A 114,012-nucleotide genomic window follows, 5' to 3' on the forward strand; every position below is an offset into this window, starting at 1 on the left:
CGACGGTCTTCACGGGCCCCGGTCGCGTGCGGCCGGGGTGGCGCGTGGGCGTCAGGAACCCGTCGCGGCTCGGTCGGACTCGCTGCGAAGAACGCAGAAGGGGCGGCCAGGCATCTGCCCGGCCGCCCCCTCCCGTGCGTATCCAGCGGCTCGGCGATCAGCCGCCCACGGGGGCGCGCCGGTTTCCGCGCACCAGGAAGACGGCCACGAGCGAGAAGACGATCATGAGGATCGTGACCGCCGCGGCGAGGGCGGACCAGCCGCCGGTCCGGTTCGTGACGGCTTCGTCGACGCCGCCGCTGGCGAGGAAGGTCGTCGGGTCCGTGAGGGCGTGGAGGACGATCGCGGCCCAGATCGTGCCGGTGACGCGCATCGTGAGGTACATGCACACGCCGAAGCCGAAGGTGTAGACCACGGTGAGGAATACCGTGCTCACCTTCATCCCGGACAGCACGTTGGTCACGTGCATGAGGGCGAACATGAGCGAGGACACCACCATCACGAACCGCTCGGGGTGCCCGGCGCCGCGCAGCATCTGGACCACGAGGCCACGGGTCGCGAGTTCCTCGGCGAGGCCCACGAAGACGCCGAGCAGGGCGATGAGAAGGATCTGCTCCGGCCCCCAGTCGCTCCAGCCGATGGCGGCGGAATGAGCGACGATGGCGGTGATCGCGAGCGCGGGGCCGATCCACATCCAGGGCCGACCCGCGACCGTCTGCCTGCCGAAGACGGAGCGGAGCCGGCCGATGGAGGCGGTGAAGCCGAGGAGGGTCACGGCGCCGATCGCGATCGGCAGCACGAGGCCGAAGAAGATCCCGGCGCCGGTCGCCAGCACGTTGTCCTTGTCGACCTCGTCGCCGAAGACGGCGCCGATGGCAAGACTGACCAGCAGGTAGTACGCCAGGTAGGCGACGATCACCAGGGCGGCCTTCCCCGTGGTCGGCCGGTCGAAGAAGCCGCGCCGGGGCGTGACCCGGCCGTCGTCGACTCTCTGTGTCATCGCCTACCTCGCCGACCTTTACTTCTTTTTACGGACTATCGCACAATAGAGCACATTTTCGCCTTAATGGACCAAGCCGAACAGAGCCGGAAAGCGCGCGGTCGCGCCGTCGGCCCACCAGGGCTCGCGGGCCGCACACCACCGACCACGTCGGCTCAGGGCCGCCTCGGCGATCCGTGGGGCGCCGAACGAGTGGACTCGCCGAGGCGCCGTCCGGGCGGGCCACGTCCGGCAGGGGTCCGGGTGGTGATGTGGCCGCCTGCTCCCCGACCTGGAAGAGGCGCCTCCGACATGCGACGTACCCCCACCCGCCGTCTGTTCGCCGCGGCCCTGCTCGTGGCGTCCGTGCTCGCTCCGACGGCCCTGGTTCCCGCTCCGGCCGTCCAGGCCGCGGGCGTCGACCGGTACGGCCAGGACGACCGCCCGCCGGGCGGGCTCGGCCCCGAGGTGAACGCGCGCCTGGACAAGGCCATCGAGGACGTACGCAGGAAGGCCGAGATCCCCGGCGTGGTCGTCGGCGTGTGGATGCCCGGCAAGGGCAGCTACGTACGGGCGACCGGTGTCGCGGACACCGCCACCCGCGAGCCGATGTCCGCCCACTCGTACATCCGGATCGGCAGCGAGACCAAGACCTTCACCGTGACCGCGCTGCTCCAGCTCGTCGACGACGGCCGGGTCGGGCTCGACGATCCGATCGCGAAGTACGTCCCCGGCGTGCGCAACGGCCACCGGATCACGCTCCGTCACCTCGCGGAGATGCGCAGCGGCCTGTTCCCGTACACCTCGGACGCGGACTTCGTCCACGACCTGCTGAGCGACCCGCAGCGTTCGTACACGCCGGAGGAGTTGCTCGCGTACGGCATGAAGCACAAGAACACCTTCAAGCCGGGCGCGCAGTTCCAGTACTCCAACTCCAACCTGGTCCTGCTCGGCCTGGTGGTCGAGAAGGTGACCGGTCAGCGGCTCCAGGACGTCATCCGCAACCGGGTGCTCCGCCCGTCCCACCTCTTCCACACGCTCTTCCCGGAGGGGGCCGAGTTCCCCGAGCCGCACTCCCGCGGCTACACCGACCAGACGCTGAGCGGCCGGATCGAGGACGCCACGGACTGGAACCCCAGTTGGGCCTGGGCGGCCGGCGCGATGATCTCGAACCTCCACGACCTGCGCCACTGGGCCGAGGTCGTCGCCACCGGGAAGCTGCTCAGCCCCGAGACACAGGCGCAGCGGCTCAAGACCCTGCCGACCGGCTTCCCCGGTACCACCTACGGCCTCGGCATCTTCGAGACCAACGGTTGGATCGGGCACAACGGCTCCCTGCCCGGGTACGAGACGGTGACCGTCTACCTGCCCGCGCAGAAGGCCACGATGGTCCTCATGCTGAACACGGACGCCCGCCACCTCGACAACCAGGAGCCGTCCACGCTCCTCGCCCAAGCGGTCACCCGAATCATCACCCCGGACAACGTGTACGACGGCGGGACCGCCCCGCGCTGAACGATGTCGGGTGCGGCCGCGAGGAGCGGTACGGCAGGGGGCTCGGGGCGGATCGTCACCGGAGGTCTTCGGGGACGGGGGTGCCCTGGTGGTAGTAGAGCCGCAGGGGTGTGTCGCCCGGCGCTCCGGGGGTGCGGCGCCAGATCGAGCTGCGGCGGGCCCGGTGGCCGTCGAGTACCGACTCGTACGTGAGGTGGACGATTCCGGGGGCCAGCACCGTGCCCGTGAAGGCCGTGGCTTCGTGGCGGGGGCCGTTCCCGGCGCTGCCCGTCATCTCGGGGAGCGCGGCGAGTATCTCCTCGTACGTCCAGCGGCGGCCTGAGGAGCCGATCTCGGAGAACTCGGGGTCGTGGAGTTCGGCGGCGAGGGCGCGGGAGGCACGGACGGCCGGGTCCAGCAGGCGCAGTTCGCGCTCGATGGCCTCGGCGATGTCGGGATCCTGGAGGGTCATGGAGGCATTATGGCTGGTCGGGACGGGTCGGGCCCGGGGTTTTCGCCCGGGCCCGACCCGTCCGTGTTCCGTTACTCGAAGGCCGCCGCCGCCTCCTTGAGGGCCGCCGCGACGGCCTCGGGTGCGTCGGGGCCGGGTGCTCCGGGGCGGTAGGTGACGGAGCGGAGCCTGCCGGTGTAGCGGAAGGTGCGGTGCCGTTCGAAGAGGGGCCACGAGACGGGTGACTTGCGGTCGATGCCCACACTGATGCCCTGGAAGGGGGCCATGCCGACGAGTTGGTGGACGCTGTCGGGCGCGGCCCGGTGTTCGCCGTCCACGAGCACGGTGAATCGCCAGCGGAGGCCCTCCTCCGCCGTGGCGACGAGGAAGATCTCGTGCGGGCCGCGAGCGAGGGGGCCCGCGTCGGTCTCGTGGAGACGGCCGTACTCGTTGTACGCGAAGGTCAGGCGGCCGTTCTCGACGTACAGGCTGTAGCCGCCGCCCTGGTCGCCGTGGGAGACGAGGACTCCGTCGCCGGTCTCCTCGATGGCCACGGCGATCTCGAAGGAGCGCAGGGAGACGAGCCGGGAGGAGCGGTAGCGCTCCAGTTCCGGGGTGCCGGGCAGCAGGGTGACGGGGCGGGTGAGCCGCTGCTCGGCGGGGTTGCGGCGGGCGAGGGCGCCGCTGTGGTCGGGCAGCGGGAAGACGCCGTTGCGCCAGGCGGCCTCCTCCCAGGCGGCCGACAACTCCTTTACCGTTTCCGGGTGTTCGGCGGCCAGATCGTGGATCTCGGTGGGGTCGGTACGGATGTCGTAGAGGGCCCATTCGGAGTCGTCGTACGGGGTCCCGGGCCGGTGGAGGGTGACGAGTTTGCGGCCGTCGCGGTAGTGGCTGCGGTTGCCGGTCATCTCGCAGTACTGCTCGGGGTGGGTCGAGGCGTGGGCGGGGTCGGCGAGGACGGGCGTGAAGCTGAAGCCGTCGACTTCCTGGAGGGGGACGCCCCGACGGCTCTCGGGGCGGTCGAGACCGGCGAGCTCGAGGAGGGTGGGAGCGATGTCGGTGACGTACTGGTACTGGGAGCGCAGCCCGGTCGCGAGCCTGCCGTCCCGTACCCCTTCGGGCCAGGAGAGGACGAAGGGGACGCGGACGCCGCCGGCGTAGGTGTGGCCCTTGTAGAGGCGGAAGGGCGTGTTGGAGGCCATGCCCCAGCCGCGGGGGTAGTGGACGAGACTGCGGGGGCCGCCGATGAGTTCCGGGTCGCGGTCGACGTCGGGGTCCCAGTCCCCGGGGAGGCGGGGATGGTGGACGAAGCGGCTGAAGTAGGAGCGGGTGCCTTCGAGCCCGCCCTCCCCCGTGCCTCCGTTGTCGGAGGTGAAGACGACGATGGTGTTGTCGAGTTCACCGAGCGCGGCGAGGGTGTCGGTGAGCCGGCCGAGGTTCTGGTCGATGTTGTCGACGAGAGCCGCGTACACCTCCATGTAGCGGGCGTAAAGCCGCTGCTGATCTTCCGTCAGGGAATCCCAGGCGGGGACGTCGAGACCGGATTCACTGTTGCGGGCGGGGAGTTCGGTGCCGGGCGGGAAGAGTCCGGCGGCGAGCTGGGCGGCGAAGCGGCGCTCGCGCAGGACGTCCCAGCCCTCGTCGTAGCGGCCGCGGTGACGGGCGATGTCCTCCGCCTTGGCCTGGAGGGGGCCGTGGACGGCGTTGTGGGCGAGGTAGAGGAGGAAGGGCTTGTCGGGATCGTGGGCGCGGAGCGACGTCACCATGGAGATGGCCCGGTCGGTGATGTCGTCGGTGTAGTAGTAGTCGTCGGGGAACTCGTCGATGTCGAGGGGGCTGTTGTCCCGGACGAGCTGGTGCGGGTGGAAGAGGCTGGTGAGGCCCTCCAGGACGCCGTAGTACTGGTCGAAGCCCTTCTGGAGGGGCCAGTTGGCGCGGTCGTCGGCCGCGTTGGAGGCGGAGTCGCGGACGAGGTGCCACTTGCCGACGGCGTAGGTGGCGTATCCGGCGTCGTGGAGGAGTTCGGCGACGGTGGGGATGTCGTCGGCGATCTCCATGCCGTAGCCGGGGAACCCGGGGTCGGCGTTGGCGACCATGGCGTAGCCGACGCGGTGCGGGTTGAGGCCGGTGAGCAGGGCGGCGCGGGCCGGTGAGCAGAGCGGCATGGTGTGGTAGTTGGTGAGGCGTACGCCGTCGTCGGCGAGGCCGTCCAGGACCGGCGTGGGGATCTCGGAGCCGAAGGGTCCGATGTCGCTGAAGCCCATGTCGTCGACGAGGACGACGACGATGTTGGGGGCCTTGGCCGGCGGGGTCGTACGGGTCGGCCAGGCGGGTGCGGAGTCGGCGAAGGTGCGGCCGACCCGGCCGGGGAAGCCTTCGTAGGGGTCGCGGCGGGGCGGAGCGGTGCTCATACGGAGGCGGGTCCTTCCGGGGGAAGCGTGCGGGCGGTGCGGAATCCGCCGTGGCCGGTCGAGGAGTCGGGGGTGTTGTGGGAGCGGGCGGCGACCCGGTAGCGGTTGCAGTAGGAGGCGTGGCAGAGGTAGGAGCCGCCTCGGATGACGCGCTCGGCGGGAAGGGCGGCATCGGCCCGGGAGCCCGCACCGGCGGGGTCGTACGGGTCGGCCGGGGCGAGGCCGTCTGCCGGTGCGCAGGCGTCGTTCGCTGCGAGGGCCTCGGTCGGTGCGAAGGCGTCGGTCGGGTCGAAGGCGTCGGCGCACCACTCCCAGACGTTGCCGGAGGTGTTGTGGAGGCCGTGGCCGTTGGGCTCGTAAGCCGTCACGGGCACGGTACCGATGCGTCCGCCGGGGCGGTCGGAGCGGTGCGGGAAGTCGCCGGTCCAGGTGTTGCACATCTCCCGGCCGCCGGGGGTGAAGTCGTCGCCCCACGGATAGCGGGCGCCGTCGAGGCCGCCGCGGGCCGCGTACTCCCACTCCGCCTCGGTCGGCAGCCGGACGCCCGCCCACGCGCAGTAGGCCTGGGCGTCGTCGTACGAGACGTGGACGACGGGGTGGTCGGCGCGGCCTTCGAGGTCGGAGCCGGGGCCCTCGGGGCTGTGCCAGGCGGCCCCGGTGACGCCGAGCCACCAGGGGGCCTGCGGGACCCGGCCGAGGACGTGGCCCACCGCGGCGGGGTGGAGCAGGAGGTGGAAGACGAAGGAGGAGCCGAAGCGTTCGGCGTCGGTGCGGTACCCGGTGGCCTCCGCGAACTCCGCGTACTGGGCGTTGGTGACGGCGGTGGCGTCGATCGCGAAGGGGGCGACGGTGACCTCCCGTACGGGTCCCTCGCGGTCGGCGGGGTAGCCCTCGCCGAAGGCGTCGCCCATGCGGAAGGTGCCGCCGGGGAGCTCCAGCATCGGGCGGGGCGGCGGGGCGGTCCGTACGGTCGGCAGCGGGAGCAGCTCGTCGGCCCGGGGCGGCCCGGCTTCCCCCGTGCAGCCGCGCCCCGGGGTGCAGCAGGCGCTCACGCGGACACCGCCCCGACGGGAACCCGTACCGGTACGGGTTCGGGTACGGCGGCGAGCAGCGCCCGGGTGTACGGGTCGCGGGGGTGCTCGCACAGCTCGTCGGCGCCGCCGGTCTCGACGATCCGGCCCTCGTGCATGACGGCGATCCGGTGACTGACCTGGCGGACGACGGCCAGGTCGTGGGCGATGAAGACGAGGGCGAGTCCCAGGTCGCGCTGGAGGTCGGTGAGCAGGCCGACGATCTGGGCCTGGACGGAGACGTCGAGCGCGGACACGGGCTCGTCGCATATGAGGACGGTCGGCTCGGGGGCGAGGGCGCGGGCGATGCCGACGCGCTGGCGCTGCCCGCCCGAGAAGGAGCGGGGGTGCCGGTCGGCGGCGGCCGGGTCCAGGCCGACCCGCCGCAGGAGCTCCGCGACGCGCGCGGCGCGTTCCCCCGGGGCGACGGTGCCGAACGCGCGGAGCGGTTCGGCGACGATCTCGCCGACGGTCATGCGGGGGTTGAGCGAGGCGTACGGGTCCTGGAAGACCAGCTGGACGCGGCGGCGTACGGCGTGCAGCTCGGCCCGGCCGGGGCGGGTGACGTCCCGGCCGTCCAGGAGGATCCGGCCGCCGTCGGCGGGGTGGGCGTGGGCGAGGACCCGGGCGAGGGTGGACTTGCCGGAGCCTGACTCACCGACGACACCGAGGGTCTCGCCCGCCGCGAGGGTGAGGGAGACGCCGTCGAGTGCGGTGAGGGAGCGGCGCCCGCGGCCCTTGTACGTCTTGCGGATGCCCTCGGCGGTCAGGACGACGGCGCCGGGTGCGGGCCGGTCGATCAGGACGGGCGGCGGGGGTGGCGGCAGGGGTTCGGTGCGTTCGGCGGCGGGCAGGCAGGCGGCCCGGACGGTCTCCGTGACGGCGGCGAGCGGGGGGACGGCCGTGTGGCAGCGGTCCTCCGCGAGTGCGCAGCGGGCGGCGAAGGCGCAGCCCGCGAGGGGCAGACTCAGGTCGGGCGGGGTGCCGGGGATGCCGGTGAGCCGGGTACCGGAGGGGGCCGAGAGCCGGGGCACGGCGGCGAGGAGTCCGGCGGTGTAGGGGTGCCGGGGGCGGGTCAGGACCTCGGCGGTGGGGCCGTCCTCGACGACGGTGCCGCCGTACATGACGAGGACGCGGTCGCAGGCGCGGGCGACGACGCCCATGTTGTGGGTGATGAGGACGAGTGCGGTGCCGGTGGTACGGGTGAGGTCGCCGAGGAGGGTGAGGATCTGGTCCTGGACGGTGGCGTCGAGGGCGGTGGTGGGTTCGTCGGCGAGGAGGACGTCGGGTTCGCCGGCGAGGGCCATGGCGATGAGGACGCGTTGGCGCTGTCCGCCGGAGAACTGGTGTGGGTGGTCGTCGAGACGGCGCTCGGGGTCGGGGATGCCGACGAGCCGGAGGAGCTCGACGGCGCGGGCGCGACGGGCGGCCTTGTCTCGACGGACGGGCTTGTCGTGGCGGGCGGCCTTGTCGCGACGAACGGCCTTGTCGTGGCGGCCTCCGGCGTCCTCGGCAGCCCCGCCGTCACCGGTCGCCCTGCCGTCACCGGCCGCCCTGCCGTCGTGGGCGCGGAGGACCTCGTCCAGATGGCGGCCGACGGTGAGGACGGGGTTGAGGGCCGTCATCGGGTCCTGGAAGACCATGCCGATACGGGCTCCGCGTACGGCTCGCAGTGCGGCCGCGTCGGCCGTGACGAGGTCCTGTCCGTCGAGGCGGACGGAGCCGCCGCTGATCCGGCCGGTGCCGGGGAGCATGCGGAGCAGGGCGAGGGCGGTGGTCGACTTGCCGGAGCCCGACTCGCCGACGACGGCGAGGGTCTCGCCCCGGCGGATCGTGAACGACACGTCCCGTACCGCGTGCAGCGCACCTCCGTCGGGGGTGGCGAACTCCACGTCCAGGCCCTGGACTTCGAGGAGCGGCGGGGTGGTCATCGGCGTATCTCCCGGTTCAGTGCCTCGGCGGTCAGGGAGAGGCCGAGGACGAGCGCGGTCACGGTCACGAGCGGTCCGGCGGCGAAGTGCGGGGCCTGCGCGAGATAGGGCATGGACTGGCTGAGGACGGCTCCCAGCGTGGGTTCCGGGGGCCGCACTCCTACGCCGAGGAAGCTCATGGCGCCCTCGATGAAGACGGCGACGGTGAGGGAGACCGCGAGCTGGACGACGAGCGGGTCGGCGGCGTTGGGCAGGATGTGCCGGGTGAGGATCCGGCCGCCGGAGGTACCGCCCACCCGGGCGGCCGTCACGTACTCCCGGCCGCGCTGGACGAGGATGCCCGTGCGGAGGAGCCGCCCGAAGACGGGGATCTCCGCGAGGGCGATGACGAGGATCACGGGCAGCCGGCCGGGGCCGAGGATCGCGGTGACGGCCAGTGCCAGGATCAGTCCGGGGAAGGCGAGGACCAGGTCGAAGGCGCGCTGGATGACGGTGTCGGCGACCGGGTGGGCGGCGGCCGCCAGGGCGAGGAGGCAGCCGAGGGCGGCGCCGAGCGGGACGGCGACGGCGATGATGCCGAGGTCCGCGCGGATGCCGTGGAGGAGGCGGGCGAGGAGGTCGCGGCCGAGGTCGTCGGTGCCGAGCGGGTGGCCGGGGGTGCCGGGCCCGGCGAGCGCGAGGGCGCTCTGATCGGTGGGGCCGTGGCCGGAGAGGAGCGGTGCGAGGAGGCCGACGAGCACGACCAGGCCGACGAGGGCGAGGCCGGTGCGGCCGCGGGCGGTGGCGAGGGCGGCCCGGTAGGGGTGGCGGGGCCGGCGGGCGAGGGGCGGCTTGGCCGCTGCGAGGGTGGTCATGGCGGTCACTCCCACCTGATCCGGGGGTCGAGCCGGGCATGGACGAGGTCGGTCAGGAGCTGGACGAGGACGAAGACGGTGACGAGGAGGAGCAGGAGGTCCTGGACGACGGGGTAGTCGCGGCGGACCAGGGCCTGTTCGGCGAGCTGGCCGAGGCCCGGCCAGGCGAAGATCGCCTCGACGAGGACGGCGCCGCCGAGGAGGTGGCCGGTCTGCATGCCGAGGAGGGTGACGACGGGCGGGAGGGCGTTGGGCAGGGCGTGGCGCCAGAGGAGGCGCCGGGGTGCGATGCCGGCCGCGGTGGCGGTGCGGACGTAGTCCTCGGCGAGGGCGCGCCCGATGCTGTCCTCCAGGTAGCGGCCGAGGACGGCGGCGCTGGGCAGGGCGAGGCAGAGGGCGGGCAGCAGCAGGTACTGGACGCCGAGGTCGGGTGCGGTGAGGAGCGGGACGCGTCCGCCGGGTGGCAGGACGCCGAGGAGGACGGCGAAGAGGAGGACGAGGAGGACGCCGGTGACGAAGGGCGGTACGGCGAGCGCTCCGGTGGTGAGGATCCGTACGGCGCCCCGGAGCCAGCGGTTGCGGGAGGTCGCGCCGACGATGCCGAAGGCGGCGCCGAGGACGACGACGAACAGCAGGGCCCCGAGGGTGAGTTCGACGGTGGCGCCGATGCCGTCGCCGATGAGGTCGGCGGTCTGGCCACCGATCGCGTACGAGGGTCCCAGGTCGCCGGTGAGGAGTCCGCCGATCCACCGCGCGTACTGGGCGGGCAGCGGATCGTCGAGGCCGAGGTGGGCGCGGATCGCCGCCTCGGTCGCGGCGCTCGCGTCGGGTCCGGCGAGGACGGCCGCGGGGTCGCCGGGGACCAGCCGGAGGACGGCGAAGACGAGGAAGGACGCGAGGAGGAGGACAAGGAGGGCGGAGGGGAGCCTCCGCAGCAGATAGCCGCTCATCTCAGCCCGCCAGGTAGGCGTCGTCGAGGTTGAGATAGGAGAACTTGTTGAGCGTCACGCCGTGGAGCTTCTTGGCGGAGACCTGGACGGCGCCTCGGATGGCCAGGTCGATGATGAACGCCTCGTCGAGGAGGGTGTCGGTGATCTGCTGCCGGAGGGTGTTGGCACGGGCGCCGTCGGCGGGTGCGGTCCAGGCCTCGCGGACGACCTTCGTGTAGGCGGCGGAGCGGTACTTCGAGGTGTTCTTGGCCTCGTTGAAGGGGTAGGCGCTGACGGCGAGGGTGGACGGCTGGACCTGGGCGAAGCTGTGGCTCATGGTCCAGAGGCCGGGCATCGTCTGGGAGATGAGGTTCTTCTGGGCGGTGGCGGGGTCGGTGGGCTGGAGGGTGACGTGGACGCCGATCTGCCGGAGGTCGTACTGGACGGCCTCGGCGAGCGCCGTCTCGCCGGGCAGGTTGATGTGGAGGAGCGGCAGGTCGAGCCGGGTGTGGCCGGCGGACCTGAGGAGTTCGCGGGCCTTGCCGGGGTTGTGCGTGTAGTGGGTGCGGCCGGCCTCGGTGAAGGCGGGCGAGGACTTGGGCCAGGGGGTGGCGGAGGCGAGTCCGTAGCCGCCGAGGACCTGCTGGAGGATCCGCTCGCGGTCGATGCCCCAGGCGAGGGCCTGCCGGACGGTCTTGTCGTTCAGCGGGGCGACGGTGGTGTTGACGCCGAGATAGAGGGCGCCGCCGCCGGTGGAGTACTCGCTGATGGCGAGGTCGGGGGCGGAGGCGACGACGGTGAGGTTCTTGCCGGGGACGCTGAAGGAGAGTTGGGACTGTCCGGTGCGGAGGGAGGAGAGGAGTGCGTCGGCCTGGGGCACGATGCGGAACTCGACGCCGTCGAGGTAGGGGCGGTCGGGCTGCCAGTACGTCTCGTTGCGGGTGAAACTGAGGCCCGAGCCGGGGCTCCACTTGGTGAGCTTGAAGGGGCCGGTGCCATTGAGCCTCTTGCCGGTGACGGCGTCCTCGACGCTGTTCGGATCGGTGATGATCATGAACTCGAACAGGTCGAAGAGGTTGTTCACCGGGTGGGCGAGCTTCAGGACGAGCTCGTGGTCGCCGCGCTTCTCGAAGCCGGTGACCGCGGCGGCCGTGGCTCTCAACTGGGCGGCGCGGAGCGGGTTCTGAAGGTTCTTCACCGCGAAGATCACATCGTCGGCGGTGAAGGGGCGGCCGTCGTGGAAGGTGACGCCGCTGCGGAGGGCGAGGGTGATGCTCCGGCCGTCCTTCGCGTACTCCCACGAGGTGGCGAGTTCCGGCTGGGGCGTCAGTCGGTCGTCGTAGCGGGTGAGGGTGTTGTAGATCAGCCGGTGCTGCAGCGACTGGCCGCTCTGGGCGAAGAGCAGGCTGGGCGTGAAGTCCGTGTTGACGGCGACGGTGAGGGTGCCGCCGCGCCGGGGCTCCGCCCCGGCCTTGCCGGCCTCGCCCGCCTTGCCCGCCGGGGCCTCGGCCTCGGAGACCGCGGAGCGGCAGCCCGTGAGACCGAGTCCGAGGAGCAGGGCGCCACCGCCCGCGGCACGCAGGGTGGAGCGCCGGGAGGGGGCGGAGGGCGTGGTGGGGTACGACTCGGTCATCGTTGCCTGCCTTGGAAGGGATCGGAGACCCGCGGGGCACGCCCGTTTCTTCCGCTGCGGGAGAAACGAGCGACACCGGATGCGCGGGGTACGCGGAAGACGCGGTACGGGAGGAGGTACGGCGGTACGGCCGTGCTGCCGGTCGACGTCGGGGTACGACGGAGCGCACCGGCCGACGCACCGGCGAAGGCCGGTGAGGCCGACGGAAGTTCAGGAAAGGTTCAGGGGAGATTCAACGGGCGCGGACGGGATCGCCACACCTGGAGGGGCGATCGGCCCGGCGGCCGGCGCGGGGGATCAGACGCGGACGGCACAGACCGCGCTGGCCTGTCGACAGAGGTCGACGTGCCTGCGGGAGATGAGGCGCATGTCCGGATTCACGGGAGTAATATGACAGCGGCCTCGCGGGGCGGTCAACCGGTGGAGATCACATTCTGAGACGACATCACCTGCCCCCCTCATCGGCGAGAAGCTCTTCAACCGTCTCAAGAGGCCTTCTGAACAGGGAATTCAGCAGAACCGTGCCCGCCGCGACCGGCAGTGTGGCCGGTCCGGCATGTGGACTGACGATGCGTTCGGGATCGTCGCAGACGTGCGAGAGGTCGATCGCCGCCCCGCGGATCTCCTCCAGATAGTCCGGTTCGAGGACGCTGGCGTGCTCGGTCACGACGACCAGGTCGGGATTGAGGACGTCGAGGAGCAGCGCGATGGCGCGGCCCACCGCCCGGGCCCGTTCGCGCAGCAGCCGGTCGGCGCGCCGGTCCCCGGCCGCGGCCGCGTCCACCACGAGGAACGTGTCGGGCTCGGGGACGATCCCGCGGCGCACGGCGGTGAGCCCGAGCGCGGTGTTCGAGGCGGTCGCCTCCAGGCAGCCCGAACGCCCGCACGGGCAGAGGACCGTGGAGTCGGGCACGGGAAGGTGCGCCACGTCCCCGGCCGCCGATCCGGGGCCCTGGTGCACGATCCCGGCGAGCCCCACGGCGGCGTCGACGACGTTCCCGATGAAGAGGTGGACGAGGCTTCGGCGGGCGGCGGGCCGCCCGAAGAGGATCTCCGACTGGGCGATGGAGCGGGCGTGGTTGTCCAGTCGTACGGTGTGCCCGCCGAGGCCCCGGGCGAGTTCCGCGGCCAGCGGTCGGCGACGCCAGCCGAAGGCGTCGTGGCGGACGACCACACCCTCCGCGGGGTCCACCCAGCCACCGACCGCGGCGCCGACGCCCAGCAGCGGGCGCCCCTGGGCGTGCTCGTCGAGGAAGCCGCGCAGTGCGCCGGCGACGGCGGCGGGCAGGCCGTCCGGGGCGATGCCGTCGTGCGGGTACGAGCGGCGGGCGAGGACCCGGCCGCGCAGGTCGACGAGGCCGAGGGTCGAGCTGGGGACGCCGAGGTGGACGCCGCCGACGACCGGCCCGCCGACGGCTCCGACGTGCAGGTCGACGGGGATCTGCGGTCGTCCCACTCCCCCGCCTCCGGCGAGTTCCGGCAGCTCGCGCAGGAGGCCCAGCCGCGTGAGGTCGGTCGCCTGGCGCGAGACGGCGGCGGGGCTGAGGCCGGAGAGCCGGGCGACGGCGCCGCGGGCGACCGGACCGTGGTCGAGGACGGTCCGCAGCACGGTGGCGGCATTGGTCTCGCGCCGGCCGTCGCCTGCCATCCGGGTCCCGTGGGAGGTGGTCGTCATGGGTGCCTCTCTGCGTCACTGTTGCGGCGGTGTGAATTCCCGGGGCGCCGGGCGGCGGAGCCTGGACGGCCCCGCCCGTAGGGGCCGCCCCCCTCCGGACTTCGGCGTATCACCGCTGGTCACACCGGGTCTGACGGAGCGGTACATGCCGGGGCGAGGGCGCCGAGCAGGCGCCGATTCAACCATCGCGGGCGGCGGTTCGGGGAGTCGGCGGGCGCTTGACGGCCGGCGACGGGCGCTGCGAGGCTCCGGGACATGTTCGCGACCTCCTCGTGTCCCGCCGGCTCCGGCGCCTGATCCTCGCGATCCTTCGCGTGACCGGTTCGCCGCTCCCGCGCCCCGGCTGCCTCGCCGCCGCCCCCTCTCGTACAGCTCGCCCCACTCGCAGGGTCGTACACCTCGCAGGGTCGTACACCTCGCAGGGTCGTACACCTCCTGTCACGGTCGTACGCCTCGCCCCGGCGGCCCCTCTTCACCTCATCGCTTTCCCCTCATTACTTCCGCTCCGAAATTAATTCCGGAGCACTCCCGGAACCCCCGAAAGGACCCCACCACCATGTCGACCGCCACCACCACCGTCACCGTCCAGAAGGTCGGCGGCCGCCTCGGCGCCGTCATCTCCGGCGTCCGCCTCGGCGGCGACCTCCCGGCGGAGACCGTCGCCGAGATCCGCGCCGCGCTCCTCGCCCACAAGGTCGTCTTCTTCCGGGGCCAGGACCACCTGGACGAGGAGTCCCACGAGGCCTTCGGCAAGCTCCTCGGCACGCCCGTCGCCCACCCCACCGTCCCCTCCGTCGACGGCCGTTACTCCTTCCCGATCGACTCCGACCACGGCGCCCGGGCCAACCAGTGGCACACCGACGTGACCTTCGTGCCGGCCTACCCCGCCTTCTCGATCCTGCGCGCGGTGACCATCCCGCCGTACGGCGGCAACACCCTCTGGGCCAACACCGCGACGGCGTACGCCAAGCTCCCCGAGCCGCTGCGCGCGCTCGCCGACAGCCTGCGCGCGGTGCACTCCAACGACTACGACTACGCGGCCCTGCGCCCGGGCGTCCTGCCCGAACAGCTCGCGCGCTTCCGCGAGGTCTTCGCGTCGACGAAGTACCTGACCGAGCACCCGGTCGTACGGGTCCACCCGGAGACCGGCGAACGGACCCTGCTGCTGGGCAACTTCGTCCAGCGGATCAGCGGCCTGACGGGCGCCGACTCCCGCGCCCTGCTCGCGCTCTTCCAGTCGCACGTCGAGCGTCCGGAGAACACCGTGCGCTGGCAGTGGCAGGTCGGCGACGTGGCCATCTGGGACAACCGCGCCACCCAGCACTACGGCGTGGACGACTCCGACGACCACGAGCGGAAGCTCCGCCGGGTGACCATCGACGGGGACGTGCCGGTCGGCGTGGACGGCGCCTCCTCGGTGCTCCTCGCGCCCGAGTCCGTACCGGACCCGGCGTTCGGCATCGCCTCCGGCGCGTCGACGGCGGAGCCCGCCGCGGTGTGACCACCCGCTCGGCGGCACCCCGGACCGTCCCCGTACGGTCCGGGGTGCCACGGAGGCGGAAGCGGTCAGGAACCGGGCCGCTGGGCGTAGTCGCCGAACCCCACCCAGTCGAGGGCCACGCAGGGGTCGTCGCCGAGGACCCAGGCGTCGTGTCCGGGCTTGACCTCCATGAAGTCACCGGCGCCGAACTCCACCGACTCGCCGTCGTCCATGACGACCTTCATCCGGCCGCTGACGACGTACCCGACGTGTGACGCCTGGCAGCTGTCGGTGCCGACGATCGGCTTCACGTGCTTGGACCACTGCCAGCCCGGCTCGAACACGGCGCGGCCGACGGCACCGCGCTCCCCGTTGAGCAGGTCGAGCCTGCCCTTGCCGTCCTCGAAGGGACGGGTCTCGTCCGCTGAATCGAAGCTTCTCCGTACGATGCCGGCCATCGCGCTCTCCCGGCGTGCAGGGGTCGGGCCCCGAGTCCACTTCCAGGCTACGCCGGAACGGCGCGGGGCACCCGGCACACCGCAGCCGGTCGCACGTTCGTCTCTTTGGTGAATTCCGGCATATTCGTGCCGCAAATTCTGTGCGCTTCCCCTACCGGACAGATCTACACATAAAGGCCAGATAAGCGCACAATGGAGCAGCGGCAGGATTGCCGCAAGCGCGGTCAGACGTGCATGACGCCAAAAGGAGGCGAGTCGTATGGCCGACGTCTCTCACCGTCCTGGTGATATCGCGGGACACCCCGATGCCTCGGAAATGCGGGACCGTTATGCCCGCATGCTCCAGACACGAGGCGTCGCGGCGGTCGAGGAACTCGTGATCCTCGCCGGAATCTACGCCGCGATCTCCGCGTGGACGGTTCACTTCTCCGCCGCCCGACCGGAACTGGCCATCACCAATCTGGTCGTCGGTATCGCACTCGCCGCACTCGGCCTGTGCATGTCGATTGCTCCGGAACGGTCACAGGACCTGAACTTCGTCGTACTGCTCATGGGCGCATGGCTGATCGTCGCCCCGTGGGTGGTCACGCGGAACCCCGACACCGGCATGATCCTGAGCAACGTGATCACCGGCGCGTGCGTCTGCCTGTTCTCCCTCACCGCCGGCGGACTGCTCATGACCAAGAGAAGGACGTGACGTTCTGAGTTCACCCCCGGAACGGCGGCCCCTCCCATCCCTGGAGGCGCCGCCGTTCACTGCGTCATGTCAGTGAACGGCCACTACCGGATAACGGATCGCCCCGCCGGGTTTCCACCCCCACGTTCTGCGCAAAACTTCTCCCACCGGGACAGGATCCCGCTCGCCACCCAGTCCTTGGGGGAAAAGTGAACTGGTACCTCGACGTTCTGAAGAGATACGCGGACTTCACCGGACGCGCGCGCCGCAAGGAGTACTGGATGTACTCCCTGTTCACCTTGATCGCGGTGCTCGTCCTCGCGATCATCGATTTCTCGCTCGGCACGTACCCGGTGCTCGTCGGCATCTACGGTCTCGCCACCCTCCTGCCCTCCCTCGGCGTCACCGTCCGCCGCCTCCACGACACCGGCCGCTCCGGCTGGTGGTACCTCATCGCCCTCGTCCCGTTCGTGGGCGGCATCGTCCTGCTGGTGTTCACGGTCATCGAGGGCGACGCCCACCCCAACGCCTACGGCGCCGACCCCAAGGCGTCCTGAGCCCACTGACGTACGACGTGTGAGGGCCCCCGGAAGGCGATCCTTCCGCGGGCCCTCACGCGTCCCGCCGCATAGAGCCGGTACGGAGCGTTCGTCCGCACCGGCTTGTGCACGGCGGCGCACGACCGGTGCCGACAGCCGCGCCTAGCCTCACCACAAGGGCACCAACGAGGGGCGGTACCACCCGTGAACTGGCACATCCACGACTACCGCGAGAGCGATCTCGCCGCCGTCGTCCACCTGATCGACACCACGGCCGAGCTCGGCCAGGAGTCGGTGTTCTCGCTCGCCGAGTGCATCGGGGCCCTCACCTCCCGGGAGCCGGCCGTCGTCGCCGTCCATCAGGGCGTACCCATCGGTGCCGCGCTCGCCTGTGTGTCCGGCGAGCGGGCATGGGTGATGCGGATCGCGATCTCCTCCGCGTGGCGCGGCCGAGGTCTGGCGAGCGCCCTGCTCGTGGAGCTGGAGCGACGGCTCGTGGCCGCCCGGGTCGGGCGGATCGCGTACGTCCTGCCGGAGGAGGAACTCCTCGGCGAGGGCCTCCTGAACGCCGGGTACACCCGTCAGCCGGCCGTCGCGTACTTCGAGAAGGTGGAGCCCCTGCACGGACCGGCCGCCGGCCTCCTCGACGACCTGGGCGGGCGGCTGCTCCCCGGCGATCTGTGGGCGAAGGTCGCCGGGATGGAGCGGGAGAAGGACCTCATCGAGCGCCGGGTCGTGCTGCCCCTCGCGGAGCCCGAGCGGGCCACCCGGCACGGGGTGCGGCCGCCGCGCGCGGTCTGTCTCTTCGGTCCGCCCGGCACCGGGAAGACCACCTTCGCGCGGGGTATCGCCTCCCGACTCGGCTGGCCCTTCGTGGAGATCCTGCCGTCCCGCCTCGCCGACGAGGGGAACCTCGCCGCCGCCCTGCGGTCGGCGTTCGCCCGGATCGCCGAGCTGGAGCGGGTCCTCGTCTTCATCGACGAGGTCGAGGAGATCGCCCCGGTCCGCTCGGAGCCCGCGCAGCCCGGTGGGATGCACGGTGTGACCAACGAACTCCTCAAGCTGATACCGGGGTTCCGGGAGCGGGACGAGCGGCTGCTCGTCTGCGCCACCAACTCGATCCGCTCCCTCGACCCGGCGTTCCTGCGCCCCGGCCGCTTCGACTACCTCATCCCGATCGGTACGCCGGACAAGGTGGCGCGCGCCGCGATCTGGGCCCGCTACACGGACGGGCGTACGGACGTCGACATCGACGAACTCGTCCTGGCGAGCGATCTGTTCACCCCGGCCGACATCGAGCACGCGGCCCGGATCGCCGCCCAGGCCTCCTTCGAGCGGGACCTCGTCGCGGTCGGCGGCCGGGGTGCGGACGCCCCGGCGCCCGGGGCGTCCACGGCGGACTACCTGGAGGCCATCGCGCAGTGCCGGCCGACCGTCACCCCGGAGATGGTCGAGCAGTTCGCCTCGGACATCACGACACACGCCCGGACCTGAGGCCGAACTCCTGCCTGATCGCGTCGAGTTCAGCGCGGTCGGGCGGCTGGGCGCCGGCCCGGGAGACGGTGACGGCCGCCGCCGCCCCGGCCCGAGCGAGCAGCCCGGCGAGCTCGTCGGCGGAGAGCCCGCCGAGCGCCGACCGGTCCCTCCCGGCCAGGGTGTCCAGTACGGCGGACATGAAGGAGTCGCCCGCGCCGACGGTGTCGACGACGGGGACCGGCGGCGCCCCGGCGGTGACGGTGTGGTGCCGGGTCACGGCGAGCGAGCCGTCCGCGCCCCGGGTGACCAGGACGACGGCAGGACCGAGGGAGAGCCACCGGGCCGCGATCGCGTGCGGCTGCCGGCCCGGGTACAGCCAGGCCAGGTCCTCGTCGCTCGCCTTCACGAGGTCGCTGAGGGCGACGCAGCGCTCGACCCGGGCGACGGCCTCCGCGTGCTCCCCCATCAGCTTCGGGCGGACGTTGGGGTCGTAGCTGACGGTGGCCCGGTCCCGGAGCCGCTCGGTCTCGGCGAGCACCGTGTCCGCACCGGGGGCGGTGACGGCGGCGATCGAGCCGATGTGCACGTGCGCGGGCGCCACGCGGGCGGGTGTCGCGTCGGCCGGCTCCCCGGCCTCCAGGGTCCAGGCGATGTCGAAGGCGTACGTGGCCTGGCCCCGGCCGTCGAGGCCCACGACCGCCGACGGGGTGCGCGCGGGGGTGCCGCCGAGGGTGATCCGTACCCCCGCGCCCCGCAGGTGGTCCGCGATCAGCCGTCCGGCGGAATCGTCGGCGAGCTGGGTGAGCAGGGTGACGTCCCGGCCCAGGCGGGCCAGGCCGTAGGCCACGTTGGCCGGGCTCCCGCCGGGATGGACGCGGTCGGCGACGCCGGACCCCGCGGGGGTGCGGACGATGTCGGCGACGCACTCGCCGATCACCAGGAAGGACATGGGGGCAGAACTCCTCGGCGTAGGTGTCGCAGGCATCCCGACTGGTCGTGACGACATCGCACGCACGTTCCGGCCGGAATCCGGCCGCTGACAATATCGTGTGCACGAAGGCCGCCGACGGCATCGCCGACGGCGCAGGCGGTACGGGGAGGGGTTGTCCGGTGGAGACGGTCGAAGGGCTCGCGGTCATCGCGTTCGGCGACGGGAAGGAGCTGGAGGCCTGGCTGGAAGCGCACCACGCGGACACCCCCGGCATCTGGCTGCTGCTCGCCAAGAAGGGCACGGACCTCCCCTCACCGACGGCGGACGAGATCCTCGACGGCACGCTCGTCTACGGCTGGATCACCGGCAAGCGCATCACGCGCGACGAGCGCACCTACCTCCAGAAGATCACCCCGCGCCGGCCGCGCAGCCTCTGGTCCCAGGTCAACGTGCGCCAGGTCGAGGCGCTCACCGCCGCCGGCCGGATGCGCGAGCCGGGCCTCGCGGAGGTCCGGGCGGCGCGGGCGGACGGACGGTGGGAGGCCGCGTACCCCTCCCAGAAGGACGCGACCGTCCCGGACGACCTGGCGGAGGCCCTGGCCGCGAACCCACGGGCCGCGGCGGCCTTCGAGACCCTGGGGAAGACCGACCGCTATCTGGTGATCCTGAGCCTCTGGCAGGCGCGTACGGAGAAGACGAGGGCGGCGCGCCTGGAGCGGGCGGTGGCCGCGCTCGCGGCGGGCGGGCAGCGGGGCTGAGGGCGGAGCGGGCGGGGCAGCCCGTCAGTCCCGGCGCAAGCGGTAGAGGACCTGGTGGGCGTCCCACTCGACGAAGGACTCCGCGTACTCCAGACCGACGGCCTCCAGGAGACGACGCGAGCGGTCGTTGGCCTCCTGGGTGACCGCGACGACGCTCGGCGTGCCCTCCAGGACCCGCGCGACGATCGCACCGACCGCCTCCCGGGCGTACCCCCTCCCCCAGTGCTCGGGCAGGAACTGGTACGACACCTCCGTCTCCCCGTGCCGCGCGCCCGGCTCCACGCTGACGAGCCCCAGCAGGACGTCGTCCTCGGCCCGGATCACGGCGTGGAACCCGGGCGCCCCGACGATCCGGCGCTGCCGGATACGGATGACGGACTCGATGACGGGCCCGCCGAGGTGGTGCCGCACGTCGGGGTCGGTCCACAGCCGGGTCACGGCCGGGAGGTCGCCACTGCGGACGGGCCGCAGCAGCAGCCGGTCGGTGGTGAGGGGCGCGGCGTGGGCGGAGGCCGGGGAGACGGGCATGGACCCGATCATCTCAGCCCGGGCGCCTCGCCCTCAGGCAGCAGCCGCTCAGTGCCCGGGTTCGGCCGACAGCGCGGCCTTGATCGACGGCCAGTCCGGCGGCGTCGGCTCGAACGTCCCGCTCGCCGTGGTCACGTCCTTGTAGCCGCTGGACGTGACCACGCACACCACCGGGCCCTCGGTCTCCTGCGGTCCGTGGGTCCTCAGGCCGGCCAGGCCCGCCGCCGCCGAGGTCTCGCACCAGAGGCCCAGCGACGCCAATTCCCGGCGGGCGCGCAGCATGTCGTCGTCCGTCACCGTGCGGGACGCACCCCCGGTCGTCCGGACCGCGAGGATCCCTCGGTAGCTGGTGATCTCGCAGTCGATGGCGTACGCCACGGTGGGGCGGACGGGGACCCGGACGGCGGGGCTTCCGGTGCGGAGGGCCTCCGTGAGTGCGCCGGCCGCGGCGGGTTCGGTCGCGTACATCCGGGGGACGGAGTCGGTCACGCCGAGCCTGGCCAGTTCCTGGAAGCCCTTGGCCACGCCGAAGAGCAACTCTCCGTATCCCGTGGGGAGATGCACCGCCGCCGGTGCCCGGCCCAGGTCGAGGGCGATCTCGTACGCGAGGGTCTTGTAGCCCTCCGGCCCGAAGGGGTGTCCGGTGTGGGCGGTGTCCGTGACGCTGCTGACGGCCTGGAAGCCGAGTTCGTGGACGATCCGGCGCATGAGCGGGCGGACCGACTCGTACGGGACGGTCAGGACCGTGGCCCCGTAGGCGCGGAGGTGGGAGGCGACGGCGGGCGGGGCGTGCGGGGAGGTGAAGACGGCGCAGGGCAGTCCGGCGCGGGCCGCGTAGGCGGCGGCCGCCGCTCCGTGGTTGCCGGAGGAGGAGACGACGATCCCCCGCGCGCCCGAGGCGACGGCGGCGCTGACGGTGACCCGGTTGAGGCGGTCCTTGTGGCTCCACGTCGGGTTGCGGGACTCGTCCTTGATCCAGATGCCGTCGGGGAGTTCGATCAACGGGGTGTTGCCCTCGCCCAGGCCGGGGGCGGCCAGCGGCGGGAGAAGCGGCGCCCATCGGTCGAGGCCGTGGGCGGCCGGGCGCGTGAACAGCTCGGCGGGGACCTCGTCGTACGCGTAGTCGATGTCCAGGGGGTACGCGATCTCGTCGGTGGAGGTGACGGGACAGCCCTCGGTGAGCGGTGGCCACAGGGGGTGACGTACGGAGGGGTCGAGGAGTGAGCGCTGGGCGGTGGCGAGGGAACGGGGCGCCGGGGCAGGGGAGTTCACGCAGTGACCTTTCAGGGAGAAGGGGAGGGACCGCGGTGCCGTGGGGAGTCGGGGTCAGCCCATGCGGCGGTGCAGCGCCGCGAGGGCTCCGGGACGGCGGCCGGGGACCCGCTCGCGCAGCGCGATGAGCGTGGGGCCGAGGGTGCGGGCCCTGGCGGGGTCGGCGATCCGCTCCCACTGGTGGTGGGCCCGGTCCACGGCCCCCTCGACGTCGGGGGCGTCCGCGGGCTGGGCCAGGGCCAGCCTGAACTCGGCCGCCACCAGCCACAGTTCGCAACTGCGGGCCGGGTCCCCGGCGAGACGGGCGAGGTCGGCCCGCACCTCCGTCCAGTGCACGGCCTCGATGGACCGGGGCCCGTGGCGGCGCAGGGCCTCGTGCTCCCAGGCGGCCGCGACGGCCGCCGCCTCACCGTGCCGCCCGGCCCGGGCGGCGGCGAGGATCGCGGGGTGCGGGTCCGGGATCGGGGCCGGGATCGGGGCCTGGGCCGCCGTCGAGGCCGCCCCCGAGGAAATCGATCCCATGGAAGCCGCCCCCACGGCAACCGGTCGCGCCGGAGCCAGGAGCAACGACTCCGGCGGGTTCGCACGCGCCGCCGCCCGAATGGCGGCCTCTTCGTGCAGCGCGGGCATGGGCGGCCGAGCGCCCGAGCGCCACAGCTCCGCCCAGGCGCGGAGGTACTCGGGCGTGGTGGGCTCCCCGCGGCGCGGGGCGGGGACGACCCGTCCGTACAGGAGCGGGCCCTGACCCAGGTGCAGCAGGTCGGGGGCGGCGGCGAGGCGCTGCCAGACGTCGGAGTCCGCCGCGAGGTCGGCGACGACGGTCGTGGTGCCGGGAGGCCGTCCGCCGAGTTCGCCGGCGAGCCAGTGCCAGGGCAGCGCCGTGTAGCGCAGGGTCGCCGCGGTGGTGCGGGCGAGAGCCAGGTGGGGCAGGTACTGCCGTTTGTCCAGGTGGAGTTGGCCCGCGAGGAAGAGGACGAGGGGGCCGGGGGCCGCCGCCGCCGCGCGCAGCCGGGTGAGGACGGTCTGGGGGTCCAGCGGGTCGGCGAGTTCGACGACGGTGGCCGTCGCCGTGCCCGTGAGAACGGCGGGCGGTACGGCCGCGAGGGCCGGCAGCACGGACGCGGCGTCCATGACGCGGCCCCGTCCGGCGGGTGCGGCCGCGAGCAGTACCGCCGTCCCCACCATGCCCTCCTCCGTACGTATGTCCGCAGGTGCGTGGGCGCCCGCCCGGTCGCTCGTACGCGTGCTCACTCCCCGCACCCGCGTACCCGCCGTGGACGTGTTCACCATGCCGTTTCCGCCGTCGTTCACCACCCCCGCACCGTAACGCGTCGCGTCCTGGCCGATAATCGCCGGGCCGTTGGCATATGTCGGAAGCACCACCGGATCGAGTGTTGCCAAATCCCTTACGAGCTCTCCCGCGCTGTGCAACAGTCGTGCGTGGGGCCACCTTTCCCACCTGGCCGCGCCGCGCCTGTATCGGAGTACGACATGCCGTCCCATCTGTTCGCGGACCGTCCCGCCCAGCCGCCGGAGCCGGGTGCTGTGGACGCGCTGATCTCGCAGACCCGTCGTCTGCGTGGCGAAGTGGACGCCGTCCGCCGGGACGCCGCGACGAACGACGACGACCCCCAGCAGCGCTGGCAGCGCGCCCTCTGCGACCTCGCGGTGCACCAACTCGACGACCTGGGAGCCCACTTGGGTCAGCTCCGGGTCGGCGTCCCCGAGGGGATCACGCCCGGTACGGACACCGGGGACGTCGGGACGGATGCCGAGGTCGACGCCGTCCTCGACGCTGCTCCGGACACCGCCCTCGCCATCGACCCCGGCACCGCCTACGGCGAGGCCGCCCCGGCGCGCACCGGCTCGTTGCTCTCCCGTGTCGGCAGCGCCGAGTGGAACCTCCTCACCGACGAGGTCTCCTGGTCCGAGGAGCTGTTCCAGATCTTCGGGCGCGCCCGGGAGAACGGCCCCATGTCGCTGGACGAGATGCCCTCGATGGTCTTCGTCGAGGACCAGCCCGTCCTGCAGGCGATGGTGACGGACTGTCTGATCGACGGGAAGCCGATCGACGGCGAGTTCCGGATCGTGCGGACCGACGGCCGGGTGCGTACCGTGCACATGACCGGCGAGCCCGTCCTCGACGCCGACGGCTGCACCGCCTCCATGTGGGCCGTTCTCCGGGACGTCAGCGAGCTCCGGCGCAGCCAGCGTGCCGTCCGCGAGAGCCGCGACAGCCTGGAGCGCAGCCGCCAGATCGAGCGCACCGAGCGCCGGGTCGCCGTCGAGCTCCAGGAAGCGGTGCTCCCGCCGTGGCGCGGCTCGCTCCGCTTCGCCCACGACGGTCCCGCTCCGCTCGACGTGGCGGCCCATTATCTTCCGGCCGCCAGTACGGGTCTGATCGGTGGCGACTGGTACGACGCGCTGGCCCTGCCCGACGGTGACGCCCTGCTGACCGTCGGCGATCTGACGGGCCACGGGGTCGCCGCGACCTCCTCGATGGCCATGCTCCTCGGCGCGCTGCGCGGCATGGCCGTGGCGGGGATCCGCCCCGGCGCCCTGATGGGCCACCTCAACCAGCTCCTGGAGACCTCCGTACAGCCCGCGCTGGGCAGTGCGATGTGCTGTCGTTACGATCCGGTCGCCCAGTCGCTGACCTGGGCACAGGCCGGCCACCCCGCCCCGCTGCTCTTCCGCGACGGCACGGGGTACGCCCTCCGGCGGCCCGAGGGCGTACTCCTCGGGGCGACGGCAGGCGGCCGGTACGGCGAGACCCAGACCCAGCTGTTCGCCGGTGACCTGCTCGTCCTGCACACGGACGGACTGACCCGTGGCAGCGGCGTGCACGACGACACGGGCACGCGGCGGCTGCTCGCCCTCGGGCCCCGGCTCATCGCGGCGCGGGACGCGCAGGAGTGCGTGCGCGCGGTGGTCGAGGAGTTCGGTGAGGAACAGCGCGAGGACGACGCCTGCGTGATGGTGGTCCAGGTCGGCCGCTGACGGGACCGGGGTCGACGTTCGGTCGGTCCCGGGTCGTCCAGGGGCCCGGCGGCCCGGAAGCACCGACATGTTCCGGGTCTTCTCCGTACACCCGCGAAGGGCTCAGGCCTGCCCGGTCCTCGGGCGGTTGACCGGCGACTTGGGAAGCGCCAGTTCGATCTCCTGGCGCAGGTCCGCGATCTTCGAGTAGCCCGCGTAGTGGCCGGTGAGCCGGTACATCTCGCGCAGCCGGTGCCAGGTCCGGTGGGACGAGGTCTCCCCCATCGCGACGAGGGCCAGCCGGGCGTACCGGTCCGCCTGTTCCGGGTCGTCCGCGATGAAGCAGGCCGAGGCCATCGAGATGAAGTCGAAGAGCTTCGAGCGGTTGTGGCCGTCCAGGCGCAGCTCGAGCGCGAGCCTGGCGTGGCGCTGTGCCGGGACCGCCGCGGAGGCGTCGTGATCGGCGAGGGTCCGGTAGGCGAGGGCCTGCATGCCGTGCATGTCGGCCTCGTCGAAGTTCTGCATCCAGCTCGGCGGTTCCACGTCCGCCCGATCGGAGACGAAGAGCTCCTCGGCCTCGCCCAGCGTCCGCTTCATGGCCTGCCCGCGTCCCATCGAGGCCTGTGCCCAGGCTTCGATGGTGTGCAGCATGGCCTGCGTCCGCGGCAGCATCTGCTCGCCCGCGCCGGCCTTGGCCAGCTTCATCAGGTCAAGGGCGTCGTCGGGCCGGCCCAGGTGCACCATCTGGCGGGCGGCCCGGGAGAGGGCCTCGCCGGCCCGGGGGCGGTCGCCGCCCTCGCGGGCCGCGTGGGCGGCGATGACGAAGTACTTCTGCGCGGTGGGTTCGAGACCGACGTCGTGGGACATCCAGCCCGCCAGGACGGCCAGGTTGGCGGCGACGCCCCAGAGGCGCCGCTGGAGGTGGTCGGCGTGGCGGTAGGCGAGCATGCCGCCCACCTCGTTCAACTGGCCCACGACGGCCTTGCGCTGGAGGCCGCCTCCGCGCGAGGCGTCCCAGGCACGGAACACCTCCACCGAGTACTCCAGCGCCTCGATCTCCTCCGACCCGACGGGGGCGGCCTCATAGCGGTCGAACCCGGCGGGGTCGGCGTGGAGGGGATCGGTGGCGCGCTGAGCGGTGGCCTTGCGTGCGGGGTCGGTCTGCAGCCAGTCGTACATGCTGCTGCTGAGTGCGGAGCCGGCGGCGAGCGCGGCACCCGCGCCCACCAGGCCGCGACGGTTGAGCATGAGGTCCATTCCCGTGAATTCGGTGAGGACCGCAGCCGTACGATCGGGGGGCCAGGGCAGGTTGTCAGGGTTGTCGTCGCTCCTGACGGTCTGCCTTCTTCCGGCGCGCCCGTGACGTTCGAACCCGAGGTCCTCGATGGTCACGACACGGCCGAGACGCTCGGTGAACAGTGCTGCCAGCACCCGGGGGACGGGATCGCGCGGGGTCTCGCCCCGGTCGATCCACCGCCGCACCCGCGAAGTGTCGGTCGCCAGCTGGGGGTGGCCCATGGCCGCCGCCTGCCGGTTGACGAGTCTCGCGAGTTCGCCCTTGGACCAGCCGGCCAGGCCGAACAGGTCTGCCAGGCGGGTGTTGGTTTGTCCGGTCACGTCTAAGCCCCCAGGTTCTCGGCTGAGTTGACACTAACCCGCTGTCATAGGGCTGGCGACTATTCGCCAGGGTTCGCCAGGGTGCGCCCGATGTTCCGCCACCCGCGCCCGGGTGTCAGGTAGGAATGCGCCACCCCGCCCCGCCGACCGGCCCTCATTCCCCAGGGTGCGGACCGGGGGCGGGCGGGGCGACGCACGCAACTCGTCGGACCACGAAGGGATCTGTCACCTCCATGTACACAGCATCGTCCTCCGTGTCCGCCCCGCCCCGGCCGCAGCACCGCATCGTCCCGGCGGGCGCCGGGCCGTACCTCGCCCCCGTGCCCCAGGCCGTACGGCCCCGGCGCTGGACGGGCGGCACCGGCACGCAGCCGGTGAGCGGAAGAATCGATCTGTCCGGCCCGCAGGGGGCGCAGCTCAAGATGGCGATCGCCTCGGTCCATCGCATCTGCCCGGAGTTCAACCCGGTACAGGTGCTGCGGCGCAGCGGCCGCTCGGTCCTGATCGTCGGGACGACCGGGCGGACCACGGCGGTCGCGAAGTGTTTACTGGACCACTCCCCCGCGTGGGTCGAGCGGTTCCGGCACGAGATAGCGTCCTACCGCTCCTTCGTCCGCCACCGCCCGCCGGTGCGGGCGCCCCGGCTCATCGCCGCGGACCCGGAGAACTGCACGCTGGTGATCGAGCGGATGCCCGGGCGGGCGGCGGCGCTCTCGCGCCACCCCGTCGAGGCCCCGCCGCGGGCCGACGTGCGGGCCGCGCTGGGTGCGGTGGCCCGGCTCAACGCCTGGCGGCCGCCGGCCGGAACGTTCGACGCACCGCTGGACTACGGGACGCGGATCGCGCGCTACCACGAGCTCGGTCTCCTCACCGACCGGGACCGGGACGACCTGCAGAAGCTGCTGCACGGCCTGGCGCACGCGGGCGGGCGGCAGGGCATGGGGCAGTTCTGCCACGGTGACGCCCTGCTCTCCAACATCCTCCTCTCCCCCGCCGGTCCCGTCCTCGTCGACTGGGAGCACGCCGGCTGGTACCTGCCCGGATACGACCTGGCGACCCTGTGGGCGGTGCTCGGTGACGCACCGCTGGCCCGGCGCCAGATCAGCCAGCTCGCGCAGCAGGCCGGTCCTGCCTCGCGGGACGCCTTCCTGGTGAACCTGATGATCGTGCTGACACGGGAGATCCGTACGTACGAGACGGCCGTGCAGCGCACGATCAAGGAGGCTCCGCCGGCGGGTACCGTCCCGGTGCCTTCCGGAGCGCTCTCGGCCGGTGAGGAACAGCGGCTGCTGCTGAGGCGGCTGCACGACGACTGCGCCATGGCACGGCGGGCCGTGCGCGCGGCGGTCGGAACGCGCTGAAGGCGCGGGTCCGGCCGACGACACGGGGGTGGGGCGCCGTGTCCCGGTGCCGACACACCGGGACACGGCGCGCCGTCTTGTCCGCCGCCGGGACCTCCCGGGCGGCGGCCCCATTGGTCCACTCCACTGACGCGTCCCAGGCCCGGGACCCGTCTCCGCGAAACTCCGCCGAACGGCCTCCATTCCTCCCCTGACGTGGGAACTTCCGCGTGGTCAGGCGTGATTGACGGATCGTCCGGGAGCCGATACCCCTGTACGGGTTCGGTCCCGCACGCCCCCGCGTCACCCCCCGCCCCTGGAGGCTGCCTTGCTCCGTTCCGCGCCCCGCAGACGTGTGTCACCGCCGCATCCGTACCCCCGACGTGTACCGAGGGCGGTCGGGGCCGTCGCGTCCGTCGCCCTGCTGCTCCCCTTGCTGTCCGCCGCTCCGTCGGCCGTCGCCGAGGTGCCCGAGGCGGGGACGCTGCAGGGGCAGTTCGCGCGGGCGGCCGCGCGCCATGGCGTACCCGAGAGCGTGCTCCTCGCCGTCTCGTACCTGCAGTCGCGCTGGGACGTCCACGGCGGTGCGCCGAGCGTGACCGGCGGATACGGGCCGATGCACCTGACGGACGCCGTGACGGCGCTCGCCGGGGCCGCCCCGCACCACTCGGAGGGGGAAGAGGACGCGCGCGGCGACTCCTCACGTACGGTCCGGACGGCGGCGGACGCTCCCCTGCCCGCGCCGGCGGCGTTGCCCGGCCGGCTGCGGACCCTGGAGCGGGCGTCCGCGCTGTCCGGGATCCCGGCCGACGAACTGCGGACCGGTACGGCCGCGAACATCGAGGGCGGGGCGGCGCTGCTCGCCGAGGCACAGCGGGAGGCCGGGCTTCCGGCGAGCGCGGACCCCGCCGACTGGTACGGGGCGGTGGCGCGCTACTCGGGCGCCGACGACTCGGCGACGGCGGCGACGTACGCCAACGACGTGTTCGACGTGATCCGGACCGGGGAGTCCCGGACGACGGACAGCGGCCAGCGGGTGACGCTCCCGGCCGCCCCGGCGGTGGTGCCCGCCACCGGGCAGGTCGACGCGCTCGGGCTGCGGCGGCCCGCCGCCGGTCCGGTGGAGTGTCCGCGGTCGGTGGCCTGCGAATGGATCCCCGCGCCGTACGAGGAGTTCGGCGACGGCGACTACGGCAACCACGACAAGGCGAACAGGCCCTCGTCCCAGTCCGTCGACTACATCGTCATCCATGACACGGAGGCGGTCTGGGACGTCACCCTGAAGCTGGTGCAGGACCCGACGTACGTGTCGTGGCAGTACTCGCTGCGCTCCTCCGACGGGCACATCGCGCAGCACCTGCCGCTCAAGGACGTCGGCTGGCACGCGGGCAACTGGTTCGTGAACGCCAAGTCGGTGGGCCTTGAGCACGAGGGCTTCCTGACCTCGCCGGACTCCTGGTACACGGAGGCGATGTACCGGACCTCGGCGCGGCTCGTGCGGTACCTCGCCCAGCGGTACGACATCCCGCTGGACCGGCAGCACGTGCTGGGGCACGACAACGTGCCGGGGACGGTGACCTCGACGATTCGCGGCATGCACACGGACCCGGGTCCCTACTGGGACTGGGCGCACTACTTCCAGCTCCTCGGCCGTCCCCTCACGCCGAGTGCCGGTCCGTCCGCCGGGATCGTGACGATCCGGCCCGAGTACAGCGCCCATCAGCCGGTCTACACGGGCTGCGTGAAGGCGGGCGAGGTGTGTGCGCCGCACGGGAGCGGGGCCGTACGCCTGCACACCGCTCCGAGCGCCGACGCGCCCCTGGTGAAGGACATCGGGCTGCGGCCCGGTGGGCAGGACTCGACCACCGGCGTGAACGACACCGGGGCGCGCGCCTCGACGGGGCAGAGTTTCGCGGTGGCCGAGCGGAAGGGCGACTGGACGGCGATCTGGTACCTCGGACAGAAGGCGTGGTTCCACAATCCGGGATCGGAGCCGACGGCGGTGAACGTGCGGGGGCTCGTCCTGACGCCCCGGGACGGGCTGACGGAGGTGCCGGTCTACGGGCGGGCCTACCCGGAGGCCTCGGCGTACCCGGCGGGGGTTCCGGTGCAGTCGGTGTCGCCGCTGCCGTACAAGCTGCTCGCGGGGCAGCGGTACGTGGTGGGTGACCGCACCCCGGGCGAGTACTACTTCGCGCCGGTGTTCGACAGCAGCGGGCACCAGGTCGTCCGGGGGCAGGAGGAGTACTACCAGATCCAGTTCGGCCATCGGGTGGCCTTTGTGAAGGCCACTGACGTGCGGGTTTCCCAGAGCTGACGGAGGCGTGGCCGAAAGGTGAGGGGTGGTGCCGGAGAGACACTCCGGCACCACCCCTTCGGCGTTGATACGACTATTCGGAAGATCGCGTGCGCCGTCCGGGCGACGGGTAACTCTGGGCCGGTCAGCGCACGTGCTCACCGGAAGGCCCCTCAGGAAATGCCTCAGCCCTTCGTTATGCCGGACTTCTATGTTCCGTATCCGGCCCGGCTCAACCCCCATGTGGAGACCGCCCGCACACACACCCGGGACTGGGCGCGGGAGATGGGGATGCTGGAGGGCTCCGGTGTCTGGGAGGAGCACGACCTCGACTCCCACGACTACGCGCTGCTCTGCTCGTACACCCACCCGGACTGCGGCGAGGAGGCTCTGAACCTCGTCACGGACTGGTACACGTGGGTCTTCTTCTTCGACGACCACTTCCTGGAGATCTTCAAGCGCACCCAGGACCGGGCCGGCAGTAAGACCTATCTGGACCGGCTGCCGATGTTCATGCCGGCGGACCCGGCGGCGGGCATGCCCGAGCCGACCAACCCCGTCGAGGCGGGGCTGGCCGACCTCTGGCGGCGGACGATCCCGTCGATGTCCGACGCCTGGCGCGTGCGGTTCGCCGAGGCGACCGAGCACCTGCTCTACGAGTCGCTCTGGGAGCTCGACAACATCAACGAGGGGCGGATCGCCAACCCCGTCGAGTACATCGAGATGCGCCGCAAGGTGGGCGGGGCGCCCTGGTCGGCCGGTCTCGTCGAGTACGCGGCGGGGGCCGAGGTCCCGGAGCACGTGGCGTACGCCCGGCCGCTGCGGGTGCTCAGGGACGCCTTCTCGGACGCCGTGCACCTGCGCAACGACCTCTTCTCGTACCAGCGCGAGGTGGAGGACGAGGGCGAGAACAGCAACGGCGTCCTGGTCCTGGAGCGCTTCCTCGGCTGCACGACGCAGGAGGCGGCGGACGCCGTCAACGACCTGCTGACCTCCCGGCTGCAGCAGTTCGAGAACACGGCCCTGACCGAGGTGCCCGTGCTCGCCGCGGAGAAGGGCCTGAACCCGGCGGAGTGCGCGGCCGTGGCGGCGTACGCGAAGGGGCTGCAGGACTGGCAGTCCGGCGGACACGAGTGGCACATGCGCTCCAGCCGGTACATGAACGAGGGGATGGTCGGCGGCCCCTCGTGGTTCGAGGGGGTCCTCGGCACCTCCGCCCTCGACATCCGGACCCTCTTCGGCCGCCCGGCCGCGTCCCGGCTGCGCACGCTCACGCACGTGCCGCACCAGCGGGTCGGGCCCTCGCTGCTGCCGGAGTTCGACCTGCCGTACCCGCTCACGCTCAGCCCGCACCACCAGGTGGCGCTGCGCCGCTCGGTGGACTGGGCCGAGCGCATGGGGCTCCTGAACGACATCTGGGACCGGCCCCTGCTGGAGGGCTTCGACTTCGCGCTCTGCTCGGCGGGGCTCGACCCGGACGCCACCCCGGAGGAGCTGGAGCTCAGTGCCGAGTGGCTGACCTGGGGGACGTACGGGGACGACTACTACCCCCTCGTCTTCGGGCGGCCGCGCGACCTGACCGGCGCCAAGCGGTTCACGGACGGGCTCAAGTCCTTCATGCCGGTGGAGGATCCGGCGGCCGGGGCGGCGCTCGCCACGCACCCCCTGGAGGTCTCCCTCGCCGATCTCTGGGCACGGACGGCGGGACCGATGGGGTCCGAGGCACGGGCCCAGCTCCGTACGGCACTTGAGGCGATGCTGGACAGCTGGCTCTGGGAGCTGCACAACCAGGCGCAGCACCGGGTGCCCGACCCCGTCGACTACATCGAGATGCGCCGGACCACCTTCGGTTCCGAGCTGACGATGCTGCTGTGCCGACTGCGGCACACGGAGGCGCTGCCGGCCGAGATCTACCGGACGGGCACGGTACGGGCTCTGGAGAACTCGGTCTCCGACTACGCGACGCTCACCAACGACCTGTTCTCGTACCAGAAGGAGATCGAGGTCGAGGGGGAGGTACACAACGGCGTGCTCGTCCTGCAGAAGTTCTTCGACTGCGACTACCCGACGGCGGTGTCCATGGTCGACGACCTGATGCGGGGCCGGCTGCGTCAGTACGAGCACCTGAAGAAGAACGAAGTGCCCGTGCTGTACGAGGACTTCGGCCTCGACCGGAAGGGTCGGGAGGCCTTCGAGGCATATCTGGGCGAGCTGGAGGACTGGCTCGCGGGCATCCTCAACTGGCACCAGAACGTACGGCGTTACGGCGCCGAGGACGTCCACGTGGGCAGCGGCACCCCGCTGGTGGGACGGGGTCCGACGGGGTTCGGCACCTCGGCCGCGCGGGTGGCCGCGCTGATCGGCTCCGCCCCGCGCTGAGAAACCGACGAGGGCCGTCCCCGGGGGATCCCGGGGACGGCCCTCGTGTGAACGTGGCGGGTGTGCGTCAGGGGCGTCGGCCGCGCAGGTCGTCGATCTCGCGGCGCTCCCGCTTGGTCGGGCGGCCCGCACCCCGGTCGCGCACCGCCGCGACGGCCACCTGCTCGCGGGGCGGCGGGGGCGGGCTGTTGTCCACGTACGCCTCGACGGCGACGGGCGGGCCGACCCGCTTGGTGTGCAACTCCTTGATCTCGACGATCCGTTCCCGGCCGCCGTGGAAGATCCGGACCTCGTCGCCGGGCTTCACCGACTGGGCGGGCTTGGCCCGTTCGCCGTTGACCTTCACGTGCCCGGCCCGGCAGGCCGCGGCGGACTGGGCGCGGGTCTTCGTGAGACGTACCGCCCAGATCCAGCTGTCGACGCGCGCGCTCATCGGCCCCCGCTCCCCCGTCAGCCCTGCTGGAACAGCTCGGCGGGCAGCGGCTTGAGCAGCGCGTACAGGTCGTCGGTGATCGGCCGGTCCCAACTGGCGATCGTCACGAGGACGTTGTCGCTGCGGTCGAACTGCACGCAGGAGATGCGGCTCTCGGAGAGCTTGAGGCGGCGGACGATGAGGAGGTTGTCGCCCTGCATCACGGGGACGTCCTCGGTGTCGAGCACCTCGACCGGCTCGTCGTTCTCCAGGGCGGCGAGGAGCTGGGCCACCTCGAAGGGGATCTGCCCGTCGGCGAGCTCCCGCGCCGGGGAGCCCTCGGGCAGGTTGCCGATGATCATCGCGGGGCCGCGGCCGCCGAACAGGTCGTACCGGAGGAAGACGCCCTGACAGGTGCCGTCGGGCGCGGGCAGCAGACCGGCGCCGAGATTGCCGGGCCAGTCCCCCGGATCCATGGCCAGGACGTCGAAGTCCGGACCCGCGGGTGTGGCGGCGCTGCGGCGGCGGAGGAAGGACATACGGCCATGGTACGTGCCCCGGCGCGCGATGCCGCGCGCCGGGCGCCCCGCTCCGATCATGCCTGCCCGCCGGGGCCGCCGGTGATCCGCAGGGCCTGGGCGAGGCCGGTGCGGTCGGTCCCCAGTTTCCGGTAGACGGCCGAAAGGAGCCGGCCGACGGTGACCGTGTCGACACCCAGGCGGAGGGCCACGTCCCGGTCGCGGACGGTGAGCTCGGCGGCCTGTCGCTCACGGGCGGTGAGCGTGTCCGTGCCGGCCGGGTGGAGCGCGCGGGGCCGGAGCCCGGCCGCCCCGAGCTCGGCCCTCGCCTGGTCGACCAGGCCGTCGGCGCCGCAGTCCTGGGCGGCCTCCAGGCCCCGGTAGAGGTGCTCGGCGGCCTCCCCGGCGCGTTCGGTGCGGCGGAGGGCGGCGCCCAGGGCGACGAGGGAGCGGGCGAGCTCGTACGCCGCGGGCGACTGGTCGAGCCAGTCGACGGACTCCTCCAGGAGCTTCACGCGGGCGGTGGGCTCGGAGACCTCGGCGAGTACCCGGAGCGCCGATCCGATCGCGGAGGGTGCACCGTACTGGCGGGCGCGGGCGACCGCCTCCTCGGCGGTCCGGCGGGCCCTGGCGGGGGTCGTGACCGATTCGGCGACGGCGAGGTGGAGCTGCCAGGGGCACCAGGCCGGGTTGCGCATCCCGCGCGGGTCGAGGCGGCGGCCGACGGCGGCCAGCTCGGCGGCGGCCTCGTCCGTCCGCCCCCGGGCGAGCAGCAGCTCGGCGTGGACGGTCTGGGAGTCGGGGAAGGTGACGGCGGCCGGGAAGGGCTCGCCGAAGTCGTGGTCGCGGGCGATGCGATGGGCCTCCTCGACCCGGCCGCGGGCGAGCAGGACCTCGATGCTGACGCCGACCGCGTACCACTGGGCGGGGGTACGGGGTCCGACGCGCTCCGCGAGGCGCAGTCCGGCGCGGACGAAGTCCTCGGCCTCGACGAGACGGCCGCGCCGGTAGCGGATGTAGCCGAGCAGGGTGTAGGCGAAGGAGAGGTGCGCCCCGCGCCAGCCCTGCCGCTCGAACTCGGCGGTGCCGGCGGCGAAGAGCTCCTCCGCTCGGCCGGGGCGGTCGGCGTAGAGGAAGGTGAGGGCGGTGAGGACCGGGACCTCGAAGCCGCGGCTCTCGTCGGCCCAGCTGAGCCCGCCTTCGAGGGCGCGCTCGGCGTGGCGTACGGCGACGGCGGAGGGTTCCGCGCGCAGGGTGGCGTCCCAGGCGCGCAGGCCGATGACGTACCGCTCGGTGAGGTCACGGCCGGTGAGCCGGTCGGCGAGGGCGGTGAGGCGGCGGGAGCGGGCGGGCGACTCGGGTTCGTCGGCGCGGAAGGCGTCCCACATGAACTTCTCGGCCTGCATGCGCAGGCGGCTGCGGGCGTCGGTGGTCTGCCGGGCCTCGCGGCCGAGGAGTTCGGAGGCCTCGACGAGCCGGTCGCTGTGGGCGAGGACCTGGGAGAGGCGGTAGACGATGCCGTGGCGGAGGGCCGGGTCGGCGACGGGCTCCTCCAGGGCGGCGCGCAGGTGGTTGACGGTGGTGGCGGGTTCGGTGAGGAGGGAGGAGCAGCCGAGCTCGAAGAGGACGGCGGCCCGGTCGTCGGCGGCGGGCGGTTCGCGCAGGGCGCGGGCGAGGAAGCGGCGGGCCGCGTCGGGGGCGCCGGCGCGGAGGTTCTCGCGGGCGGCGGCGCGCAGATGGCCGACGGCCCAGGAGTCGCCCTCCGGGTGGGTCTCCAGGAGGTGGCGGGCGGCGGCGGTGGAGCCGAGGCCGGCGTCGACGACGCACCAGGCGGCCTGGCCGTGCAGGGCGACGCGGGTGGCGGCGGGGATGGAGCGGTAGACGGTGGTGGCGATCAGGGGGTGGACGAATTCGAGGGGCTCTTCCGGGCTGTCGGCCTCCGCGAGCACCCGGGCGTCGCGGAGCCGCTCGGCGCAGTCGGCGACGGCCTCCTCGCCGAGGCCGGCCACGGCCCCGGCGAGCTGCGGGGAGATCTCGGTGCCGAGGACGGCGCAGGCCCAGGCGAGGCGCACGGTGGCGGGGCCGAGGCGTTCGAGACGGGTGACGAGGCCGCTGCCCTTGAGGGCGGCGGCGAGGTCGCGGAGCTCGTGGGCGCCGTCCTCGGTGGGTTCGAGACCGCGGTCGCGGACCTTGGCGGCGAGCTCGACGGCCTCGAAGGGGTTGCCGGAGGTGACGGTCCAGCACTCGCGGCAGAAGGCGTCGTCGGCGTGGGCGCCGACGCGGTCGCGGACGAGTCGGGCTATCGCGTCGGTGGTGAGCGGGGCGAGGCCGAGGGGTCGCTGACCGGAGCGGTGGCCGGTGAACTCGACTCCCTCGTCGGGGAGTTCGTCGGGTCGGTAGGCGACGACGAGGAGCATGGGGAGCTCCTCGGCGCGCGGGGCGAAGGCGGCGAGCCAGCCGAGGGACTCGGGGTCGGCCCAGTGGGCGTCGTCGAGGACGACGACGAGCGGCGCGCGCCGGACGGCGAGGTGGGTGAGCACCCAGTCGAGGCCGTCGCGCAGGCCCTGCGGGTCGGGCGGGGAGCCCGCGCCGGTGGCGCGCAGCCCGAGGGCGGGGCCGACGATGTCGTACCAGGAGCCGAGCCGTTCCCGCAGTTCGGCGTCGGAGGCGTGGGCCAGCTGGGGCTGGAGGAGCTGCCGGGCGACGTGGAAGGCCACCCGCTGCTCCTGGTCACCGCCGCGCGCGGAGAGCACGGTGCAGCCCCGCGCGGCGGCGAGCCGCCGGACCTCGGCGAGGAGGGTGGTCTTCCCGAGCCCGGCGGGGGCGGCGTAGGCGAGGATGCCGCCGCGGCAGGCGACAGGGGGGAGGTCGGTGGGGGTGTGCGGACCCGGCCGGCCGGAGAGGTCGGCCGGGTCGGCGGGAGCCGGGAGGGACCTCGGGCGCGTGACGGACGCAGCTCCGGTGGCGGAGTCGGTTCCGTCAGCGGCCTCCGCGGCGGGCTCGGCTCCTGTGGCGGGCTCCGCGGCGGGGAGGAGGACGGGGCCCTTCGGTGTCCGGCGTGCGTCGGGGACAGCGACGAGGTGGGGGCCCCGGGGTGCCGGTACCCGGTCGGGCAGGCCGAGGGGATCCTCGGCCAGGCCCGTCAGGAGGTCGAGTGCCTCCTCGGCCGCCGCGAGCGCCGCCTCACGTTCGAAGAGGCCGAAACCCTGGCGGGCCGACCAGCCGTCCTGACGTACCACGTTCCACCCCCACACCGGGGGCGCACACCCGGCGCACAGTGCGGGGTGCCGGGCGGGTGGCCCCGCGAAAGGCCCAGCGTACGCCCGATGGCGCCCCCTGTGACCGTCAATCGCCCAAGCTTCCCGCGCGCTCCGCGAGTCCGTTGAGGACGGCCAACGCCTCCTCCGCCGCAGCGTGTTCGACGAACAGGTGGTCGTGGTGAAATCCGGCCACGACGTTGCAGCTCAGGCCCGCATCGGCGAGCGCTCCCGCGACGGCGGCCGTGAGCCCCACGGCGTCGAGCGCGGAGTGGATCCGCAGGGTGATCCACCCCGCCACGTAGTCGTAGGCCAGGCCCGCCGCGTCCGCCTCCTCCTGTCGTACGACGAGGGTGAGGCCCTCCCGTTCGGCGACGGTGACCACGGGGGCGACCCCGGGCGGGGCGCCGGGGCCGGCCACCGTGGTGAAGACGTACCGCCCGGGGTCGAGCTCCGGCCGCATCCCGGCGATGAGCCGGGTCAGATCACGTTCCGCGTTCATACGCGTCAGCGTATGCGGGCCTGTCCCGTGGAGCCCGGTTCACGTCGTGGGCGGGGTGTCCCCCACGAGCCACATGGCGAAGAACTGGGCGCCGCCCCCGTAGGCATGGCCGAGGGCCCGCCGCGCGCCCTCCACCTGGTGGTCGCCCGCCTCCCCCCGTACCTGGAGGGCCGCCTCGGCGAAGCGGATCATCCCGGAGGCTCCGATGGGGTTGGTGGACAGCACGCCTCCCGAGGGGTTCACCGGCAGGTCGCCGTCGAGTTCGGTGACCCCGGCCTCGGTGAGCTTCCAGCCCTCGCCCTCCTCGGCGAAGCCCAGGTTCTCCAGCCACATCGGCTCGTACCAGGAGAACGGCACGTACATCTCGACGGCGTCGATCTCCCGCCGGGGATCGGTGACGCCCGCCTGCCGGTAGACGTCGGCGGCGCAGTCCCGGCCCGCCCGCGGCGAGACGAAGTCCTTTCCGGCGAAGAGGGTGGGCTCGCTGCGCATCGCGCCGCCGTGCACCCAGGCGGGAGGGCGCGGTGAACGGGCGGCGCCCGCACGGTCGGTGAGCACCATGGCGCAGGCGCCGTCCGAGGACGGGCAGGTCTCGGAGTAGCGGATCGGGTCCCAGAGCATCGGGGAGGCCTGCACCTTCTCCAGGGTGAGGTCGTGCTCGTGGAGATGGGCGTACGGGTTCTTGAGGGCGTTGCGCCGGTCCTTGTACGCGACGAGGGAGCCGATCGCGTCGGGGGCGCCGGTGCGGCGCATGTAGGCCCGGACGTGCGGGGCGAAGAAGCCTCCGGCGCCGGCGAGCAGCGGCTGCTGGAAGGGGACGGGCAGGGACAGGCCCCACATGGCGTTGGACTCGGACTGCTTCTCGAAGGCGAGCGTGAGGACGGTCCCGTGGACACGGGCCGCGACGAGGTTGGCGGCGACGAGCGCGGTGGAGCCGCCGACCGAACCGGCCGTGTGCACCCGGATCATGGGCTTGCCGACGGCGCCGAGGGCGTCGGCGAGGTACAGCTCCGGCATCATCACGCCCTCGAAGAAGTCGGGGGCCTTGCCGATGACGACGGCGTCGATGTCCGCCCAGGTCAGCTCCGCGTCCTCGAGGGCGCGGACGGCGGCCTCGCGGACGAGTCCGGCGAGGGAGACGTCCCGGCGGGCGGCGACGTGCTTGGTCTGGCCGATGCCGACGACGGCGACGGGCTCTTTCGAAGTCACGGCCTCAGGCACGGGGGTCCCCTTCCAGGACGGCGACCAGGTTCTGCTGGAGGCAGGGCCCGGAGGTGGCGTGGGCGAGGGCGCGGTCGGAGGCGCCCCGGTGGATGCGGGCGGCGGCCTCGCCGAGGCGGACGAGTCCGGCGGCCATGACGGGGTTGGCGGCGAGCGCGCCGCCGGAGGGGTTGATCCGGACGGAGTCGTCGAGGCCGAGCGCCCTGGTGAGGACGACCTCCTGGGAGGTGAAGGGCGCGTGGAGTTCGGCGGTGTCGACGGGCCGCTCGAAGGCCCCGGCGCGCTCGGCGGCGAGGCGGGTGGAGGGCGAGTCCGTGAGGTCGCGTACGCCGAGGGAGTGGGCCTCGATGCGGTGGTCCATGCCCCGGATCCAGGCGGGCCGCGCGCAGAGTTCGCGGGCCCGGTCTCCGGCGGCGAGGATCACGGCGGCGACGCCGTCGCCGACGGGCGGGCAGTCGCCGGTGCGGAGGGGCTGGACGACGTACTCGCCCTGGGGGCGGGCGCCGGGCAGTTGGGCGTGCGGGTTCGCGGCGGCGTCCGCGCGGCTCCGGCCGGCGATGGCGGCGAGGGCGGGTTCGTCGGTGTGGCCCGCGTCGACGAGGGCCTGGGCCTGGAGCGCCGCGAGGGCGACGGAGTCGGGCCAGAGCGGGGCGAGGTAGTAGGGGTCGAGCTGGCGGCTGAGGACGTCCCGTACGGAGCCGGGCGAGGACTTTCCGTAGGCGTAGACGAGGGCCGTGTCGGCCTCCCCGGTCAGGAGCTTCACCCAGGCCTCGTACAGGGCCCAGGCGCCGTCGGCCTCGACGTGGGACTCGGAGATCGGCGGCCAGGCGCCGACGCCGTCGAGGGCCATGGTGAAGGAGAAGGCGCGTCCGGCCAGGTAGTCCGACGAGCCCGAGCAGGTGAAGCCGATGTCGGAGGTCTTGAGCCCGGTCTGCCGGAGCACCTCGTGGAGGACGGGCATCACCATCTCCACCTCGGAGAGCTCGTCGGTGCGCCGACGGTGGTCGCTCTGTGCGAAGGCGACGATCGCCACGTCTCGTGCCGGCCGGTGCGGCGTCACAGCATCTCCTTGTAGGTGTCGTACTCGGCGTCGGGTTCGCCGGTGGGCCGGTAGTGGTCGGGATAGCGGCCGTCCTCGCTCCACACGGGTTCGACGCGCAGGCCCATGCGGACCTGGTCGTAGGGGATGCCGGCGATGCGGCCGTGGAGGGCGAGCCCGGCGCCGTCGAGGGCGATGTGGGCGTAGACGTACGGGACCTCGATGGCGAGGTTCTTCGCCTTGATGTTGACGATGCAGTAGGTGGTGACGGTGCCGCGGGGGCCGACCTCGACCTGGTCGGTGGTGGCGATCCCGCAGGTGGGGCAGGCGCCGCGGGGCGGCACGTACACCTTGGCGCAGGAGGGGCAGCGTTCGCCGACGGTGCGGCGCTCGGAGAGCGCGTGGAGGTAGCGGGTCTGGGCGCGGCCGGGGCTGTAGGTGTAGTCGAGGCGGGCGGGGGCGACGATGCCGGTGACGGGGTCGGTGAACCGCCCGTCGTGGAGCTGTGGTTCCGCTGCCGGGGCGTCGCTCTCGTACGGCTCGAAGCAGGCGATGTCGGTGATGGCGCCGGAGCGTTCGGCGGCCCAGCGGATCCGGACCCGCAGGCCCGTACGGACGGCCTCGGGTCCGGGGGCGTCCAGGGCGTGGAGGAGGGCGGTGTCGGCGCCGTCGAGGCGGACGAGGACCCAGGCGAAGGGGGTCGCGAGCGGCTGTCCCGTGCGGGGTTCGGGGTTCCAGGCCCAGGTGGTGACCGTGCCGGTGGCGCCGACCTCGACGAGCTCGCGGAGTTCGGCGGCGGTGGCGGGGTCGTACTCGACGGGCGGGACGAGCACGTCGCCCGCCTCGGTACGGACGCCGAGCACGGTCCGCTCGCGCAGTCCGGTCAGGAAGGCGGACTGGACGGGGCCGAGGGAGCGGGTGAAGGGGAACTCCACGACGAGGGGCGCGCGGAGGATCTCCGGCGGGGAGGCGGGGGTTGGTGTCATGGGGCGGGCTCCTTGGTTGGGGGTGGTGGCGTCGGGTGCGGCCCGGAGAGGTCACTCCCGCCGATAGACCGGCGATCGCTTCTCCGCGAACGCCCTCGCCCCCTCCTTCGCGTCCGCCGTGTCGAAGATCGGCCACCCCCGCTTCAGCTCGGCGGCCAGCCCCTCCGTCTCGGTCATCTCCGCCGTCTCGTACACGGACGCCTTGACGGCCTCGACGGCCAACGGACCGCAGGCGTTGATCCGTTCGGCGATGTCCAGGGCCGCGTCCAGGGCGGTGCCGTCGGGGACCACGCGTCCGACGAGTCCGATGCGGGCGGCCTCCTCCGCGCTGTACGGGCGGCCGGTGAGGAGCATCTCCAGGGCGTGGGTGCGGGCGATCTGGCGGGGCAGGCGGACGGTGGAGCCGCCGATGGGGAAGAGGCCCCGCCGGACCTCGAAGAGACCGAAGGTGGCCGAGGCGCCGGCGACCCGGATGTCGGTGCCCTGGAGGATCTCGGTGCCGCCGGCCACGCAGTACCCCTCGACGGCGGCGATGACGGGTTTACGGGGGCGGTGGTGGCGGAGCATCGCCTTCCAGTGCAGGTCGGGGTCGTCCTTCAGACGGTCCCGGTACTGCTCGCCCTCCATGCCCTTGCCGGCCAGCGCCTTGAGGTCCATGCCGGCGCAGAAGGCCCCGCCCGCTCCGGTGAGGACGACCGAGCGGATGCCGTCGTCGGCGTCGGCCTCCAGCCAGCCGTCGTAGAGGCCGACGAGCATCGGCAGCGAGAGGGCGTTCTTGGCCTCGGGCCGGTTCAAGGTGAGTACGAGCGTGGCGCCTTCGCGCCGCACGCCGAGGTGTTCGGTGCCACCCATGGGGTCTCCCGTCTCCAGTTCTGGAACAGGTTGCAGGAGTGGGGGGTCCAGTTCAATAGTTTTCTGACACTCAGTCAGATTCTTGTGCGCGCCCCCTTCCCCCTGTCGCCGGTCGGCGCTCTAATGACCGCCGAGTCAGTGCGCACCCGTACGAGTCAGCGCGAACCGGGGTCAGGAGGAACGGTGGAGTACAACCTTGCCGACCTGTTCGAATCGGTGGTCGACGTGGTCCCGGACCGCGAGGCTCTGGTGTACGTCGATCACCCGGGCACGGGTGAGGAACGCCGCCTCACCTACGCCGAACTCGACGCCGCCGCCAACGGGCTCGCCCACCACCTCATCGACGCGGGCATCCGCCCCAGTGAGCACCTCGGCCTGCACCTGTACAACGGCGTCGAGTACCTGCAGACCGTCCTCGCCTGCCTGAAGGCGAGGATCGTGCCGGTGAACGTGAACTACCGGTACGTGGAGGAGGAACTCGTCTACCTCTACCGGGACGCCGACCTCGCCGCGCTCGTCTTCGACGCCGAGTTCACGGAGCGGGTCGCGGCGGCGCTGCCGCAGACGGAGAAGCTGCGGCACCTCGTGCGGGTGGGGACCCCGCCCGAGGGAGCGCCGGCTCTCGACTGCGTACCGTTCGCCGAGGCGGAGGCAGCCGGCTCGGCGGAGCGCGGCTTCGGCCCGCGCTCCGGGGACGACCTCTTCATCATCTACACCGGCGGTACGACCGGGATGCCGAAGGGCGTCCTGTGGCGTCAGGAGGACCTGTTCTTCGCGGGGCTCTTCGGAGGCGACCCCTCGGGTGAGCCCGTGAAGCGCCCGGAGGAGCTGGCGGAGCGGGTCGCGGCCGGCGGCGCCGGCATCACCTTCTTCCCCGCGCCGCCGCTGATGCACGGCACCTCGACGCTGACGGCGTTCATCGCCTTCGACTACGGCCAGCGGGTGGTCCTGCACCGCAAGTACGTGCCGGAGGAGGTCCTGCGCACCCTGGAGAAGGAGAAGGTCTCCAGCATCTCCCTGGTGGGCGACGCGATGCTGCGGCCGCTCGTCGACGCGCTGCGCGGCCCCCTCAAGGGTACGGACCTGTCGGCGCTGTTCAGCCTCTCGTCCTCCGGGGCGATCATGTCGGAGACCGTGCGGGCCCAGCTCCAGGAGCTCATGCCGAACGTCCTTCTGCTCAACAACTTCGGTTCCACGGAGTCCGGTTCCAACGGCCGCGCCACGGACGACTCCGGGCCCGCCAAGGGCTTCCGGCTGCACGTCAACGAACGCACGCAGGTGGTCGACCCGGTGACCCACGAGATCGTCGCGGCGGGCGAGATCGGCCGCCTGGCCCAGCGCGGCCACGTGCCGCTGGGCTACTACAACGACCCGGCCAAGACCGCCGAGACCTTCTTCGAGAGGGACGGCGTGCGGTGGGTGCTCCTCGGCGACATGGCGACCGTCGACGAGCAGGGGGTCGTCACCGTCCTCGGGCGCGGCTCGCAGTGCATCAACACGGGCGGCGAGAAGGTCTACCCGGAGGAGGTGGAGCAAGCCCTGAAGTCCCACCCCGACGTGTACGACGCCCTGGTCGCCGGCGTCCCCGACGCCCGCTGGGGCAACCACGTCGCCGCGGTCGTCCAGCTCCGCCCCGACGCCCCGCCACTCGATCTGGAGGCCGTGCAGAGCCACTGCCGTCCGCGCCTCGCCGGATACAAGGTGCCCCGCCAGCTGGTCCTCACCGACCGCATCCAGCGCTCCCCCAGCGGCAAGGCGGACTACCGCTGGGCCCGCTCGGTCGCCGTGGAGGCGGACGCGGGAGCGCCCGTCGTCCCGGGCCGGGGCGCCGGGGACCGCGGCTGACGGCACCGGGCCGTCCGGTGTCCGCGACCGGTCGACCGTCCTGCCTCACAGCCGCAAGACGATCAAGGCGGTGTCGTCGGTGAGGCCGGCCGGGGGGATCAGATCGACCAGGAGGGCGTCGCCGAGCGCATCGGGGTCGGCGGCGCGGTGTCGGGTCAGCGAGGCGGCCAGGCGGGCGAGGCCGGTGTCGATGTCTTCTCCGCGGCGTTCGATGAGGCCGTCGGTGTACAGGACGAGAACGCAGCCGTCGGTGAACGCGGCCTGAGCCTGGGGCCTTGGGGCGTGCTCGGGACGTGCCCCGAGTGGAGGATCGGTGGCCTGGTCGAGGAAGACGACGGTGCCATCGGGGTGGCACAGCGCGGGCGGGACGTGGCCCGCGCTGCTGTAGGTGAGGATGCGGTCGTTCCAGTCGATGAAGACGGAGAAGGCCGTCGTGGACTCCGCTCCCTCGACGGAACGGGCGTACAGACCGAGCACCTCGAGAGCCTGGGCGGGACCGGCGGCGACGCGAGAGGCGGCGGACAGGGCGCTGCGGAGCTGGCCCATGACGCCGGCGGCGCGCAGTCCGTGGCCGACGACGTCGCCGACGGCCACGGCCGTACGGCCCGCTTCGGGCATGTCGACGAGGTCGTACCAGTCGCCGCACACGTTCAGGGCGCCGACCGCCGGGCGATAGCGGACGGCGGCGCGGTGGTGGACGAGGGAGCGGGGCACGGGCAGCATCGCCTGCTGGAGGTGGAGAGCTACTTCGCGTTCGCGGGCGTGGGCTTTGCGCAGGCGTTCGTTGACTTCCTGGAGTTCCCGGCCGCGGGTGTAGAGCTCGGCCTCCAGGACTCGACCGTGGTCTCCTTCCGGACGGCCTCCGCGGGCCTTGATGAGTTCGGTGACCTCCTCGACCCGGTGCAGCAGCAGTGCCACGGTGCCGTCCGGGGCGAGGACGGGGACGTTGACCGGGCTCCAGTACCGCTCCTGCCACACGCCCGGCCGATCGGGGTCCTCCACGTCGTAGCGCTGCAGGGCCATGGTGTCGCGCTCGCCGGTGGCCGCGACGCGCTGCAGAGAGGCGTACAGGTTGCGCATGCCGGTCGCGCCGGGGTCGAGGGGATTCTCGGGGAAGACGTCGAACAGATAGCGGCCGACCACCTGCTCACGGGTGCGGCCGGCCATGGACAGGAACGCCTCGTTGGCATCCGCGTACACCAGGTCGCCGGTCAGCAGCGCGACCGCGCCGGGCAGGGCGTGGAAGACCGCCTGGTAGTCGATGCCGGGTCCGTTCACGTTTCCACCTGCCGCACGTCGGCGGCTCTTGTCGGCCACAGGTCCTCTCACGGTGGCACACGCGAACGTCGCGAGCTCGTTGTGATGCGTGGTTGTGGCCCGTTTGGCCCCTGCCCGGGACGTGGCCGCCTCCGCCCGCCCTGTGGCTGCCCGGGACACCGGACCGGCGGAAGACCTCAGGCGGTCGGTCGAGGCACGGACCGGCCCTGCGTCGGATGGTGGCTCGACCCATTGGCGGGCCAGGAATGGTGGGCCACGCAGCCGTGTCCGCCGGTCCGCAGGCGGCATAGCCTCCCGCCGGTCCCTGTCCATGAGCCTCGGAGGCACACCGATGCGTCGTCCCACCTTCCGTTCCTCGCCGCGCCTCTGGCGGCGGGGCGCGCCGGCGGCACTCGCCCTGGCCGCACTCACCCTCACCACCGCCCCGGCGACGGCGACGCCGTCCGTCCCCGGCGGACACTGCGCCCGCCTGTCCCACCTCCGCGTACCGGGCGCCGCACACCAACAGGCCGCCTGCCTCGACGAACTGACCACGGCCGGCACGGTCGCCTCCGGCCACACCGACCCGGCCGACTGGGCGGGGCTGACGCCGAAGGACCTGGCCGTCCCCAGCGGGGTCCCCGGCATCCAGATCGACGGCTACTTCCCCGATACCTCCACCACCAACACCAACCACGGCTGGAAGCACGACGCCCAGTTCGTCATCCGCATGCCCGACCGGTGGAACGGCGGCCTGGTGATCGCCGGCACCCCGGGCAACCGGGAGCAGTACGCCAACGACCGGGCCATCGCCGACTGGGTGCTCGCCCGCGGCTACGCCTACGCGGCCACCGACAAGGGCAACACCGGGCTCGCGTTCCACCGGGACGGCGCGGCCCCGGGCGACGCCATCGCCGAGTGGAACGACCGGGTCACCCAGCTCACCCGTGCCGCCCGCGCCACGATCGCCCAGCGGTACCACCGCCCGCCGACTCGCACCCTGGTCACCGGCATCTCCAACGGCGGCTACCTGGTGCGTTGGCAGCTGGAGAACCATCCCGAGCTCTACGACGGCGGCGTCGACTGGGAGGGCACCCTCTGGCGGGCCGACGGCCCCACCTTGCTGGACTTCCTGCCCCGCACCCTGCGCGCCTACCCCGTGTACGCCACCGGCGGCGAGGGCGCCGCGCGGGCGCGGGACGAGATGCACGCCGCCGGGTTCCCTGCCGAGTCGGAGTTCCTGTGGCCGTACCACCACAAGGTCTACTGGGACCTGACCCAGCGCATCTACCGCGAGGAGCTGGATCCGGGCTACGACGGGGCTGCCGAGGCGGGCACCCCGTACTGCGCCACGGGCGCCCCCGGCTGTGACGCCGACTACGACTACGCGGCCCGCCCCGACGAGGTCCGGCGGGCCGTGGAGAAGATCGCGCTGACCGGACGCATCGGCAAGCCCCTCATGACCCTGCACGGCACGCTCGACGCCCTGCTGCCCATCAGCCGGGACTCCGACGTCTACGCCCGGATGGTGCGCGAGGCCGGCCGCGGCATGCTGCACCGGTACTACCGCATCGAGGGAGGAACCCACGCCGACTCGCTCGTCGACGCGTTCCCGGACCGGCTCCGGCCGCTCACGCCGTGCCACCGCACCGCCTTCACGGCCCTGGAGGGCTGGCTCACGGAGGGGTCCCGGCCGCCCGCCTCGGGCACCGTCGCCCTGCCGGTGGACCGGGACCCCGTGGCGTTGGCGAACACCTGCTCCCTGGATGCGGGGAAGGGGGCCGGCAGCAACCGGTCCTGACGGTCGCCGGCAGCCGGTCCGATCGGCGCCGCCATCCGGTCCTGCCCCCGCCGACGTCTTCGACCGCGCTCCTCCTCGACGCCGTCCCTTCCGCCCGTGACCGCGGCTGCCACCGCGGCCTCGGTCATGATCGGAGCCGCCCGGCGCGGCCGGCACCTCCACGCGTCGCGCCCGTGTGGTTTCACCGGTCGAGGGACAGGACCGGAGGGTGCCGTCTCACGCACCCTTGCGTAGGCGGCGGGTGATGCGGTCGCCGGATTCCGGGAAGAACTCGTCCGGGGTGTCCGCGGTCAGCCTGGCGGCCAGCTCACCGCAGTGCAGGTCCACGACGGCTTCGACGAGTTCGGCCAGGGCGTCCATCCCCGCGCGACCACGACGCAGGGCCACCAGTGCGATGCCGGCCGCGACCGGCGCCGCCGGCCACCACCAGAGGGCGAGCACGGCATAGGGAACGGTCCACGCCGCCAGCCCGGCCGCGCCCGCGTAGGCGGCGCGGGCCGCACGCAGTTCCGCACGCGTCTCCTCGGGGACGATCAGCCACAGTCTGGGCCAGGCCGAGTCCAGGTCCAGTCCGTAGGCGGCGTGCACGCGCAGGTCGGCCGCACGGATCCGGTCCGCCGTCCACACCGGCCGGTCGGGACGTACCAGGCAGATCCGGTTGCGTACGGCGTTCAGCCGGGCGGTGTCGGGGATGTCGGCAGCGACCGCGCCGTCCGTGTCCAGACGTCGGATCTTCGCGCGCAGCGCCTCGGCATGCGCCTCGTCCGCCCTCTGCCAGCGGGCCAGGCGGCGGGCTGTCAGCCGTCGCCCGAGCGGCTGCAGCGGACGGGGCCACTGTCCGTACCAGAGTGTTTCGACCGCCCCCGCGACCCCGCTCACCAGCAAGGCCACGCCGGCGGCCGCCAGGACGACCGAGGCGGCCAGCAGCAGGACGGCTCCCGGGGAGCGGGTGGCGGGGCGAGCGGCCGCCGCGTCGAGCTCCCGCACCAGCATGGCCGCGTCGAGGGCGTGGCCGTGGCCGAGCAGCATCGCGGCCGCGGTGAGCCCGAGGAACAGCATCCCGGACGGGATGAGCAGGGTGAGCCAGCGTGCGGCGAGGCCCTTGCCTATCTCGGCGAGGAAGAGGCTCACCGGGCGACCCGGCGCAGTCTGAGCGGCTCGTCGTACAGCCCGCAGTGCCTCTCCGGCTCCGGATCACGGCCCAGGACGACCCGTGCGCATCGGCTCCGGGAACAGACGAAGCCCTCCTCGACGGGGTGCCCGTCCAGGGTGGGGAGTCCCCCGATGCCCGCCCCGCGCCCGATGCCGTCGATGCCGTTGTGCACCCCGCAGCGGCGCAGCAACTCGTGCAGGGCCCGGACCTGCGGGGCCGGGTCGTCCACGCCGCGGATCCCGGTGAGGACTTCCTCCAGCTCGGCCGTCCGGCCGCGCCGGGCGGCGACCTCGCGTACGTCGTCCAGCCGCGCGCAGACCTTGGCGAGCGCGACGGAGGTGTCCCCCGGGCCGTTGTCGACCGCCATCGACTCCCCCTTCTGTCGGAGCGACCCACGCTAGCCTCGACGCCCACACCAGTCCATCGCCCAACTCCCCTGATCTACATGGCCGGTGTTGTCGTTGTCCGCACGCTCCCGCACTGTCAGACTCCGGCTCCTGAGCCGGCTGGAGACGTACGTACGGGGGTGGCGGTATGGCGGGCTGGTGGTCCAGATTCGTCCGGCGGCAACCCGGGACGGCTCCGCGGCCGGGACCGGGCCCGAGGGCGATGCGGCCCGAGGAGGCGTTCGACGCCGCCGAGGAGCTTCGGATGGCCTACCGGAGCTCACACGACCCCCGGCAGCTGGTCGCCGCGATCCAGCTGGCGCGGGTCGCCGTGGCGGGTACCTCCGGGACGCAGCCCCGCCACGCGTTCGCGCTGACCAGCCTGGGAGAGCTGCTGCGGTTGAGCTGGGAGCGCGGCCGCTCCCGCAAGGACCTGGACGAGGCCGTCGCCGTCGGGCGCGCCGCGGTCGCGGCCGACGGCCGGGACGACCCCGTCTCAACAGCGCACCACCTGTCCACGCTGGCCACCAGCCTCCAGGAGCTGTTCGACGAGACCAGGACGACGGCCGTACTGGAGGAGGCGATCGCTCTCTACCGACGGGCGCTGGAACTCCTGCCGTCATCCCACCCCGAGTACGGCGGGCAGCGCGGCAACCTCGGCAACGCCCTTCTGCGCTTGTCCGCCGAGCGTCCCGATCCGGCCATCCTGGACGAGGCGGCCGTGCACCAGCGGGCGGCCGTACGACACGCCGTCGCCGATACGCCCGCCCACACCCTGGCTCTGATCAACCTCGCCGGCACCCTGCTGCAGCTCGCGGGCACCACCCGGTCGGTGGTCGCTCTGGACGAGTCGGCGGACGCGTACCGGAAGGCCCTCGCCCGGTTCCCGGCCGACCATCCACACCGCGGCCGGATCGAGGAGGCGGCCGCCCTCGCCGAGCGGCTGAGGCAGGCCGTGCGGGCGGTCGCGGCGGACGACGATCGCCCCGCGAGCGGGTCCGCGAGCGCGTCCGGCAGCGGGTCCGCGAGCGCGTCCGGCAGCGGGTCCGCGAGCGCGTCTGCGAGCGGCACGGCGCCCGCGGCAGAGTCCGCGCCGCGGCACCGTCCCGAGCGCACCGCCCTGGAACGGGCCCAGAACCGGCTCTCCCGGTACGAGGAGTACGGCAACCCGGCCGACCTGGAGCAGGCGCTCGCCGGATTCGAGACCCTCGCGCGCGGGAGTGGTGACAGCGATATCCGCTTCGAGGCGACGAACGGCCTGGGTACCTCCCACTGGTGCCGCTATGAACGCCTCGGCGCCCCCGGCGACCTGGACACCGCCATCGGTCTCTTCCGTGCGGCCTTCGGCACGGTCCCACCGGAGTACCCCGGCGTACTGCCCGTACAGGCCAACCTGGCCGGCACCCTCCAGCTGAGGTGGCAACACCGCGGCGCGATACAGGACCTCACCGAGGCCGTGGAGCTGTATCGCGCGGTCCTGGCCGCGACCGACCCCGAGGACCCGCGCCTGCTCTGGCGGCGCTCCGGCCTCGGTACGTGCCTGCTCGCCCTGGCCCTGCACCACCACGACTCCTCCGCCCTCGCCGAGGCCGTCACCCTGCTGCGCGAGCCCGCCGAGGGCCCGGACAGCCCGACCCTGCCCGCCTCCTGGTCCAACCTCGGCGAGGCACTGAGGCAGCAGGCGGACTGGGGCGGTGCCGGACCGGACACGCTGGACGAGGCGCTGGACCTGGCCCGGCGCGCGGTGGCCGCTACCGACACCGGTCACCCGTTGCACGCGCGCTTCCAGTCCAACCTCGCCCTCACCCTCGTCCAGCGCTTCCGGGAGCGGGAAGAGCAACCGGACCTCGACGACGCCGTACTGGCCGCCCATCGGGCCGTCGCCGCGACCCCCGAGGGCCACCCGAACCTGGCGGACCGGCTCCGGACGCACGCCGAGGTCCTGCGGCAGGCCTACGACCGGAACCCCGTACCCGCCGCGCTCGACGACCTGATTCGGGCAGCCCAGGATGCCGTCGACGCCACGCCCCGGCGGCACCGGCAGCACCCGTCCTCCCTCGCGCTCCTGGCCTTCGCCCTCGGTGTCCGCGCCGTCACCGAGCAGGACGCGGACGCGCTCGCCGCTTCCGGCCTGCTCTACCGCCTCCTCGCGCGGGACGAGGCGGTGCCGGTCAGCGAGCGGGTGACCGCCGCCCACCGCTGGTCGCTGTGCGCGCTCCGGCAGGACGACTGGGCCGAGGCGGACGCCGCACTGCGCTTCGCCGTCGCTCTGCTGCCACGGATCGCGCCGCGCCGGATCACCCGCACGGACCAGGAGCGGCGACTCGCCGCGCTGGTCGGACTCGCCTCGGACGCGGCGGCCTGCGCGATCCGGCTCGGCGACCCGGAGGGCGCGGTACAGCTCCTGGAGCAGGGCCGCGGGATCCTCCTCGGCCAGGCCCTGGACGCCCGGACCGAGGTCACCGAGCTCCACCGGCTCCATCCCGTCCTCGCCCTCCGGTTCGAGGAACTGCGCGAGGCCCTGGACCGCCCCGAACACCCTCTCTTCTCCTCGCTCCCCGCTCCCCCGGCCGGCGGCGCGGCCGACGCGCCGCTGGCCGGCCAGGACCGGCACGCGCTGGCCCAGGCCTGGGAGGAACTCGTCACCGAGATCCGCACCCGGTCCGGGTTCACCGACTTCCTCCGCCCGCCGCGCACCGCGGATCTGATGGCGGCGGCGGCCTCCGACGGGCCCGTGGTGATCGTCAACCACAGCGGGCTGTCCACCGACGCCCTCCTCGTCACCGGGGCAGGTGTGCAGCACGTACCCCTGCCCGGCCTGACGTACGAATCGGTCCCGCGACGCGTCGACGCGTTCGTCGAGGCCCTGGACTCCCTGAGGGACGACACACTGCCGATGACCCGGCAGCTGGACGCCCAGGACACCGTTCGCGCCACCCTGGACTGGCTCGGGACCGAGGTGGCCGAACCGGTGCTGGCCGCACTGGCGTCGACCCGGCCGACCGCCCGGGGCGGGGACGCGGCACGGCCACGCCTGTGGTGGATCCCCACCGGCGCCCTCACCGCCCTCCCCCTGCACGCGGCCGCCCCGGTCATCGACCGGATGGTCTCGTCCTACGCGCCCACCCTGCGGGGCCTGGTCACCGCCCGGGAGCGCGCCGCCGCCCGAAAGAAAGCCCGGCAGGACCACGACGACACCCGGCCGCCGCTGGTCGTCGCCCTGCCCGACACTCCGGACGCACCGGACCTCCCCGGTGTCCTCCGGGAAGCCGACGCACTGACCCGGCATCGGCCGGACAGTCGGGTCCTGACCGCTGATCAGGCGACCCGCCGCGCCGTCCTGGACGCCCTGCCCCACCATCCCTGGGTCCACTTCGGCTGCCATGCCGTCGCCGCCACGGACAGGACCGCAACCGGACGACTGCTGCTCCACGACCACCTCGAACAGCCTCTCACCGTCGCCGACATCAGCCGGCTCCACCTGAGCGGAGCCCAACTGGCCTACCTCTCGGCGTGCGAGACCGTCCGTACGCGCGACGAACTCGCCGACGAGGCGCTCCACCTCACCGGCGGATTCCTCATCGCCGGGTACACCCACGTCATCGGCACCCTGTGGACGGCCGACGACGAGGTGGCCACCCGCCTGACCACCGCCTTCTACTCGGCACTCTTCGGCTCCGGAGACGGCGCGGGAAGCCCGGCGGTGGCCCTGCACGAAGCTGTCCTCGCCGAGCGCGACCGCTACCCCGACACCCCGACTCTCTGGGCCGCCCACATACACATGGGCCCTTGAGAGAACGGTGGCCGCCTCGAACGCCGGCGGGCCGAAGCATCCCGCCTGGTTCCACAACCTTCGCGCCGACGCGCACGTGAGCGTCGAGATCGGCACAGCGGAGGGAGCCGTCGAACACTTCAGGGCGACGGCGGTCGTGGCGGAGAGGGAGGAACGGGGCCGGATGCGCGAGGAGCACCAGGGGGTCGCCCGCACGGTGGAGGAGCTGGAGACCCTGCTCGCATCGAGTGGCGCTCCGGAGGCGCTGCGGGCCGAGGTGGACCGGCTGGCCGCGCGACTGGAGCGGCATTTCGCCTACGAGGAGGCCCATTTGCTCCCGGTACTGACCCCGCAGTCCCGCTGAAGCGTGCTGCGGAAGGCCCTGTCCAGGCAGGTCGGGGCCTGGGTGGTGGCCGGTCTGTATGGCAACGCACGCCATATGACGACCCGTTGAAGTGGTGGGACGCCATGTGGGCCGGAGTCGCCGTTGTTCATCAGGATGTCGGCATCTCACCCCCCTGGAGATGCGAATGAAGATCAGACAGCTCCTCGCCGCCGCCCTGGCGGCTGCCGGAATCGCCGCGACGATGGTCGGCGACGCGACAGCGGCCGCTCCGGCACCGACCCCGGGCTCGCTGCAGCGGTACACCATCGACTCGACCTATGTGAGCGGGCTCTCGTCCGGTGGGTTCATGGCCAACCAGCTGCACGTCGCCTACTCCGACGTCTTCAAGGGCGCGGGCATCTTCTCGGCCGGCCCGTACGACTGCGCCCAGAACAGTCTCAACACGGCCCAGTACGCGTGCATGGAAACCTTCATGGCCCGTAAGTCCCCTGCTCAGCTGGAGCAGTTGACCCGGGACCGGGCGGCGGCCGGCGCGGTCGATCCGGTCGCCAACCTGTCGGGCGACAAGGTCTGGCTGTTCCACGGCACCAGCGACAGCACCGTCAAGGCGGTCGTGAACGACGACCTCGCCACCTATTACCGCGACTTCGGCGCCGACGTGGTCTACAACGACAGCTCCGCTGCCGGCCACGCCTGGGTCAGTCCGCTCGGCCCCAACTCGTGCTCCTCCACCAGCTCGCCGTACGTGAACAACTGCGGTGGCGACCCGGTGAGGGACATGCTGACCCACCTGCTCGGCAGCGTGAACCCCGCGAGCTCCTCCGCCCTGACCGGCAAGCTGGTCCAGTTCGACCAGAGCACCTACACACCCGGCGGAAGCCCCGGCGCGATCAGCATGGGCAACGAGGGTTTCGCCTACGTCCCGCAGTCCTGCCAGAACGGCGCCTCCTGCAAGCTGATGGTCACCCTCCACGGCTGCTACCAGTACGTCGGCCTGGTCGGCAACGCCCTCATGGAGAAGGCCTATCTCAACGAGTACGCCGACACCAACGACATGATCGTCCTCTACCCGCAGACCACCACCATGACCGGTAATCCGCGCGGCTGCTGGGACTGGTGGGGGTACAAGTCGGCCGACTACGCCCAGAAGAGCGGCCCGCAGATGACGGCCGTGATGAACATGGCCAGGGCCCTCGGCGCAGGCACCGTGAGCCCTCCGGCCTTCCCCGCCCCGACCGGGCTGACCGTCACCGCCACGACGGCGACGAGCGCTTCGCTGTCCTGGAACTCCGTCTCGGGGGCGGCTTCCTACGCCGTGTACCGCGACGGCGCCAAGGTCGACAGCGCTCCGGTCACGGCCACCACGTACACCGACACCGGCCTGACCGCCGGAACGAGCTACGGCTACACCGTCGCCGCCGTCGACATGTCCGGAGCGGTCGGAGCCAAGACCGCGCCCGTCACCGCCACCACCACGACCGCTCCGGTGTGCGTGACAGCCGGCAACTACGCCCACACCCAGGCCGGTCGCGCCCACCAGTCCGGCGGCTACACCTACGCCAACGGCTCGAACCAGAACCTCGGTCTATGGAACGTCCTGACCTCCAGCACCATCAAGGAGACCTCCCCGGGCTACTGGGTCAGGTGCTGATCACCCGAGACGACGGCAGACGCCTTGTTCGTGGCTTCTCACGGGCAAGGTGTCCGTGCTGTGGAGTCGTCCGTACGCTGTCGGAACCGCTCCGCACACGACCGCATGCCGCAGGAAGCGGCCCGAGGCCCGGTCGCGCTGCGGCTGCCGGCTCAGAAGTTGCCGGGCGGCAGCGGAAGCGGCAGGCCGGGCAGGCCGTCGAGGCTCTGCGCGATGTGGTCCTTCTTGGCGAAGTACGCGCTCAGCGAGGCGTCGTCCTCACGCGCGAAGCGCTTGCCATGCAGGTCGCGATCTTCGTCGTACGACATGAAGGGCACCCCGTATCCGCAGGAGTCGCGGATGAGTTCGGCCGTCACCACGATGATCGCGCGCAGTCCGTGCAGGGTCGGGTCGATGTCCGGGAAGTGTGCGAGCAGTTCCTGGAAGCGCGGGTCGTCACGGAAGACGGGCTCGCCCCGGCCGTGCACCCGAACGATGTTGGGCGGCCCCTGGAACGCGCACCACATCACCGTGATCCGGCCGTTCTCCCGCAGGTGCGCGATGGTCTCGGCAGTGCTGCCGGCGAAGTCCAGGTAGGCGACCCGCTGCTCGTCGAGCACCGCGAAGGAGCCCTTGAGGCCCTTGGGGGAGAGGTTGACCGTGCCGTCGCCGTCCAGCGGGGCGGTCGCGGTGAAGAAAATCGGCTGCTGCTCTATGAAGGTGCGCAGGCGGCCGTCGATGCGTTCGTGAGTCTTTCCCATAGCTAAGGATTATGTAAGGAAACCCTTCGCCTGTCTAACGACCTACCCGGCCCCGTCTCGGGCCTTGGTCAGCCGCTTTCCCGGTAGTTCATGAACCAGTGGGTGTCGAAGTAGCGGGCCATCGTGAAGGGGTGGTGCGGGTCGACGAGGATGCGGCAGACGAACTCCGCGGCCTGGCAGTCAAAGGGGACGTCCTCGCCGTCGAAGGACCGGACCGCGACGGGCCAACGGTCGGGGTCGTCGCCGTCGACCCTCCAGCAGTACAGGTCCTCGTGCTCGGTGCCGGCCCAGATGAGCAGCCCGTCCTCCCTGAGATCCGTCCACGGCTCCTGGTTCAGGTCCAGATATCCGTCGAAGGCGCCCGCACCGAACGTCTCGACCATGCGTTTGTAGTCGCCCGGCAGCGCGGTGCCCAGGCGTGCCTCCACCTCCGCCCAGTCCACGTCCGGCCGCTGGGCGGGCCGTGTCCAGCCGGTGATCCGTCCGAGCCGCTCCATCCAGTCGACGTCCTCGTCCTCCTCCGGAGTGACCGCCAAGGGTTCCGGCACTTCCCTGTGAGCGACCGCCAACACCGGCCGCTCGGCCCCCTCGGCGTCCCGCGCCGTACCCGTGCCGACCCACTGATCCCCATACGCCCACGCCCGTATCTTCACGGCCCGGCCCTCGAAGGGGACGAGGAGAGCCGCGCCCCTGGTTTCGTCGACCGTCGGATCGGTGAAGCCGTCGAGGACGAGGGTGCGCGGGGCGCCGTACCTGTCGGCGAGGAGGTCGGTCAGGTCCTGCGGGTCCAGGTCGCAGGGCAGGTAGATGTAGCCGTCCCCCGGGCCGAGTCGGGCCAGCAGGTCATTGACCGTCGTTTGCGTGAGCTCCATGGCGGACAGTGAAGCGCACGGCACTGACAATCTGTACATGACCGGCCGGACAAATCCAGGGCCTAGCGCGGCCGATCAGGTCACTGGAAGCTGATCCGGTGCGGGTGGGCCGGATCGGTCGGGCAGGTGTGGACCCGCATGAGGCCGCGGCCCAGGTAGACGCCGACCGGGTCGATCACCCGCGGGTCGTCCACCGCATCGCGGTCCTCGACGGGAAGCCAGCTCCGCGAGGCCCCGTCGCACTCCACCGTGGCGACGGTGAGCAGCGGCGGCATCGGCGTCCCGCACGCGGGGCAGTCCACCGGGCCGGGGTCGGTCAGGTGCCAGGAGGCGAAGCCTCCGACCTTCCAACCGGGGGCGATCGAGAGGTCGCTCATGTAGTCGATCTCTTCGGGCTCCTCCGCTCGGGCGGCGGCCATCGCGGCCTCGTACTCCTCGTACGTCGCGTAGTCCGCCGGAGCGGAGGAGTCGTCGTGGTCGTACGCGTCGTACGCATCCTCCTCGTCCTCCGCATCCTCCTCGTCGAGGAGGCCCTCCTCCCACGCGGCGATCCCCTCCTGGAGCTGCTCCCCCAGCAGCCCGAGGTACTCGTGCTCGACGACCCGTTCCGGGTGGAGGACGCAGGACGTGGGGACGCACTCCTCGCGGCCCGCGACCGGCGGTTCGGGCTGCGGGGTGAGTACCGCGCCGACGTCGGCCGAACGCCGCCACCTCAGCGCCACGTCGATGGTCCGCTCCGGGCCGTGGACCTCGAACGGGCACCAGAACACCTGCAACAGGTCGTGTCCCCCGGGGCCGACGAGGTCCGGCACGTCACGGGCGTAGAGCTGGGCGACGGCCAGCATCGGCAGCGGGTCCGCGTCCCGGGGTGCCGGGATGTGCGTCCCCCGTGTCATCCCGTCGAGGAGCCGCCGCTCCTCGACGGTGAGGTCCCGCCCCCGGGCCTCGTCCCGGATGCGTCGGCTGAGCCGTACGTCGGACAGCAGATGCCCCGTGCCCTTCGGGTGTACGGCGGTGCACACCGGCCACGGCTCGTCGGCCGGCCACAGCAGCGGCCCCGCGACCGAGCTCTCCTCCGGCGTCGCCGCGCCCTGCCGGGGGTGCAACCGCGTCGTCGTCCGCCGGTGGCGGGCGAGGGCGGGGAACACCGCTTCGACGTCGACGGGGCGCGGGGGCGTGGTGCGGGTCATGCGCGGAGCCTCCAGGGGCGGCTCGGATGCGGCGCCATGGGCGAGGCGCGGCGGTACGGACGCCCGCAGCCGCGTTCTCCGGACTGTGCGCGGAGGAGAGGGACTTGTTGCCTCGTGCCGTGAACTCCGGCCCACCACCGCATCGATACGCCTACAGACCGAACTCCCGGATGGCGGTGAGGAATTCATCGTGCCGTGATGCATGGAGGAGATGCCCGCCGTCGATCGTGACCAGGCGGGCGCCGGGGATGCGCTCGGCGAGCCAGGACAGGTGTTCCTGGGGGACGTGACTGGTCGGGCCTCCGGCGAGTACGAGGGTGGGGGCCGTGATCGCGGGGAGGTCGTCACGCCAGTGCGGGTCAGGGGCGTTCAGCTGGGCGTCGGTGGTCGTGACGACGTCCCAGTCGAGGGCGAGCGGGCCCTCGGGGCGCTCGGCCACCGGGCGGGGCGGGTCGAGCGGGAAGAAGACGGGCGGCTCCTCCAGGACCATGCGGCCGATCAGGGTGGGTTCCCGCTGGGCCAGGAGGTACGCGGCCGCGCCGCCCATCGAGTGGGCGACGACGGTCGCCCCGGCGAGGCCGAGGGCGCGCAGGAACCCGCCGAGTTCGTCGCGGAACTCGGCGAAGCCGTAGCCGCCCGGGCGGTCGCTCAGTCCGTGTCCGCGCAGATCGGGGGCGTACACCCGGTGGTCGGCGGCGAGTTCCTCGGCGACGCCGTGCCAGCCGGTGCCGTCCTCGCCGCGGCCGTGGACCAGGACGACCGGCGGGGCGTCCTCGGGGCCGCGCACCCGGTAGGCGAGGCGTACGCCGTCCACGGTGACCGTGCGGACCTCCGGGTCGAGGAAGGCGGCGATCGGGCGGACGAAGGCGTCCGCGTCGTCCACCCAGGGGAAGTGTCCGGCGCCGGGCAGGACGACGAGTTCGGCGTCGGGGAAGCAGGCCGCGGCCTCGGCCGCCTTGGCCGGGGTGGGGCCGGCGTCGTACTCCCCCGCCAGGATCAGCACCGGCGCCGTGAGCGCGGTGAGCGCGCGCCGGGTCGTCTCCGGGGTGTAGGCGCCCTCACCGTGGTAGGCGGAGGCGGCCTCCCAGCGGATCTCGTGTTGCGCCGCCGCCGCGTGCTCCTGGGCGGCGGCGTCCCAGCGGCCGTAGGCGAAGGGCGCCACGATCTCCAGGACGCGCGGGAGCGGGGTGTCGGGGCCGATCGTGGCGAGTCCGGCACGGGCCTGCGGGTACCACGGCTCGTCGGCGAAGAGCTCGACGGCCTCGTCCCACTCCTCGTCGGTGGTGCCGAGGCCGAGCGCCCACCCTCTGGAGGTGACGAGGACGAGGCTGCGGATCCGTTCGGGGTGGGCGGCGGCGTACAGGGTGGCGAGGTTCCCGGCGGCGGAGTGGCCGAGGAGGTCGATCCGCTCCAGGCCGAGGTGGGCACGGAGGGCCTCGACGTCGCCGACCTGACGGTCGCAGCGGTACGTGCCGGGGTCGGCGGGCTCGGCGCTCGCTCCGGTGCCACGGGCGTCGAGCACCACCAGGGTGCGGTGGGCGGTGAGTCCGCCGAGGTCGCCGAGGTAGGCCGCGTCGCGCATCGGCCCGCCCGGCAGGCAGATCAGCGGCTCCCCGTCCCCCTCCCCCAGCGTCCGGTAGGCGAGTTCCGTCCCGTCGTACGTCGTGAACTTCGGCATGGCACCGATCCTCACCGGCCCTTGATCATCTCCGCAACCGGTTTCGCCGAGGGCGCGATACCGTGGGCGGATCGCCCCGGGCCGTCCCGGACCGCGGGCGAACCGTCCCCGACATGCGAAGGAACCGTTCCACCGTGCCCGAGACCCGGGAATCCGCACTGCGCGGCGACTGCGCGAACTGCTTCGGGCTGTGCTGCGTGGCACTGCCCTTCGCGAAGTCGGCCGACTTCGCGGTGAACAAGTCGTCCGGTGAGCCCTGCCGCAACCTCCAGGAGGACTTCCGCTGCGGCATCCACACCCGGCTGCGGACGAGCGGTTTCCAGGGTTGCACGGTGTACGACTGCTTCGGCGCCGGGCAGCGGGTCTCCCAGGTGACCTTCGGCGGTGTGTCCTGGCGCGAGGCCCCGGGGACGGCCCGGCAGATGTACGAGGTGTTCCCGGTCGTACGCCAGCTCCACGAGCTGCTCCGCTATCTCACCGAGGCCCTGGCGCTGTCGGCCGCCCGGCCGCTCCGCGCCGAGCTGAGCGCCGCGCTCGCCCGGGTCGAGGAGCTGGCCGGAGGCACGGCCGACGCGCTGGAGAAGCTCGACGTGGCCCCCGTACGGGCTGAGGTGAACCCGCTGCTGCTGCGGACCAGCGAGCTGGTCAGGGCGACGGCCGGCGGCAGGCCGAAGAGCCGACGCGGGGCCGATCTGATCGGGAAGCGGCTGCGCGGGGCGAAGCTGCGGGGCACGGACCTGCGCGGGGCGCTGCTCATCGCCGCCGATCTGACGGGGGCCGATCTGACGCTCGCCGATCTCATCGGCGTCGACCTGCGGGACGCCGACCTCTCGGGGGCGGATCTGACGGGCGCCCTGTTCCTCACGCAGCCCCAGCTGAACGCGGCGCGCGGGAACGCGGCGACCGTCCTCCCGGAGGGATTCGAGCGGCCCGCGCACTGGACTCCCTGAGGCGTGGGATCGCCGCCCTGATTCCGCGCCGACGGGGGTGGGGCGGATCGCGCGGTGCGAGCGCGCCTTGTCCGCGAGGACCACGTCGGGTGTCGTTGCCGTCCCGAGTCGGACGCGAGGTGGCCGGTCGGGCCGGTTCAGGCGCGCGGGGCGGGCGGCCAGTCCGGGGCGGGGTCCTCGGAGAGCAAGGGGCGTAGGGCGCCGACCGCCGCGCCGATGCAGGTGTCCCGCAGCTCGGTGCGGGTGCAGGTCTCGCGGGTGAGCCAGTCCACACACAGCACCTGGACGAACACGAGCCAGGCTTTCAGTGCCGCGGAGACGGCGGCGTGCGTGCGGTCGTCGGCGAGCGGGAGCACACCGAGCAGGCGTGCGCGCAGGGCGTCGAGTTCGTCCGTCATGATCGTCTGTATGACGGGGTCGCCCGCCAGCACCCGGTTCGCGGCCAGTACGGCATGGCGGTTGGCGATGAAGTAGTCGAGGTGGGCGTCCAGGCCCTGGGTGAGCTGCTCGACGAGCGTGGCGCCGGGGTCGAACGTGGTCACCTCCAGCAGCCGGTCGGTCGCCTGCTGGTAGACGGCCGCGAAGAGGGCGTGCTTGCTCGGGAAGTGCTGGTAGAGCAGGGCGCGGGACACGCCGGCCTCCCGGGCGACGTCCTCCATCAGCACGTCGTCGTAGGGGGCGGCGGAGAAGAGCCGGGCGCCGACGGCGAGCAGCTGGGCACGGCGGTCGGCAGGGGTCAGACGTCTACGGGGCGGCACGCACCCAGATTACTACTTGACACGCGTCTACCAGGCAGGGCTACCTTGAGGTAAGTAGACACGCGTCAAGTAAGCGAGGTGGAGTCATGGCCAAGGCACTCCGGGTGTTCGCATGGGTGATGGGCGTCGCCTGCACGGCGATCGGACTGTTCCACGTGGTCGGCGGCAATGCCGCGATTCCGGGCGAGGCCGGCGCCGGCCCGACTCTGGACAGCCTGGGCCGGTTCTTCGGCGCGATCTTCGCCGGGTACGGACTGGCCTGGCTGTGGGCGGCCCGGCAGGACCCCGTCCCGGCGAAGGTGGTGCGGTGGCTCGCGGCGGTGTTCCTGCTGGGCGGCGTGGGGCGGTTGCTGTCCCTGGCGGTGCACGGGTGGCCTGACTCGTTCCAGGTGGCACTGACCGTGATCGAGCTGGTCTTCCCGCCGGTCTGGTTCTGGCTGGCGGATGCCGACGAGCGGGAGCGCGGCCGGAAGCAACGCGCCGCGCCCCGCAGGGCGGTGGACGCCACAGACACACGTCAGCGGGCCTGACGACCGCGTCGCCGTCGCCGTCGCCGTCGCCAAGAAGGCTGGACTCCTCAAGGGTGCGGGTGGTCGGTGCCCCGGTCGGGCGAACCCTCCGCCCGGGGCCACCCTTCGTAGCGGGTGGCCAGGGTCCGCACCGTCTCGGCGATCCGGTCGCGGAGTTCAGCCGGCTTCATGACCTCGACGTCGGCGCCCAGCCGCAGGAACTCTCCGTGGGCATGATCGATCGACTCGACGGGCACCCGGGCCTCCGTCCATCCGTCACCGGCAGGTGTGACGCCGAGGCGGCGGGCGCCCTCCGGAGTGAGCCGGACCAGGGCCTCCCCGGTGTGCAGTCGGGCCCGGAAGTCGGCCAGATAGCCGTTCCAGTACGTGGCCAGGTCGAACCCGTCCGGGATGGTGAACTCGTCTTCCGACGGCTGGAGTTCGACGATCTGGTCGATCCGGTAGGTGCGGATCCCGGACGGCCCGTCGGCGACCAGGTACCAGCGGCCGGCCTTGAGGACGAGCCCGTACGGCTCCACCCGCCGCTCGATCTCCGCCGGCGCCCGCCAGCGCCGGTACCGCAGGACCACCGCCCGCCGTGCCCACACCGCGGCGGCCGCCGCGGCCAGGTGAGGCGTACGGTCGGCGTCGCCGTACCAGCCGGGGGCGTCGAGCAGGAAGCGCTCCTGGATCCGCTCGGCATGCTCGCGTAGCTCTGCCGGAAGGGCGGCCCGCAGCTTGAGCCGGGCGGTGGCGAGCGCCTCGCCGAGACCGAGCTCGGCGGCTGCGCCGGGGAGTGCGGCAAGGAACGCGGCCTGCGCCTCGTCCGCGGTCAGTCCGGTGAGCCGGGTCCGGTAGCCGTCGACCAGCCGGTAGCCGCCCGCGTGTCCGGCGTCGCCGTACAACGGGATACCGGCGGCGCCGAGCGCCTCGACGTCCCGGTAGACCGTCCGGACGGAGACCTCCAGTTCCTCGGCCAGCTGCCGGGCCGTCATCCGGCCCCGGTTCTGGAGCAGCAGAAGCAGGGTGACCATCCGACTCGCACGCATGCCGCTCAGTATCCACTGACAGAAGATGTCAGCGGATCGGCCCTAACCTGCGGCGCATGGACGACTTCGACTTTCTGCACGGCTCCTGGGACGTGGCCAACCGCCGTCTCACCGCACCGCTCGGCTCGGGCCCCGGTACCTGGGTGGAGTTCCCGGGTCACGCGGTGGTCCAGCCGCTTTTCGGGGGCGCCGGCAACATCGACGAGATCACCTTCCCCACCCTCGGCCGCCAGGGCGTGACCCTGCGACTGTTCGACCGGGAGACGGAACGCTGGTCGATCCACTGGTCCGACAGCCGGACGGGCCGACTGGATCCGCCGGTGGTCGGCGGCTTCACCGGTGACCGCGGCGACTTCCACGGCGAGGACACCTACGACGGCCGCCGGATCCGCGTGCACTTCGCCTGGCACCGCCTCGGCCCGGACACCGCCCGCTGGGAGCAGGAGTTCTCCACCGACGAGGGCCGCACCTGGGAGCTCAACTGGACCATGGATCTCACCCGCTCCACGGGGCGGGTCGGCGGATGAGCATCGTCGAACTCCGGCAGTACACCCTGCGTCCTGGAGCACGGGAGACGCTGATCGAGCTGTTCGAGCGCGAGTTCGTGGTCGGTCAGCAGGCGGTCGGCATCACCGTCGGAGGCCGCTTCCGCGACCTGGACGACCCGGACCGCTTCGTCTGGCTGCGCGCGTTCCCCGACATGGCGCACCGCCGACGCGCGCTGGAGGCGTTCTACACCGGTCCGGTCTGGTGGGAGCACCGCGACGCGGCCAACGCCACCATGGTCGACAGCGACGACGTCCTGCTGCTGCGCGGCCCGGGCTTCACGCCTCGGCCCGGCGCCGGTGAGGTGTTCGCGACCGTCTGCCACCCCACCGACGCGGCCGCCTTCGACGCGTACGCCGCCCGGCACCTGGACCCGGACCATGCGCTGCACCGCACCGAGCACGCCGAGAACGACTTTCCCCGTCTGCCCGTCCGCACCGGGGAGGACGTCAGGGTCTGGTTCGGCCCGGCCGAGCCACCGCCTTGGCCCACCCGGCGGCTGCGGCTGGAACCCGTGACGTCGCGCGGGCGGCGGAAGCCCATGCGGTCGCAGGACGGTTCGAGCAGCCCCTGAGGGAGATCGGCGTGGCGTTCGCCTGCCTACAGCACGCGTAGGGCCTGGTCGACGTCACGCTCACGCCTGGCGAGGGCGTGCAACACGGCTTGGTCGCCGTGCCGGTCCCGGGCGGCGGCTACGAGCACCTCCACCGCGACGGCGAGCGCGGCATCGGGCACTCGGCATGGCGCGTCGACACTGAGCGCGAGGTCATCGAGGTGAACCGCCAGCTCGACGCAACGGGTCTGCAGGTATCCGTCGAGCGACATCTCCTCTCCCGGCCGGTGAAGGACAGCCACCCGCCGATCGGCCGACTCCACGCCCAGCCGCTGCGTCAGCCGGTCCCACGCCGCCCGGGCCTGCTCGGCCACGACGGCGGGGCCGGCTGCGGCGGTTTCCTCGCTGCGGGCGCGCACCCCGACGTTCAGCGCGGAGTCCGGCAACGACGTATCGGCGAGCCGCGCGTAGTACCGAACCGGTGACACCGGTTCTGCGCCGACCACCTGACCGTCGAGGAACCACTCGACCTGGAGGACGCTGCGCGCAAGGTGGCCGGCCAGCCCACCCACCGACATGCCGGGGAGCACGGATTCGGTCTCCCAGCATCGGGCTACCTGCTCTGTGGCCAGCAGGTGCACCGCCTTCTCGGCAGCCTGCAGGTAGGTCTTCCGGATCTCATCAGTCATGGGGGCATCGTCGCAATCTCATCATCACGGCCGCTGACAGGTCCACGTTGTGGATCGACCCACCGTCTTGACCGCCTGGACGGCTCGCCCATGGGGGGAGCGTGGTGGCACGGGAGCGGGCTGGCCATCAGCGGCGCCAGGCGCCCGCCCCGTTCGGCGAGGCGTGGCCGCTGGCCTCGTGGCCGGAGGTGCCGACCACGTTCCTGCCGGCCGCCGCCGACCACTTCTTCCCGGCCGACTTCACGCGCCGGATCGTCGCCGAGCGCCTCGGCTGTGAACCGGACGAGATGCCCGGCGACCACTGCCCGACGCTCGGCCACCCGAAGGAACTGGCCGACCGTCTTGAGGCGTACCGCATGGGGCTCTGAAACAGCCCGCTCTCATGTCGTTCGCTGCACGAGCCCTCCACGTGGCGCACCACCATGAGGTACGGAACCGCCGACTTGGGCCGAGCGTCGAAAGGCCATGACCAAGAGAGCAGGACACATCATCTTCGCCCTCACGCTGGCTGCCGGGGTTCTCACAGGCTGCACCCAGGCCGACGACGGGGCGGACGCCGTCCGGGCGACACCGTCCGGCCGGACGATTCCCTTCGAGCTCTATACGCATTGCGGAATCGACGAGGCCCGTATCGGCTCGACGTACTTCGAAGCGGAGACCCCGCTCTCCGATGGCTCGGGCAACCCGCCCGACGGGTGGGACAACCCCACCCAGCGCGGCACGATGACCTTGAAGTCCGCGACGGAGGCCGTCTTTACCGACGATGCCGGACATGAGGTGACGTTCCGCGCCCGGCCTGGTGCGAGTGCCTTCAAGCGCATCTGCAGTTAGGACTGGAATCAGAATGAGTTCTCCGGGAGGCGGGAATGGCGAAGCGTCAGTTCGCGTCGACGCGGCCCGGAGGGGTGGTTACGACCGGACGTACAGCTCGCGGTCGATCGCCGCGTGTCCGCGGCGGCCGGCATAGACGAGGTAGACAGCGACCTGAGCGTTCTCGATCCTCCCGGCCGTGCCGGTGTACTGGCGCTGGACACCCACGGTGTGCGTGCCCTTCTTCACGTCCCCGGTCTCATCGACGACCAGCACCGCATCGCCGTCGTGCAGATGTTTCAGCACGTACTCGCGCACGTACTCGCGCACGTACTCGCGCACGTCATCGCGCACGTCATCGCGCACGGTGTCGGCATCCCACTTAGCCCGGCCGAGCAGGTGCTGCATTCCCTGCGGACTGGCCTGCCCGGCCCACTGGCTCCAGCAGTTCTTGCGCGGCAGGTCCCACAGCAGCCCCAGCACCAAGTCCCGCACCCGACGCCGGGGTTCAACCCGCGCGAACCGGCCCGCTATCCGGGACATCAGGACCTCGAACGCCTCCTGCCAGCGGGCAGGGTCTACGCTGTGACTCGCGGCCACCGCATGATCTTCAGTCTTCACACACCGATGACCAACGGTGACCGCGCCCGTCTTCACCGCCCCTCGGTCACGACGTGCGAAGACGGGGCCGCATCCCTTCCGTGTCCCGCACGGGGCACGCAGCGTTCGCCCGCCGTCTCGTGCCAGGAGGACACATGCAACGCGGTGAAGTCTGGTGGGTCGACTTCGATGAGCGACGCCCGGTCGTGCTGCTCTCGGACGAGGAGTCATCCGGGTTTCAGGCGATGCAGGTCGTTGCGCCAGCGGGCGTCGACATCAGCGGCCTGGGCGTTGAAGTGACCGTAGGAGCCCCGGAAGGACTGCCCTTCGAAGGCGTGCTGCGGTTCGCGTTCCCGCGTCCAGGCTTTACTCCGTGCACATGGCTGACCACCGTGGCCCGGGACGACCTGATCGAGCGGGCGGGCGTGTTGTCCTCCGTGAAGCTCAACGAGGTCGGAGAAGCCCTCCGTGCCGCTGGACAGAGGAGGGAGTGGACCCCGATGGCGGCTGCCAGGATCAGCGAGATCAAAGATGCCCGCCGTCTCGAAGGACTTGAGTAGCGGACGCCTGTGCTGCCCAGCTCGATCTCGTCGACGACTGACCGCTGCCCCCTCTCCACTGCACTCCAGCAACAAGATCACGATCTACGGCTGGAGTACTAGAACCACGAGAGCTGAGGACCTCTCTCTGATCCCAGTCCAAAGTAGGGTGACATCCCGTCTCGCGAACTCGCGCCGAACACAAGGAGGCGGAATGCTCGCTCACTCGTCGGCGCTGGCGGCCGGAAGGCGTCATTCGGTGGGACGGCGCTGGGATGGAACCGTTCTCGCAGTGGGCAATGCCGCAGCCGCTGAATGCCGCGTCGAGCGATGGGAAGACGTCGTCGCGGTGGCAGCCGGCAACGTCCATACCGCGACGAACACGGGCAGGTCTCATACGGTGGGACTCCGGTCGGACGGCACGGTGCTGGCAACGGGGTGGAACGGCGATGGGCAATGTGATGTCGCCGGATGGCGAGGCGTCACGGCCGTGGCCGCTGGATGGCGCCGCACGCTCGGGCTACTCGCGAATGGCCGCGTGCTAGCAGTCGGCCGGAGTTCGGAAGGACAGTGCGACGTGCAGTCCTGGCGCGAGATGGTCCTCCTCTCGTGTGGTGACTGGCACTCGGTCGGCGTCCGGTCGGACGGTTCTGCACGGGCCGCAGGGAGCAACCGACGACGGCAGTGTGCCGTTGAAGGGTGGCGTGACCTGGCCGCCATTTCGGCCGGGTATCTCCATACCGTCGGCCTCAGAGCCGACGGGCGGGCAGTGGCAACCGGAGACCGGACAACCGGGGCGTGCGAGGTCGATGAGTGGGAAGACGTGGTGGCGCTCAGCGCGGGCAGCTACCACACCGTCGGGGTCACTGCGTCCGGACGGGTCCTCGCAGCGGGAGACAACAGCCACCGACAGTGCGAAGTCGGCGATTGGCGCGACATTGTCGCCGTGGCGGCCGGTTCGACGCACACCCTTGGCCTGCGTGCCAACGGCACAGTCGTGACCGCAGGGAATAATGCCGACAGACAGTGCGAAGTCGATGCCTGGTCCGGAATCCAGCTTCCATAGCCCTCAGGACCGCGCTCACGCAATCTGACGTGCCGTCATTCCCCGGCCTTGAAGACCTCATTCTGATTCCAGTCCTGAAGGCCGCGTATCGAAAGTAGATGTCGAGCGATGAACAATCGGCACGGGCGTCGCCGTGTGTCATCGGCGTGCCGTCGTCATTGCGGGTCGTGGGGCAGCCCGGGCTTCAGCCCAGGTGGCCTTGGAGACCTGCTTTGAGTCCGGCCTGGAAGCGGGTGCGGGCGTCGAGGCTGTCCATGATGCGGCGCATGTGGCGTTCGATGGTGCGCTGGTTGAGGTTGGTCTTGCGGGCGATCACCTGGTCGGTACAGCCGGCTGCGGCGTAGCCGAGGAGGAGACGGTCGAAGTCGCTGAGCCGCTCCCCGCTGCCCGGCCGACTGCCGGGCCGGGGCCAGAGGGGAGTGGCTTTCTCCCAAAGGGCCTCGAACAGGGCGATGAGTCCGTCGAGCAGCGGCGAGGGCTGGAGGACGACGGTGTGCCGTTCGGGTGAGAGCACGACGGGGACGAGGGCGCTGCTGCCGTCGACGATGAGTGCCTTGAGGGGGACGCCGGCCAGGACGCGGGCCTGTTCGCCGTGGTCGGCGAGAGCCCGGGCGAGTTCCATCTGGTGCGGTTCGGCGAGGGATTCTCGGTCGTAGAGGGTGCGGTAGGCCACGCCCTGCGACATGCGTTCCCGTTGCAGCTCGGCCTGGCGGGCCACGCCTTCGGCGACGTAGGGGGGCCTGTCCAGCGTCAGGACTTCGAGGCGGGCGGTGCGCTGGGTCTGCAGGAACCGTTGCACGTTCGCCTCGGCGCCCTGGACGACCTGCACGGTGGGCTCGGCGGCCTTCCCCTCCTCCCAGAGCTCGGCGAAGGCCCCCGCGGCGAGCCGGGCCTTCTCCAGTTCCTGCTGGCGGTGGGTGGTGAGGACGTCGATGGCGAGCGCAGGCGGGGTGGGGCGGTAGCGGACAGGGCGGCTGGGCGTCCGCGCGACCAGCCCCGCGTCCTCCAGGACGCGCAGTTGCCGGCGCAGCCTGGCCGGGGCGGCGCCGCTTTCGGCGAGTTCTGACAAGGCGCGGCCGGGGCGCGCCAACAGTTCGCGATAGAGGTTCTCGGTGTCCTTGTCGATGCCGAACGGTTCGAGCATGCGCTGCTTCCTCCTGGTGTCGGATTCCCGGCAGTGACGGTAAACCGGCGGTTCATTTCGCGCCAGAGCCCCTAGATTCTGCGTCGTTCCACCAACCCCCCTTCATCGGAGGACAGATGAGACGCGCCGCCCTTGTCGCCGGCATGGCCATGGCGATAGCCGGCCTTGGAGCAACCGCTCCGGTCAACGCCCAGCAGGCTCACCCCGCCCCGCCGACCGCCGACTACGTCGTGGTCCTCAAGGATGGTTCGAAGGCCGATCCCGCGGCACTCGCCCGCGGCCTGGGTCAGGGGTCCGATGCGGGAGCCGTGTACCGGTCGGCGCTGCGCGGCTTCTCCGCCGAGCTGACTCAGCGGGATCTCGCCGCGCTGCGCGCCCACCCCGACGTCGCCTACGTGCAGGCCGAGGGCCGGGCTCACATGGACGCCCAGGAAGTCCCCAACGGTGTCCGCCGGACCTTCACCGCAGGGAACCCGGGCCTGAAGGCCGGTGATGGCGTCGATCAACGCGTCGACGTCGATGTCGCGATCCTGGACTCCGGTACCGACGCCGGCCACCCTGACCTGAACGTGGCTCGCCGCGTCAGCTGCATGGGCGACAACGGCTGCAAGGAGAACGCGGGCTACGACGACAACGGCCACGGCAGCAATGTCGGAGGCATCGTCGGCGGCCTGGACAACGGCATCGGCTACGTCGGTGTCGCCCCCGGCGCCCGCCTGTGGTCGGTGAAGGTCCTCGACAAGGAAGGCAGCGGCAGCACCTCCGAGATCGTCGCCGGCATCGACTACGTCACCGCCCACGCCGACGAGATCGAGGTCGCCAACCTCAGCCTCGGCTTCGACGGCGAGGAGCCCGCCGTCCGTGAGGCCGTCAACCGGGCCATCGCCAAGGGTGTCGTCGTCGTGGTCTCCGCCGGCAACGACCATCGCGACGTCTCCGCCCAGTCCCCGGCCAACATCCCCGACGCCATCACCGTCTCCGCCCTGTCCGACGCGGACGGCAAGGCCGGCGGCCTCGGCAGCTTCGCCTGGTGCAACGCCAAGAACACCAACAAGGACGACACCCTCAGCAACTTCAGCAACTTCGGCGCCGGAGTCGACATCACCGCCCCCGGCGACTGCATACGCTCCGCCTTCAAGAGCGGCGGATACTCCAACTACAGCGGCACCTCCCAGGCCGCCCCGCACGTCGCGGGCGCCGCCGCTTGGCTCGCCCTCGGCAACACCAAGCCCCGCGACCGCGCCGGCGTCATCGCCCTGCGCGACAAGCTCGTAGGTGCCGGCAACCTCGACTGGACCGACAACTCCGGCGACGGATCCAAGGAACGACTCCTCGACCTCCACGACACCGCCCTGTTCACCGGCGGCGCCAACGGTGGCACCGCCGCCAGCTTCGCCCCCTCCTGCAACGGCTCCACCAAGACCTGCACCTTCGACGCGAGCGCGTCCAGCGGCAGTTCCCTCACCTACGCCTGGGACTTCGGCGACGGCACCACCGGCACGGGCCGTACCCCGAGCCACACCTACGGCGCCTACGGCCAGTACACGGTGAAGCTCACCGTCACCGACGGCTCCGGCCGCACCGGCTCCAACCACACCACCGTCCGCGTCACCGACCCCGCCCAGAACGACAAGCCGGACGCCGACTTCCAGGGATTCTGCACCGTCGGCGGCAGCTGCTACGCCGACGGCTCCGACTCCTTCGACCCCGACGGCCTCATCACCTCGTACGCCTGGAACTTCGGCGACGGAACCGCGGTCGTCACAGGCGAGAAGCCCCACCACACCTACCCCGACAAGACCGCGAACTACACCGCGACCCTGACCGTCACCGACGACAAAGGCGCCACCAACTCCGAGAGCCACACCGTGTCCTGCACCAAGGGCCCCTGGTACACCATCTGTGAGCTGAACTGACGTCCCCTTCTGAGCCGGCTCCCGCGGCCGATCGCGTGACGGCACCGCCGCAGTCGATCACGCGGTCGCCCACCTGAATACAGGCCCGGCCCGGGCCGCGTCCCCCTACGCGTTCCGGCCGGGCCCCAGGTGTTCCACCAGCCACGGGGAAGCGCGCCGGATCGTCGTCATCAGCACCGGTGGCACGATCGCCAGTCGCCGGCAGGGCGCCGGGGACGCGGCCGACGACCCTGCCGCTCCCGGCCGCCGCGTACAGGCGGGGCCCGGCCCCACCGATCCCGCCCCGCAGATTCCGGCCGCCCCTCACCAACCCACTCCGGCGACACACCGCAACGCGCACGCCCCCGGCGCGCCACTCACCCGAAGGACCGTACTGATGGCTCCCGCACCCGCCTCCCGCCGTGCTCCTGTCCGTCGCGAGCACGACCTGCTCGGCGACCGGGACGTCCCCGCCGACGCCTACTGGGGCGCCCACACCCTGCGCGCCACCGAGAACTTCGCCATCACCGGCACCCCGATCTCCGTCTACCCGTTGCTGATCGACGCGTTCGCCGCCGTCAAGGGGGCCGCCGCCCGCGCCAACGAAGAGCTCGGCATGCTGCCTGCCGACAAGGCCGGCGCCATAGCCGCTGCCTGCCAGGAGATCCGTACAGGCCACCTCCACGACCAGTTCGTCGTCGACGTCGTCCAGGGCGGTGCCGGCACCTCCACCAACATGAACGCCAACGAGGTCGTCGCCAACCGCGCCCTGGAGCTCCTCGGCCACGCCAAGGGCGACTACGACCGTCTCCACCCCCACGAGGACGTCAACCTCGGCCAGTCCACCAACGACGTCTACCCCACCGCCGTCCGCATCGCGACGATCGGCGCCGCCCGCGAACTCCTCCTTGCCATGGCCCTGCTCCAGGACGCCTTCGCCGATCTGATCGAGGCCACCCAGGACTGCGGCGCCTTCGTCCAGCTCTCCGGAGTCCTCAAGCGCATCGCGGTCAAGCTCTCCAAGACCTGCAACGACCTGCGGCTACTCTCCTCCGGACCGCGCGTCGGCCTGGGCGAGATCAACCTGCCGCCGGTCCAGGCCGGTTCCAGCATCATGCCCGGCAAGGTCAACCCGGTGATCCCCGAAGTCGTCAACCAGGTCGCCTTCGAAGTCATCGGCAACGACATCACCATCACCATGGCCGCAGAGGCCGGACAGCTCCAGCTCAACGCCTTCGAACCGGTCGTCTTCCACGCCCTCTCCAAGAGCCTCCTCTCCCTGCGCGCCGCCTGCCTGGCCCTCGCCGACCGCTGCGTCAGCGGCATCACCGCCAACACCGAGGCGCTCCGGGCGGCCGTCGAGAACTCCATCGGCCTGGCCACCGCGCTCAACCCCCACCTCGGATACACGGTCGCCACGGCCATCGCCCAGGAGGCACTCGCCACCGGACGAGGGGTCGTCGAGCTCACCCTGGAGAAGGGCCTTCTGCCCGCAAGCCGGCTCGCCGAACTCCTCACTCCCCAGCACCTCACAGGCGCCCCGGACCCCGCTTGGCCGGCCGGCCTGGCTCGCGGCACTGCGCCACGTCCGTGACCGCTCCACTGCCGACCTGAACACTGCTGCCGCCGGCGCCTCAACGGATCAGCCGACCGTCGCCATGTCCGAAACAGGGCCCTATCCCGGAGCGGCCGTTCGGACGGCGCCGGTGCGGTGGTGGCTGGGGCGGGTGCCGTACACGCGTTTGAAGGCGACGCTGAGTCCGAAGGCGCTCTGGTAGCCGACCTGGCGGGCGATCGACTCCACGGTGGACTCGGTACGGGCCAGCAGGTCGGCCGCCAGGGCCAGGCGCCAGCCGGTGAGGTAGGCCATGGGCGGTTCGCCGACCAGGTCGGTGAAGCGGCGGGCGAGGGTGGCGCGGGAGACGCCGGTCTCCTCGGCGAGGGCCGTCACGGTCCACGGGCGTGCCGGTCGGTCGTGGATCAGGCGCAGGGCCCTGCCCGCCACCGGGTCGCCGAGCGCTCGGTACCACGCGGGCGGATCGGCCTCCGGGCGGGAGAACCACTCGCGCAGCGTGGAGAGCAGCAGCAGGTCGAGGAGCCGGTCGAGGACGGCCTGTTGTCCCGGGTCGTCCCGGCCGATCTCCAGGTCGGTGAGGTCCAGGATCGGGCCGAGTCTGCCGTCGTGGCGGACCACGAGCACCCGGGGCAGCCCGCCGAGGAGCCGTTCGGAGACCCGGCCGTCGACCTGGTAGCTGCCGGTGAGCAGCACGGTCGAGCCGTCCGGACCGTTCCCGCAGGTGCGGAGGCCGAGGATGATGTCGTCGCCGACGCATTCGCCGTCGGCCGTGGTGCACCGGTCGGGGTGTACGACGTAGAACGGCGGCGTTCCCGCGCGGGCGTCGTCGGCCACCGAGAAGGGCCCCGGACCCGACACGATGGCGACGTCACCACGGCCCAGCGAGACGGGCGCGGCATCGCCGGGGACGACCCAGCCCGTACCGCGCAGCATCGTGACGACGGAGAGCGGTGTCCCGGCGGCGAACCGGACCGACCAGGGCGGCTTCACGATGTTGCGGCTGAACAGGGCGCCGTCGGACCGGACTTCGTACAGCAGACTTGCCAGCGGATCCACGGCGCGAGTCTAGACGCTGAGACATGGAAATGAGCGCATACGCCATTCCGCCACTCAGGGGCGGTCCGTTTGACTGATCACATGACGATGAAGAAGCAACCGATTCTGGTTCTCGGCGGTACGGGCAAGACGGGCCGCCGTGTGGTGTCCCGCCTCCAGCAGGGCGGACACGAGGTACGGGCGGCCTCCCGGCGCGGCAAGGGACCCGCCCACTTCGACTGGAACGACGAGAACACCTGGGAGCCGGTGCTCGAAGGCGTCGGCGCGGCCTATCTGGTCGACTCCATGGCCGACGACGCCGCCACATCGCTGAGCGCTTTCGGCAAGCTCGCCGCGTCCGGTGGCGTCGAGCGTCTGGTGCTGCTGTCCCACCGCGACTGGGTGGTGTCCGACGGCGAGGAGAAGCTGCCCTGCGAGCGGGCGGTGCGGGAGTCCGGCGCGGAGTGGACGATCCTCAAGCCGGCGTGGTTCACGCAGAACTTCAGCGAGGAGGCGTTCTTCCGGGGGCAGCTCGTCGACGGTGACGTCGTCCTGCCGACCGGGGACGGCCTCGAACCGTTCGTCGACGTCGACGACATCGCCGACGTCGCCGTGGCCGCCCTCACCGAGGACGGCCACGCCGGGCAGGCCTACGAGCTGTCCGGGCCGCGACTGCTGAGCCTGGGCGACGTGAGCGCCGAGATCGCCCGGGCCACCGGCCGGGACATCGCCTACCGCCCCGCCTCGCCGGACGACTTCGCCGCCTACGCGGCGGAGCGCGGCCTGCCCGCGGACTTCGTGGCCCTGCTGAACCTGCTCTTCGGCTGGATCAGGGAGAACCGTTTCGCCGAGCTCGCCGACGGCGTGCAGCGGGCGCTCGGGCGCGAGCCCCGCGACTTCGCCGACTACGTCGGGCGGACCGCCGTGACCGGCGTGTGGCACGGCTGATCAGCTCTGTGCGGCGTCCTCGGCCCGGACGGTGTACGTGTACGGGGTCGTCGTGGAGAGCGTGAGGAACCCGAGGCGCTGGAGGATCGGGCGGCTCGTGTCCGCCGCGTCGACCTGGACGTAGCGGTGGCCGCGGGCCGCGGCGATGCGGGCCCGGTGGGAGACGAGCGCCCGGTAGAGGCCTCGGCCGCGCCAGCCCTCGACGGTGCCGCCGCCCCAGAGTCCGGCGAAGTCGGTGCCCGGGCAGAGGTCGAGCCGGGCCGCGCTGACGGGTTCGCCGGCCGCGAGGGCGACGACGGCGGTCACCGTGTCCGGGTCGGCCGCGAGCCGGTCCAGGAGCTGGCGGCCGATGTGGGAGCTGTCCGTCCCGAAGGCGCGTTCGTGGACCTCGACGACCTGGCGCACGCCGGCCTCGTCGGTGACCGCGCGGAGCTCGACGCCCTCGGGGAGCGGCACGTCCTGGGGCAGTGCGGCGGCCTCGGTGGCCATCAGGGTCTCGCGGTCGTCGGCGATGAAGCCCGCGGCGAGGAGGCGGTCGGCGAGGTCGGCGGGGCCGTCGTGCCCGTACAGCTTCCACTCGAAGGTGAGGCCGGCGGTGCGGTAGTGCGCGATCTGCTCGGCGATCACGGCGTCGACCCCGGAGGCGCCGTCCCCGGGGGTGTCCAGGCCGCCGTCGACCCCGGGGGTGTCCAGGCCGGACCAGAGGATCCCGTTCCAGGCGTGCGCCGGTCCGGTCTGCCGGACGACGGGGCCGACGCGCTCGACACGGCAGCCGGGCCCCTCGGGGCGTGCCTCGCGGCGCAGCTGACGGTCATAGAGGTCACGAAGGCGCTGGGGTTCCATACCGGTCACTTGAACACCCTGCCCGGCGCCCGGGCAACAGGTTTTGGCCGGCCAGGGCGCCCGGAGTTCACCGGGCGCCAGGGGGTGTCCGCGACCGTTGAGGCCGTTGCGGGTGTGGATGACGGACATCGGTGCGGGGCGGGGCACCGCGTACTCCGCCGTACCGGCAGTCGTCCGCATCGGGAAAACTTCCGCCTACCCCTTGCCAACCCCCTGGTCCCAGCGGTTTTACTGGCCCGGAGCGGATCAACCGAATGATCGGTAGTCCGTTTTACGGCAGTGTGGACGATGGCGACGGTACGGATGAGGGAGCGGCGCATGCCGGATCTGACGGGTCTGCTCGACAGCGGCGAACAGCTCGGTCGCGAGGAGCTGGCGGCGCTCCAGCTGGACCGGCTGCGGACGACCCTGCGGCACGCGTACGAGAACGTGCCGTTCTACCGTCACTCCTTCGACGCGGCCGGCCTGTCCCCGGAGGACTGCCGTACGCTCGCCGACCTGGCGCGCTTCCCCTTCACCGGCAAGACCGACCTGCGCGACCACTACCCCTTCGGCATGTTCGCCGTCGAGCAGTCCCAGGTCCGGCGGATCCACGCCTCCAGCGGCACGACCGGCCGGCCGACGGTCGTCGGCTACACCGACAAGGACCTGGACACCTGGGCGGACGTGGTGGCCCGCTCCCTGCGCGCGGCCGGGGCCCGGCCGGGGCACAAGGTCCATGTGGCGTACGGGTACGGCCTGTTCACCGGCGGACTCGGCGCCCACTACGGCGCGGAGCGCCTCGGGTGCACGGTGATCCCCGCGTCGGGCGGCATGACGGCCCGGCAGGTGCAGCTCATCCAGGACTTCCGGCCCGAGATCATCATGGTGACCCCCTCGTACATGCTCACGCTGCTCGACGAGTTCGAGCGGCAGGGCGTGGACCCCCGGTCGACCTCCCTGAAGGTGGGCGTGTTCGGCGCCGAGCCGTGGACGGAGGCGATGCGGAAGGAGATCGAGGAGCGGTTCGCCATCGACGCGGTCGACATATACGGACTGTCGGAGGTCATGGGCCCCGGCGTGGCGCAGGAGTGCGTGGAGACCAAGGACGGCCTGCACATCTGGGAGGACCACTTCTACCCGGAGATCGTGGACCCGTTCACGGGCGAGGTGCTGCCGGACGGGGAGGAGGGGGAGCTCGTCTTCACCTCGCTCACCAAGGAGGCCATGCCGGTGATCCGCTACCGGACGCGTGACCTGACGCGGCTGCTGCCGGGGACCGCGCGGGTGTTCCGGCGGATGGAGAAGGTCACGGGGCGCAGCGACGACATGATCATCCTGCGCGGGGTGAACCTCTTCCCCACCCAGATCGAGGAGATCGTCCTCCGCACGCCGGCCGTAGCCCCGCACTTCCAGCTGCGGCTGACCCGGGAGGGCCGGCTCGACGCCCTGACGGTACGGGCCGAGGCCCGGGCGGACGCGACGGCCGAGGAGCGCGCGGAGGCGGCCCGGGCGATCGCGGCGGCGGTCAAGGACGGGGTGGGCGTCTCGGTCGGGGTCGAGGTCGCCGACCCCGAGACGCTGGAACGCTCGGTCGGCAAGATCAAGCGCATCGTGGACCTGAGGGATCGGGAGGCCTGAGGGGGCTCGGGGCGAGGTCGGCTGATGGGACCGGGTCCGGCTCGAACCGGACCCGGCCGGGCGCAGCCGGGCGGGACCGAGCCAAGGCGATCCGGGCGGAACCGGAGCGAGCCGAGCCGGACCGAGCCGGAACCGAGCCGGTCCGGAGCTGACCGGGCCTGACCGGGCCGGGCGCAGCCGGCCCCGTCCTACGCCTCGCCCGCCCCGCCCCAGCGATCGCGCAGCTCCCGCTTCAAGATCTTGCCGCTCGCGTTGCGCGGCAGGTCCGAGGTGAAGTGGATGCGCTTCGGGGCCTTGAAGTGTGCGAGCTTCTCCCGGGCGTGCGCGAGGAGTTCGTCCTCCGTGACCTCGCCGCGCGGGACGACCACAGCCGTGACCGCCTCGATCCAGCGCTCGTCGGGGAGGCCGATCACGGCCACCTCGGCCACGCCCGAGTGGGTGTAGAGCGCGTCCTCGACCTGCCGCGAGGCGACCAGCACTCCCCCGGAGTTGATGACGTCCTTCACCCGGTCGACGATCGTCAGGAAGCCCTCGGCGTCGCGCACCGCGAGATCTCCCGAGCGGAACCAGCCGTCCCTGAAGGCCGCTTCGGTCTCGTCCGGCTTGCGCCAGTAGCCGTCGCACAGCTGCGGGGAGCGGTAGACGATCTCGCCGGGGGTCCCGTCGGGAACGTCCTTGCCGTCCTCGTCGACGACCCGGGCCTCGACATGGCGGACGGGCCGGCCGCAGGAGTCCATCCGGCCCTCGTGCTCGTCGGGGCCGAGGACGGTGGCGAGCGGGCCGATCTCGGACTGGCCGAAGCAGTTGTAGAAGCGCAGTCCGGGGAGCCGTGCCCGCAGCCGTTCGAGTACCGGTACGGGCATGATCGAAGCCCCGTAGTAGGCCTTGCGGAGCGCGGACAGGTCCCGGTCCGCGAAGTCCGGGTGGTTGGCGAGGCCGATCCAGACGGTCGGCGGAGCGAAGAAGCTGTCCGCTCGGCCCGCCTCGATCAGGTCGAACAGGACGGCCGGGTCGGGTCCGTCGACGATCGTGTTCTCGGCGCCGACGGCGAGGTAGGGCAGCAGGAAGACGTGCATCTGCGCCGAGTGGTACAGCGGCAGCGCGTGCACCGGCCGGTCGTCCTCGCGCAGGTCGAGGGCCTCGATGGCGCTCGCGTACTCGTGGACGAGCGCGCGGTGGGTCATCATCGCGCCCTTCGGCAGGGCGGTGGTGCCCGAGGTGTAGAGCAGCTGGACGAAGTCGCGGGCGTCGCGGTCGGTGTCGTACGTGTCCGGCGCAGCGATCGTGTCGAGCAGCGAACCGGGGGCGTCCCGCAGCGACTTCACCGCGAAGCCGTCCGGGACACGGTCCGCGAGAGCGGGGTCCGCGAGCACGAGCGAGGTGTCCGACTGCTCCAGGAGGTACGCGAGGTCGTCGCCGGTCAGATGGTGGTTGACCGGCACGTGGATCAGGCCGGCCCGGGAGCAGGCGAGGAACGCGATGAGGTAGGCGTCCGAGTTATGGCCGTAGGTGGCGACCCGGGCCCCGTCCGGCAGTCCGACGCCGTGGTGCGGCTCCCGCAGGACGGCGGCCGCTGTGGAGACGGCGGCGTCCAGTTCGGCGTACGTCCAGGTCCGGTCGGCGTACCGGACGGCGATCCGGTCGGGGACGCGCTGGGCGCTCATGCGCAGGACACCGTCGACGGTGCGGCTGAGGAGTCGTTCCATGCCGTGATCCTCTGCGGGCGGCGGGCGGGAGGTCAAGTACCGTGCGGTGCCTCGTACATGCCCCGACCTCGGATACCGAACGGGATGTTGACAAGGGGGTGGCCCGGCTGCGTGCATGGTGCGACCCGCAGTGCTCATCCATCCGTTGGGAGGCACCTTGCACCTCCGCACCCGCCTGAAACACCTGGCGATCAGCGGCGCGGCCCTCGCCGTCGTCACCGCCACGCTGCCCGGCGCGGCGGCGGCCGACTCCGGGGACCGGGGCCACCGGCCGTCCGACCGGGGCCTGTCGGCCGTCATCCGGTACACCGAGTACGGCATCCCGCACATCGTGGCGAGGGACTACGCGAACCTGGGCTTCGGCACGGGCTGGGCGCAGGCCGCCGACCAGGTCTGCGTCCTCGCGGACGGCTTCGTGACCGTGAACGGCGAGCGCTCCCGGCACTTCGGTCCGGGAGCCGCCCCGGACGGTTCGCTCTCCTCGGCCACCACGAACCTCTCCAGCGATCTGTACTTCCGCGGCGTGAAGGACGCCGGAACGGTGGAGGAGCTGCTCGAGACGCCCGCTCCGGCCGGGCCGAGCGGCGACCTCAAGGAGCTGATGCGCGGCTGGGCGGCCGGCTACAACGCCTGGCTGCGGAAGAACCGGGTCACGGATCCCGTCTGCGCGGGCGCCGACTGGGTCCGGCCCGTGAGCGCGCTCGACGTGGCCCGGCGCGGCTTCGCCGTGTCGGTGCTCGGCGGGCAGGGCCGGGCCGTCGACGGCATCAACGCCGCCCGGCCGCCCGCGGCGGCCTCCGCTCTCCTGGCGGCCGATCGGGAACCCGGTCGGATTTCCGTTCCGGAAGCCGATCCGGGACCCGATCCGGGACCCGATCCGGAACCGGATCCGGAACCGGATCCGGAGCGCGCCGCCGAGGCCGCCCGTGCGCTGTTCGCCGCCGAGAACGCCACGATGGGCTCCAACGCCGTCGCGTTCTCCGGGGCCACGACGGCCGACGGGCGCGGGCTGCTCCTCGGCAATCCGCACTACCCCTGGCAGGGCGGCCGCCGGTTCTGGCAGTCGCAGCAGACCATCCCGGGCGAGCTGAACGTCTCGGGCGCCTCGCTGCTCGGCACGACGGTCGTCAACATCGGCTTCAACGACAAGGTGGCGTGGAGCCACACCGTCGCGACCGGAGTGCCCCTCAACCTCCACCAGTTGACGCTCGCCCCCGGCGACCCGACCTCCTACCTGGTGGACGGCCGACCGGAACGGATGACCGCGCGCACCGTGACCGTGCCGGTCAAGGACGGCGCCCCCGTCACCCGTACCCAGTGGTGGACCCGGTACGGGCCCGTCGTCGGCGGCCTCGGGGCGCAGCTCCCGCTGCCGTGGACCACCACGACGGCGTACGCGCTCAACGACCCCAACGCGGCCAACCTGCGCGGTTCCGACACCGCGCTCGGCTTCGGCAGGGCGCGCTCCACGCAGGACATCGCCGACACCCTGCGGCGGACGCAGGGGCTGCCGTGGGTCAACACGATCGCGGCCGACTCGGCGGGGCACTCCTACTTCAGCCAGTCGCAGGTGCTCCCCCGGATCACCGACGAGCTCGCCCAGCGCTGCTCCACCCCGCTCGGCCGGGCCACCTATCCGGCCTCGGGCGTCGCGGTCCTCGACGGCTCGCGCTCCGACTGCGCGCTCGGCTCCGACCCCGACGCGGTCCAGCCGGGAGTCTTCGGCCCGGCGCGGATGCCGGTGCTGCGGGACACCCCGTACGTCGAGAACTCCAACGACAGCGCCTGGCTGACCCACGCCGAGCGGCCGCTGGCCGGGTACGAGCGGATCTTCGGCACCATCGGCACCCAGCGCTCGCTGCGCACCCGGGGCGGTGTCGAGGACGTGGCGGCGATGGCGGCCCGGGGGCGGCTGACGGTGGCCGACCTCCAGCGCCAGCAGTTCGCCAACCGGGCTCCGGCCGGCGATCTGGCGGCGGCTGACGTGGCCGCGGCCTGCCCTGTGGCGCTGCCGGACGATCCCGAGGCCTGCCGGGTGATCGGGGCCTGGGACCGGACGGTGGACACGGAGAGCCGGGGCGCGCTGTTCTTCGACCGGTTCTGGCGGAAGTTCACCGGGACGGTGCCGCCGGCCGAACAGTGGAAGGTGCCGTTCTCCGCGGCCGATCCGGTCCGCACCCCGCACACGGTGAACACGGCGGCGCCGGGCTTCGCGAAGGCCCTGCGGGACGCGGCGGCGGAGCTGCGGGCGGCGGGGATCCCGCTGGACGCGCCGCTCGGCTCCCACCAGTTCGTCGTGCGGAACGGGGAGCGGATCCCGGTGAGCGGCGGGACCGAGTCGCTGGGGATCTGGAACAAGACCGAGCCCGTGTGGAACGCGACGGGCGGCGGTTACGTGGAGGTCGCGCACGGGACCAGCCATGTGCAGGCGGTGGGCTGGGACGGGAGCCGGTGCCCGGTGGCGCGCACCCTGCTCTCGTACTCCCAGTCCTCGAACCCCGCGTCGCCGCACTACAGCGACCAGACCCGCTTGTACGCGGGCGAGCGCTGGGTGACCTCCCGGTTCTGCGAGAAGGACATCCTGCGCTCGCCGGCGCTGCGGGTGGTGGTCGTCAGGGGCTGAGCGAGAGGAACACGAAGGCGGCGAAGATCACGAGATGGACGCCGCCCTGGAGGAGCGTGGCCCGTCCGGGCACCACGGTCAGGGCGCTCACCACGCCGGTGAGGGCGAGCAGGACCATGTGGACCGGCCCCAGGCCCAGCACGAGGGGCCCGGACAGCCAGATCGAGGCGAGCGCGATCGCCGGAATCGTCAGGCCGATGCTGGCGATCGCGGAGCCGTAGGCGAGGTTGAGGCTGGTCTGCATGCGGTCCCGGCGGGCCGCGCGGACGGCGGCGAGGGTCTCGGGCAGCAGCACCATCAGTGCGATGACGACACCGACGACCGCCTTGGGCAGTCCCGCCGACTCGACGCCGTCCTCGATGGTGGGCGAGACGAGCTTGGCGTTGCCGACGACGGCGACGAGGGCGACGAGCAGCAGGCCGAGGCTGACCAGGGTCTCGCGCTTGCCCGGCGGGTCGGCGTGCTCGTCCGCCGACTCCTCGCCCGGCCGGGGCACGGGGAGGAAGTAGTCGCGGTGCCGGATGGTCTGGACGGCGACGAACACGCCGTACAGACAGAGGGAGGCGACGGCGGCGAAGGCGAGCTGCGCGGAGGAGAACTCGGGGCCCGGCTCACTCGTGGTGAAGGTCGGCAGGACGAGCGTCATCACGGCGAGGGTGCAGACGGTGGCGAGCGCGCCGCCGGAGCCCTCGGCGTTGAAGACCGCGACGCGGTTGCGGAGCGCGCCGACGAGGAGGGAGAGGCCGACGATGCCGTTGCAGGTGATCATGACGGCGGCGAAGACGGTGTCGCGGGCGTAGGTAGAGGTCTTCTCGCCGCCTCCCGCCATGAGGGTGACGATGAGTCCGACCTCGATGACGGTGACGGCGACGGCGAGGACGAGCGAGCCGTAGGGTTCGCCGACGCGGTGGGCGACCACCTCCGCGTGGTGGACCGCCGCGAGGACGGCGGCGACGAGGCAGAGCGCGATGAGCACGACAGCGAAGCCGGGGAGGTCACGCCCCCAGGCCACGCCGAGCGCAATCAGCGCCACCACCGGCCCCCAGGTGGTCCAGTGCCGTGTCATCGCCGTCGTGCTCGAACTCATGATCCGCATCTTGCCACAAGGGGTGCATTTGCCCGTTTGGTTCAGCTGTCGTGGCCGGCCCCGACAGCCCTGCGCGGCCCGTGATCGCCGGGATCGACGCCGCTGCGGTGCGGCAGGATGGGCAAGCCCACCGAACACATGCGGGCCACGAGCACCATGACGTCGAGGTGAAATCCTTGAGAATCAGAACACTTGCCGCGCTGGCGCTGAGCGTCATCACCGCCGCTGCCGTGTCGATGCCCGGTGCGTCGTCCGCCGCGGTCAGCGCCCCGCCCCTCACAGGAGCCCCCGAGGCTCAAGCCGCCGCCGCGGTGTCGCCACCGCTGGAGGCGGTGTTCAACAATCCCCTTCCCACCGGCACCGCGGGCTACGACCGGGCCATCGAGAAGCGACTCCTGGAGCTGATCGGCACGGCCACCCCCGCATCCAGCATCAGGGTGTCCTTATACACGATGGAAGACCGGCAGATCGCCGACGCACTCATCAACGCCCAGGCCAACGGCACCGACGTACGTGTCCTCAGCGAACGCTGCCCGTGGGTGAAGGGCGTGACCGACCGTTGCGCCGCCCCACTCCACCCGGAGGTCAGCCATCTGGCGCAGGGGCTCGGCAACGCCCCGGACGGCACGCCGCGCGTGGTCCTCTGCAAGCAGGGCTGCATGCAGAACAAGGACATCAACCACGACAAGTTCTGGCTGTTCAGCGCCCTGAACGACGGCCGGACGAACGTCGCGGTCCAGTCCTCGCACAACCTGGCGGCCAACACCGCCGGGTTCGCGGACAACATGGTCATCAGCTCGAATGACGTGCAGATATACCAGGGTTACGAGCACACCTGGAACACCATGCGGGCGAACGAACTCGCCAACAAGAGCAATGGCCTCTGGACGGAGGTCGACGCCCAGGGGGCGGGCGACTTCAGCGGACACGCAGGCACGGTCGCGGGGTGGCGTTACCCGCGGAACGCCGTGGTCAACGGTGTGATGAACGACCCGGTGGCCAGGAGCATCTCGGCTCTCGACTGCTCCACCGGCCCGGAAGTCCACATCGCGATGTCCTCGTGGGGCGGTCGCGCCGAGGTGGACAAGGCTCTCGCCGCCAAGGTCGACGACCCCGGCGCCGGCGGCAAGCGGTGCAAGTTCAGGATCGTGACGGCCGGCAGCCCCGAGCTCGCGGAGAAACTGGAGCCGGACGCGGCCCACCCGAACCGGGACGTCCAGATGTGGGCGGTCACGACGAACAGTCTCAACGGGGCATCAGGCGGAGTGCACTCCAAGTACGTGCTCCTGTCCTGGGACGACGCCGACGGAACAGCTCACCGCGTGGTCCACACCGGCTCCGACAACTTCAACGACGCCGCCGTCCAGTTGGCCGACGAGACAGGTCTGCGGATCACGGATTCCGGAATCTACAACGCCTTCAAGTCCAACTGGGAGCAGCTGCGCAGGCAGAACGACCTGACCGCGAACAAGCTGACGGACATCCCGTTCCTCTACAACTACGCCAACAAGACGACCATGCCGCTCACGTTCGGGACGACCGAGTTCGGCACGTTCCGCGACCCCAAGCGCTCCCCTGCGGCCGGCAGCCCCACGGTGCCCCGCAAGGCCGTCAAGGGCGACGTCAACGGCGACGGCGTGCTCGACATCGTCAACCTCAACGACGAGGGCATCAACGCCACCACCGGCAAGATGACGTTCTCCCTGGAGACCTTCCTCGGCAAGCCCGACGGTCGCTACTCCACGGGCACCAAGTCCTGGACCGCGAACTCCGACTGGGGCTGGTACAGCAGCATGCGCCTCACCAGCGGCGACTACAACGGTGACGGGCGGGACGACGTCGCCGCGCTCTACACGTACGCGGGCACCGGCGACGCATGGAAGTTCCTCACGTTCCTCGCCAACCCGGACGGCACCTTCTCGGGACCTCGGACCGCGTTCGAGAGCAAGGGCGGCTGGGCCCTGACGAGCCGGATGCAGTTCGTGAGCGGGAAGTTCGACTCCGATCTCCGCGACGACATCTCGGTCCTGTCCTCCGCCGACGGGCTCGGCCTCCACACGTTCACCGCCAAGGCGGACGGCACCTTCAACGCCCCCGCCGGCTCCTGGCACGTGACCAACACGGGAGCCGGATACTGGGGCTCGGCGGACCGGACGACGATCGTCAGCGGCAACTTCGACGGCCAGGGTGGCGACGACATCGCGGCCCTGTACGACTACGCGGACGGCGCTGTAGGCCTGCACACCTTCACCTCGCAGGCCGACGGCGGGTTCAACAGTCCCGTGGGCTCGTGGAAGGAGCTCAACACGCCGAATCTCTGGGGCTCCGCCGACCGGATGAAGCTGACCACCGGCGACTTCGACGGTGACGGGCGCGACGATGTCGCCTCCCTCTACGGGTTCACCACACCGGTCCCACCGGCCACGAACCCCCCCATGGCTGTGCACATCTTCGGCACACGAGCGGACGGCAAGTTCAACGCGCCGTTCCGTGGCTGGTACAACAACGAGGATGCGTTGGTGTGGGCGTCTATCCAACTGCCGGCGTCCTGACCCCTGCCGCACAGGTTCCGTGAGCTCCCGCAGGACGCGGCATCGGCGACACCGCAGGGTGTCGCCGATGCCGATGCCCGCGCCGCCGCGACTCCGGCCATGATCCGCCGGACAGGCCCTAGACCGGGCGCTCGCGGCCTTCCCAGTACGGGTCGCGGAGACGGCGCTTGTACAGCTTGCCGTTGGGGTCGCGGGGCATGGTGGTGACGAAGTCGACCGTCTTGGGGCGCTTGAATCCGGCGAGGCGGTCGGCACAGTGGGTCAGGATCTCGTCGGCGAGCGCGGGACCCGCCTCGTACCCCTCGGCCGCCTCGACGACGGCCTTGACCTCCTCGCCCCAGTCGGCGTGCGGGATGCCGAAGGCGGCGGCGTCCGCGACCGCGGGGTGGGTGAGGAGGGCGGCCTCGATCTCGGCGGGGTAGATGTTGACCCCACCCGAGATGATCATGTCGATCTTGCGGTCGCGGAGGAAGAGGTAGCCGTCCTCGTCGAGGACACCGAGGTCGCCGACGGTGAAGAAGTCGCCGATGCGGTTCTTCGCCGTCTTCGCCTCGTCCTTGTGGTACCGGAAACCGCCGGTGTTCATCTTCAGGTAGACGGTGCCGACTTCGCCGGGCGGCAGGCGCTTCCCGTCGTCGTCGAAGACGGCGAGCTCGCTGATGGGCCAGGCCCTGCCGACCGTGCCGGGCCTCTTCAGCCACTCCTCCGCGGTGGCGAAGGCACCGCCGCCCTCGCTGGCCGCGTAGTACTCCTCGACGCACCGGCCCCACCAGTCGATCATCGCCCGCTTGACGTGCTCGGGGCAGGGCGCGGCGCCGTGGATGGCGTGGCGCATGGAGGAGACGTCGTACCGCTCCCGTGTCTCCTCGGGGAGGGAGAGCAGCCGGTGGAACTGGGTGGGGACCATGTGGGTGTGGGTGCAGGCGTACCGGTCGATCAGCCGGAGCATCTCCTCCGGCGTCCACCGGTCCATGAGGACGAGCGGGTGCCCGATGTGCAGGGCTGCGGCGGCGAACTGGAGCACGGCGGTGTGGTAGAGCGGCGAGCAGACGAGATGGACGTTGCCGTCGGCCGGCCGGATGCCGAAGATGCCCAGGAAGCCGCCGAGATGGGTCTCCTCGGGGAGCTTCCCGGACAGCGGGCGGCGGATGCCCCGGGGCCGTCCGGTCGTCCCCGAGGTGTAGTTCATGACCCAGCCGAGGGTGCGGTCGTCGGGCGCGGAGCCGTCCTGGCCGTCGAGGAGTTCGGCGTACGGGCGGAAGCCGGGAACCGTGCCGACGGCGTAGCGGTGGGTGGGGGCGAGTCCTGCCTCGTCGGCGGCGAGGGTCGCCGCCTCGGCGAAACGCTCGTGGGTCAGCAGGACCTTGGCGCCGGAGTCGGCGACGATCCAGGCGATCTCGGGGCCGACGAAGTGGTGGTTGACGGGGACCAGGTAGAACCCGGCCTGGGTGGCGGCGAGATGGGCGGTGAAGAACTCGGGGCCGTTGGGCAGGACGACGGCGAAGGCGTCGCCCCGTTCGAGTCCGGCGGCGCGCAGCCCGTGGACGAGCCGGTTGGCCTCGGTGTGCAGCCGGCCGGCGGTCCACTCCTCGCCGTCGGGGGCGACGAGCACCGTACGGCCGGGGTCGGCGGCGGCCTGGGCCCAGAATCCGGTGGCTCCCTGGCTCATGCCTCGCTCCGTCCCGCGATGCGGTTGATGCGGTCGACGGCCTTCTCGAAGCCCCGGGTGAGCTCGTCGACGACCTGCTGGACGCTGCGCTCGGAGTTCATACGGCCGACGATCTGACCGACGGGCGTGCCGAGGAGCGGGTCGACCTCGTACTTCTGGATACGGGAGACGGCCTCGGCGACGAGAAGTCCCTGAAGCGGCATGGGGAGCGGGCCCGGGCCCGCCGGGTCGTCCCAGGCGTCGGTCCACTCGGTACGGAGCTGGCGGGCGGGCTTGCCGGTCAGCGCGCGGGAGCGGACGGTGTCGCCGGAACCGGCAGCAAGCAGTTTGGCGGTCAGGGCGCGCGAGTGCAGGTCGGCCTCGGTGGTGGTGAGCCAGATCGAGCCGAGCCAGACGCCCTGGGCGCCGAGGGCGAGTCCGGCGGCGATCTGTTCTCCGCTGCCGATGCCTCCGGCAGCGAGGACGGGCAGCGGGTTCACCGCTTCGACGACCTCGGGGGTGAGGACCATGGAGGCGATCTCGCCGGTGTGGCCGCCGGCCTCGTACCCCTGCGCGACGACGACGTCGATGCCGGCGTCGGCGTGGTGGCGGGCGTGGCGGGCGCTGCCCGCGAGGGCCGCGACCAGGACCCCGTGGTCGTGGGCGCGGGCGACGACGTCCGGGGGCGGGGAGCCGAGGGCGTTGGCCAGGAGTTTGATCGGGTAGTCGAAGGCGACGTCGAGCTGGCCGCGGGCGACCTGCTCCATCCAGCCGGTGATCCGCCAGCCGGAGGCCTCGCCCTCGGCGAGCTCGGGCACGCCGTGTTTGGCGAGGGTCGCGCGGACGAACGCGCGGTGCTCCTCGGGGATCATGGCTTCGACGTCCGCCTCACTCACGCCCTCGACCTTCTTCGCGGGCATCACGACGTCGAGCCCGTAGGGCAGCCCGTCGGTGTGCTCCTGCATCCAGTCGAGGTCGCGGGCGAGGTCGTCGGGCGCGGTGTAGCGGACCGCGCCGAGAACTCCGAATCCGCCGGCTCTGGTGAGGGCGGCGGCCACCGCGGGGAAGGGCGTGAAGCCGAAGATGGCGTGCTCGATCCCCAGGGTGCGACTCAGCTCCGTCTTCATGGGCGGCAGGATGCCGCAGCGGTGCGAAGGAGGGAAGAGATTTTCTGATGCTGCGTCAGATTCTTTCGTGACGACGCATCCACCGCTCTCGCGCCTGGCAGGGGGTGAGTGGCCGCCGCCGTCTCAGCTCTCTTCCGGGGCGTCGAAGGCCGGCCCTGCGTCCTGCGACGCGTGAGGTTGCCCTTTCCGTCCGGCGTCCCGCGCCGCCCTCGCCGCGGTGACCTCCCGCTCGATCTCCTCCCTCAGCAGACGCAACCGGGCTTCACGCTCGGCACCGGTCAAGCCCGTGAGGCCCAGTCTGGCGTCACGTTCCTCCTGGGACACAGCGCCCCTCCTCTCCTCGGTCGCCCTCATCCTTCCCGGCCCGCACCCGGCTGTGAAGGGGCATCGTTCGCACGGCGACGGCACGGCGACGTTTCGTCGCGGCTCCTCGTGGGAGAGGGTGGGCATGACGGAGGATGCGGCACGAGACGGAGCACTGAGCCGCCGCGGGTTCGGCGGCGGCGTACTGGCCCTGGGAGGCGCGGTGATGATCGGTTCTGTGCCCGGGGCCGCGGCGGCGCCGGGCCCGGAGAGGGCGGGTCCCCGGGCTTCCGGTGGGGCGGGCTCCTGGACCGCGGTGGCGGCGCGGCGGACCACACTGCGGCGCGGGTCGGCCGAGCGGGCCGGGCTGCTCTCCGCGCACCTGGACGGACTGGTCACGGACGCCGAGACGTTCCTCGTCCCCTCCCCCACGCACCCCTGGTACGCGGGGGCGGTCCTGCTCGCCGGGCGCGGCGGGACCGTCGCCCTGCACCGGCCGATCGGCTCGGCGGTGCGGTACTCGGCGTACGACGAGAAGACGGACACCGGGGTCGAGTTGCCGCCCGGGGAGCGAATTCCGATGACCGAGGACACCGTCTTCGACCTGGCGTCCGTCTCCAAGCTGTTCACCTCGATCCTGGCAGTGCAGCAGATCGAGCGCGGGACGCTCGATCTGGAGGCGAAGGTCACCACGTACCTCCCGGAGTTCGGGGGCGGGGGGAAGCAGGACGTCACGGTCCGTCAGCTGCTCACGCACACCTCGGGGTTCCGGTCCTGGATCCCGCTGTACCGGGAGCCGACCCGGGAGGGGAAGCTGCTGCTGATCTGGAACGAGGTCCCGGCCCACCCGCCGGGCTCCGCGTACCTCTACTCGGACCTCAACCTGATCTCGCTGCAGCTGATCCTGGAGGAGATCACCGCTCGCGGTCTCGACACCCTGCTCCACGACGAGATCACCGCTCCACTCGGGATGCACCGCACTCGTTTCAATCCACCGCTCTCGTGGCGGCCGGAGATCGCCGCGACCGAGGACGCCCGGCGCCCCTGGTCGGGGCTGGACCGGGGCATGGTGTGGGGCGAGGTCCACGACGAGAACGCCTACGGTCTGGGCGGGGTCGCCGGCCACGCCGGGATCTTCTCGCGCGCCTGGGACCTCGCGATCCTGGCCCGCACCCTCCTCAACGGCGGGGCGTACGGCCGGGCGCGCATCCTCTCCCCCGAGTCCGTGGACCTGATGTTCACCGACTTCAACACCGCCTTCCCCGGCGACGAGCACGGACTGGGCTTCGAGCTCTACCAGCACTGGTACATGGGCGCGATGGCCACGCCCCGCACCGCCGGCCACACCGGATTCACCGGCACCAGCCTCGTCCTGGACCCGTCGACCGACGCGTTCCTCATCGTCCTCGGCAACTCCGTGCACCCCGTGCGTTCCTGGCGGTCCGGCTCCGCGCCGCGCGTCGCCGCGGCGGACCGGCTGGCCAGGGCCGTGCCGGTGCGGCGGGACCGTGCGGGTACCTCGCCCGAGCCCTCGGCTTCGGCCGAGAGCGGAAGGCCCCCCTGGTTCTCCGGCATGACGAGCGGAGCCACCGGCACGCTCACCCTGCCCGCCGTACCCGGCGCGGCACGGCTGGAGTGCGCCCTGTGGTGGGACACCGAGCCGGGCGCGGACGCCGCGCACCTGGAGGCCTCCACGGACGGCGGGGCGACCTGGACGCCGCTGCCGTTCGTCACCGTACGGACGGGAGAAGAGCCCAGGCCCCACCCCTCGGGGACGGCGGACGGCTGGTCCGGGCGGGTCTGGCACACACTGACGGCGGAGGTACCCGGGCGGGACACCGTGCCCGTACGGCTGCGCTGGCGGTACGCGACGGACAAGCGGTACGCCGGACGAGGGGTGTACGTGGACCGGATGCGGGTCCTGGACGCCGCCGGGCGGCCGCTCTTCGACGAGGCCAGGCCGGCGGACCGGTCCCGTATCGAGGCGGTGGGGTGGACGCCCTCCGCCGACTGAGCGGGCGGAGCCGGACCGTCAGCGTGCCGCTTCGGCCGGTTCCGGTTCCGGTGCCGCCGCCGCGCGCAGTTCGGCGAGGACCGGGCTGATCAGGGGGTGCTCCTCGGCGCCGCGCCGGACGGCGGCGAAGACCCGGCGGGTGGGGGCGACCCCGTCCACCGGGCGGATCACCACGTCGGTCAGGTCCGTGCCGCGCAGGGCCGAGCGCGGGACCAGGGCCACCCCGGCCGCCGCGGAGGCGAGGGCCACGACGGCCCTGAAGTCGTCGGAGACATGCGCGAAGCGCGGGGCGAAACCGGCGTATTCGCAGGCCAGGACGGTGACGTCATGGCAGGGGTTGCCGGTGGACTGGCCGATCCAGGTGTCCTTGGCGAGGTCGGCGAGCGCGACCCGCTCGCCGCCCGCGAGGGGATGGTCCCGGGGCAGGATCGCGTCGAAGGGCTCCGCGTAGAGCGGGACGCGGGTGAGGCGGGCGTCGTCCTCTCCCGGCGCGCCCCGGTACTCGACCGCGACGGCCACGTCGACCTGCCGGTCGAGGACCATCATCAGACTCTCGTCGCCCTCGGCGTCCCGTACCCGGACCCGGATGCCGGGGGCGGAGCCGGCCAGTGCCCTGATGGCGGGGGCCACCACGAGTCCGATGCCGGTGGCGAAGGCGGCGACCGTGACCGTACCGGCCTCGCCGGAGCCGTAGGCGGCGAGTTCCGACTCGGCGCGCTCCAACTGGGCGAGGACGGCGTTGGCGTGGCTGAGGAGGATCTCGCCGGCCGGGGTGAGACGGGCGCCGCGGGCGCTGCGGTCCACCAGGCGGTGGCCCGTCTCCTGCTCCAGGGCGGCGAGCTGCTGGGAGACGGCGGAGGGGGTGAGATAGAGCGCGGCGGCCGCCGCCGTGACCGTACGGTGGTCCGCCACCGCACGGAGGATGTGCAACCGCCGCGCTTCGATCATGCCCCTAGTCTCGCAGGCCGCGGGGCCTGCGTTCGCCTCGGCCCTACAGGGCCGCGCGGGCCTCGACGAAGGCGTCCACGACCCGGTTCACGTCCTCCGTGGAGTGGGCGGCGGAGAGCTGCACGCGGATCCGGGCCTGGCCCTGCGGCACGACCGGGTACGAGAAGCCGATCACGTACACGCCGCGCTCCAGGAGCAGCTCGGCCATCCGGCCGGCGACGGCCGCGTCGCCGATCATCACCGGGGCGATGGCGTGGTCGCCGGGGAGGATGTCGAAGCCCTCCTCGGTCATGCGGGAGCGGAAGAGCGCCGTGTTGGCGTTCAGCCGGTCGCGCAGGTCTCCGGCGGACTCCAGCAGGTCGAGGACCTTGAGGGAGGCGGCGGCGATGACCGGGGCGAGGGTGTTGGAGAAGAGATACGGGCGCGAGCGCTGGCGCAGCAGGGCGACGATCTCGGCGCGGGCCGCGACGTAGCCGCCGGAGGCGCCGCCGAGGGCCTTGCCGAGGGTGCCGGTGATGATGTCGACGCGGTCCATGACGCCGTGCAGCTCGGGGGTGCCGCGGCCGCCGGGGCCGACGAAACCGACCGCGTGCGAGTCGTCGACCATGACCATGGCGTCGTAGCGCTCGGCCAGGTCGCAGATGTCGGCGAGCGGGGCGACGTAGCCGTCCATCGAGAAGACGCCGTCGGTGACGATCAGCTTGCGCCGGGCGCCGCCCTCGGTGGCCTCCTTGAGCTGCTGCTCCAGGTCGGCCATGTCACGGTTGGCGTAGCGGAAGCGGCGGGCCTTGGAGAGGCGGATGCCGTCGATGATCGAGGCGTGGTTGAGGGCGTCGGAGATGACGGCGTCCTCGGGGCCGAGGATCGTCTCGAAGACACCGCCGTTGGCGTCGAAGCAGGAGGAGTAGAGGATCGTGTCCTCCTGGCCGAGGAAGGCCGAGAGGCGCGCCTCCAGCTCCTTGTGCACCTCCTGCGTGCCGCAGATGAAGCGGACGGACGCCATGCCGTAGCCCCAGCGGTCGAGCGCCTCGTGGGCGGCGGCGACGACCTCGGGGTGGTCGGCGAGACCGAGGTAGTTGTTGGCGCAGAAGTTGAGGACCTCGCCGGGGCGGCCGCCGGCGGTGACGGCGACGGTGGCCGACTGGGGGGTGCCGATCACGCGCTCGGGCTTGTGGAGCCCGGCCTCGCGGATCTCTTCGAGGGTGGCACGGATGTCGTCGCGTACGGAATCGAACATGGGTCAGGCTCCCGCAGTCCAGTCGAGGATGATCTTGCCGCTCTTGCCGGAGGCCGCGTCGTCGAAGGCGGCCTCGTAGTCGGAGTACGCGTACCGGCCGGTGACGACGGGGGCCAGGTCGAGACCGCCCTCCAGGAGCACCGACATCGCGTACCAGGTCTCGAACATCTCGCGGCCGTAGATGCCCTTGACCGTGATCATGGACGTGACGATCTTCGCCCAGTCGACGGCGAAGTCCTCGCTGGGCAGGCCGAGCATGGCGATCTTGCCGCCGTTGGTCATGTTGGCGACCATGTCGCGCATGGCGTGCGCGTTGCCCGACATCTCCAGGCCGACGTCGAAGCCCTCCTTGAGACCGAGGGTGCGCTGGCCGTCGGCGATGGTCTGCTCGGCGACGTTGAGGGCGAGGGTGACGCCCGTCTTGCGCGCCAGGTCGAGACGCTCCTCGCTGACGTCGGTGATGACGACATTGCGGGCGCCGGCGTGCTTGGCGACGGCGGCGGCCATGATGCCGATCGGGCCCGCGCCGGTGACGAGGACGTCCTCGCCGACGAGCGGGAAGGAGAGCGCCGTGTGCACGGCGTTGCCGAAGGGGTCGAAGATCGCGGCGATGTCGAGGTCGACGGGGACCCGGTGCACCCACACGTTGGAGGCGGGCAGCGCCACGTACTCGGCGAAGGCACCGTCCCGGCCGACACCGAGGCCGACGGTGGCGCGGCAGAGGTGGCGGCGGCCGGCCAGACAGTTGCGGCACTTGCCGCAGACGAGGTGGCCCTCGCCGCTGACCAGGTCGCCGACGGCGATGTCGGAGACGTCACGGCCGACGGAGACGACCTCGCCGACGAACTCGTGGCCGATCGTCAGCGGCGTGGCGATGGACCTCTGCGCCCAGCCGTCCCAGGAGCGGATGTGGAGGTCGGTTCCGCAGATACCGGTCCGCTTGACCTTGATCAGTACGTCCCCGTGGCCGGTCTCCGGCTCGGGCACGTCCGTGAGCCAGAGTCCCGGCTCCGCCTTCAGCTTGACCAGCGCCTTCAATGCAACGGCTCCCGACGTGCGTGTCCTGTGATGGTGGGGGTGCGGGCACGACCGCGCGCCCAAGATCCCTGGAAGAGAATCTTCCGTACATGGGGCCCCGGGTCCATCGAGGATTTCTTAAGCGCGCTCGCAGGTCAGCTTCACACCGCAGGCGGGGTGGGCCGGCGCCGAAGCGGTCGGGTGGGTGTTCGAGGGGGCGAGGGCTCCGCAGGGGAGGCGCGCGTCACCGCGGCGGGGGCTTCGCAAGCAAGGCGCGTCGGCGGCTCCGGCGAGCAAGGCGCGCGTCACCGCGGCGGCGGCCCCGCCAGGGATCCGCTCGTCATCGCCCGAGGGCGGCCATCGCGGCGTTGTGGCCGGGGATGCCGCTGACTCCCCCGCCGCGCATCGCGCCCGCGCCGCACAGCAGCACGTTGGCGTGGCGGGTCTCGACGCCCCACCGGCCCGTCGACTCCTCCCCATAGGGGAAGGAGAGGTCGCGGTGGAAGATGTGCCCGCCGGGCAGACGCAGATCGCGTTCGAGGTCGAGCGGGGTCTTCGCCTCGATGCAGGGGCGGCCGTCCTCGTCGAGGGCGAGGCAGTCGGCGATCGGTTCGTCCAGGTGGGCGTCGAGCTGGGCGAGGGTCGCCTTGAGGAGCGCGGCCCTGGTGCCTTCGTTGTCGGCGGCGAACAGCCGGGCGGGCGTGTGCAGACCGAAGAGCGTGAGCGTGTGGTGGCCCTGCGCGGCGAGTTCGGGACCGAGGATCGTCGGGTCGGTCAGCGAGTGGCAGTAGATCTCGGACGGCGGGGCGGTGGGGAGGTGTCCGGCGGAGGCCTCGGCGTGGGCGGCGGCCAGCTGCCCGTACCCCTCGGCGATGTGGAAGGTCCCGGCGAACGCCTCGCGGGGGTCGACGGAACGGTCGCGGAGCCTCGGCAGCCGGGTGAGCAGCATGTTGACCTTGAGCTGGGCGCCTTCCGCGGGCGGCGGGGGCGTCTCGCCGAGCAGCGCCGCGAGCTCCTGCGGGGAGGCGTTGACGAGCACCTGTCCGGCGTCGACGGTGGCCTCGCAGTCGTCGGCCGTGCGGTAGGTGATCGCGGCACGGTGACCGTCGGTCTCGATACGGGTGACCTCGTGGCCGGTGAGGATGCGGGCCCCGGCGGTGCGGGCCGCGTCCGCGAGGGCGTCGGTGAGGGCGCCCATGCCGCCGACGGGGACGTCCCAGTCGCCGGTGCCGCCGCCGATGACGTGGTACAGGAAGCAGCGGTTCTGGAGCAGCGTGGGGTCGTGGGCGTCGGCGAACGTGCCGATGAGCGCGTCGGTGAGGACGACTCCGCGCACGAGGTCGTCGGCGAAGGTCCGTTCGACGGTGACGCCGAGGGGGTCCTCGAAGAGCATCCGCCACGTCTCGGCGTCGTCGACGCGGGCGCGGAGTGCGTCGCGGGTGGGGAGAGGCTCGGTGAGGGTGGGGAAGATCCGGCGGGCGGCACGGGCCGTACGGCCGTAGAAGGCCTGCCAGGCCTCGTACTCGCGGTCGGAGCCGGTGAGCGCGGCGAAGGAGGCCCGGGTGCGCTCGGGGCCCCCGCCGACGAGGAGGCCGCCGTCGCCCTTCGGCGTGTACGAGGAGACGGACCGCTTCCGTACGGCGAAGCGCAGCCCCAGCTCGCGCGTGATCTTCTCGGGGAGGAGCGAGACGAGGTACGAGTACCGGGAGAGCCGGGCGTCGACCCCGGCGAACGGCCGGGTGGACACGGCGGCCCCGCCGGTGGACCCGAGCCGCTCCAGGACGAGGACGCTCCGTCCGGCACGGGCCAGGTAGGCGGCGGCGACGAGGCCGTTGTGACCGCCCCCGACGACGACGGCGTCGTACGCGCGGGGTGCGGTGGGGACACCGGGAAGCGGAGCGGGCACGGTCATGGCTCATGCAAACACGAGTCCGGCCGACCGGGGAAGACCACGGAACCGGTCGCTCCGACCGCACCGGCACGGCGCCGGGCGCCAAGCCCGTGCGGGGGCTCGCCGAAGGGAACTCCGCCCGGGCGGCCGAACGTCGCTGGACCTGCGGGCGCGTCCGGGGCACGGCGCGGCCGAGTGGCGGCGCAGCCGACTCACCTCGCGTCCGGATCACGGCGCACCCCGGTCACGGCGCGTCCGACTCGCCCTGCCTCCGGGTCACGGCGCGTCCGGCTCGGCTTCCCTCCGGATCACGGCGCCTGCCTCCGGATCACGGCGCACTCTGCTCACCCCGCGTCCCGGTCACGGTGCCTCCGGGACGGTCGCTCTCCGGTGGAGGGCCGCGGCTTCGGTGGTGCGGCCGAGGCGCTCCAGGCAGTGGGCCTCGTCCCGGAGGCCGGCCAGCGTGTCGGGGTGGTCCGGGCCCAGGACCCGGGTGCGGGTGGCGGCGATCGCCCGGTGCGCCGTCAGGGCCTCCTCATAGCGGCCGAGCCTGCCGAGGGCGACCGCTGTCTCACGGTGACTGAGGAGGGTGTCCGGGTGGTCGGGGCCGAGGACGCGCTCCCGGACGACGCGGACGCTCTCGGACTCGTCGAGCGCCTCCGCCCAGCGCCCGAGCCGGCCGAGGTTGACCGCGAGGGCGTGACGGGCGCGCAGTGTCTCGGGCCCGTCCGAGCCCTGCACGCGCGTGCGCGCGGCGACGACGTCGCGGCAGACGTCCAGGGCGTCCGCGGCCTGCCCGAGCCTGCCGAGGCAGATCCCGGTCTCGTAGCGCGCGGCAAGGGTGTCCGGATGCTCGTCGCCGAGGGCGGCCGCGCGCGCGTCGGCCACCGCGCGGTACTGGGCGAGCGCCTCCTGTCCGCGCCCCAGCCGCGCGAGCGTGACCGCGACTTCGTGGCGGGTGACCAGGGTGTCGGGGTGGTCGGCGCCGAGCAGCCGGGCCCGGGCCTCCACGACCGCGTTCGCCGTGCGGTACGACTCCTCCAGGCGGCCCAGGCGGCCGAGCGTGAAGGCGAGGTTGTGGCGGCAGCGCAGGGCGTCGGGGTGGTCGGGGCCCACGGTGCGCTCGCGGGCGGCCAGCACGGCGACGTACAGCTCGTACGCCTCGTGGTGCCGTCCGAGACGGCCCAGCGCGTACGCCCGCTCCTGACGCGCAGCCAGCGTGTCGGGGTGGTCGGCGCCGAGGGCCCGGGCGCGGGCCTCCGCGACCCGGGCGAAGACGTCGAGGGCGTCGGCGGCGCGGCCGAGCCTGGCGAGGGCGAAGCCGACCTCGTACCGGCTGGCCAGGGTGTCGGGATGGTCCTCTCCCAGGACGCGGGCGCGGTCCTCGGCGACGGACCGGTGCACCGATTCGGCCTCGCCCCAGCGGTCGAGCCGGCCGAGGCCGATCCCCGCCCGGTAGCGGCCGGCGAGCACGGCGAGCAGCTCCGCCGAGGGGCTGGGGGCAGGGGCGAGCGCGGTCGCGGCCGTCTCGTCCGCGAGCGAGCTCGCGTTCGACGCGTGCGTGGCGGCGGTCCACTCGGTGGTGAGCACGGCCGCCGCCGGGTCGTGGGCGACCGGACGCGCCGCGACGGCGGCGCCGGTGGCGGCGCCCGCACCCGCGTCGGCCGGTACGGAGGCGGTCGCCCGCCGATATCCGCCGCTCAGGCCTCTGGCCCAGGCCGGCATGCCGGTGGCCGGAACTCCCGGGATCGGGTACGGGGCGGTCGCGGCCGGATCCGGACCGGTCACCGCGACCGGAACCGGAGGCGCCACGTGCGCCGGGGCCACGCGGCCCGAGACGATCCGGCGGCGCAGGTCACCCGCGTCGGCCGGCCGCTCCTCGGGCACCTTGGCGAGCAGGTCGACGACGATCCGGTCGAAGTACGGCGGCAGTTCGGCGCGGTGCGCGCGCGGCGGGCGCGGCACCGTGTCCCGGTGCCCGATGAGGATCGCCCAGGAGTCGCCGAGGTCGAAGGGCGGGGCGCCGGTGACCAGTTCGTAGAGCACGCACCCCAGCGAGTAGAGGTCGCTGCGGTGGTCGACCTCACCGCCGCCGATCTGCTCCGGGGACATGTAGTGGGGCGTCCCCATGGCGATGCCGGTTCCGGTGAGCTTGGAGGTGAAGCCCATGTCGGTGCCGAGTCGCGCTATCCCGAAGTCACAGATCTTCACCGTCCCGTCCGCCAGCCGCATGATGTTCGCCGGCTTGAGGTCGCGGTGCACGATCCCCTGGCGGTGCGTGTACGCGAGGGCGTCCGCGACCTGGTCGGCGATCTCGACGACGTCCTGGACGGGCAGCGGGTGCTGGGCGTTGGCCGCGAGGAGCTGGCTGAGGTTGCGTCCCTCCAGGAGCTCCATGACGAGGAAGAGCACGCCGTCGTACTCGCCGAAGTCGTGGACGACGGTGATGCCCCGGTGCTGGAGCGCGGCGGCGACGCGGGCCTCGCGCCGGAAGCGCTCGCGCACGACCGTGTGGAACTGCGGGTCGTGCTGCGGGCCGAGTGGCTTGAGGCATTTCACGGCGACCCCCCGCCCGAGCGCCTCGTCGGTGGCACGCCAGACCTCGCCCATGCCCCCGCGTCCGATGACCTCGTGCAGGCGGTACCGGCCCTGGATCAGCCCGCTGTCCCCCATCGTGTGCTGTCGCCCCCGTCGTTTCCGCGCATCCTCCCCGACATGTCCAGTATGGCCGCAGCCTCTGACAGTGGGTACGGGTAGGGCACGGGTCAGCTGTCGCGCCGGGTGTCCGGGCCTAGGGGGTGTTGCGAGAGTGGATCCTTCTTTACGGTGATCATGGTGTGACGCGAGGGGATATGGCAGACCGGAGATGAACCAAGAGCCGAAGGCGTGGTACGGCGCCAGAACCTTCTATCGATGGCTGACCTGGGAGAACCGCCCCTACGAGGAGCGCGTCGTGCTGTTCCGAGCACGGTCCCTTGACGAAGCCATCGAACTGGCTGAACGGGAGTCGGCCGCGTACGCAGGGCAGAGCGACTTCGAAGTCCTCGACATGGTGCAGGCATACCGGATCTCCGACGGCGACGAGGAGGTGGGCGCGGGTACGGAGGTGTTCTCCAAGCTGCATGCGCTCGATCTCCCGGCGAACGAGTTCCTCGACCGTTACGACTCAGGACCGGCACATACCGAGATCGCTGAGTGATGTCGTTCACGGTGTGCGGCGCGGGCTCCAGGCTTCGACCTTCTACCCGATGGGCGTACCCGCTGCGGGCCAGTGCCGGCGGTCGGGAATCAACCTGCGCAGGATCCACAAGCCGGCGCGCAGCTTCCGGTCGCCGGGGGTGCGGATTTCGGAGATGAGCGCGGCGGTGCTCCTGCCGATCGACCGCGCCGCTTCCTCGGTCGCATCCGGGTCCAAGAGTCTGTCGCAGTTGAACCAGGCCAAACCCCGCGCGACGCGGATCCCGTAATTGGTCAACAGTTCGTCACTACGGGTGAACAGCCTGTCCAGAGAGCTGAGCCCACGAAAGTACCTGGCCGCAAGGTCGTCCTGGACCCCGTCGATACAGGACGCCAGCACGTCGTTCATGCGGTGGAAGTCCGCGATGTGGCTGCGGTCGCCCGTGGACGTCGCCATGCGACGCAACGCCTCCGGCAAGTCGTATGACATGTGCGCCATCATGGAAAAGAGCACGTCTTCCAGCATGTAGGAGCGCCGGACACTCGAAGCGGCGAAGACGTCTCGCCATGGTTGAGGGATGGAGTCCGGCAGATCACTGGGCTGAACTTCGTCTGCGGAGCCACCGGATCGTCCCGCCAGCCACTCGTCGATGCTGTCCATCGCGCCGAAGTAGGCCGACGCGAGCGTCTCACACAGCTCGGCGACCCACGGCGGGTCGTCGAACTCGGGGGTGCCTGTATCCAAGGCTGTGGCGAGCGCCGTCGTGAGGCGGTAGTAGGTGTAGGCGAACGCGGCCCGGCGATCGTGTGTGGCGTCATACTGCCTGACCCGGTCGGCAAGCAATCCGGCGACCAGGGTGACCTTTTCGGCGGGGAGCATGAACTCGGCGGTCATCGGGAGTATGTTCCTGCCGCCGACTAAACCGGCGCGCTGATTCGGTGGGTTTCCTCGGTCGCCGTGCCCCAGTCGCACACCAATTCCGCGAAGATGCTCTGGCGGTCGGGTGTGACCTGATAGTCCGCGGTCCAATGGGCTCCGAGCAACGGCATGCTGTAGGTCGCGGCCATCCCTTCGTCGCGAATTTCCGCAGAGTAGGTGAAGGTCCGCGTGAGCAGGCCCGGCACGGGGCCGAGCCTCTCGTCCCCGTTCACAGTGACTCCGATTCCGTCACTGTGCAGTACGTACTGCTCTTCCAAGAGGTACAGGGTCACGCCGAACTTGGAGATCCTGACCACGTTGTCGGCCCGACCGAACTCACCCTCGTTCGGATTCGCCACGATCGTCGAGTCCTGCCGTGGCGCACCGGTGAGCCGCTCGATGATGTGCATGGCGGTCACGAGCAGTTTGTTCGTCAACCCGATGCGGCTACGCATGAGACGACGCCAAGAGGTGACGCGGAAGGTGGCTTTTCCCTGCCAGATGCCGGTCCCGATGTCGAAGTAATAGACGTGATTGGGCGGGTTCGCGTGGTGTCGAGGGATGCCCTCGGGCTCCATTGTCACGTTGCGTAGCATATCATTACACCGCGTGAGCGCCAGTCCTGGACGGCTCCGGCGCGGCCTGAAGCGTGTTGCACTCACCCGAGGGCCGGATCGACTGGAGCATGGTGAGTGTGGACTCCACCTCCTGCCGTGCTCACCAGCACGCCGCGGGAGCCCATGCCCGCCCGCCAAGGCGTGCCGGCAGAGGGGCTACGGCTTCCACGGCACGGTGACGGTCGCAGCTATCCGCCTCTGGCTCCGAACGGGGTGAGGGCCCCGCTCAGAGGTCTGCGGCGCCCGGGTAGTGGCCCCGAAGTTCGCTGAGCACGCGCTCGTCGACAGCCCTGACGTCCCACAGAGAACTGTCCACTTCGGTCAGCACCACAACCAGTGCGTCCTCGGCAAACCCGCAAGCCTCAGCGTCGATCAGCTGGATATCAGGAGCTGTCAGCGAGAGCAGCATCAGAGTGTCCATGCCATCGCCCGCAGAACGGCGCTCCAACTCCGCAGGGAGGTCCCACTGCTCGTCGCACTCGACACGCCAACGCAGCCCCAGGCCGAAGCTGCCAAGCCTGACCAGCAGCTCAGCGAGCGTCACGTAGTGACGTCCCTGCCAGGCAGGGAAGGTGATCCCCTTCATCCCCGCTTCGGCTTCAGCCGTATACCGCGACAAGCGCCCCCCTCATTCGGCACCACACACTAGGCCACGGAAGAACCACCTCACGTGACCCATCGGACAGGCCCTAGACGAGTAGTTCCGAATGCTGACGGTGCGTCCGGGGATACAGAGAGGGCGTCCAAGATCGTTTTGTGACGAACGAAGACCTGGACGCCCTCATCACCGGACTGTACGTGAAGATCGACGAGCGGGAGGTGATGGCCGCCATGCTGGACCGCGAGCCCGAGCTGGCCGCCGACCGGCCCGGCCTGCTGCTGATCGCGGACAAGGGCTTCCCCTCCAAGGAGTTCGAGGCCGACCTCGCCTTCCAGGGCGCGGAGTTGCTCCGCCCGTCGTTCAAGCGGGAAAAGCCCCGCAAGGGCGAGTCGCTGCTGAAGTCGGTGCGGCAGCTGATCGAGTCGGTCAACGACACGTTGAAGGGCCAGCTCGATCTCGAACAGCACGGCGGCCGGACCTTCGAGGGCGTCGCCGTCCGCGTCGCCCAGCGCATCCTCGCGATGGCCACGGCCATCTGGCACAACCACAAGACCGGCGCTCCGGTCCTGCGATCGCTGACCGCTTTCGATCACTGACCACCGTCCTGCCGGCCGTTGAGGCGCCGGGCTGATCTATCAGCGTAGGTCGAGCCGCATCAGGACTCGGGGATGACCGGCCAGCACCGAGGTGGTGTCGGCGGCGTGGGCGAACCCGGCGCGCTCGAAGTTCTTCCGGATCCCGGCGTACGCCATCGTCACGTCGACCTTGGCGCCACCGCTGTCGAGCGGGTACGCCTCGATCGCCGGTGCGCCGTGGGCACGGGCGAACTCGACCGCACCGGCAATCAGGGTGTGCGAGATCCCCCTCTTGCGATGACCAGGGCGTACGCGGATGCACCACAGCGACCAGACCGGCAGGTCGTCAATGTGCGGGATCTTACGGCTGCGCGCGAAGGAGGTGTCCGAGCGCGGCGCTACGGCGGCCCAGCCGACCGGCTCGTCGCCGTCGTAGGCGAGCACCCCCGGAGAGGGATCCGTACGGCACAGCTCGGCGACATACGCGCCGCGGGCCGGCCCGCGAAGCTCGTTGTTGAGCTTGGACGGGATCCGGTAGCTCAGGCACCAGCAGACGTTGGCTCCAGGTGACTTTGGACCGACCAGGGTACGGACATCCTCGAAGGCTGAAGCCGGGCGAACTGCGATGGTCATGGCGCCACGATGTCACGACGTACCTGGTGACACCGCTCAACCCCCGATGAGACAGCACCACCACATCGGAACTACTCGTCCAGGTGCGCGTAGGGATCGGGGCGGCTGTCCGGGCCGAGGCGGTCCATGGCCCGGAGGATGTGGCGGGGTGGCAGCCGCCAGCGCACGCGGTCGGGGATGCATCGGAGGAGGTTGGCCGTGGCGGTGAGCCGCTGGTCGACGGTCCCGTCCGCCGGGGCGGGCCTGCCGTAGAGCGCGTGGGCGTAGGGGGGCAGGGTGTCGTACGCGAGCGCTGTCACGCGCCGCCAGATCACCTCGCGCGCCGGTACCAGGACGGGTTTCACCGGCGGGCGCCGCAGGAAGTCCTCGACGGTCCGCGCGTCCGGTCCGGCGGCGAGGCGGGGCAGCACGCCCTCGAAGTAGCGGGCGAGTTCGGCGACGGATCCCGGGACGGTCTCCGGGTCGAGGCCGACGAGGCGGGCGGAGACACGGTGCTCGTCGAGGTAGCGGTCGGCCTGGGCGTCGGTGAGCGGGAGACCGGACCTGCGCGCCACCGAGAGGTACGAGTCGACCTCCGCGCAGTGGACCCAGAGCAGGAGTTCGGGGTCGTCCACGCCGAGCAGCCGGTGGATCCGGCGGACGCGGGCGCCGGCCGCCTCCGCCGCTTCCGTCGTCCCGTAGCTCAGGGTGCCGACGAAGCTCGCGGTCCGCATCAGACGGCCCCAGGGGTCGTCCCGGAAGCTGCTGTTGATCATGACTCCGCGGACGGCCACCGGGTGGAGCGCCTGCAGCCAGAGAGCTCGGACCCCGGCGATCCACATCACCGGGTCGCCGTGCAGCTGCCAGGTCACGGAGCGGGGCCCGAAGAGCCCGGGATCGGCGTCCTGCCTCATGGCGCTCAGGCTACGCCCGCGCCCGGCCCGGGGAGAGCGGTCCCGGCGAACCGGGCCCGGCGATCTGTCCCGTGTCCTGTCTCTCGCCCTGCCCCTCGGACTGCCCTCGCCCTCACCCCCGCCCTGTTACTCGTCGTTCCGGTCAGGTCTCCTCCTCCGTGGTGAGCACGCGCGCGTGGGGCGTGCCGATCAGCGCGGGCGCCCGTTCGGGGCTCGCCCACACGCGTGTGCGGAGGAAGTCCAGGAAGCCCTCGGCGCGCTCGGTGGTGGCGAAGGACAGATCGACGACGACGTAGGCGGGGTCGTCGACGGGCCGGCGCACCTGGTGCCGGAGTACCCCGGCCTCCCCGCGGGCGTCGGCGAAGCGGTCGAACGCCTCCTTCCACACGGTGTAGTCGGTGATCGGGTGCTCGATGTGCAGGGTGATCACGGCTCCTCCTCCCGGGTTCGGGGAACGGTTCCAGCGTGGACGGCGGCACCGCGTCGCGTACATCCCAGATCCGTGGGGTATCGGCCCGTACGCTCCGCCCATGGCTCTTCCCGCCGTCCACGCCCGCTCCCGCGAGCGCGTCCTGCGGATCTGCGCGGCCGGCGGTGACACCCGCGCGCTGCGGGTCCGGTTGCTCGGGGAGTTCCGGGGGCTGCTCGGGGCCGAGGCCTTCGCGTTCCTGCTGACCGACCCGGTGACCTCGGTGGGGTGCGCGCCGGTGGCGCGGGTGCCGGTCCTGCCGGAGCTGCCCCGGCTGATCCGGCTCAAGTACCTGACGGCGGCCGGTCGCTGGACCGTGCTCACGGGCGCCGCCGCGCTGAGCGGCCTGCCGGAGGGCGAGCGGGGGCCGCTGTGGGAGGAGATGCTGCGGCCGCTCGGGGTGCGCGACGTGGCGTCGGCGGTGTTCCGCGACCGCTTCGGGTGCTGGGGCTTCCTCGATCTGTGGCGGTACGGGGCGGAGTTCGGCGCGGCGGACCTGGCGTATCTGGACGCGGTCGCCGGGCCCGTCACCGAGGCCCTGCGGCGGGCCCAGGCCTCCGCGTTCCCGGCGCGCCCGCAGGGCACCGGTCGGCCGGGCCCGCTGGTGCTGCTGCTCTCCCCCGACCTGCGGGTGCGCGGTCAGACGCCGGAGGCCCCCGCCTATCTGGCGGGCCTGATCCCGCCGGAGGAGGGCCGGGCGCCGATCCCGGCGGCCGCGTACAACGTGGCCGCGCAGCTGCTCGCCCGCGAGGCCGGCGTCGACCCGAACCCGCCACGCGCGCGCGTGCACCTCGCCGAGGGCCTGTGGCTGACACTGCGGGCGGCCCGGATCGACGACGGGCCGGGCTCGCGGGTCCCGTCGTCCGAGCGGGAGATCGCCGTGACGATCGAGGAGACCACCCCGGCGGACCGCCTGGACGTCTTCTGCCGGGCCCACGGTCTGACCGTCCGCGAGACGGAGCTGCTCGGCCATCTCGCGGACGGCGCCGACACGGGCGCCGCGGCGGACGCGATGTCGGTGTCCGCGCACACGGTGCAGGACCACCTCAAGTCGGTCTTCACGAAGACGGGCAGCCGCCACCGCCGCGGGCTCCTGGCACGGGCGCTGGGGACCTGAGACCCGATCGACGACCCTCCCTCCTGGTCTTGTCGATCAGGCCGGGCGCGCCGCCGTGGCGTCGGCGTGGTTCGCGCCGTTTCCGGGTTCGCCCTTGCGGACCAGGCAGTGGAGCGAGTCGTCCACGATGTCGGCGACGATCGTGTCGCCGGGATCCGCCTCCCCGCCGAGCAGCAGGGACGCGACGCGGTTGTCGAGTTCCGTCTGGATCGTGCGGCGCAGTGGGCGGGCGCCGAACGCGGGCTGGTAGCCGTGGGCGACGAGGAGCTTCTTCGCCGCTTCGGTGACCTCAAGGGTCATGCCCTGTGCGTGGACGCGGTGCTTGCTGCGGTCGAGGAGGTGTTCGAGGATCTCCGACAGGTCTCCCTCGGTGAGGCTGTGGAAGATGATGATGTCGTCGATGCGGTTGAGGAACTCGGGCAGGAACTTCCCCCGCAGGTCCTGCATCAGCTCGTCCTTGAGCTCGGCCGCGTCGCCCTCGTGGGCGAGGATGCGATGGGCGCCGATGTTGGACGTCATGATGACGACGCAGTGCCGGAAGTCGACCGTGCGGCCCTGTCCGTCGGTGAGACGCCCGTCGTCGAGGATCTGGAGCAGCGTGTTGAAGACGTCGGGGTGCCCCTTCTCCACCTCGTCGAAGAGCACCACGCTGTACGGCTGGCGCCGGACCTTCTCGGTGAGCTGGCCGGCCTCCTCGTAGCCGACGTATCCGGGAGGCGCGCCGACGAGCCGGGCCACCGTGTGCTTCTCCTGGAACTCGCTCATGTCGAACCGGATCATGCGGCTCTCGTCGCCGAACAGCAGCTCGGCGAGCGTCTTGGCGAGCTCGGTCTTGCCCACGCCCGTGGGTCCGAGGAAGAGGAAGGAACCCACGGGGCGGTTCGGGTCGCCCATGCCCGCGCGGTTGCGGCGCACGGCCTCGGAGACCGCCGTGACCGCCTCGGCCTGGCCGACGATCCTGGCGTGCATCTCCTCCTCCAGCTTGAGGAGCCTCTCCTTCTCGCCGGCGGTGAGCTGGGCGACCGGGATGCCCGTACGGCGGGAGACGATGTCGGCGATGTCGGACGCGGTGACCGAGACGACGCCTTCACGGCGCTCCTCGATGCCCGCGAGTTCGCCCTCGACCTCGGCCATCTGCCGCTTCAGCTCCGAGGCCCTCTCGAAATCCTCTCCCGCGACGGCCTGGTCCTTCTCGCGGCCCAGCTTCGCGAGGCGGTCCTCGCGGCTGACGACCTCGGTGGAACGGCCGGCGCTGCGCAGCCGTACCCGGGCACCGGCCTGGTCCATGAGGTCGATGGCCTTGTCGGGGAGGAAGCGGTCGCTGATGTAGCGGTCGGAGAGTTCCGCCGCCGCCGTCAGGGCCCCGTCGGCGAAGCGGACCTGGTGGTGGGCCTCGTACACGTCCCGCAGTCCTTCGAGGATCTGCACGGTCTCCTCGACCGTGGGCTCGGGGATGAGGACGGGCTGGAAGCGGCGTTCGAGGGCGGCGTCCTTCTCGACGTACTTGCGGTACTCGTCGATCGTCGTCGCTCCGACGACGTGGAGCTCGCCGCGCGCGAGGGCGGGCTTGAGCATGTTGCCCGCGTCCATCGAGCTCTCGCCCGAGGCTCCGGCGCCGACGACCGTGTGGAGCTCGTCGATGAAGAGGATGACGGCGCCGTCCGCCTCCTGGACCTCCTCGATGACCTTCTTCAGACGCTCCTCGAACTGGCCGCGGTACTGCGCCCCGGCGACCATGCCGGACATGTCGAGGGAGACGACCCGCTTGTCCTTGAGGATGTCGGGCACCTCGCCCGCCACGATGCGCTGGGCGAGCCCCTCGACGATGGCGGTCTTCCCGACGCCGGGCTCGCCGATGAGCACGGGGTTGTTCTTGGAGCGCCGCGAGAGGATCTCGATGGTCTGCTCGATCTCCTCGGCGCGGCCGACGACGGGGTCGAGCTTGCCGGCCTTCGCCTCCTCGGTCAGGTCCCTGCCGAACTCGTCGAGGGTGGTGGACGGCTGCTGCGGCTGTGCGCCCGCCTTGGCCTGCCTGCCGGCCCCGGCGGGAGCACCGTCCGCGCGTGCCGCCTGGTCCGCGAGGCCGCGCACCTTCCGTACGTCGACGTCCTCGGCGCGCAGGAACCGGCCGGCACCCGAGTCGGCGTCGTTGAGGAGTGCGCCGAGGATGTGTTCGGGGCCGATGTACGAGACGCCGGACGCCTGCGAGGTGGCGTGGGCGAGGGCGAGGGTGCGCTTGGCTGCGGGGGTGAGGCCGGGCTCGGCGGACGGTTCCTCGGACTCCCCGGGCAGCACCTTCTCGATCTCCGCGGCGAGCGCCTCGGTGTCCACCCCGGCCTGGGCGAGGAACCGCCGCGAGGGGTCGACCTGGGTCGTCGCCCAGAGGAGGTGCTCCGTGTCCAGGTCGGACGTCCCGTCCTCGACGGCCTTGCGCGCGGCCAGGTTGAGGAGTTCGCGCGACGACTCCGTCAGCAGCCGCCCGATCGGTACGCGCTGCACGGCCGGGGGCGACGATCCGGGCGACATGCCGAAGAACCGGTTCAGCATGTCGCTGAACGGGTCGGACGAACCGAAGGGTGAACCGAACGCCATCGACATGCCGAGCTCCAGATGCGCAAGGGGATGGTCCTCGTCTCACACCCAAACCCCATGTCCGGGGGGTCGCAAACGGAAGGCGGCGGAACGGGGCGGACGGCCGCGGACGGGGTACCTGCGGCTCCGTTGCACCGTCTCCCCCGTGATCCCGGTCCGGATGCGGGGGCCGTATCGTCGCCGCCGTACGGAACGCCTGATCGCAGGGAGGCACCCTCCATGAACGTATCCGCATCCGGTCGCCGCGTGCTCGTCAGCGGCGCGTCGCGGGGACTCGGCCGTGCGGTGGCCCGCGCCTTCGCGGCCAACGGCGACCGCGTGGCCGTCCACTTCGGCTCGCGCGAGGAGGAGGCCCGTACGACCCTCGCCTCCCTGGCCGGCACCGGCCACGCCCTCGTCGGCGGCGACCTCGCGGACCCGTCGGGAGCCGCCGCCGTGGCGGACGCGGCGGCCGAGGCGCTCGGCGGGATCGACGTCCTGGTGAACAACGCGGCCGTGAACATCCGCCACCCCCTGCCGGACACGCCGTACGAGGAGTGGGTGGCGGTCTGGCAGCAGCACGTGGCCGTGAACCTGCTCGCCACGGCCAACCTGAGCCATCTGGCGGCGCGCCGGATGATCGACCAGGGCGGGGGCGGGCGGATCGTGAACATCGGCTCCCGTGGCGCCTTCCGTGGCGAGCCCGACCATCCGGCGTACGGGGCGACGAAGGCCGCCGTGCACGCGTTGGGCCAGTCGCTCGCGGTCTCGCTCGCGCCGTACGGGATCGCCGTCGCCTCGGTCGCTCCCGGGTTCTTCGCGACGGAGCGGGTGGCGCCGCGTGTGGAGGGCCCCGAGGGCGAGGCGATCCGGGCGCAGAGTCCGTTCGGCCGGGTGGGCTCGGCCGAGGAGATCGCGGCGGCGGTGCTGTGGCTCGCCTCCCCCGCCGCCGAGTGGTCCTCGGGCACGATCCTCGATCTCAACGGCGCCTCCCACCTGCGGAGCTGACGACCGCGCGCCGGTGGCGAGGTGTCGAGGGACCGGCCGGCCGCACGCGAGGGCGACGGGCGCTCCGGCCGGCCGCACGCGAGGGCGACGGGCGCTCCGGCCGACCCCACGCGGGGGCGACGGGCGCTCCGGCCGGGACACCGGCCGGCGCCGTCCAGCAGGTGAGACCAGCCGGGCGGGGGTGTCCGCCCGCTGCCCGCGCGCCGTTAAGGTGCCCCTATCCGCGGCCGGTACACGATGCCCCGCCCCCCTCTGCTGCCCTGATTCCCAGGAGGACGCCCATGTTCACGGTCAACGAGTACTTCGACGGCACGGTCAAGTCGATCGCGTTCACCCAGGAGCAGGGCCCGGCGACCATCGGCGTCATGGCTCCGGGTTCCTACGAGTTCGGCACCGCCGCCGCGGAGATCATGCACGTGGTCAGCGGCGCTCTGACGGTCCTGCTGCCCGGTGCCGGCGATTGGGAGACCTTCGCCGCCGGGGACCACTTCAAGGTCCCCGGCGACAGCAGGTTCCAGCTCAAGGTCGCGGTGGAGACCGCCTACCTCTGCGAGTACCGCTGATCCTGGCCCGGACCCGGGCCAGGGCCAGGGCCCGGGAATTCTCGCGCGGCACACGGGCTCAGCGGCGGACGCGGGGCATGCCCAGGCCGATCCAGGAGATGATCTCGCGCTGGATCTCGTTGTTGCCGCCGCCGAAGGTGAAGATGACGGCGGAGCGGTAGCCGCGTTCCAGTTCGCCGTGGAGGACCGCGCCCGCCGAGCCCTCCTTGAGGGCGCCCGCGGAGCCGACGACCTCCATGAGGGCCGCGTAGGCGTCGCGGCGGGCCTCGGAGCCGTAGACCTTGACGGCGGAGGCGTCCTGCGGGGTCAGGGTGCCCTGCTGGACGGCGTTCACCATCTGCCAGTTGAGGAGCTTCATCGCGTCGAGCCGGGCGTGGGTGCGGGCGAGGACACGGCGGACCCACGGGAGGTCGAGGACGCGGCGGCCGTCGGTCAGCGTCGTGTCCGCGGCCCAGCGCTGTACGTCGTGGAGGGCGCGGATCGCCATGGTCCCGTGGGCCGCGAGGGTGACGCGTTCGTGGTTGAGCTGGTTGGTGATGAGGCGCCAGCCCTTGTTCTCCTCGCCGACACGGCGCGAGGCCGGGACCCGGACGTTGTCGTAGTAGCTGGCGGTCGTGTCGTGCGAGGCGAGGGTGTTGATGATCGTGCACGAGTAGCCGGGGTCGCTCGTCGGGACGAGGAGCATGGTGATGCCCTTGTGCGGCGGGGCGTCGACGTCGGTACGGACCGCGAGCCAGACCCAGTCGGCGGTGTCGCCGTTGGTGGTCCAGATCTTCTGCCCGTTGACGGTGTAGTGGCCGGTGGTCTCGTCGCCCTCCCGCACCGCGCGCGTCTTCAGCGCGGCGAGGTCGGTGCCCGCGTCGGGCTCGCTGTAGCCGATGGCGAAGTCGAGCTCGCCGGAGAGGATCCGGGGCAGGAAGTACGCCTTCTGCTCGTCGGTGCCGTACCGCATGATCGTCGGCCCGACCGTGTTCAGGGCCATCAGCGGCAGGGGTACGCCGGCCTGGGCGGCCTCGTCGAAGAAGATGAACTGCTCCATGGGGGAGAGTCCGCGCCCGCCGTACTCGGTGGGCCAGCCGACCCCGAGCCAGCCGTCCACGCCGAGCCGCCGCACGGTCTCCCGGTAGAAGCGCTTCTGCGCGGCCGGGTCCTCGTAACGGGTGTGGAAGTCGTCCGGGACCAGCTCGGCGAAGTACGCCCGCAGCTCGGCGCGCAGGCTGTTCTGAGCGGGCGTGTACTCGAGGTGCATGGCGGCCTCCCGTGACGGCGCGCCCTACGGCGCCCTGTGGGCGGCCACGGTAGAACGTGTTCCACAAATGCGGAAGCCTCAGGGAGCCTCGGGGAGGTCGGGGAGCCTCGGGGAAGTCGGGGAGGTCGGGAGCCTCGGGAAAGTCGGGACAGCCCGCGGCCCCGGCTCGGACGGGCCGATCCGGGGCGAACGAAACGCGGGGGCCTTTCAGAGCAGGCCTTCCGGGGGCAGGCCCCTGGAAGGCTTTCTAGGGCAGGAGCTCGTCCATGGATGCGCGCCCCTTCTCCGCCATGCGCCGTTCGGCCCAGGCGAGGCTCTTCGGATTCACGTCACGGCCCGAGGCCAGGACCAGGTCCTCCGCCGTGAACTCGCCCTCCGATCCGGCGTGGAGCAGCCGGTCGGGCGTCGGGAGATCCCCCGCGGACGTCTTGTCGGGCTCAGCGTTCATGCCGCCTCCTACGTGTTCTTCCGGCACTCGCCATTCTCGTGTCCTGCCGACGGGACCGCATCCGGGGCGGCGGCCGACCGACGCTCCGGCCGCCCGGGGAGGGCACGACCGACGCTCCGGCCCCGAAGGGGGGACGTGATGCGACAGGGGTACCGGTCAGTCGTCCCGGCTCTCCTTCGGTCGGCGGACGAGCGTCGCGGCGGCTTCGAGGGAGAGCCCGGCGCCCTCCTCGTAGGAACGGGTGTACGCCTCCGGGGCGAGGGCCGCGCGGAGCGTCTCCTCGGCGCGGGTGCGGATCGCGGCCTCCGTCTGCGGGGCGAAGGGGCGGAAGCCGCCGCCGGTCCGGGGGCCGACGTGGGTGTCGTACGCCCCGAGGAGTCCGGCGCCGGTCTCGGCGTCGCCCGGGGCGGCACGTCCGCCCCGGGCCCAGGCGGCCGTCGCGAACTGGGCGACGACGAGGTAGGGCGCGACCAGGTGGGCGAGGGTCTCCAGGTCGGCGACCGCGCGGGCCAGGCGTTCCAGCGCCCGGTCGTGGGCGCCGTCCAGGCAGTCGAGCCACGCCCACGTCCCGCCGACGAGGCCCCAGAAGAGCGCCGGGGTGTGCGCCCCGAACTCGTCCTCCAGCCGTGCGAGCTGGGCTCGGGCCAGGACCACCCGGTCGGTGTGGCCGTAGTGCTGGGCGAGGAGCAGCCGGCCGGTGCCCGCGGCCTCGGCGCCCCACTCCCCCGCCGCGTCGGCGGCGTCGGCGAGGAGCCGTTCGGCGGCCTCGTCGCCCTCAGGGCAGAGCCGGAGCCGTACGGCCGCCAGGCGCGCCGTGAAGACGGGAACCTGGGAGCGCGCGCCCACCCGGGCGGCGGCGTGGGTGGCCCGCTCGAAGTCTGCGGCGGCCTCGGGGAGCCGGCCCGCGCGCTCGTACGCCTCGCCCCTGGCCGAGAGGGACTCCGCGATGCCCCAGGAGTCCCCGGCGGCCTCGAAGAGCGCGAGTGCCTCGTCGGCGTCCCCGGGTCCGTGGCCGAGGAGCTTGCCCCGCATGAGGAGGGCGAAGGCGAGGTCCCAGCCGGTGGCGTGGTCCCGGCAGGCGGAGACGGTCAGCGTCAGCGTCTCGTCCAGGCCCGCCAGCTCCCCCGTCATCAGGCGGGCGAAGTACCACATGGTCCCCGGCTGACGGCAGGTCTGCGGGAGGCCCGGGCGGTAGGCGGCGACGAGGGCCGTGAGCCGGGCGCGGGTCTCGGGCCGTTCGAGGACGGTCGCGCCCTCGCCCCCCTCGGTCGCGAGGGCGTAGAGCCTGCCTCCGCGGCGGGCCTCCCACAGACGTTCACCGGTCCACGGCGGCGGTACGTCGACGCAGCGGCCGTCGAACGGTTCGGCGGGACGGACGGGCACCTCGAAGGGGTCGGGTCCGAGCCGGGCGGCCTCGGCCCCCCACGTCCGGGCGTCCGACTGGTGGTTCCGCAGCTGCCAGAACCAGCTCAGGGAGTGGACGAGGCAGAGCGCCTCCTGCTCCTCGCCGAGCGCCACGGCGGCCCGCAGGGCGCCCCGCAGGTTGCCGTGCTCGCGCTCCAGGCGGCCGATGGCCTCCGCCTGTCCGGGGCCGCGGAGTTCGGGGTCGGTACGGCGGGCCAGTTCGCGGTAGTACGCGAGGTGACGCCGCTCGGCCGCCACCCGCTCCCCTGCCTCGTCCAGCCGCTCCCCCGCGTACTCCGCCACCGTCTCAAGGAGACGGAACCGCATCCCCTCACCCTCGGACCCCGGCCCCGCGACCACGAGCGACTTGTCGACAAGAGCACCCAGCACATCCAGCACGTCGCGCACGGAACCGTCCGCGCACACCGCCTCCGCCGCCGACAGATCACACCCGCCCGTGAACACCGCCAGCCGCCGCAACACCGCCCGCTCCGACCCGTCGAGCAACTCCCACGACCAGTCCACCACCGCCCGCAACGTCTGCTGCCGCGGCAACACCGTCCGCGCCCCCGACGTCAACAACCGGAAACGATCATCCAACCGGTCCGCGATCTGCCGCACCGACAACATCCGCAACCGCGCCGCCGCCAACTCGATCGCCAACGGCAACCCGTCCAGCCGACGACACACCTCCTCCGCCGCCCCCGCATCATCCGCCACCCGAAAACCCGGCCGCGCCGCCGCACCCCGCTCACCCAACAACCGCAACGCCATCCCCACCGGCAACGGCCCCAACGGACGCACCACCTCCCCCGGCACCCCCAACGGCTCCCGGCTCGTCGCCAGGACGGTCACGCCGGGACACCGGGTGAGGAGGGTATGCGCGAGCTCCGCCGCGGCGGCGATCACGTGCTCGCAGTTGTCGAGGACGAGCAGCATCCGCCGCCCCGCGCAGTGCTCGACCAGCCGGTCGAGCGACCCCTTCGGGCCCACCGCCTCGGCGACGGCCGGGCCGTTCCAGAGCTGGGTCTCGCGGGCCCCCAGCGCGCCCAGGACGGCGGCGGCGACCGTGGACTCCTCCCGTACGGAGGCGAGTTCGGCGAGGTGCACCGGTCCGCCCTCGTAGGTCTCGGCCGCCTCCAGGGCGAGCCGTGTCTTGCCGACGCCCCCGGGCCCCGTGAGGGTGACGAGCCGCCGGTCGGCCCACTCGGCGGCGAGCGCGCCCAGTTCGCCGTCCCGGCCGATGAACGAGGTCAGCCGGGCGGGCAGCCCGGAGGCCCGGTACGGCCCGGACGCCGGATCCGGTACGGGTGCGGGGGCAGGGGCGGGGGCGGGGGCGGACGTGGATACGGGGGCGGGCGCGCTTACAGGCATGGATACGGGTCCGGGTACGGGTACGGGTACGGGTACGGGTACGGGTACGGGTCCGTCGAGGAGCTCCGCGTGCAGGGCCCGCAGCTCCGGGCCCGGGTGCGTGCCCAGCCGGTCCGCGAGGCCCGATCGCACCCCCTCGTACGCCGCCAGTGCCTCCGCGGGACGTCCGGCGGCCCGCAGGGCCCGGATCCGCAGGGCCTGGACGGGCTCGTCGAGCGGATGCTCCGCGGCGAGGGCGGCGAGCGGTGCGAGGACGTCCGCGGCCCGCCCCAGGGCCAGACCGGCGGCGAGCCGGTCGCGGCGCGCCTGCGTGTGCCGCTGTTCGAGGCGTACGACGAGGGGGTCCGTGTCCCGGCCGGGGAGGTCCGCGAGGGCCGGCCCGCGCCACAGGCCGAGCGCCTCGTCGAGGAGGACGGCGGCCCGGGCGGCCTGCCCGGCGGAGAGGGCGGCCGAACCCTCGGCGGCGAGCCGTTCGAAGCGGTGCAGGTCGACGGCGTCCGGCCCGGCGGCCAGCCGGTAGCCGCCGCCGGGCGCCGCGACGACCGCCGCGTGCCCGAGTGCCCTCCGCAGCCGGCCCACGAGGGCCTGGAGCGCGGCCGTCCGGTCCGGCTCCGCCGTGGGGTCGTCGTCGGCCCACACCTGGGCGATCAGCGCGCCGGTACCCGTCGGCCGTCCGGCCGCCGCGGCCAGTGCGGTGAGCAGCGCCCGGAGTCTGGCGCCGGACAGGGTGGCCTCCGTACCGTCGTCGGTACGGAGTGCCTGACAGGGGCCGAGGACACGATAGGGCGGCTGCACCGGCCCATTCTGCCCCGCCGGGTGCGGGGGCCGGCACGCCCGACCGTCGCGGCGAACTCGCGCCACGCCGTGTCATCGCCATGGCGTCCGAGGGGTGCGGGTTCGACAATGGGAAGGATGACCGATGACGACCGCCGTACGCGCAATGGCGAGATCGGGCCCGCAGAGCGGCTCGCCATGAACCGCACCGGCAGCTTCGACTGGGATCTCGACACCGGAACGATCGATGTCGACGAGTCCGGGCTGCTGGTCTTCGGGCTGGCCCCGGACGCCTATGACGGGCGTCCGGCGACCCTCGTCGCCCGTCTGGCCCCCGAGGAGCGGACCCGTCTCGAGGACATCGTCCGGGAGGCGGTGAAGAGCGGCTCGGTGTCGTACACCGCGCACTTCCCGATTCCGCAGGCCGAGGGCGCACCCCACTGGACACACGTGCAGGCCCGGATCCTGCGCAGGCCGGACGGCAGGGCCCAGCGGATCGTGGGGGTCGTGCGCGACACGACCGCCGAGGTCACGCACACCGCTTTCGTGCTGGAGCTGGAGAAGCGGCGCGAGGTGCAGACGACCATCGTCGAGCGGACCACGAACGCGCTGTCGCGCGCGGTGACGGTGGACGACGTGACCGCCGCCCTGACCGGGCCCGGCGGGCTCGCCCGGCTCGGCGCGGAGGGGCTCGCGCTCGGCCTCGTCGAGAACGGCTCGCTCAACATGATCGCGCTCAGCGGCGAGTCCCTCGACGTCCTGAACGGCTTCCGCACCCGGCGGCTCGAACGGGGGCTGCCGCTGGCCGAGGCGGTCCTGACCGGCCGGCCGCGGTTCGTCTCCTCGTTCCAGTCGCTCGGACAGGACTTCCCCGAGCTGGCTCCGTACCTCTCGCGGCTACGGTTCCGGTCCGCCTGTTACCTGCCCCTGGTGGCGCAGGCCCGGTCGCTGGGCGGCATGGCGCTGTTCTACAGGGGCCATTCGTCCTTCAACGCCGACGAGCGGAACCTGGCGCTCGGTCTCGCGGCGATCGTCGCCCAGTCGCTCCAGCGGGCCATCCTCTTCGACGAGGAACGGGAGCTCGCCACCGGGCTGCAGGCGACGATGCTGCCGCGCCGGATCCCGGAGATCACCGGGGGCGAGATCGCCGTCCGCTACCACGCGGCGTGGAGCGGACGGCAGGTCGGCGGCGACTGGTACGACGTCATCCCGCTGCCCCGCGACCGGGTCGGGATCGTCGTCGGCGACGTCCAGGGCCACGACACGCACGCGGCCGCCATCATGGGGCAGTTGCGCATCGCGCTGCGGGCGTACGCGGGTGAGGGGCACGCCCCGTCGACGGTCCTCGCCCGGGCCTCGCGCTTCCTCGCCGAACTGGACACCAACCGCTTCGCGACCTGCACCTACGCGCAGGTGGACCTGGCGAGCGGCACGCTGCGCGCCGTACGGGCCGGGCATCTCGGGCCGCTGATCCGGCACACCGACGGCCGGGTGGGGCAGCCCAACCTGCAGGGCGGGCTTCCGCTCGGTCTGGCGACCGTGTTCGGGAACGAGGAGTTCCCGGAGACGCGGCTCGACCTCGTGCCCGGTGAGACGCTGGTGCTCTGCACGGACGGGCTCGTGGAGCAGCCCGGCTCCGACATCGAGGCGGGTCTCACGGCGCTCTCCGAGGCGATCAGCAGCGGCCCCCCGCAGGCCGAGGCGCTCGCCGACCACCTCTCCGAGCAGCTCTGGGAGCGATGGGGTTCGGGCGACGACGTGGCCCTGCTCGTGCTGCGGCGCAGCCCCGACCCGGGCACGCCGCGGGCTCCGCGCATCCACCAGTACATCCACCAGGCCGACCCGCAGGGGCTCTCGGACGCGCGGGCGGCCGTCGGGCAGGCGCTGCGGGACTGGGGTCTTCCGGAACTGGCCGACGACGCCGAGCTGTTGACGGGCGAGCTGCTGGTGAACGTGCTGCTGCACACCGAGGGCGGCGCGGTACTGACCCTGGAGGTGCTGCCCGAGCCCGTGCGGCGGGTACGGCTTTCGGTGCAGGACCGGTCGAGCGCCTGGCCCCGGCGGCGTACCCCCGGCGAGGCGGCCACCTCGGGGCGCGGACTGCTGCTGCTCGACGCGCTGTCGTCCCGGTGGGGCGTCGAGCCGCGCGGCGAGGGCAAGGCCGTGTGGTGCGAGATCGAACCCACCCCGATGACGGCGGACTCCGCGCCGGGCGGCGGGTGAGAGTCGGCCGGGCGGAGGGTGTGAGCCGGCCGGACTCGGTGACGGTCGGCAGGGGTCAGTGAGCGTCGGCAGAGTCGGTGGGAGGCGATAGGTGTCGGTAAGGAGGACTCCATGGATCCCGTGGCCGCCCTGAACCGGATCGCGTTCCTGCTGGAGCGGGCACAGGCGCCGGGGTACCGGGCGCGGGCGTTCCGCACGGCCTCCGCCGTGGTCGCGGACCTGCCGGAGGGCGAGGCGGCCCGGCGTGCGGCGGCCGGGACCCTGGAGGCGGTGAAGGGGCTCGGACCGAAGACGGCGGCGGTGGTGCGCGAGGCCCTGGAGGGCCGGGTGCCGGAGTACCTGGCCCGCCTCGAAGCGGAGCTCGAGGAGTCTCTACGGACCTCGGCGCCCGCGGACGGCGCCGGCGCGGCGCTCCGGGCGGCCCTGCGCGGCGACTGCCACCTCCACTCGGACTGGTCCGACGGCGGCGCCACGATCGAG

94 protein-coding genes and 2 pseudogenes (1 of these 96 cut by a window edge) are annotated in these 114,012 nt (G+C 72.3%); 38 read left to right on the plus strand and 58 right to left on the minus strand.

Annotated features, from left to right (window positions below; translation table 11 throughout):
* Positions 1–157 precede the first annotated feature (157 nt).
* Positions 158–1,000 (minus strand): CPBP family intramembrane glutamic endopeptidase, encoded by an 843-nt coding sequence (locus OG580_RS01360; RefSeq protein WP_267041779.1) that lies wholly within the window; start codon positions 998–1,000, stop codon positions 158–160.
* A gap of 291 nt (positions 1,001–1,291) precedes the next feature.
* Between OG580_RS01360 and OG580_RS01365 the strand changes: the two genes are divergently transcribed.
* Positions 1,292–2,494, plus strand: a complete 1,203-nt coding sequence (locus OG580_RS01365) for a serine hydrolase (protein ID WP_267041780.1) — start codon at positions 1,292–1,294, stop codon at positions 2,492–2,494.
* 55 nt (positions 2,495–2,549) lie between these two features.
* Here the strand turns inward: OG580_RS01365 and OG580_RS01370 are convergent, their stop codons facing one another.
* The 9 genes from OG580_RS01370 to OG580_RS01405 all read right to left on the minus strand — a co-directional run bounded on the left by OG580_RS01370 (position 2,550) and on the right by OG580_RS01405 (position 13,427).
* Positions 2,550–2,945: a nuclear transport factor 2 family protein gene (locus tag OG580_RS01370; protein ID WP_267041781.1), complete on the minus strand. Its 396-nt coding sequence runs from the start codon at positions 2,943–2,945 to the stop codon at positions 2,550–2,552.
* 71 nt (positions 2,946–3,016) lie between these two features.
* Entirely contained in the window at positions 3,017–5,335 is a 2,319-nt protein-coding gene (locus tag OG580_RS01375; protein ID WP_267041782.1) for an arylsulfatase, read from the minus strand.
* Positions 5,332–6,276 carry a formylglycine-generating enzyme family protein gene (locus OG580_RS01380; protein WP_267047851.1) on the minus strand — a complete coding sequence of 315 codons (945 nt, stop codon included), beginning with the start codon at positions 6,274–6,276 and terminating at the stop codon, positions 5,332–5,334. Before OG580_RS01380 ends, OG580_RS01375 begins: the two co-directional genes overlap by 4 nt.
* A gap of 107 nt (positions 6,277–6,383) precedes the next feature.
* Entirely contained in the window at positions 6,384–8,336 is a 1,953-nt protein-coding gene (locus OG580_RS01385) for an ABC transporter ATP-binding protein (protein WP_267041783.1), read from the minus strand.
* The gene (locus OG580_RS01390; protein ID WP_267041784.1) at positions 8,333–9,190 is read right to left on the minus strand and encodes an ABC transporter permease; all 858 of its coding nucleotides are present in this window, start codon (positions 9,188–9,190) and stop codon (positions 8,333–8,335) included. The genes OG580_RS01385 and OG580_RS01390 overlap by 4 nt, the downstream gene beginning before the upstream one ends.
* A gap of 5 nt (positions 9,191–9,195) precedes the next feature.
* Positions 9,196–10,140: an ABC transporter permease gene (locus OG580_RS01395; RefSeq protein WP_267041785.1), complete on the minus strand. Its 945-nt coding sequence runs from the start codon at positions 10,138–10,140 to the stop codon at positions 9,196–9,198.
* Position 10,141: 1 nt separating this feature from the next.
* Positions 10,142–11,752 (minus strand): ABC transporter substrate-binding protein, encoded by a 1,611-nt coding sequence (locus OG580_RS01400; protein ID WP_267041786.1) that lies wholly within the window; start codon positions 11,750–11,752, stop codon positions 10,142–10,144.
* 297 nt (positions 11,753–12,049) lie between these two features.
* Positions 12,050–12,214: a putative leader peptide gene (locus OG580_RS36255; protein ID WP_354006205.1), complete on the minus strand. Its 165-nt coding sequence runs from the start codon at positions 12,212–12,214 to the stop codon at positions 12,050–12,052.
* Entirely contained in the window at positions 12,198–13,427 is a 1,230-nt protein-coding gene (locus OG580_RS01405; protein WP_267041787.1) for an ROK family transcriptional regulator, read from the minus strand. The genes OG580_RS36255 and OG580_RS01405 overlap by 17 nt, the downstream gene beginning before the upstream one ends.
* Before the next feature lie 556 nt (positions 13,428–13,983).
* On the opposite strand from OG580_RS01405, the gene OG580_RS01410 reads away from it, so the two are divergent.
* Positions 13,984–14,928 (plus strand): TauD/TfdA family dioxygenase, encoded by a 945-nt coding sequence (locus OG580_RS01410; RefSeq protein ID WP_267041788.1) that lies wholly within the window; start codon positions 13,984–13,986, stop codon positions 14,926–14,928.
* 65 nt (positions 14,929–14,993) lie between these two features.
* On the opposite strand, the gene OG580_RS01415 is transcribed toward OG580_RS01410, so the two are convergent.
* Positions 14,994–15,365 carry a cupin domain-containing protein gene (locus OG580_RS01415; RefSeq protein ID WP_267041789.1) on the minus strand — a complete coding sequence of 124 codons (372 nt, stop codon included), beginning with the start codon at positions 15,363–15,365 and terminating at the stop codon, positions 14,994–14,996.
* 337 nt (positions 15,366–15,702) lie between these two features.
* On the opposite strand from OG580_RS01415, the gene OG580_RS01420 reads away from it, so the two are divergent.
* The 3 genes from OG580_RS01420 to OG580_RS01430 all read left to right on the plus strand — a co-directional run bounded on the left by OG580_RS01420 (position 15,703) and on the right by OG580_RS01430 (position 18,074).
* On the plus strand, positions 15,703–16,062 hold the full coding sequence (locus OG580_RS01420) for an SPW repeat protein (RefSeq protein ID WP_267041790.1): 360 nt from the start codon (positions 15,703–15,705) through the stop codon (positions 16,060–16,062).
* A 188-nt stretch (positions 16,063–16,250) separates the two neighbouring features.
* Positions 16,251–16,598, plus strand: coding sequence for a DUF805 domain-containing protein (locus OG580_RS01425; protein WP_267041791.1), 348 nt, complete (start codon positions 16,251–16,253; stop codon positions 16,596–16,598).
* A 186-nt stretch (positions 16,599–16,784) separates the two neighbouring features.
* Positions 16,785–18,074: an ATP-binding protein gene (locus OG580_RS01430; RefSeq protein WP_267041792.1), complete on the plus strand. Its 1,290-nt coding sequence runs from the start codon at positions 16,785–16,787 to the stop codon at positions 18,072–18,074.
* Here the strand turns inward: OG580_RS01430 and OG580_RS01435 are convergent.
* Complete coding sequence (locus OG580_RS01435) at positions 18,052–19,005, minus strand: carbohydrate kinase (protein ID WP_267041793.1); 954 nt, start codon at positions 19,003–19,005, stop codon at positions 18,052–18,054. The genes OG580_RS01430 and OG580_RS01435 overlap by 23 nt on opposite strands.
* Before the next feature lie 161 nt (positions 19,006–19,166).
* Here OG580_RS01435 and OG580_RS01440 point away from each other — a divergent pair, with 161 nt between their 5' ends.
* Positions 19,167–19,745: a YdeI family protein gene (locus OG580_RS01440; protein ID WP_267041794.1), complete on the plus strand. Its 579-nt coding sequence runs from the start codon at positions 19,167–19,169 to the stop codon at positions 19,743–19,745.
* Between the two features lie 24 nt (positions 19,746–19,769).
* On the opposite strand, the gene OG580_RS01445 is transcribed toward OG580_RS01440, so the two are convergent.
* The 3 genes from OG580_RS01445 to OG580_RS01455 are packed head-to-tail and all read right to left on the minus strand — an operon-like array spanning position 19,770 to position 22,730.
* On the minus strand, positions 19,770–20,273 hold the full coding sequence (locus OG580_RS01445) for a GNAT family N-acetyltransferase (protein ID WP_267041795.1): 504 nt from the start codon (positions 20,271–20,273) through the stop codon (positions 19,770–19,772).
* A 48-nt stretch (positions 20,274–20,321) separates the two neighbouring features.
* Positions 20,322–21,545: a pyridoxal-phosphate dependent enzyme gene (locus OG580_RS01450; protein WP_267041796.1), complete on the minus strand. Its 1,224-nt coding sequence runs from the start codon at positions 21,543–21,545 to the stop codon at positions 20,322–20,324.
* A 54-nt stretch (positions 21,546–21,599) separates the two neighbouring features.
* Positions 21,600–22,730 (minus strand): hypothetical protein, encoded by a 1,131-nt coding sequence (locus tag OG580_RS01455; RefSeq protein WP_267047852.1) that lies wholly within the window; start codon positions 22,728–22,730, stop codon positions 21,600–21,602.
* Between the two features lie 306 nt (positions 22,731–23,036).
* On the opposite strand from OG580_RS01455, the gene OG580_RS01460 reads away from it, so the two are divergent.
* Positions 23,037–24,545 (plus strand): PP2C family protein-serine/threonine phosphatase, encoded by a 1,509-nt coding sequence (locus tag OG580_RS01460; protein WP_267041797.1) that lies wholly within the window; start codon positions 23,037–23,039, stop codon positions 24,543–24,545.
* 102 nt (positions 24,546–24,647) lie between these two features.
* On the opposite strand, the gene OG580_RS01465 is transcribed toward OG580_RS01460, so the two are convergent.
* On the minus strand, positions 24,648–26,141 hold the full coding sequence (locus OG580_RS01465; protein ID WP_267041798.1) for a hypothetical protein: 1,494 nt from the start codon (positions 26,139–26,141) through the stop codon (positions 24,648–24,650).
* A gap of 233 nt (positions 26,142–26,374) precedes the next feature.
* Here OG580_RS01465 and OG580_RS01470 point away from each other — a divergent pair, with 233 nt between their 5' ends.
* The 3 genes from OG580_RS01470 to OG580_RS01480 all read left to right on the plus strand — a co-directional run bounded on the left by OG580_RS01470 (position 26,375) and on the right by OG580_RS01480 (position 32,156).
* Entirely contained in the window at positions 26,375–27,502 is a 1,128-nt protein-coding gene (locus OG580_RS01470) for an aminoglycoside phosphotransferase family protein (RefSeq protein WP_267041799.1), read from the plus strand.
* A 412-nt stretch (positions 27,503–27,914) separates the two neighbouring features.
* Positions 27,915–29,798, plus strand: a complete 1,884-nt coding sequence (locus OG580_RS01475; protein WP_267041801.1) for an N-acetylmuramoyl-L-alanine amidase — start codon at positions 27,915–27,917, stop codon at positions 29,796–29,798.
* A 159-nt stretch (positions 29,799–29,957) separates the two neighbouring features.
* Complete coding sequence (locus OG580_RS01480) at positions 29,958–32,156, plus strand: germacradienol/geosmin synthase (RefSeq protein ID WP_267041802.1); 2,199 nt, start codon at positions 29,958–29,960, stop codon at positions 32,154–32,156.
* A 67-nt stretch (positions 32,157–32,223) separates the two neighbouring features.
* On the opposite strand, the gene OG580_RS01485 is transcribed toward OG580_RS01480, so the two are convergent.
* The 8 genes from OG580_RS01485 to OG580_RS01520 all read right to left on the minus strand — a co-directional run bounded on the left by OG580_RS01485 (position 32,224) and on the right by OG580_RS01520 (position 40,943).
* On the minus strand, positions 32,224–32,589 hold the full coding sequence (locus OG580_RS01485) for an RNA-binding S4 domain-containing protein (RefSeq protein WP_267041803.1): 366 nt from the start codon (positions 32,587–32,589) through the stop codon (positions 32,224–32,226).
* Between the two features lie 17 nt (positions 32,590–32,606).
* A complete protein-coding gene (locus OG580_RS01490) occupies positions 32,607–33,107 on the minus strand; it encodes a hypothetical protein (RefSeq protein WP_267041804.1) in 501 nt (166 codons plus the stop codon).
* 56 nt (positions 33,108–33,163) lie between these two features.
* A complete protein-coding gene (locus OG580_RS01495; protein WP_267047853.1) occupies positions 33,164–35,926 on the minus strand; it encodes an AAA family ATPase in 2,763 nt (920 codons plus the stop codon).
* A 505-nt stretch (positions 35,927–36,431) separates the two neighbouring features.
* A complete protein-coding gene (locus OG580_RS01500) occupies positions 36,432–36,845 on the minus strand; it encodes an ACT domain-containing protein (protein WP_267041805.1) in 414 nt (137 codons plus the stop codon).
* A gap of 39 nt (positions 36,846–36,884) precedes the next feature.
* Entirely contained in the window at positions 36,885–38,054 is a 1,170-nt protein-coding gene (locus OG580_RS01505; protein WP_267041806.1) for a thiolase domain-containing protein, read from the minus strand.
* Positions 38,055–38,058: 4 nt separating this feature from the next.
* Positions 38,059–39,126, minus strand: a complete 1,068-nt coding sequence (locus tag OG580_RS01510; RefSeq protein ID WP_267041807.1) for a thiolase domain-containing protein — start codon at positions 39,124–39,126, stop codon at positions 38,059–38,061.
* Positions 39,123–40,091, minus strand: a complete 969-nt coding sequence (locus OG580_RS01515; protein WP_267041808.1) for a Zn-ribbon domain-containing OB-fold protein — start codon at positions 40,089–40,091, stop codon at positions 39,123–39,125. The genes OG580_RS01510 and OG580_RS01515 overlap by 4 nt, the downstream gene beginning before the upstream one ends.
* A 51-nt stretch (positions 40,092–40,142) precedes the next feature.
* Entirely contained in the window at positions 40,143–40,943 is an 801-nt protein-coding gene (locus OG580_RS01520; RefSeq protein ID WP_267041809.1) for a crotonase/enoyl-CoA hydratase family protein, read from the minus strand.
* Positions 40,944–41,126: 183 nt separating this feature from the next.
* Here OG580_RS01520 and OG580_RS01525 point away from each other — a divergent pair, with 183 nt between their 5' ends.
* A complete protein-coding gene (locus OG580_RS01525) occupies positions 41,127–42,788 on the plus strand; it encodes an acyl-CoA synthetase (RefSeq protein WP_267041810.1) in 1,662 nt (553 codons plus the stop codon).
* Between the two features lie 45 nt (positions 42,789–42,833).
* Here the strand turns inward: OG580_RS01525 and OG580_RS01530 are convergent, their stop codons facing one another.
* On the minus strand, positions 42,834–44,066 hold the full coding sequence (locus tag OG580_RS01530) for a PP2C family protein-serine/threonine phosphatase (protein WP_267041811.1): 1,233 nt from the start codon (positions 44,064–44,066) through the stop codon (positions 42,834–42,836).
* A gap of 331 nt (positions 44,067–44,397) precedes the next feature.
* On the opposite strand from OG580_RS01530, the gene OG580_RS01535 reads away from it, so the two are divergent.
* Complete coding sequence (locus tag OG580_RS01535; RefSeq protein WP_267041812.1) at positions 44,398–45,846, plus strand: tannase/feruloyl esterase family alpha/beta hydrolase; 1,449 nt, start codon at positions 44,398–44,400, stop codon at positions 45,844–45,846.
* A gap of 216 nt (positions 45,847–46,062) precedes the next feature.
* On the opposite strand, the gene OG580_RS01540 is transcribed toward OG580_RS01535, so the two are convergent.
* Positions 46,063–46,977, minus strand: coding sequence for a hypothetical protein (locus tag OG580_RS01540; RefSeq protein WP_267041813.1), 915 nt, complete (start codon positions 46,975–46,977; stop codon positions 46,063–46,065).
* Entirely contained in the window at positions 46,974–47,366 is a 393-nt protein-coding gene (locus OG580_RS01545; RefSeq protein ID WP_267041814.1) for a hypothetical protein, read from the minus strand. The genes OG580_RS01540 and OG580_RS01545 overlap by 4 nt, the downstream gene beginning before the upstream one ends.
* A 284-nt stretch (positions 47,367–47,650) precedes the next feature.
* Here OG580_RS01545 and OG580_RS01550 point away from each other — a divergent pair, with 284 nt between their 5' ends.
* The 3 genes from OG580_RS01550 (at position 47,651) to OG580_RS01560 (ending at position 53,154) form a co-directional block, all read left to right on the plus strand.
* Positions 47,651–51,178: a CHAT domain-containing protein gene (locus OG580_RS01550; RefSeq protein WP_267041815.1), complete on the plus strand. Its 3,528-nt coding sequence runs from the start codon at positions 47,651–47,653 to the stop codon at positions 51,176–51,178.
* A 7-nt stretch (positions 51,179–51,185) separates the two neighbouring features.
* Positions 51,186–51,521 (plus strand): nitroreductase/quinone reductase family protein, encoded by a 336-nt coding sequence (locus OG580_RS01555; protein WP_267041816.1) that lies wholly within the window; start codon positions 51,186–51,188, stop codon positions 51,519–51,521.
* A gap of 166 nt (positions 51,522–51,687) precedes the next feature.
* The gene (locus OG580_RS01560) at positions 51,688–53,154 is read left to right on the plus strand and encodes a PHB depolymerase family esterase (RefSeq protein WP_267041817.1); all 1,467 of its coding nucleotides are present in this window, start codon (positions 51,688–51,690) and stop codon (positions 53,152–53,154) included.
* Positions 53,155–53,306: 152 nt separating this feature from the next.
* Here the strand turns inward: OG580_RS01560 and OG580_RS01565 are convergent, their stop codons facing one another.
* From OG580_RS01565 to OG580_RS01580, 4 genes are all read right to left on the minus strand, one after another.
* Positions 53,307–53,894: a pyridoxamine 5'-phosphate oxidase family protein gene (locus tag OG580_RS01565; protein WP_267041818.1), complete on the minus strand. Its 588-nt coding sequence runs from the start codon at positions 53,892–53,894 to the stop codon at positions 53,307–53,309.
* 68 nt (positions 53,895–53,962) lie between these two features.
* Positions 53,963–54,766: an SMI1/KNR4 family protein gene (locus OG580_RS01570; RefSeq protein WP_267041819.1), complete on the minus strand. Its 804-nt coding sequence runs from the start codon at positions 54,764–54,766 to the stop codon at positions 53,963–53,965.
* Between the two features lie 80 nt (positions 54,767–54,846).
* Positions 54,847–55,956, minus strand: a complete 1,110-nt coding sequence (locus tag OG580_RS01575; protein WP_267041820.1) for a hypothetical protein — start codon at positions 55,954–55,956, stop codon at positions 54,847–54,849.
* A gap of 151 nt (positions 55,957–56,107) precedes the next feature.
* Positions 56,108–57,634, minus strand: coding sequence for an alpha/beta fold hydrolase (locus OG580_RS01580; RefSeq protein WP_267041821.1), 1,527 nt, complete (start codon positions 57,632–57,634; stop codon positions 56,108–56,110).
* A gap of 113 nt (positions 57,635–57,747) precedes the next feature.
* On the opposite strand from OG580_RS01580, the gene OG580_RS01585 reads away from it, so the two are divergent.
* A complete protein-coding gene (locus OG580_RS01585) occupies positions 57,748–58,584 on the plus strand; it encodes a pentapeptide repeat-containing protein (RefSeq protein ID WP_267041822.1) in 837 nt (278 codons plus the stop codon).
* Positions 58,585–58,721: 137 nt separating this feature from the next.
* Here OG580_RS01585 and OG580_RS01590 read toward each other — a convergent pair whose 3' ends face one another.
* A complete protein-coding gene (locus OG580_RS01590) occupies positions 58,722–59,342 on the minus strand; it encodes a TetR/AcrR family transcriptional regulator (RefSeq protein ID WP_267041823.1) in 621 nt (206 codons plus the stop codon).
* 86 nt (positions 59,343–59,428) lie between these two features.
* On the opposite strand from OG580_RS01590, the gene OG580_RS01595 reads away from it, so the two are divergent.
* On the plus strand, positions 59,429–59,872 hold the full coding sequence (locus tag OG580_RS01595; protein WP_267041824.1) for a DUF4345 domain-containing protein: 444 nt from the start codon (positions 59,429–59,431) through the stop codon (positions 59,870–59,872).
* Positions 59,873–59,919: 47 nt separating this feature from the next.
* On the opposite strand, the gene OG580_RS01600 is transcribed toward OG580_RS01595, so the two are convergent.
* Positions 59,920–60,900 carry a YafY family protein gene (locus OG580_RS01600; RefSeq protein ID WP_267041825.1) on the minus strand — a complete coding sequence of 327 codons (981 nt, stop codon included), beginning with the start codon at positions 60,898–60,900 and terminating at the stop codon, positions 59,920–59,922.
* A gap of 56 nt (positions 60,901–60,956) precedes the next feature.
* On the opposite strand from OG580_RS01600, the gene OG580_RS01605 reads away from it, so the two are divergent.
* Positions 60,957–61,427, plus strand: coding sequence for a hypothetical protein (locus OG580_RS01605; protein WP_267041826.1), 471 nt, complete (start codon positions 60,957–60,959; stop codon positions 61,425–61,427).
* Positions 61,424–62,020, plus strand: a complete 597-nt coding sequence (locus OG580_RS01610) for an NIPSNAP family protein (protein ID WP_267041827.1) — start codon at positions 61,424–61,426, stop codon at positions 62,018–62,020. The genes OG580_RS01605 and OG580_RS01610 overlap by 4 nt, the downstream gene beginning before the upstream one ends.
* A gap of 26 nt (positions 62,021–62,046) precedes the next feature.
* On the opposite strand, the gene OG580_RS01615 is transcribed toward OG580_RS01610, so the two are convergent.
* A complete protein-coding gene (locus tag OG580_RS01615) occupies positions 62,047–62,688 on the minus strand; it encodes a maleylpyruvate isomerase N-terminal domain-containing protein (RefSeq protein WP_267041828.1) in 642 nt (213 codons plus the stop codon).
* Positions 62,689–62,789: 101 nt separating this feature from the next.
* Between OG580_RS01615 and OG580_RS01620 the strand changes: the two genes are divergently transcribed.
* Together OG580_RS01620 and OG580_RS01625 are read left to right on the plus strand one after the other, a co-directional pair.
* Positions 62,790–63,056, plus strand: a complete 267-nt coding sequence (locus tag OG580_RS01620) for a hypothetical protein (protein WP_267041829.1) — start codon at positions 62,790–62,792, stop codon at positions 63,054–63,056.
* Positions 63,057–63,153: 97 nt separating this feature from the next.
* Positions 63,154–63,519: a hypothetical protein gene (locus tag OG580_RS01625; protein ID WP_267041830.1), complete on the plus strand. Its 366-nt coding sequence runs from the start codon at positions 63,154–63,156 to the stop codon at positions 63,517–63,519.
* An 87-nt stretch (positions 63,520–63,606) separates the two neighbouring features.
* Here OG580_RS01625 and OG580_RS01630 read toward each other — a convergent pair.
* Positions 63,607–64,041, minus strand: a pseudogene (locus OG580_RS01630) (transposase); the annotation flags it as partial.
* A gap of 212 nt (positions 64,042–64,253) precedes the next feature.
* Here OG580_RS01630 and OG580_RS01635 point away from each other — a divergent pair.
* Positions 64,254–64,658: a type II toxin-antitoxin system PemK/MazF family toxin gene (locus OG580_RS01635; RefSeq protein WP_267041831.1), complete on the plus strand. Its 405-nt coding sequence runs from the start codon at positions 64,254–64,256 to the stop codon at positions 64,656–64,658.
* 193 nt (positions 64,659–64,851) lie between these two features.
* Positions 64,852–65,703 carry a chromosome condensation regulator gene (locus OG580_RS01640; RefSeq protein WP_267041832.1) on the plus strand — a complete coding sequence of 284 codons (852 nt, stop codon included), beginning with the start codon at positions 64,852–64,854 and terminating at the stop codon, positions 65,701–65,703.
* Between the two features lie 184 nt (positions 65,704–65,887).
* Here the strand turns inward: OG580_RS01640 and OG580_RS01645 are convergent, their stop codons facing one another.
* The gene (locus tag OG580_RS01645; protein WP_267041833.1) at positions 65,888–66,847 is read right to left on the minus strand and encodes a LuxR family transcriptional regulator; all 960 of its coding nucleotides are present in this window, start codon (positions 66,845–66,847) and stop codon (positions 65,888–65,890) included.
* A gap of 116 nt (positions 66,848–66,963) precedes the next feature.
* Between OG580_RS01645 and OG580_RS01650 the strand changes: the two genes are divergently transcribed.
* Complete coding sequence (locus OG580_RS01650; RefSeq protein WP_267041834.1) at positions 66,964–68,763, plus strand: S8 family serine peptidase; 1,800 nt, start codon at positions 66,964–66,966, stop codon at positions 68,761–68,763.
* A 376-nt stretch (positions 68,764–69,139) separates the two neighbouring features.
* Positions 69,140–70,336 (plus strand): lyase family protein, encoded by a 1,197-nt coding sequence (locus OG580_RS01655; RefSeq protein ID WP_267041835.1) that lies wholly within the window; start codon positions 69,140–69,142, stop codon positions 70,334–70,336.
* An 81-nt stretch (positions 70,337–70,417) separates the two neighbouring features.
* Here OG580_RS01655 and OG580_RS01660 read toward each other — a convergent pair whose 3' ends face one another.
* Positions 70,418–71,374: an AraC family transcriptional regulator gene (locus OG580_RS01660; protein ID WP_267041836.1), complete on the minus strand. Its 957-nt coding sequence runs from the start codon at positions 71,372–71,374 to the stop codon at positions 70,418–70,420.
* An 81-nt stretch (positions 71,375–71,455) separates the two neighbouring features.
* Between OG580_RS01660 and OG580_RS01665 the strand changes: the two genes are divergently transcribed.
* The gene (locus tag OG580_RS01665) at positions 71,456–72,301 is read left to right on the plus strand and encodes an NAD(P)H-binding protein (protein ID WP_267041837.1); all 846 of its coding nucleotides are present in this window, start codon (positions 71,456–71,458) and stop codon (positions 72,299–72,301) included.
* On the opposite strand, the gene OG580_RS01670 is transcribed toward OG580_RS01665, so the two are convergent.
* Positions 72,302–73,144, minus strand: coding sequence for a GNAT family N-acetyltransferase (locus OG580_RS01670; RefSeq protein ID WP_267041838.1), 843 nt, complete (start codon positions 73,142–73,144; stop codon positions 72,302–72,304).
* Positions 73,145–73,471: 327 nt separating this feature from the next.
* Here OG580_RS01670 and paaK point away from each other — a divergent pair, with 327 nt between their 5' ends.
* Positions 73,472–74,764 (plus strand): phenylacetate--CoA ligase PaaK, encoded by a 1,293-nt coding sequence (gene paaK, locus OG580_RS01675; protein ID WP_267047854.1) that lies wholly within the window; start codon positions 73,472–73,474, stop codon positions 74,762–74,764.
* A gap of 188 nt (positions 74,765–74,952) precedes the next feature.
* On the opposite strand, the gene OG580_RS01680 is transcribed toward paaK, so the two are convergent.
* Positions 74,953–76,470, minus strand: a complete 1,518-nt coding sequence (locus OG580_RS01680) for a fatty acyl-CoA synthetase (protein WP_267041839.1) — start codon at positions 76,468–76,470, stop codon at positions 74,953–74,955.
* Between the two features lie 157 nt (positions 76,471–76,627).
* Between OG580_RS01680 and OG580_RS01685 the strand changes: the two genes are divergently transcribed.
* Complete coding sequence (locus OG580_RS01685; RefSeq protein WP_267041840.1) at positions 76,628–79,093, plus strand: penicillin acylase family protein; 2,466 nt, start codon at positions 76,628–76,630, stop codon at positions 79,091–79,093.
* Here OG580_RS01685 and OG580_RS01690 read toward each other — a convergent pair.
* Positions 79,083–80,180, minus strand: a complete 1,098-nt coding sequence (locus tag OG580_RS01690; protein WP_267041841.1) for a calcium:proton antiporter — start codon at positions 80,178–80,180, stop codon at positions 79,083–79,085. The genes OG580_RS01685 and OG580_RS01690 overlap by 11 nt on opposite strands.
* A 176-nt stretch (positions 80,181–80,356) precedes the next feature.
* Here OG580_RS01690 and OG580_RS01695 point away from each other — a divergent pair, with 176 nt between their 5' ends.
* Positions 80,357–82,732, plus strand: a complete 2,376-nt coding sequence (locus tag OG580_RS01695; RefSeq protein WP_267041842.1) for a phospholipase D-like domain-containing protein — start codon at positions 80,357–80,359, stop codon at positions 82,730–82,732.
* A gap of 118 nt (positions 82,733–82,850) precedes the next feature.
* On the opposite strand, the gene OG580_RS01700 is transcribed toward OG580_RS01695, so the two are convergent.
* From OG580_RS01700 to OG580_RS01710, 3 genes are all read right to left on the minus strand, one after another.
* Positions 82,851–84,401, minus strand: a complete 1,551-nt coding sequence (locus tag OG580_RS01700) for an acyl-CoA synthetase (RefSeq protein WP_267041843.1) — start codon at positions 84,399–84,401, stop codon at positions 82,851–82,853.
* Complete coding sequence (locus OG580_RS01705) at positions 84,398–85,507, minus strand: nitronate monooxygenase family protein (RefSeq protein WP_267041844.1); 1,110 nt, start codon at positions 85,505–85,507, stop codon at positions 84,398–84,400. Before OG580_RS01705 ends, OG580_RS01700 begins: the two co-directional genes overlap by 4 nt.
* Before the next feature lie 123 nt (positions 85,508–85,630).
* Positions 85,631–85,957 carry a hypothetical protein gene (locus OG580_RS01710; RefSeq protein WP_267041845.1) on the minus strand — a complete coding sequence of 109 codons (327 nt, stop codon included), beginning with the start codon at positions 85,955–85,957 and terminating at the stop codon, positions 85,631–85,633.
* On the opposite strand from OG580_RS01710, the gene OG580_RS01715 reads away from it, so the two are divergent.
* Positions 85,956–87,824, plus strand: a complete 1,869-nt coding sequence (locus OG580_RS01715; RefSeq protein ID WP_267041846.1) for a serine hydrolase — start codon at positions 85,956–85,958, stop codon at positions 87,822–87,824. The genes OG580_RS01710 and OG580_RS01715 overlap by 2 nt on opposite strands.
* Positions 87,825–87,842: 18 nt before the next feature.
* On the opposite strand, the gene OG580_RS01720 is transcribed toward OG580_RS01715, so the two are convergent.
* The 5 genes from OG580_RS01720 to OG580_RS01740 form a co-directional block, all read right to left on the minus strand.
* On the minus strand, positions 87,843–88,772 hold the full coding sequence (locus OG580_RS01720; protein WP_267041847.1) for a LysR family transcriptional regulator: 930 nt from the start codon (positions 88,770–88,772) through the stop codon (positions 87,843–87,845).
* Positions 88,773–88,815: 43 nt separating this feature from the next.
* A complete protein-coding gene (locus OG580_RS01725) occupies positions 88,816–90,009 on the minus strand; it encodes a glycine C-acetyltransferase (protein WP_267041848.1) in 1,194 nt (397 codons plus the stop codon).
* A 3-nt stretch (positions 90,010–90,012) separates the two neighbouring features.
* Entirely contained in the window at positions 90,013–91,047 is a 1,035-nt protein-coding gene (gene tdh / locus OG580_RS01730) for an L-threonine 3-dehydrogenase (protein ID WP_267041849.1), read from the minus strand.
* A 319-nt stretch (positions 91,048–91,366) separates the two neighbouring features.
* A complete protein-coding gene (locus OG580_RS01735; protein ID WP_267041850.1) occupies positions 91,367–92,938 on the minus strand; it encodes an NAD(P)/FAD-dependent oxidoreductase in 1,572 nt (523 codons plus the stop codon).
* 339 nt (positions 92,939–93,277) lie between these two features.
* Complete coding sequence (locus tag OG580_RS01740) at positions 93,278–95,590, minus strand: serine/threonine-protein kinase (RefSeq protein WP_267041851.1); 2,313 nt, start codon at positions 95,588–95,590, stop codon at positions 93,278–93,280.
* A 193-nt stretch (positions 95,591–95,783) separates the two neighbouring features.
* On the opposite strand from OG580_RS01740, the gene OG580_RS01745 reads away from it, so the two are divergent.
* On the plus strand, positions 95,784–96,116 hold the full coding sequence (locus tag OG580_RS01745; protein ID WP_267041852.1) for a hypothetical protein: 333 nt from the start codon (positions 95,784–95,786) through the stop codon (positions 96,114–96,116).
* A gap of 42 nt (positions 96,117–96,158) precedes the next feature.
* Here the strand turns inward: OG580_RS01745 and OG580_RS01750 are convergent, their stop codons facing one another.
* Positions 96,159–96,989: a DUF5995 family protein gene (locus tag OG580_RS01750; RefSeq protein ID WP_267041853.1), complete on the minus strand. Its 831-nt coding sequence runs from the start codon at positions 96,987–96,989 to the stop codon at positions 96,159–96,161.
* A gap of 23 nt (positions 96,990–97,012) precedes the next feature.
* Complete coding sequence (locus OG580_RS01755; RefSeq protein ID WP_267041854.1) at positions 97,013–97,597, minus strand: hypothetical protein; 585 nt, start codon at positions 97,595–97,597, stop codon at positions 97,013–97,015.
* Positions 97,598–97,677: 80 nt separating this feature from the next.
* On the opposite strand from OG580_RS01755, the pseudogene OG580_RS01760 reads away from it, so the two are divergent.
* A pseudogene (locus OG580_RS01760) lies at positions 97,678–97,767 on the plus strand (IS5/IS1182 family transposase); the annotation flags it as partial.
* Positions 97,768–97,856: 89 nt separating this feature from the next.
* On the opposite strand, the gene OG580_RS01765 reads toward OG580_RS01760, so the two are convergent.
* Entirely contained in the window at positions 97,857–98,249 is a 393-nt protein-coding gene (locus tag OG580_RS01765) for a hypothetical protein (protein WP_267041855.1), read from the minus strand.
* A gap of 137 nt (positions 98,250–98,386) precedes the next feature.
* Here OG580_RS01765 and OG580_RS01770 point away from each other — a divergent pair, with 137 nt between their 5' ends.
* Positions 98,387–98,827, plus strand: coding sequence for a transposase (locus OG580_RS01770; protein ID WP_267041856.1), 441 nt, complete (start codon positions 98,387–98,389; stop codon positions 98,825–98,827).
* Positions 98,828–98,866: 39 nt separating this feature from the next.
* Here OG580_RS01770 and OG580_RS01775 read toward each other — a convergent pair whose 3' ends face one another.
* The 3 genes from OG580_RS01775 to OG580_RS01785 all read right to left on the minus strand — a co-directional run bounded on the left by OG580_RS01775 (position 98,867) and on the right by OG580_RS01785 (position 100,762).
* Complete coding sequence (locus OG580_RS01775; RefSeq protein ID WP_267041857.1) at positions 98,867–99,439, minus strand: GNAT family N-acetyltransferase; 573 nt, start codon at positions 99,437–99,439, stop codon at positions 98,867–98,869.
* Between the two features lie 71 nt (positions 99,440–99,510).
* Complete coding sequence (locus OG580_RS01780; protein WP_267041858.1) at positions 99,511–100,332, minus strand: oxygenase MpaB family protein; 822 nt, start codon at positions 100,330–100,332, stop codon at positions 99,511–99,513.
* 142 nt (positions 100,333–100,474) lie between these two features.
* A complete protein-coding gene (locus OG580_RS01785) occupies positions 100,475–100,762 on the minus strand; it encodes a hypothetical protein (RefSeq protein ID WP_267041859.1) in 288 nt (95 codons plus the stop codon).
* 100 nt (positions 100,763–100,862) lie between these two features.
* On the opposite strand from OG580_RS01785, the gene OG580_RS01790 reads away from it, so the two are divergent.
* Positions 100,863–101,918, plus strand: coding sequence for a helix-turn-helix transcriptional regulator (locus OG580_RS01790; protein ID WP_267041860.1), 1,056 nt, complete (start codon positions 100,863–100,865; stop codon positions 101,916–101,918).
* A 36-nt stretch (positions 101,919–101,954) separates the two neighbouring features.
* Here the strand turns inward: OG580_RS01790 and OG580_RS01795 are convergent, their stop codons facing one another.
* Entirely contained in the window at positions 101,955–104,516 is a 2,562-nt protein-coding gene (locus OG580_RS01795; RefSeq protein WP_267041861.1) for an ATP-dependent Clp protease ATP-binding subunit, read from the minus strand.
* A gap of 213 nt (positions 104,517–104,729) precedes the next feature.
* On the opposite strand from OG580_RS01795, the gene OG580_RS01800 reads away from it, so the two are divergent.
* Positions 104,730–105,497, plus strand: a complete 768-nt coding sequence (locus OG580_RS01800; protein WP_267041862.1) for an SDR family NAD(P)-dependent oxidoreductase — start codon at positions 104,730–104,732, stop codon at positions 105,495–105,497.
* A gap of 281 nt (positions 105,498–105,778) precedes the next feature.
* On the plus strand, positions 105,779–106,060 hold the full coding sequence (locus OG580_RS01805; RefSeq protein ID WP_267041863.1) for a pyrimidine/purine nucleoside phosphorylase: 282 nt from the start codon (positions 105,779–105,781) through the stop codon (positions 106,058–106,060).
* Between the two features lie 58 nt (positions 106,061–106,118).
* Here the strand turns inward: OG580_RS01805 and OG580_RS01810 are convergent, their stop codons facing one another.
* From OG580_RS01810 to OG580_RS01820, 3 genes are all read right to left on the minus strand, one after another.
* Positions 106,119–107,309 carry an acyl-CoA dehydrogenase family protein gene (locus tag OG580_RS01810; protein WP_267041864.1) on the minus strand — a complete coding sequence of 397 codons (1,191 nt, stop codon included), beginning with the start codon at positions 107,307–107,309 and terminating at the stop codon, positions 106,119–106,121.
* Between the two features lie 247 nt (positions 107,310–107,556).
* Positions 107,557–107,757: a hypothetical protein gene (locus tag OG580_RS01815; RefSeq protein WP_267041865.1), complete on the minus strand. Its 201-nt coding sequence runs from the start codon at positions 107,755–107,757 to the stop codon at positions 107,557–107,559.
* A 156-nt stretch (positions 107,758–107,913) separates the two neighbouring features.
* Positions 107,914–111,330, minus strand: a complete 3,417-nt coding sequence (locus OG580_RS01820; protein WP_267041866.1) for a BTAD domain-containing putative transcriptional regulator — start codon at positions 111,328–111,330, stop codon at positions 107,914–107,916.
* Between the two features lie 117 nt (positions 111,331–111,447).
* Here OG580_RS01820 and OG580_RS01825 point away from each other — a divergent pair, with 117 nt between their 5' ends.
* Complete coding sequence (locus OG580_RS01825) at positions 111,448–113,532, plus strand: SpoIIE family protein phosphatase (protein ID WP_267041867.1); 2,085 nt, start codon at positions 111,448–111,450, stop codon at positions 113,530–113,532.
* Between the two features lie 111 nt (positions 113,533–113,643).
* Positions 113,644–114,012: the start of a PHP domain-containing protein gene (locus OG580_RS01830; RefSeq protein WP_267041868.1), read on the plus strand. Its footprint extends 660 nt past the window's final position; 369 of the gene's 1,029 nt are visible here — the first part of the coding sequence; the start codon lies at positions 113,644–113,646; the stop codon falls past the right edge of the window.

This window comes from Streptomyces sp. NBC_00094 (genome assembly GCF_026343125.1).
Classification (GTDB): Bacteria; Actinomycetota; Actinomycetes; order Streptomycetales; family Streptomycetaceae; genus Streptomyces.

What these genes read in the sequence shown, in the direction of transcription:
- OG580_RS01360 (WP_267041779.1), bottom strand. Translation starts at nt 1,000, where the DNA reads ATGACACAGAGAGTCGACGACGGCCGGGTCACGCCCCGGCGCGGCTTC.
- OG580_RS01365 (WP_267041780.1), top strand. Translation starts at nt 1,292, where the DNA reads ATGCGACGTACCCCCACCCGCCGTCTGTTCGCCGCGGCCCTGCTCGTG.
- OG580_RS01370 (WP_267041781.1), bottom strand. Translation starts at nt 2,945, where the DNA reads ATGACCCTCCAGGATCCCGACATCGCCGAGGCCATCGAGCGCGAACTG.
- OG580_RS01375 (WP_267041782.1), bottom strand. Translation starts at nt 5,335, where the DNA reads ATGAGCACCGCTCCGCCCCGCCGCGACCCCTACGAAGGCTTCCCCGGC.
- OG580_RS01380 (WP_267047851.1), bottom strand. Translation starts at nt 6,276, where the DNA reads ATGCTGGAGCTCCCCGGCGGCACCTTCCGCATGGGCGACGCCTTCGGC.
- OG580_RS01385 (WP_267041783.1), bottom strand. Translation starts at nt 8,336, where the DNA reads ATGACCACCCCGCCGCTCCTCGAAGTCCAGGGCCTGGACGTGGAGTTC.
- OG580_RS01390 (WP_267041784.1), bottom strand. Translation starts at nt 9,190, where the DNA reads ATGACCACCCTCGCAGCGGCCAAGCCGCCCCTCGCCCGCCGGCCCCGC.
- OG580_RS01395 (WP_267041785.1), bottom strand. Translation starts at nt 10,140, where the DNA reads ATGAGCGGCTATCTGCTGCGGAGGCTCCCCTCCGCCCTCCTTGTCCTC.
- OG580_RS01400 (WP_267041786.1), bottom strand. Translation starts at nt 11,752, where the DNA reads ATGACCGAGTCGTACCCCACCACGCCCTCCGCCCCCTCCCGGCGCTCC.
- OG580_RS36255 (WP_354006205.1), bottom strand. Translation starts at nt 12,214, where the DNA reads ATGAGGGGGGCAGGTGATGTCGTCTCAGAATGTGATCTCCACCGGTTG.
- OG580_RS01405 (WP_267041787.1), bottom strand. Translation starts at nt 13,427, where the DNA reads ATGACGACCACCTCCCACGGGACCCGGATGGCAGGCGACGGCCGGCGC.
- OG580_RS01410 (WP_267041788.1), top strand. Translation starts at nt 13,984, where the DNA reads ATGTCGACCGCCACCACCACCGTCACCGTCCAGAAGGTCGGCGGCCGC.
- OG580_RS01415 (WP_267041789.1), bottom strand. Translation starts at nt 15,365, where the DNA reads ATGGCCGGCATCGTACGGAGAAGCTTCGATTCAGCGGACGAGACCCGT.
- OG580_RS01420 (WP_267041790.1), top strand. Translation starts at nt 15,703, where the DNA reads ATGCTCCAGACACGAGGCGTCGCGGCGGTCGAGGAACTCGTGATCCTC.
- OG580_RS01435 (WP_267041793.1), bottom strand. Translation starts at nt 19,005, where the DNA reads ATGTCCTTCCTGGTGATCGGCGAGTGCGTCGCCGACATCGTCCGCACC.
- OG580_RS01445 (WP_267041795.1), bottom strand. Translation starts at nt 20,273, where the DNA reads ATGCCCGTCTCCCCGGCCTCCGCCCACGCCGCGCCCCTCACCACCGAC.
- OG580_RS01455 (WP_267047852.1), bottom strand. Translation starts at nt 22,730, where the DNA reads ATGGTGGGGACGGCGGTACTGCTCGCGGCCGCACCCGCCGGACGGGGC.
- OG580_RS01460 (WP_267041797.1), top strand. Translation starts at nt 23,037, where the DNA reads ATGCCGTCCCATCTGTTCGCGGACCGTCCCGCCCAGCCGCCGGAGCCG.
- OG580_RS01470 (WP_267041799.1), top strand. Translation starts at nt 26,375, where the DNA reads ATGTACACAGCATCGTCCTCCGTGTCCGCCCCGCCCCGGCCGCAGCAC.
- OG580_RS01480 (WP_267041802.1), top strand. Translation starts at nt 29,958, where the DNA reads ATGCCTCAGCCCTTCGTTATGCCGGACTTCTATGTTCCGTATCCGGCC.
- OG580_RS01485 (WP_267041803.1), bottom strand. Translation starts at nt 32,589, where the DNA reads ATGAGCGCGCGCGTCGACAGCTGGATCTGGGCGGTACGTCTCACGAAG.
- OG580_RS01490 (WP_267041804.1), bottom strand. Translation starts at nt 33,107, where the DNA reads ATGTCCTTCCTCCGCCGCCGCAGCGCCGCCACACCCGCGGGTCCGGAC.
- OG580_RS01500 (WP_267041805.1), bottom strand. Translation starts at nt 36,845, where the DNA reads ATGAACGCGGAACGTGATCTGACCCGGCTCATCGCCGGGATGCGGCCG.
- OG580_RS01515 (WP_267041808.1), bottom strand. Translation starts at nt 40,091, where the DNA reads ATGACACCAACCCCCGCCTCCCCGCCGGAGATCCTCCGCGCGCCCCTC.
- OG580_RS01520 (WP_267041809.1), bottom strand. Translation starts at nt 40,943, where the DNA reads ATGGGTGGCACCGAACACCTCGGCGTGCGGCGCGAAGGCGCCACGCTC.
- OG580_RS01535 (WP_267041812.1), top strand. Translation starts at nt 44,398, where the DNA reads ATGCGTCGTCCCACCTTCCGTTCCTCGCCGCGCCTCTGGCGGCGGGGC.
- OG580_RS01545 (WP_267041814.1), bottom strand. Translation starts at nt 47,366, where the DNA reads ATGGCGGTCGACAACGGCCCGGGGGACACCTCCGTCGCGCTCGCCAAG.
- OG580_RS01550 (WP_267041815.1), top strand. Translation starts at nt 47,651, where the DNA reads ATGGCCTACCGGAGCTCACACGACCCCCGGCAGCTGGTCGCCGCGATC.
- OG580_RS01560 (WP_267041817.1), top strand. Translation starts at nt 51,688, where the DNA reads ATGAAGATCAGACAGCTCCTCGCCGCCGCCCTGGCGGCTGCCGGAATC.
- OG580_RS01565 (WP_267041818.1), bottom strand. Translation starts at nt 53,894, where the DNA reads ATGGGAAAGACTCACGAACGCATCGACGGCCGCCTGCGCACCTTCATA.
- OG580_RS01570 (WP_267041819.1), bottom strand. Translation starts at nt 54,766, where the DNA reads ATGGAGCTCACGCAAACGACGGTCAATGACCTGCTGGCCCGACTCGGC.
- OG580_RS01575 (WP_267041820.1), bottom strand. Translation starts at nt 55,956, where the DNA reads ATGACCCGCACCACGCCCCCGCGCCCCGTCGACGTCGAAGCGGTGTTC.
- OG580_RS01580 (WP_267041821.1), bottom strand. Translation starts at nt 57,634, where the DNA reads ATGCCGAAGTTCACGACGTACGACGGGACGGAACTCGCCTACCGGACG.
- OG580_RS01585 (WP_267041822.1), top strand. Translation starts at nt 57,748, where the DNA reads ATGCGAAGGAACCGTTCCACCGTGCCCGAGACCCGGGAATCCGCACTG.
- OG580_RS01595 (WP_267041824.1), top strand. Translation starts at nt 59,429, where the DNA reads ATGGCCAAGGCACTCCGGGTGTTCGCATGGGTGATGGGCGTCGCCTGC.
- OG580_RS01600 (WP_267041825.1), bottom strand. Translation starts at nt 60,900, where the DNA reads ATGCGTGCGAGTCGGATGGTCACCCTGCTTCTGCTGCTCCAGAACCGG.
- OG580_RS01605 (WP_267041826.1), top strand. Translation starts at nt 60,957, where the DNA reads ATGGACGACTTCGACTTTCTGCACGGCTCCTGGGACGTGGCCAACCGC.
- OG580_RS01610 (WP_267041827.1), top strand. Translation starts at nt 61,424, where the DNA reads ATGAGCATCGTCGAACTCCGGCAGTACACCCTGCGTCCTGGAGCACGG.
- OG580_RS01615 (WP_267041828.1), bottom strand. Translation starts at nt 62,688, where the DNA reads ATGACTGATGAGATCCGGAAGACCTACCTGCAGGCTGCCGAGAAGGCG.
- OG580_RS01625 (WP_267041830.1), top strand. Translation starts at nt 63,154, where the DNA reads ATGACCAAGAGAGCAGGACACATCATCTTCGCCCTCACGCTGGCTGCC.
- OG580_RS01635 (WP_267041831.1), top strand. Translation starts at nt 64,254, where the DNA reads ATGCAACGCGGTGAAGTCTGGTGGGTCGACTTCGATGAGCGACGCCCG.
- OG580_RS01640 (WP_267041832.1), top strand. Translation starts at nt 64,852, where the DNA reads ATGCTCGCTCACTCGTCGGCGCTGGCGGCCGGAAGGCGTCATTCGGTG.
- OG580_RS01645 (WP_267041833.1), bottom strand. Translation starts at nt 66,847, where the DNA reads ATGCTCGAACCGTTCGGCATCGACAAGGACACCGAGAACCTCTATCGC.
- OG580_RS01650 (WP_267041834.1), top strand. Translation starts at nt 66,964, where the DNA reads ATGAGACGCGCCGCCCTTGTCGCCGGCATGGCCATGGCGATAGCCGGC.
- OG580_RS01655 (WP_267041835.1), top strand. Translation starts at nt 69,140, where the DNA reads ATGGCTCCCGCACCCGCCTCCCGCCGTGCTCCTGTCCGTCGCGAGCAC.
- OG580_RS01665 (WP_267041837.1), top strand. Translation starts at nt 71,456, where the DNA reads ATGACGATGAAGAAGCAACCGATTCTGGTTCTCGGCGGTACGGGCAAG.
- OG580_RS01670 (WP_267041838.1), bottom strand. Translation starts at nt 73,144, where the DNA reads ATGGAACCCCAGCGCCTTCGTGACCTCTATGACCGTCAGCTGCGCCGC.
- OG580_RS01680 (WP_267041839.1), bottom strand. Translation starts at nt 76,470, where the DNA reads ATGGAACGACTCCTCAGCCGCACCGTCGACGGTGTCCTGCGCATGAGC.
- OG580_RS01690 (WP_267041841.1), bottom strand. Translation starts at nt 80,180, where the DNA reads ATGAGTTCGAGCACGACGGCGATGACACGGCACTGGACCACCTGGGGG.
- OG580_RS01700 (WP_267041843.1), bottom strand. Translation starts at nt 84,401, where the DNA reads ATGAGCCAGGGAGCCACCGGATTCTGGGCCCAGGCCGCCGCCGACCCC.
- OG580_RS01705 (WP_267041844.1), bottom strand. Translation starts at nt 85,507, where the DNA reads ATGAAGACGGAGCTGAGTCGCACCCTGGGGATCGAGCACGCCATCTTC.
- OG580_RS01715 (WP_267041846.1), top strand. Translation starts at nt 85,956, where the DNA reads ATGACGGAGGATGCGGCACGAGACGGAGCACTGAGCCGCCGCGGGTTC.
- OG580_RS01710 (WP_267041845.1), bottom strand. Translation starts at nt 85,957, where the DNA reads ATGCCCACCCTCTCCCACGAGGAGCCGCGACGAAACGTCGCCGTGCCG.
- OG580_RS01720 (WP_267041847.1), bottom strand. Translation starts at nt 88,772, where the DNA reads ATGATCGAAGCGCGGCGGTTGCACATCCTCCGTGCGGTGGCGGACCAC.
- OG580_RS01725 (WP_267041848.1), bottom strand. Translation starts at nt 90,009, where the DNA reads ATGTTCGATTCCGTACGCGACGACATCCGTGCCACCCTCGAAGAGATC.
- OG580_RS01735 (WP_267041850.1), bottom strand. Translation starts at nt 92,938, where the DNA reads ATGACCGTGCCCGCTCCGCTTCCCGGTGTCCCCACCGCACCCCGCGCG.
- OG580_RS01740 (WP_267041851.1), bottom strand. Translation starts at nt 95,590, where the DNA reads ATGGGGGACAGCGGGCTGATCCAGGGCCGGTACCGCCTGCACGAGGTC.
- OG580_RS01745 (WP_267041852.1), top strand. Translation starts at nt 95,784, where the DNA reads ATGAACCAAGAGCCGAAGGCGTGGTACGGCGCCAGAACCTTCTATCGA.
- OG580_RS01750 (WP_267041853.1), bottom strand. Translation starts at nt 96,989, where the DNA reads ATGACCGCCGAGTTCATGCTCCCCGCCGAAAAGGTCACCCTGGTCGCC.
- OG580_RS01775 (WP_267041857.1), bottom strand. Translation starts at nt 99,439, where the DNA reads ATGACCATCGCAGTTCGCCCGGCTTCAGCCTTCGAGGATGTCCGTACC.
- OG580_RS01780 (WP_267041858.1), bottom strand. Translation starts at nt 100,332, where the DNA reads ATGAGGCAGGACGCCGATCCCGGGCTCTTCGGGCCCCGCTCCGTGACC.
- OG580_RS01790 (WP_267041860.1), top strand. Translation starts at nt 100,863, where the DNA reads ATGGCTCTTCCCGCCGTCCACGCCCGCTCCCGCGAGCGCGTCCTGCGG.
- OG580_RS01795 (WP_267041861.1), bottom strand. Translation starts at nt 104,516, where the DNA reads ATGTCGATGGCGTTCGGTTCACCCTTCGGTTCGTCCGACCCGTTCAGC.
- OG580_RS01800 (WP_267041862.1), top strand. Translation starts at nt 104,730, where the DNA reads ATGAACGTATCCGCATCCGGTCGCCGCGTGCTCGTCAGCGGCGCGTCG.
- OG580_RS01805 (WP_267041863.1), top strand. Translation starts at nt 105,779, where the DNA reads ATGTTCACGGTCAACGAGTACTTCGACGGCACGGTCAAGTCGATCGCG.
- OG580_RS01810 (WP_267041864.1), bottom strand. Translation starts at nt 107,309, where the DNA reads ATGCACCTCGAGTACACGCCCGCTCAGAACAGCCTGCGCGCCGAGCTG.
- OG580_RS01815 (WP_267041865.1), bottom strand. Translation starts at nt 107,757, where the DNA reads ATGAACGCTGAGCCCGACAAGACGTCCGCGGGGGATCTCCCGACGCCC.
- OG580_RS01825 (WP_267041867.1), top strand. Translation starts at nt 111,448, where the DNA reads ATGACCGATGACGACCGCCGTACGCGCAATGGCGAGATCGGGCCCGCA.